Source organism: Oceanospirillum sediminis, assembly GCF_014164585.1.
Taxonomy (GTDB): domain Bacteria; phylum Pseudomonadota; class Gammaproteobacteria; order Pseudomonadales; family Halomonadaceae; genus Oceanospirillum; species Oceanospirillum sediminis.
The window spans coordinates 1-115,343 of the sequence record NZ_JACJFM010000001.1 but is presented as its reverse complement, the minus strand read 5'-3'; the positions used below and the strand labels follow the sequence as shown (position 1 = coordinate 115,343).

Here is a 115,343-nt window from a genome sequence, read left to right as displayed (position 1 = left end):
TGCATCCGGCCTGTTCACCCTGAAGGGCGGTTTCCAGTACCTGGCCCGGTGTCATATAACCGGCTTCCGGTGAGTCAGGGGCTTTGACAAAGGTGCAGTAACCGCACTGGTCACGGCACATGTTGGTCAGTGGAATAAAGACTTTTCTGGAATAGGTCAGGGTGTGTCCCCAATGGTCATCGCGTACGGCAGATGCCTGTTCACAAAGGGCAAATAAATCAGGCCCGGTAGCCCGACCATAACTTTCTGCTTCCCGAATATTCAGCATTGTTTTACCCCCTGAACCGGTGTCTGAGAAAAAGTTTTACCAAATGGTATAAAAACAAATATCAGAAAATTTCTGGAGGGTAAACTGGTTTTTTTTAGTGCGTGAGATGCGCCATTCTGGTGAGGTGTCGGGTTTTTGAAGGCCAGAGCAGTTGGAAATCATCCGGCAACGAAGCCGGTTTTTTACTGGGCCGGGACAGGAATTTTGTGGCTGAAAATCAGGGCAAAAAAACGGCGTTTCTGCAGAGAAAATCCCTGCAGAAAACAGGGGAGAATTTTTTTAATCGGCACCAATAGCGCGCATCACCATCTGGGTGATGGCTGCTTCGGCCTCATCAAAATCGTCATCGTCCAGTTGAGGTTTATCGAGCAGGATCTCCATTTGCACCGAAAAATCGGCATAGGTCTGGGTGGCAGCCCAGATGGTGAAGAACAGGTGACGAGGATCGACGGGTTTGATCAGACCTCGCTCAACCCATTGATTTACAACAGCAACATCCCGTTCGAACTGAGGCTTCAGCTGGCTGATCAGATGCGCTTTCAGTACCGGTGCACCGCTGATTACTTCGTGAGCAAACACTTTGGAACTATTGGGATATTCCCGGGATAAGCGTAGCTTTTCGTGCACATACCGTCGGATAACTTCTTCAGGGTTCTGCGTGGGTGACTCCAGCATGGATAATTTTTCCATCCAGATATCCAGAATTTCCTGCAGTACTCTTTTGTAGAGTAAGTCCTTGTTTGGAAAGTAATAAATAAGATTTTGTTTGGATATTTTTGCTGTTTCAGCAATCCGATCCATAGTGGAGCCACTGAAGCCTTTAGTCGCAAATACGATCTCAGCAGCTCGGATAATTCTGGCTTCCAACAGTTCCCTGTTAGCCGATTTTTTACGCGTTTTCCGTTTAGTTTCAGACACAGTCAGACCACTAAAAATTCTATACTTTTTAAGACGCTATAACGATAAACCTAACAGGCAAAACAGGGAAGTCCCGGATAATCTAATATACACTTTCCAGGAGCTGGCCTGCTAATTGCTTCCCATTTTTTCATCGCATTGTGACGCTCATGTGAACCTGTGACTGTCTTTGAAATTGCATCAGAAATAGTCGCAGGTTTTTCTTTGAGTATTTTCTTACCATATGGTAAAAGTTTTAGTCCTGTGGAGGTCTGAAACGCCGGTAATCCACGAAATCCGGGGCTTCCAGAGGTTCTCAGGAAGTGCCGAATCGTGATAGCAGGGCCGCTAACGCCTTGTTATCAGAAAGGAAAATCGGAGCAGGCTGCACTAAACCAGAAGGAGATAGTGATGACTGATTTACGTATCAACCAGCAACGGCTCTGGGACACTCTGATGGAGATGGGCCAGATTGGTGGCACGGAAAAAGGCGGTTGTAATCGCCTGGCCGGAACCGATCTGGATAAGCAGGCGCGAGATCTGTTTGTCTCCTGGTGTGAGGCAGCGGGATGTGACATTACCGTTGACCGGATTGGAAATATTTTTGCCCGTCGTCCGGGTCTGAATAACGATCTGCCCTCCGTTGCCACAGGCAGCCACCTGGACACCCAGCCTACAGGAGGAAAATTTGATGGTGTGTTTGGTGTGCTGGCCGGTGTGGAGGTGCTCCGGACTCTGCATGAAAACAATATTCAGACGCCGACTCCGATGGAGTTTACGGTCTGGACTAACGAAGAAGGTTCCCGTTTCCAGCCTGCGATGCAGGGTTCCGGTGTCTATGTCGGGCGTTTTGATCTGGAAGAGGAGCTGAATAAAACCGATGTCGATGGTATCCGTCTGGGTGATGAACTGGAGCGCATTGGCTATCTGGGTGATGCCGAACCGCGTAGTCGTAATTTTGGTGCTTTTTTCGAAACCCACATCGAACAGGGCCCGATTCTGGAAGATGCTGAAAAGAGTATTGGGGTCGTCCGCTTAGGCCAGGGCATTCGCTGGTACAACATCGACATTCAGGGGCGGGAATCTCACTCTGGTACTACACCGATGTATCTGAGAAAAGATGCTATGGTGGCTGCCTCTCTGGTGATCGCTGAACTGGAAAAGATGGCGCATCGCCATGAGAACGGTCTGGCAACCACAGGCTTTATGCAGGTCTACCCGAACTCCCGCAATACCATTCCAGGACATATCCGTTTCAGTGCGGATCTGCGTAACCCCAACCCGGATGTGCTGACCCGGATGCATGAAGAGCTACTGGCATTCTGTAAGCAACTGTCGGTGGACCGGGGACTGGAAATCAAAGTAGATCCATTCTGGTACTTCGCACCGGTTGAGTTCAATGCGTCTGATGACGTTAAAGCCGCGACCGAAAAACTGGGCTACAGCCATATGGATATCTATGCCGGAGCCGGACATGACGCCTGCTATATGGCAGACCTTGTGCCTTCAGGCATGATCTTCACTCCCTGCAAAGATGGTATCAGTCACAACGAAGTGGAATACAGCACCCCGGAGCAATGCGCCGCGGGAGCCAATGTTTTACTGCACACCATGCTGGAAGCCAGCGAGCGTATCGCCGGACAGACTTCCTGAACAATAACAACATGAGCGAACAATGCACGATTGAGTTGAGATAACCCTTCCCATAAATAAGGAGTCAATTATGACCAGTAAAGCAATAAAAAAGGGAGACTTTTACGAGCTTGAGGTAAAAGAGGATCTTAAAAACAGTTCGGCATATAACGATGATCTGGCACCCACCCGTGTTGAAGAACGCACCTGGAGCACAATGAATATTGCGGCACTCTGGGTTGGCATGGCGGTTTGTGTGCCTACTTATACTCTGGGCGGTGTATTAACCGCTTACTTCGGCCTTTCGGTGACAGAAGCACTGGTAACCATTCTACTGGCCAATGTCATTATTCTTATCCCTCTGATTCTTAACGCTTTTCCCGGTACCCGTTTCGGTGTGCCCTTCCCGGTAGTACTGCGCTCTTCTTTCGGCATTACCGGATCTAACATCCCTTGCCTGATCCGTGGTCTGGTCGCCTGTGGCTGGTTTGGTATTCAGACCATGTTTGGCGGTCTGGCGGTGCATCTGCTGTTCTCTGCTTTTTCAGATAGCTGGGCCTCTCTGGGCGGCACTGGAGAAGTGATCGGTTTCTTTATCTTCTGGGCTATGCAGATGTATGTGGTGATTCGGGGTTCTGAATCAATTCGCTGGCTGGAAACTCTGTCTGCGCCTTTACTGCTGTTAGTCGGATTCGGCCTGATGTTCTGGGCCAGTGGTAAAGTGTCTTTCACCGAAGTACTGGCAACACCGGCTACCCGGCCTGAAGGTGCCAGCTTCTGGGGATACTTTTTCAGTGGTCTGACCGCGATGGTCGGTTTCTGGGCAACGCTGTCGCTGAATATTCCGGACTTCAGCCGTTATGCCCGTTCGCAGAAAGATCAGATTAAAGGTCAGATTCTGGGCCTGCCACTGACGATGTTCTTCTTTGCGGCACTGGGTGTGGTTCTGACTGCGGCATCGACGACTCTGGTGGGTGAAACCATCTCTGACCCTATCTCCCTGATTGGTAAAATCGACAGTCCTTTCTGGGTCGCCATTGCGATGGTGCTGATTATTATCGCCACTATCTCGACCAATACTGCGGCTAATATTGTGTCACCAACTAACGACTTCCAGAACATCGCACCGAAATACATTAACCACACCCGTGGCGTACTGCTGACTGGTCTGGTGGGGATTCTGCTGATGAGCTGGGAACTACTGAAAAAACTGGGCTGGATCGTATCGGATGTCAGTGTTGAAAGTATGTATACCGGATGGCTGCTGGGTTATTCCAGTCTGTTAGGCCCGATCGCAGGGATTATGATTGTTGATTACTTCCTGGTGAAACGTCAGCAACTGGATCTGGTGGCACTGTATCAGAAAAACAGCACCTACCCTGAGTTTAATAAAGCCGGACTGATCGCTTTCGCCATTCCTGTCGCTATCACTGTGCTGTCGTTCAGCATTGATGCTCTGAGCTGGTTCTACAGCTACGGCTGGTTTACTGGTGCTTTCTCCGGTGCTGCGATCTATTACCTGGTGTCTGCGACTCAGTCCAGCCCTGTTTCGCACACCGCATTACAAGCTGAATAACAACAATAAGGACATAGGCTATGAACGTTTTATTAAAGGGCGGCACCGTGGTCACCCATGAAGAAACTTATGTTGCCGACATTTTATGTACTGATGGCGTGATTGCTGAAATTGGCGATAACCTGTCAGCAGCCGATGCCGAAGTGATTGATGCCACAGGCAAGATGATTATGCCAGGTGGTATTGACCCTCATACCCATATGCAACTGCCATTTATGGGCACGGTCGCGAAGGATGATTTCGCAACCGGTACTGCTGCAGCACTGGCCGGTGGCACCACGACAATTATTGATTTTGTGATTCCCAGCCCGCAGCAATCCCTGTTGGAAGCTTACCAGCAGTGGCGTGACTGGGCGGAAAAAGCACACTCCAATTACACTTTCCATGTGGCGATTACCTGGTGGGATGACTCCGTCGCCAGTGAGATGGAAACCCTGGTTGAAAAACACGGTGTAAACAGCTTTAAACATTTTATGGCCTATAAAAATGCCATTATGGCCACCGACGATATTCTGGTCGCCAGCTTTACTAAATGTCTGGAACTGGGTGCTATCCCGACAGTACACGCTGAGAACGGCGAGCTGGTTTACCATCTGCAGAATAAGCTGTTAGAACAAGGGGTTACAGGTCCAGAAGCACACCCGCTATCTCGTCCTTCCTCGGTAGAAGGTGAAGCGGCTAACCGGGCGATCTCCATTGCTAAAACCCTGGGTGCTCCGATTTATCTGGTGCATGTTTCCACAGAAGAAGCTACAGATGCTATTCGTTACGCCAAAGATCATGGCCATACGGTGTTTGGTGAAGTACTGGCCGGACATCTGGTGGTTGATGACAGTGTGTATCAGGATACTGATTGGGGCAAAGCCGCAGCGCACGTGATGAGCCCTCCATTCCGTCCGAAACATCACCAGGATGCGTTATGGAAAGGGGTTCAGGGTGGAGCACTACAGACCACGGCGACCGACCATTGCGCATTCTGTGCAGCACAAAAAGCGATGGGACAGGATGACTTTACCAAAATCCCGAATGGCACTGCCGGTGTTGAAGAACGCATGATGGTACTGTGGGAAAAAGGTGTGAATGACGGCAAGATTACCCCGAATGAGTTTGTGGCACTGACCTCAACCAACACGGCGAAAATCTTCAATATGTATCCGCAGAAAGGTTGTATCCGTGTAGGAGCCGATGCGGACCTGGTGGTATGGGATCCGAATCAGAGCCGTACATTATCGGCTGCCACGCATAAATCAGCCATTGAACACAGTATTTTTGAAGGTATGGAAGTACAAGGCGTACCTGAAACCACACTGTGTAACGGTAAAGTGGCTTACCACAAAGGTGAGATCAGAAGTCAGTCTGGTGATGGCCGATATATTGACCGTCCGACTTATGCGCCTTTTTATGAATCACTGCGTAAACGCAAGGAGCTGAATCAGCCCAGGGCCGTCATCCGTTAACCGGGTATCGATCAGGACTGACTCGCTGATAATGGGGAGGACTGAACATTGGTTTTCTCCTCCCTGCTATCTTAATGGCCTGATGCCTTTTACTTTATCTCAGACAGCAGTTCCGGCACTGTCGGGTATCCCCGTCGCCTGATCATCGTTAACAACGACATGAACCTGCGCCTCAACCCTGAGCTGAGGGTTGTTAATGACATTCTGATTCAGGCAGGAATCCAGAGCTGGCCCAGGCTTAACCTGTGCACTGGAATGTAGTTAAATTAATCATATAAAGCCTGTCTATTAATTATGCCTTGTCAATCCGTTGAAGCGTTCATGTTCGAAATATACCTGCTGGAACATACACGTTTGTACTGGCAGTCTGAAATGGAGGCGTAAAAAGGCGAATAGAAACTCTGACAGGCATACTTTTAATAGGCTGATGCATAGTGTAAGCCTGTCGATATGTCTCTGTGGTTTGCTCCTGGCTGGTGCGGTTTTTTTGTTTTATGCACTATCTTAGGACTAAGGTCTTAGATGAGATGCACCCTAATAAGGCCTGAATATTCTGATACAAAACTTAACATTCTGATTTTTATCATAAAATATCAAATTTGATGCCCTATCAGGTATGCGCTGACCTGGTACATATTCTGCTAAATCAGCAGTCCATGAAATGTTTGCTCACTGCATGAGTAAATGGAAATTTTATATAAGCTAGTACGACAGCCCTTAAAAAGACTGCGAATAACAGAGATAACAACCGCAGCGGAACTTTAAGTGCTTATGTACAGGAATGTACCTATGCCACAATATTCAGCACAAACAAATAGCAAAAAAGGAATCTCCTTCCGTTTACATCTGCTCCTGGGGCTATCTGTTCCCCTGGTTGCTTTGCTTTTCCTTGGTATGCTCAGCCTGTGGGGAATGAAAGAGATTTCCAAAGATGTTGAGACCATTTATGCCGATCGTGTTATTCCCTTAACAAAGTTGAAAACGATCGCAGATGATTACGCTGTACTTATCATAGATGCCGTCAATAAAGCCGATGCGGGCTTATCCACTGCATCAAAAGCCCGACAGGATATTGCGACCGCACAAAGCCGGATCGACAAACTGTGGAAGGCCTACCTGGCAATGCCATTAACCGCTGAAGAAAAAGCACTGGTTGAAGACGCTAATATTTTATTTGCTGCGGCTAATAGAGATATTGCACAGGCGCAAATTCTGTTGTCTCAGGTGCCTGAGCAGGCCAGGGGGCTGCTGGATCAGATTAATGGCCCTCTGTACAAAACCATCGACCCTATCAGTGAAAAAATAACTGAACTGGTTCAGCTGCAACTGGATATTGCCAGGCAGGAGTATGCCAATGCCCAGACCCATTATAACTGGATTCTGAACGCTATGATGGGGCTGCTGGTATTCACATTAACGGGCAGTGTGGTGTCCGGGTTCTATATTGTCATGCGGGTATCCCGGCAGGTCGGCGGAGAGCCTGAACAGGTACGTTATACAACAGAAAAAGTTGCAGAAGGTGATTTAACTGTCCGTATTCCTGAGCGGACGCACAGTGCGAGTATTCTGAAAGCGGTAGGTAGTATGACAGCTGCATTGGGTTCCGTTGTACATAATGTTAAAGATGCCAGTCAGGATGTTTCCGTGCTGGCTGAGCAGCTGCATCAAAGAACAGATTCGACCCGTGGTCTGCTGCATACTCAACAAAGTGAGATTGCACAAATTGTATCGGCGATGTCTGAGATGAATAGCACAGTGCAGAATGTTGCCCGGAACAGCGCACAAACCGTGCGTATTAATAAAGATGTACGTACAGAAATGACTCAGGGCAGGGAGATTGTGGATAAAAGTATTCAAAGTATCCACCAGCTGGCCCATGATATTAACCTGTCTGTGAAGGTGATTACCCGCTTAGCCAAAGATAGTGAAGAGGTAGGTACTATTCTGGCGGTGATTGGTGAAATTGCTGAACAAACCAACCTGCTGGCATTGAATGCTGCTATTGAAGCCGCCAGAGCCGGTGAGCAGGGACGCGGCTTTGCGGTTGTTGCCGATGAAGTGCGTACTCTGGCCAGCCGGACTCATGACTCGACGCATCAGATACAGGGCATGATTCAGAAAATTCAGGCCAGTGTTTCTGAGTCCGTGTCTGCAATGAAAAGTAACGAGTCAGAAGCCAGACAAGCCGTTAGCCTGGCAGAACAAACTCAGCAAAGTCTGAAAGAGATTGATAATGCCGTTTCTCTGGTCGATGAGATGAGTACCCAAATTGCCAGTGCAGCAGAACAGCAAAGTGCGGTAGCAGATGAGATTCAGCATAATCTGACCGTGATCAGCGATATTACCCAAAGTACCAACGATGCTTTCGAAGAGGTCTGGCAGGCTGCCAATAATCTGGAAGGTGTTTCGAAGCAGTTGGGGCAGCAGGTTAACTACTTTCGAATCTGAAGTGTAGCACCGGGCACCCGGAGAAAAAGCAATAGTTAAACTTTGTAACAGGAATATCTCTTTTATGGCGTGCAGATAACGGCTCCAGACTAACTATCACTTTGGCTGTTTCATGTTTTTACACAAATTACAATATTGCATCGCAATATAAGAATTTGTTGGTTGATGCAGATCAAATAAGTCTATTAAATGGCCCCTCTTTAATATCTGGCCTATGCCAGAAGACTATTTCTGATCCCGCAACAACAAAAATACATCAGGGATTTAAACGTGATGCAATAATGATGAGGGGTTATGCAGATATTTTTTCGTCAGTTCAGAATCCGGCACCGGATCAGCTTTATTCTTTTAACGTTTTTTTCTTGCATGGCATTGCTGATTTTTCTGATTCTGCGTCAGGAGAAAGCAAACCTTGAGCAGCAAAAAGTATCCGAACTGAAACATCTTGCACAGTCGGTGGCATCTTTACTGGACAGTTATCAGCAACAGGTGCAGGCCGGTGAGCTGAGTTCATCAGAGGCCTATCGTCAGGCAAGAGAGAAGGTTTCCCGGCTGCGTTTTGGTGATAATGACTATTTCTGGCTGATGGATCTTCAGGGTAATTATCTGATGCACCCTTTTAACCAGGAGCTTCTGGGTCAGAATGCGGTGGCAACCCGTGATATCAAAGGCAATGCTTTTCTGACTACGATGAGTCGTGATCTGCAGCAATCTGGTGAAAGCTATACCCGATATTACTGGACTCGTCCGGGGCAGAGTGGGCATGTGCCTAAAATGGCTTACATTCTGGCTTATGAACCCTGGGGCTGGTCAATTGCAACCGGTGTTTATATTGATGATCTGGATGAGATTTTCTGGCATCAGGCCTACTCCATAATACTGACCAGTACTGGACTGATGCTGGTACTTATTCTGATGGTCTGGGCACTGGGACGCAGCATCACATCGCCGCTGAATGCCACACTTCAGGCGATGAAAGCGATCAGTCAGGGAGACGGTGATCTGACTTCCCGACTGGATGTTAAGGGGCAGGATGAGATCAGCGAGCTGACCGATGCGTTCAATGTCTTTGTGAATCGGATTCATCAGGTCATTATTAAAGCAGGGCAAGCATCGGAAGCGGTTTCTGCCGCAGCAGAGGAGTTGTCTTCCATTACGAAAGAAAGCAGCCGGACGATTGAACATCAGGCCAGAGAAACCGATCAGGTAGCCAGTGCGATTCATCAGATGTCCGCTACCGTACATCAGGTCGCACAAAGCGCTGGTGAAGCGGCTCAGGCTGCAAATCGGGCCGATCAGCAGGCAATTGAGGGCAAAAATCAGGCGCAGACAGCGATTGGTGCGATCCACAGTCTGACAGGACATATCCGCAATTCATCTGATGTCATTCAACAACTGCGTAATGACAGTGAAAATATTGGCTCCGTACTGGATGTCATTCGAAGTGTTGCAGAACAGACCAATCTGCTGGCACTGAATGCAGCGATTGAAGCAGCCCGTGCCGGGGAACATGGCCGGGGCTTTGCGGTTGTCGCCGATGAGGTACGCAGTCTGGCCCAGAGAACTCAGGAAAGCACCGATGAGATTCAGTCCATGGTGGAAACTTTGCAGGAAGCGGCTCAGCAAGTGGTTGTCGTGATGAGTACCAGCCTGACCTTTACCGAAGAAACGGAACAGAAAGCCCAGGCGGCAGGCTGTGCAATGGAACGCATTATGGAAGCGGTAGAGGCCATTCGCGATATGAATGATATGATTGCCAGTGCCGCTGAACAGCAGTCCATCGTGGCAGAAGAGATTAATCGAAGTGTCGTCAGTATTGTTGATATTTCTAATGGTTCCGCCACGGCAACCGAGCAGGTTAATCAGGCCAGCCAGGAGCTGGCGGTACAGTCTGATTCTCTGCATGGGCTGGTGTGTCAGTTCAGAGTATAAGCCTCTGGCCCTTTGTTTGGTTAATTCGTAGCATAATGCTTAATTTAATAACATTTATGCACTGTCTGCCAGCCGGAAGGCTGGCTACAATAGCCGCCTTAATCAAAGTAACAGGATGAAAGGTGGCAATTTGATCAGCCGATGGATGATCCTGACAGGTATCGTATTGTTAAGCGGTTGTGTACAGCAGGCACGATACCATCAGGAGACACTGAGCGAAATTAAACAGGTCCGCCAGGATCTCAGCAACTGGTATCAGCAGCAGAGTGTGGCCGGTCAACAGCAACAGGCCGATATTCAGCAGCTGACGACCCGACTGGACAAGCTGGAGCACCAGCTGTCAACGATCAGGACCACTAATCAGGACACTGCCAGATCTCTGTCAGCATTGCAGACGATGGTTGCATCGCGGCAGGAACCGGCCTCGAAGCGCCCGACCGAGATTGAACAGAACGGCCTCTCCCGGAACTATGATCGCCTGATTCTGGGCAGCCGTGAGTGGGTCTGGATTGACAGTATTGCCCAGCACCTTAAAGCCCGTGTTGATTCCGGGGCGACAACCTCATCTCTGAGTGCCTTTAATCAGGTATTGTTCGAACGCAATGGTAAAAAATGGGTTCGTTTTAAGCTGGAAGAAGGTGGTGACGCCTTATCTGTTGAAGCACCTTTACTTCGCTGGGCATACGTACAGCAGGCGTCATCCGACAAGCCTGACAAAAGGGCTGTGGTTGAGCTATGGATTCAGGTCGGAGGCGTACGAGAAAAAGCAGAATTTACCCTGTCTGATCGTCGAAAAATGACCTACCCTGTGCTGCTAGGGCGGGAGTTTTTTAAAGATATCGCGCTAATTGATGTCGGTAAGTCCTATATCCAGGGCAAGCAACGTCCCATGACTGAGACAGACGCCAGCGATAGCTCTGACACACACATATCCCCCTCTGATCCAGCGGCAAGTGAAGCTCCTGAAGATACAAAGGACCGTAAATCATGAGCCGCAGAGTTCCCTTTTATCTATTAACCCTGATACTGCTGGCAGCAGGTATTGCGCTTAGCATTTACCGGCATGATGTGTACAGCGTGCCCTGGACGCCGGGTGAAACCCGTGAACAATGGGTGGTTGAGGCCAGAATTAAGTTTATTGCAAAAGGTGATCCGGTCAGTGTTGTTATGCAGGCACCGGATACTCAGCCTGGTTTTACACTGATTGATGAGTCGGCGGCTTCTCAGGGCTATGGTTTCACACGAATAGAACAGCAGGGGCAGCGTCTGGCTCAATGGAGCGTGCGAGAGGCGCAAGACCATCAGCTGATTTATTACAAAGCCCGCTTTCTGGTTGACCCTGGTGCTCAGGTGCCGGTGACACCGCCTTTGCAGGCCGTGACGCCCCATATCTTTGAACATCAGAGACAGACAGCTGCTGTGGCCCTGTTGGAAGAAGCCAGTCGACGTTCTGCAGATACTGTGACGCTGGTCAGAGCGCTGGTGACTCAGTTCAATGACGAAGGTAATCAGAATGCAGCTTTGCTGCTAAACAGCCTGAACCGGGAAGATGCACTGGTTAGCCTGTTATCAATGAAAGGCATTGCAGCGCGTGTTGTCCCCGCTCTTAAATTAAAAGATGGACGCCGCAGGCAACCAGTATTGCCGATGGTCGAAATCTGGCAAGAACAGGAGCGCCAGTGGCTGCTGTTTGATCCGGTATCAGGTCGTGCCGGGCCTGACGAGCGCTTGCTGATCTGGGGGCAGAGCTATCAGTCCCTGCTGGATGTGGTTGGCGGCCGTGATTCTGATATCAGCTTTTCAATGCTGGCACAGGATATCCCTGCCCGACAGGCAACCTGGGAGAAAGTACAAGCTGAAGATCTGCTGAACTTTTCTATCCACAGCCTGCCGGTTGAAGAGCAGGCGATGTTTAAGACCATTATGCTGATTCCTGTAGGCGCGTTGATTGTGGTCTTTCTGCGGATTCTGGTGGGGATTAAAACATCAGGCACTTTTATGCCTGTGCTGATAGCCGTTGCGTTTGTGCAGACTCAGCTGGTTACAGGTATTGTCGGGTTTATTCTGATCGTCAGTACCGGACTGCTGATTCGCAGCTATCTGTCTCATCTGAACCTGTTACTGGTTGCCAGAATTTCTGCTGTGATTATTACCGTCATTCTGATGATTTCGGTCATGGCGGTTATCGCATTCCGTGTCGGGTTAGTTGAAGGACTGAGCATCACGTTTTTCCCGATGATTATTCTGTCCTGGACGATTGAGCGTATGTCTGTGTTATGGGAAGAGGATGGTGCTAAAGAGGTTCTGGTTCAGGGAGGCGGGTCCCTGGTCACCGCAGTGCTGGTGTATGGCGCAATGACAGACGAGCTGGTGCGCCATCTGACCTTCAATTTTGTTGGATTACAGTTGGTTATTCTGGCGCTGATTCTGTTGCTGGGTAACTATACCGGCTATCGCCTGACAGAGTTGCGCCGCTTCAGACCCTTAACGGAGTCAGACTGATGGGGATTCTCGACTGGTTGAAAATCCCGCAGCGTCTGCGCTCTCAGGGGGTGATGGGCATGAACCAGCGTAATCACAGTTATATTGGTCGCTACAATGACCGCAGGCGCTATCCTCTGGTGGATGACAAGCTGAAAACCAAGTTACTGGCGCAACAGGCTGGTGCCAGTGTACCAGGTCTGATTGGTGTGATTCGTCATCAGGGGCAGGTACGTCAGCTCAGCAAGATGATCAGTGCGCTGTCAGGCTTTGTTATCAAACCGGCGCAAGGGTCCGGCGGCAAAGGAATCCTGGTGATTACTCATCAGGAGCAGGGACGTTTCTTTAAACCCTCCGGGGCTGAGGTTTCGGCCTATGAGCTGGAGCGCCATGTCAGTAATATTCTGGCCGGGCTATTCTCTCTGGGAGGCAAGAATGATGTAGCCCTGATTGAGCATCTGATTGAGTTTGATGAACAGCTGGCTTGCTTCAGTTATGAAGGTGTGCCGGATATCCGGGTTGTGGTGTTTCAGGGTTTCCCGGTCATGGCGATGATGCGTTGTTCAACGGCCGCCTCAGATGGTAAAGCCAATTTACATCAGGGGGCCGTGGGTGTCGGGCTGGATATCGCTTCTGGACAGGCCGTTAATGCAGTACAGTTTGATCGACAAGTTTGTTATCACCCTGATACGCAGGCCGACCTGAAAACCTTGCAGGTTAGCGGTTGGGGAGCATTGCTGGAGTTGGCCGCCAGTGCCTGGGAAATGACAGAACTGGGCTATATTGGCACCGATATTGTTCTGGATAAACAGCATGGTCCTATGATTCTGGAGCTGAATGCCCGCCCCGGACTGGCGATACAGATTGCAAATGGTTGTGGACTGTTGCCGCGCCTGAAGCAGGTTGAGTCTCTGATCGACTCAGGACAGCATCAGGGCCTGACAGTTGCCGGGCGTGTCGCTTTCAGTCGGGAACACTTTGCGGTGTCTTCTATGCTGTAGAGCACGACCGTATTTTGAATACAGGCTTCAGGCAAGGACTAATCAGGCTTTAAGCCCGTGTTCCTGATAGCCTGTTTCCTCGTTTATGTGGAGAACTGGCTTTGCGAGGTGATGATGATGGGCAGATATATTTCAATACATTCACGCCGAACGTCGAGGAGCCTGAAGTTTTGTTTTGATTACTGAAGCATTCTGATCTCTGCTGCACTTTATGGATATACTCAATGTCCATGAGCAGGCCGAAGATTTATTTTTGAGAGAACGTTATGCTGGATCAAGTTGTCATTCGAAATTTAACCGTCTTTAAGCAGGCAGAGATCTCGTTTTCTCCGGGGCTTAATGTGATCGTCGGTGAAAATGGTAGCGGTAAATCTCATCTGTTAAAGGCAATTTATGCCCTGATTGCCACCAGTGCTCAGGAAGGATTAAAAGCTCAGGGAGACTTGCCCACTAAGGCTGTATTACAGAAAGCTTTTGCTGACAAGCTGATTGGAGTGTTACGTCCTGAGTCATTAGGCCGGATTGTACGTCGCAAACAGGGGCGTGATCGTTGCGAAGTTGAGCTGTGCTTCCAGGACTCATCTCTTAATACAAAAGTGAGCTGGGCCACTAACAGTAAATCAGATGTGCAGATTGAACAGTTGCCAGTCCAGTGGCAAGAGAAATCGCCGGTATTTTTACCCACCCGAGAAGTGCTCAGCCAGTATCACTGGTTACCCCAGTTATACCGAACGGCCCATGTGGATATTGAGGAAAATATTGTTGATCTCTGTGATTTACTGGGAGCATTAGCGCTTAAAGGCCCCAGGGAGAAAGGCATTGCACAATTGGTCGCTCCACTTGAGGCGGCGATGGGCGGAAAAGTCCTGTTGGATCAGAATGGTCGTTTTTACCTGAATATTCCGGGGTCTGGCAAAATGGAGATTTCTCTGGTGGCTGAAGGTTTGCGTAAACTGGCTATGGTGGCGCGCCTTATTAGTACAGGCTCTTTATTGGATAAAGGGTATCTGTTCTGGGATGAACCGGAAGCCAATCTGAATCCGAAGCTGATCAGGCTGGTTGCTACTCTTCTGATGGATTTAAGCCATCATGGCATTCAGGTCATTGTGGCCAGCCATAGCTTTTTCTTGCTGAAAGAGCTGGACCTTTTGAGCAGACAAAAAGATCAGGCGATTCACTACATCGGTTTATCTGAAGGCGAAGAGGGGGCTACTGTTCAGCAGGTCGGAACGTTAGCGGAACTGGATAACCTGATCAAAGTAGATGCAGATATCAAGTAGTAAGGCATCCTAGATGCTAGATTTATTGAAGTATATCTTGAAAACTACCGCAAGCTTATGTTTCCACTATCGAGAACTTCGCACTATCTAGTTATGGATAGGTCTCTCATATTCTGATATAAATGATGTGGGGCTGCCTTCTATATCTCTCAACTTTTGTACCAGTTGCAGCTTGTAAATGGTTTACAAGGGTTGTCAGTGACTAGCACTGTCGCAGAAATGCGGAGAATTCTGATATGAGACCGAAAGTGGTTAAAGTTAGAAAATATAGACGCTTTCGCCTAGGACGCTGGGAAGATGTTTGTCAACATCTTCGTTCGCTACCTAGACGATAGATGAATAAAGGCGGCTCCACTTTATTGTTTTACCTCTTCCTTTAAACCCATCATATTGTTGTAGTGACCTAAGAAACCTGTTTCTTGAAATATTTGTTTGAACTTTTCAATGTATTGGCTTGTGTTGATTGTATTTGTGTTTATTAAATTTATTGAATCTGAGTGGGATTCTCTGTTTATATATATAAATAATGGCTTAAATTCTGACTCTGAATCACCTAAATTATCTAATATGTTTCTTAGTTCTTCCTTTTTGTGAACAAAGTTAAAGTAGTGCTCTAATATGTTTCTCATTGCGTTAGGTAACATTTGAGAGTAAGACGAGTCGACGGAGCAATCTTTTATAATTTGCCAATACATTTGATAATCATTTTGCAACTCATTTCTTTCCATTGGGTTTATTTTACTAAAATCTGATTTTGATACTCTATATAGCTTATATCCTTTTGGACATTTGTTTGATGAATTCTTCAGCATTAATAATTCGTGGAAGAAGAATAAGTTATGAGTCAGAAGAAATACTTGTTTGAAATTTGAGTTGAACACGTTGTGGTGTATTATTGAAGCTATGTCGTATATATAATTATGTGATAGACTAGAGATTGGATCATCTATAACGATGATTCTATTTTCAATGATGGCAGGGTGTGTATCACTTTTCGATCCAGAAATATATTCGATAAAGTATAAGAAAGAAATTAAAGTCTTCTCACCTTCGCTAAGTGTTTTGTATATGTTTGTCTCGTTTTCATTGGTTCTTATTATTTTGTATCTTTGATTGTCGCTAGATGCCTTTTTAATTTGAAAGCTATTGATGCCCAAGCCTATTAGTCGTTGATTTATGTTGTTTATAGAATGTTCAATATTAGTTATTTTTTTTTGGTTTTCACTAATGATTCTTGACTGCTGATCTTTTTCTTCTTCTAATAAATATTTCTCTTTGGTAAGAGCATCTGACTCTTCTTTAAATTTCTTTATTTTCTGATCTGAATGATCCATTGATTCAGTATATTTGATATTTAATAGAATCCAAAAATCTGATTGTATTCTATTAAGGTGTTGGTCTGCGTTTTTGATTTTATTGTTGAATAAATCTATTTTATTGTTTGTCTTTGAAATAGCATTTTCTAAATCTGATAGTAAAGAGGTTGTATCTACTAGTTTTATAGGTATACTGGGGTTGATTAATTTGTTTTTTATTTTTTCAAGGTTTTTTGATAGTCCTCCAAGAAGCAAGTTAGCTTTATCTTGAAGATTATGTGTATCAATATTTTCTGGAATAGTCAGTGTTAAGTTTAATAACCTAGATTTCAGATTGTCTGTTTCTTTCTCATATTTGATTTTTAATGATTGTATTAGAGAGATTTTTTTTTCATATGTATCATCGAAAAGCTGTTTAACCGCATTATATATCGCTGTATCTATGGTTTGTTGACAAAATGGGCATGGATTATTTGGTGCCATATAAGCCATACCTGACTTTACCCAATCAGAGTTTCCTAAGTTTTTAATAAGATCTGATAAATAAGAGTCCTGTGATCCCAATATTATCTCAGATAGGATAGAGAAATCTTTATCTTCTCCCATATTGATATTTAATTGAGATATATTTTCTATAGTATTGTTGTTGCTGTTTAATAACTCTCTTGCTTCAGCTGTTAATGTCTCAAAGTTTTTTTTTGTAACCCCGGAGCTTGATTTAACTTTGTCAAGAAATTTTGATTTATTATTGCGATAGTTGTTTAAGCAGAAATCTAAATCTGTATTTTCATGAGTTGATTTTGCAGACCATACTATATCTTTTATATTTTTTTCTTCTGCTGATTTTTTATTGCTGATATCGTTGAGTTTGTTAATTGTTTGGTTTTTTTTATCATTGATTTCTATGATTTTTTCTTTTGCAGATTCAATGGCTTTTTCTGCTTCTTGATTTTCTTTGCTTAGAGTGAATATGCCATTTAAATGATCTGTTGTGTAAAAATTTTCTCTTATGAATTCTTGGTTGTATACAATGATTTCATCTTCATTTTGTATGTGCTCTATTTTGCATTTTTTATATTCAGGTAGACTAGGAGCTTGTAATAGTTTGCCTATGGTTGATTTTCCTGAACCATTTAGACCATAAAAGAGATTTATTTTATTGCCATCTATTTTAATTTTAGTAGGTTTTTCTGGTGAATAGCTAGTAACTTCTTGGAGTGTAATTGAATTTATCAAGTTCTTGTCCTGTATGGTTTTGATTATATTGTGTTTCTGTAAATTTAAATGTTGTAGAGTTTATTGTCTATAGCGACAATTGTTGTCTTGCGTTGGACTGCCCATAGCCTTATAAGCAATAAGATGGAGGGCTGCTATTATCGAAAATTACTGAATGTATCGATCTAATATGAGGTAGTGTTATATTTTAAATCAAGATGTTAAAGTTTTTATATGTGGTTTTTCGAATTAAATTTTTCCTGTGTATATTTCTCACTACACTTCTCCAGCGCCATATCCACAAAGTCCCGAATACCCTGTACATTACTGCGGGATCTCAGCCAGCAGATATGCTCGGTGGTTTCGTTCGGTTTTTCTTTAATTGGCACCTGTGCAAGACCTTCATCTTTGGGCACATCTTCTACAAAGGCAAAACCAATACCTAAGCCCAGGTGTACGGCATGACAGGTTTCAAAGCGGCCATCCAGACAGATATTCGGTTCCGGGAAGTGGCCTTTGCTGGCAAAAGCCTGGTCGACAAAATCCTGAGTGATCGCGCCTTTTGTGGTGAAGATCAACGGGTGTCTGATCAGTTCGTCTACGCTGACGGCATCCAGCTTCGCGATGGAGTGTTCAACAGGCACAATGGCGACTAGTTTATGGGTATGAAATGAGAGTTTAGACAGTTCCGGGTTGCCGTCTTCTACCGGGAACATACCAATATCGACTTCTCTGGCCAGTAGCATGGCTTTGCATTCTTCCGTTGTACCGTTGACGACTTTTACGTTCGCATCAGGGTACAGTTTTCGAAATTCTACCGTCAGGGGCAAAAACAGCAGAGGGGATGAAGTCGCTACCTGAATATCCCGATTGCGGGCGGTCAGGTCGTCGTTGGCCAGCTGGTGAATCAGGGTTTCCAGGTCCTGGTATTGCTGAGTGATTTTATACAGCCGTTTGCCGAGGTCCGTCAGTTTTATCCCGCCGTGGTTGCGTTCCATAATCTGAGTATCAAAACGACCTTCCAGCTTTTGCATTTGAGCGGTAATCGCAGGCTGACTGACGCCCAATGACTGAGCGGCACGACTGAAATTGCCCTGTTCAACGACGGCATTAAAGGCCCGGATCTCGGCCATTGTAATATCCACTGCTTTTTTCTCTCTCTGGTTTTTGAAGAAAAACCTCTGAAAACCGCATGTTACCAGGCTTTGGCGGCACGGGTTAAAGCGTGTCCTGTTTTTTCTTCAGGTTATAGGTATAACTTGTATTTATATTTTCAGACGAATGTTTAATTTTCATTTAAACATTATGTCATCTTTCTCACGGACACTAAGCGTCATCGAGTTACCGGTCAGGAGGGTTCATATGAACCTTCCGGATAACAATAAATTTTTCCGTGCTTTAACTTAATAACGCTAAGTGAGAGTGATGATGAGAGCGCCCCGCAAAACCCTTATGGCAACTCTGGTTGCTTCTGCTCTGCTGTCTGGTCAGGCGGCTTATGCTGCAAGTTGTGCGACAGTGGCTAATAGCCAGGGTCTGAAAACGGTATTTCCTCAGCAGCTGGAGCTGAGCAGTCTGGAAAAGCAGACTGGTTCTGAGCTGATGTTCAAAGAAAACCCGATGTTTGCCGCTGATGTTAAAGCGGGTAAGCTGCCTCCGGTTGATCAGCGTCTGCCAGAAGAGCCGCTGGTGATCCTGCCTTACGAAGAGTGTGGTCAGTACGGCGGCACGATTAAAGGTATGTCCATCGCTTATGAATCCGGTACGTCTGAAGTGCTGGCCTGGCGTCAGGTTCAGCTGGTGCGTATGTCAGATGATCTGCAGACCATCAAGCCGATGATTGCTAAGAGCTGGCAGTGGAACGAAGATTTCACCGAGATCACTTTCACTCTGCGTAAAGGTCTGAAATGGTCTGATGGCGATGATTTCACTGCAGAAGATGTCGCCTTCTGGATGAACGATATCGTTAATAACAAGCAGCTGCACAAGAATACACCCAACCCATGGAGCGTGGGGGTGGCTGCGACGGTCATTAACGACGAGAAAGTACGCTTCAATTTTGATAAGCCATATCCGGCAATGCTGACTTATCTGACCGGTTTTGGTTCTTACTATACGGCGTTTGCTCCGGCCCACTTCTTCAAGCCGATGCATCCGAAATACAACAAAAACGCTGATAAAGAGGCAAAAGCTGCCGGTTATGATAACTGGGTCGCTCGTTTTGATGCGTACTGGGATAAGTGGATGGACTCTCCGATGGCGTCGCCAATCGGTGTAGAGCTGCCAACTATGGAAGCGCATATTATGGATACGGCCCCGACAACTGAGCGCCGTACCTTCCGTGCTAACCCTTACTATTTTGCTGTCGATTCCAGCGGTCAGCAGCTGCCATATATTGATAAGGTGCTGGAGCGCTTTATTGATAAGAAGCTGTTCCCTCTGGAGATCATGAACGGCAACGTAGACCAGAAATCTCAGTCGATGGATCTGGCCGCTTACCCGACACTGAAAGAGAACGAGAAGAAGGGTAACTACGAAGTTCGCCTGCCACCGGGTGATTTTGGTCCGACTATCATCTTTAACCAGACCCACAAAGATCCGGTACTGCGCGAAATTTATTCTGATCTGCGCTTCCGCAAAGCCATGTCTCTGGCGATGGACCGTGACGAGATTAACGAGCTGCTGTACCTGGGCCTGGGTCAGCCATGGCAGGCCAGCCCTGTGGGTGTTGAGTGGCAGGAAGACTGGTACGACGAGTATTTCACTGATTTCGATACCGATCAGGCCAATGCCCTGCTGGACGAAATGGGTCTGAAGATGGGACCGGATGGTGTTCGTCTGCGTCCTGATGGTAAGCCGCTGCGCATTCTGTGGGAATACACTCTGCAGTACACCAAGAACGAGAAGTTCCCGGTGATGGTAGCGGATATGTGGAAAGCAGTGGGTGTTGACGTAATCCTGAAAGAGATTACGACTCAGCTGCTGCGTGAGAAGTCCACCGCCAATAATCTGGATATCAACATGGACTGGGCCGCCGGTGGTGAGGTGTTCCGTCCTTCTATCGCGTCTAATTTCTCTTACTGGATGCCTCCGTACTCTGATTTCTCTCCACAGACCGGTGTGCCATGGCGCGACTGGCTTGTAACGGAAGGGAAAGAAGGTTCTGAACCACCGGCCTGGGCAAAACGTCAGTGGGAAATTGGCCAGAAGATGCCAACTCTGATGCCGGGTTCTGATCAGTGGATCAATCTGGGTAAAGAGGGTACTGAGCTGTTAGTGAAGAACCTGGTGGTGATTGGCACTGTCGGTGGCGTACCTCTGCCAAATACTGTTCATAACCGCATGGGCAATGTGCCGAAGTGGAAAGTGAATACCTGGGCGTTTGGTTATTCACACCCAAGCCGTCCTGATCAGTGGTTTATCAAACAGTAATAAACCCTGAACACTAATCGGACATCACCCGTCAGTACTTTGTAACAGTGGCGGGCGGGTGATGAAAGATGTCGTCTGTAACGGCTCATACTGTCTTTTCTGTTGCCTGAATAAACCTTTTTTTATTGCAGGGTGCACTTTCGAACAGAAACGGCAGCCAGAGCCTTAGCCCGACTGGGCAAGCCAGCAGATCTGAGCCGGTCTGCTGGTGTTTTTATTTTATCTGACCGGGTGTTGCGTGATCGGCTTGTTAAGCCGTTTACATCAGTGAGCGAAGACTCACAGTCAGCCCCGAACCGTGATAAGAACCTGTGAGATATTCCTATGATTCAAATGATCATAAAGCGAATGGTATCGGCACTGGCGATGCTGACGGTGCTCTCTATGATCGCTTTTGTGCTGATTCAGCTGCCACCGGGTGACTACGCCGATGCTTATGCCGGTAAGAAAAGCCAGGGTGGTGCGGTAATGACCGCCGAGCAGATTGAAGAGATTCGCGATAAATTAGGTCTTAATGAACCCCTGTATATTCAGTACATCAACTGGGCCAGTGATTTTGTGCAGGGTGATTTTGGTTACTCCTGGGAGTATCACCGTCCTGTGATTGATGTGGTGGCCGAGCGCATGCCCGTCACACTGACGCTGGTCTTTATGACCCTGGTGTTTACTTACTTTATCGCAGTGCCTATGGGGATCTATTGCGCTCTGCGGCAGTATTCCATCGGTGATCATGCGATCTCACTGTTAGGTTATATCGGGCTGGCGATCCCGAATTTTATGTTCGCTCTGATTCTCTTATATCTCAGTTCTGTGTTCTGGGGAACGTCAGCCGGTGGTCTGTTCTCACCTGTGATGCAGGATGCGCCCTGGAGCTGGGAAAAATTCAAAGACATGATGGCTCATATCTGGGTGCCGGTGGTGGTGCTGGGAACGGCAGGCACTGCATTCCAGATTCGTACCATGCGTGCCACCCTGCTGGATGAGCTGAACAAGATGTATGTCACTGCTGCCAGAGCCACGGGTATGGATGAGCGCAAAGTGATTATGAAGTATCCGGTGCGTATGGCGCTCAATCCTGTGGTCTCCACACTGGGCTGGGAGCTGACCAATATTATCTCCGGTGCGCCCATTGTGGGTGTGGTGATGTCCCTGCCGGATATGGGGCCGCTGTTTCTGAACTCCCTGCTGAACCAGGATATGTATCTGGCTGGTGCGCTGGTGATGGTGTACTGCATTCTGGTGATTCTGGGCACTCTGATCTCTGACCTGCTGCTGATGCTGCTGGACCCGAGAATTCGTATGGGCGCAATGAAAGCCTGACCTGTTCGAGAAACCGATAAGCACAGTATTGATCCGTCAGGATTCAAGCAGAATCAGATAGTACCCGGAGAGCAGAACCATGAGTTCAACGCAGACACCTCAGACACACGTTATGACAACGGCAGACGCTTCTGCTGTTGCAGCACCGCCTGCGGCTGGCAGTGCCGACACAAGTGCCAATACAAGCAGCGCCTCAAATACAAACAGCATCTCAAATACAGGCGGTCTGTCGAATACAAGCAGACTGTCAAATCCAAACAACAGTGTAAAGCCAGAAGGCCAGGTACGTCGTTATGATCTGGCATCTCACTGGCAGCTGATGTGGTGGAAATTCCGCAAACATAAAATGGCCATGACCGGACTGATTATTCTGGCACTGATGCTGGTCAGTTCATTGTTGGCTGAATTCCTGTCGCCTTATGATCCGCTGAAGCGTAACAGCCGTTATGCGGAAGGTGCGCCGATGGGTATTCACTTTTTTGATGAAGCGGGTGATTTCCATCTGCGTCCCTTTGTTTATGCCCGCAGCCTGAAACGTGATCCGGTTACCCTGAAGCGTAGCGCTGTGGTGGATACCAGCAAACGCTGGCCGATTCACTTCTTTGTGAAGGGACAGAAGTACACCATGCTGGGGCTGATCGAGTCCGATATTCATCTGTTTGGTGTAGTGAATGAGAAGGGAAAAGCCAGCAAGAAAGCCTTTATTCACCTGTTAGGTACTGATGAGCTGGGCCGGGATATGTTCTCTCGTATTCTGCACTCTTCCCGTGTTTCATTGTCGGTGGGTTTTATCGGTGTGAGTGTCGCCTTTGTACTGGGCATGTTGCTGGGTGGTGCTGCCGGTTATCTGGGCGGCTGGGTGGATGAAGCCATTATGCGCATGGTGGAGTTTATCCGGGCGGTTCCAACCCTGCCGTTATGGCTGGCGCTGGCAGCCGCTCTGCCCCGTGAGTGGAGCGCATTGCAGGTTTATATTGCGATTACTTTCCTGCTGGCGATTATCGGCTGGACCCATCTGGCCCGTCGGGTCAGGGGGCGCTTACTGTCTCTGCGGGAAGAAGATTTTGTGATGGCGGCTCGTCTGGCCGGGTGTAGTCACAGCCGCATTATCGCCCGTCATATGCTGCCGTCATTTATGAGTTACCTGATTGTTGATCTGACGATCTCTTTCCCTTACATCATCATGGCGGAGACTTCGCTGAGCTTTCTGGGGCTGGGACTGCGGGAGCCGATTATCAGCTGGGGTGTACTGCTGAACTCGGCACAGAATATCCAGACGCTGGCACAGATGCCCTGGTTATTACTGCCAGGTGCCGTGGTAGTGATTGCGGTACTGGCGTTTAACTTTGTGGGTGACGGTCTGCGTGATGCCGCTGACCCTTATACCAGATAACCCGTAAGCCTGATGAGCGAATAGAGATCAAACATTATGAATCAGAATGAACTGTTACGGGTAGAAGAGCTGCATATCAGTTTGCAGATGGATAAGGGATCGCTACCTGTTGTAAATGGCATTAGTTTTGGACTGAAAAAAGGCCAGATTCTGGCCCTGGTGGGAGAATCCGGCTGTGGCAAAAGTGTGACCTCGCTGTCGCTGATGCGCCTGCTGGGTAAAGGTCTGGAGATCAGTGGCGGGCAGATTCTGTTCCGCCACCCCGAATCTGGTGATGTTACCGATATTGCCGCGCTGGGCTCTAATGATAAGGCGATGCGCAAGCTTCGTGGTGATCAGATCGCTATGATCTTCCAGGAGCCGATGAGTTCGTTTTCACCGCTGCATACTATTGGTGAGCAGATTATGGAAGTGGTGCGCCTGCACCGCAAAGTAAGCAAACTGGATGCTCGTAAACGGGCCATTGAACTGCTGGATAAGGTGGGTATTGCTGATCCTGCACAAGCGGTCGACCGTTATCCCCATGAGTTTTCCGGTGGTCAGCGCCAGCGCGCCATGATCGCTCGTGCTCTGGCCTGTGATCCTTCGGTACTGGTGGCCGATGAGCCGACCACGGCACTGGATGTAACCATTCAGGCGCAGATTCTGAAATTGCTGAAAGATCTGCAGCAAGAGATGGGTATGGCGATTATCTTTATTACCCACGATCTGGGCCTGGTGGCGCAGATGGCCGATGAAGTAGCCATTATGTATATGGGCAATGTGGTGGAGCATGGCGCGACACGGGCGATCTTTAAACAGCCCCAGCACCCTTACACTAAGCGTCTGCTGCAGGCGATTCCTCGCCTGGGCGTGATCCAGGACAAGCTGCAATCCATTGAAGGCAGTGTACCGAATCTGTTTGAGCGTCCTGTGGGTTGTGCCTTTAATACCCGTTGTACTGAACAGCAAAGGGATGCCTGCCAGCAGCGACTACCGGCTTTGCGTGCCATTGAGCCGCTTGGTTTAGTCGCACAGCAGGGGACTGCCGCAGTGGTTTCTAATGATGTAGGTGTGGTGAATAGTAGTGATGTGATTCACAGCGTAGCTTGTCATCTGATTCACACGGAGGCTGTGGCATGAGCAATCTAAATGCTTCGAGCACAATTAAGCAAAATAAGGCTTCTATTCAGTCTGAAGAGACAGGGCAGACTGAAGCACGGCTAAAACAGCAGCCGGAGAATGATCATCTGCTGGAGATCCGCAATCTGGAAGTGGCTTTCCCGTTGAGCAAAAAGGGCATGTTCAGGGATAACCGTCGCTGGTTACGGGCGGTGGATAATGTCAGCCTGAATATAAAACGGGGTGAAACTCTGGGCCTGGTCGGGGAGTCCGGTTCCGGTAAAACCACGCTGGGTCGTGCGGTGCTGCGTTTGGTGGAACCAACGGGCGGCGAAGTGATTTATCGCACGGGTAAGCCAAATCCATCAGCTAAGAATAGTAGTGGTATTGATGACACGAAAGAGATCGACCTAAGAACAGTTCCTATGCCAGAGATGCGCAATTTCTGGCGTCAGATGCAGATGATCTTTCAGGACCCTTATGCCTCGTTGAACCCACGTATGACGGTGCGGGATATTATCGCCGAACCTCTGATTGTAAACGGCCTGGCGAAAGGCAGTGACCTGAATGACAAGGTGATGGAGATTGCCAATATCTGTGGTCTGAATACCGCCTGGCTAAGTCGCTATCCCCATGCCTTTTCCGGTGGGCAGCGTCAGCGTATCGCCATTGCCCGTGCCCTGGTAATGCAGCCTGAGTTTATTGTTTGTGATGAGCCGATTTCGGCACTGGATGTGTCTATTCAGGCACAGATTCTTAATCTGCTAAAAGAGCTGCAGCAGAGTCTGAAGCTGACCTATCTGTTTATTGCTCACGATCTGGCTGCGGTGGCTTATGCTGCTGATCGTGTTGCGGTGATGTATGTCGGGCAGTTGATGGAAGTAGCTCCGACAGAGTCTCTGTACTATCAGCCACGTCATCCTTATACCGAAGCCCTGATGTCTGCGATTCCGAATCCTGACCCGGATTGTGAGATGGCTCCGGTTCTGCTGGAAGGTGAACGTCCAGATCCGGCCAGCCCTCCTCCGGGCTGTCGGTTCTCAACCCGTTGTCCTTATGCAGTGGACCGGTGCAAACAATCGGTGCCTGAACTGCAGCCGGTGGCACAGGATCACTATGTGGCTTGTCATCGGGTGAATGAGCTGACGCTGAAAGGGGCTCTGGAGCTGGCAGGCTGAGTACTAAACGCCGGTTGTCCCAAAGACACTGTCAGCACATTTAATAAAGACAATATATCCAATTTACTGTACCTCCTGTGGAACGCCGTTTCATGGGTTGGGCTGGCTTTGCCCGGATTCAGTGGTATCCGGGTGCCTGGAGACGAAAAAGAAGAACACTATGAATAACAAAGTTGTTTTTATCCTGATAGATGGTCTGAACTTCGAAGTGGCTGAAAAAGAGCTGGGTTATATGGAAAGCCTGACTCAGGCCGGGCTGGCTAAGCGCTGGAAAATGCAGTGCGAATTACCCAGCAACAGCCGTCCGTTGTATGAAACCGTGCATACCGGTCTGGCACCTTATGAGCACGGTATTCTGACCAACGATCATGTGTTTCTGAGTCGCTGCGAGAGTATTTTCTCTGTATGTCGTCAGCATCAGCGCACCACGGCAGCGGCAGCATATAGCTGGTTTTCTGAGATGTATAACAACCCGGTCTGGGACATTGTTGAGCACAGCGAGCAGAGCGATGAGAGTCAGCTGATTCAGTACGGTCGTTTTTATGAATTTGATGATTACCCGGATCAGCATCTGTTTGCTGATGCTGAGCGTCTGATCCGCCGCCATCAGCCGGATTATCTGCTGGTACATCCCATGGGGTGCGATTTTTTCGGCCACCTGTTTGGCGGTGATTCTGGCCAGTACGCCCGCAAAGCCAGTCGTATGGATCAGCTGTTAAGTCACTATGTGCCGGTATGGCGCGAGCTGGGCTATCAGGTAGTGGTGTCTGCTGATCATGGTATGGATGCTTATAAAAGTCATGGCGGCACCCGTCCTGAAGTTCAGGAGATCCCTTTTTATCTGCTAGTGGATGGTGTTGATGGGGGATATGCCGAAGAGATAGCTGACCAGAAAGCCGTGGCGCCCACACTGCTTAAATTACTGGAGCTGCCAGTACCTGAAGTAATGAAAACGGCGGCTTTGATCTGACCCTGTCAGACAGAAAGGATAAATAACCCGGCAGATAACCCAACAGCCTCCTGCAGAATAATAAAAACGGGCCGGTTTAATTGGGTTTGGTTTCGGATACGTAAGTGGAATAAAGCACGATGAACTTAGCAATCTTTGACCTGGACGATACCCTGATTAATGGTGACTGCGCCTCTCTGTGGTGCTGTTATCTGATGAAGCAGGGCATTCTGGATAAGACGTATCTGGAAAAAGAAGCTCATCTGATGACTCTGTATGCTCAGGGCTTACTGGATATGCAGGATTATATGCAGCTGTTTCTGGAGCCTTTGCGCAATAAAACCACTAAAGAAGTCTCTATGCTGACAGAGGATTTTATCCGACAGGATATTATGCACCGGGTGCGTCCAGAGGCGACAAAGTGTATTAATAAGCATCAGGCTGAAGGTAATGATGTGCTGGTGATTTCAGCCTCTGCTGATTTTCTGGTACGCCCAATAGCTGCTTTGATGGGGATTCATAATGTGATTGGTATTCAGTGCCATACCTATAAAGGGCGTTATTCTGGCCAGACTGAAGGTGTGCTGAGTTTCAGAGAAGGCAAAATCACCCGATTAATGCAGTGGCTAAGCGGCTTGAAACAGATGCCGGAGCGTTGTCTGTTTTATTCGGATTCTGCCAATGACCTGCCCTTGCTTGAGTGGGCTGACGAAGCCTTTGCCGTGTCCCCGGAAGCGCGGCTGGCTTCTATTGCCCAGGAGCGTCAGTGGCCGGTGCTGAGCTGGTGATGCATTCAAATACTGGCGCTTAATCCTGTAAGCGCTGGCTGAGTTTTGTCATACGCAGGCGGGCTTTGGTCTGGCGACAGGCCATATTGATTGCCCGTTTTTCGCCGATCAGAATAACGTGCTTTTTACCTCGGGTGACGGCGGTATACAGCAGGTTTCTTTCCAGCAGAGTAAAGTGCTGCATCGCCATAGGAATTACCACGCAGGGGTATTCTGATCCCTGGGATTTATGAATCGAAGTGGCATAGGCCAGACTGATTTCATCCAGTTCATCAAAGCTGTACAGAACTTCCTTGCCATCAAAGGTGGCGGTGAGTTCTGAATCTTCCGGATTGATGGTACTTATCTGACCAATATCGCCGTTAAACACTTCCTTATCGTAGTTGTTGACCATCTGAATGATTTTATCTCCTGGCGCCCAGCTCCAGCCGAATCGGGTCACCTGAGGATAGCTGTTACTGTTCAGCAGGGACTGAAGTTCAATGTTCAGGCTACGTACACCAAGACCACCCCGGTTTATCGGAGCCAGTACCTGAATATCGCGAATAGGATCATAGCCATATTTCTGGGGGAGACGCTGCGATACCACATTCAGCAGGATACTACGGGCCGTTTCAGCATCGTCTGTGGGAATATAAAAAAAATCCGTATCTGTGCCTTTCGGTGTTTTCTGTGGCGCTATCCCCCGGTTGATCTGATGAGCGGTTGTAATAATGGCAGAGGTGGCAGCCTGACGGAAAATCTCAGTCAGACGACCCGTTGGAATAACATCGGAGCGAATCATATCGGCCAGCACCGCGCCTGGCCCTACAGAGGGCAGCTGATCCACATCGCCGACCATAATCAGAGCGCCGGTCGGAGGAATCGCTTTTAACAACTGGTTCATCAGCACGATATCCACCATAGAGATCTCATCGATCACCAGTACATCCGTCTCTAACGGATTGTCCTGATTGCGTTTAAAGCCATACTCCACCGGGTCAAAATCCAGTAACCGATGGATAGTCTGAGCTTCATAACCGGTGGATTCAGACAGACGCTTTGCCGCCCGCCCGGTTGGTGCACACAACTGTACCCTGCATTTTTTCGCCAACAGCAGGCGTAACACACTGTTTACCGTGGTGGTTTTACCAACTCCGGGGCCTCCGGTGACAATGGACACTTTATTGGCCAGTACGATCTCTACGGCCTGTTTCTGAGAATCGGATAACCGGAAATCGGACTGATTTTCCAGCCACTCAAAAGCTTTATCGGTTCTGATCTGCCCCCAGGGTGGCTGGCCGTATTGCAGCTCCTGTAACAGGCGGGTGGTGCCGCATTCGGCATAATACAGAGGGGCCAGAAACACGACCGCCTGCTGTTCATCAGGGTGATCTGTCAGCGCGATCTGATCCGGAATCAGGTTTTTCTCTTCCACCTCGGCATCCAGCGCCTGCTGCAGAATATCCGGGCTGATCTCCAGCATCTTTTCCGCTTCACGGATTAAAATATCCACAGGTCGGGCGCAGTGCCCCTGGGAAGACAGTTCCTGCAAGACATGCCGGATACCGGCTTGTGCCCGAACCAGCGACTGTGCCGGTATCCCCAGATTCAGCGCGATCTGGTCGGCGGTTTTAAAGCCAATACCATGAATATCCAGTGCCAGCTGATAGGGATTCTGCTGTACTGTTTCAATGGCCGCTTCACCATAGGTTTTATAAATGCGTACTGCCCGTGCGGTGCCCACGCCGTGGGATTGCAGAAAGACCATAATCTCACGCACGATTTTCTGTTCTGCCCAGGCACTGGTAATAAGTTGCAGGCGTTTTTTACCGATCCCCTCCAGTTCCAGTAGTTTCTCCGGGGTTTGTTCGATCACTTCAAACACCTGATCACCAAAACATTGCACCAGTTTCTGTGCGAAGTGGGGACCTATGCCTTTCACCATACCGGAGCCCAGGTATTTTTCGATGCCTTCTAACGAGGTGGGCGTCACAGTGCGTATGCTATGGCATTTAAGCTGCAACCCGTGTCTGGGATCATTAATCCAGGTGCCATCGGCTTCAACGTATTCGCCCCCGGTAACCGAGGGTGTATTGCCGGTCAGTGTGATCAGATCCTGATATCCGGCGACTCTGACCCGAATCACAAAAAAGCCGGACTCTGGTGAATGAAAGGTCACACGCTCAACACTGCCTTCCAGATGAACCTGTGGCTGGTGATGATGAGCGGATAACGGATTAATCGGAGATTGGGCCATAATATAAACGTCGGTGATTTCTTCCTGTGTTCTGCCTGCGTATAATGGGCGTTTTTTTATTAATGGGCAAAGTGTTATGGCTCGCATCCTGTCTCTGGACACTTCAACAGAAGCCTGTTCTGTGGCTTTAAAACTGAATGATGAGGTGATTGAAGATTTTCGTCTGCTGCCTCGTAAACATACTCAACTGCTGCTGCCGATGGTGCAGGAGATACTGAGTAATGCCGGTATCACGCTGAAGGAACTGGATGCGATTGCTTTTGCCAATGGTCCGGGATCGTTTACTGGTCTGCGTATCGCCACAGGAGTGGTTCAGGGGCTGGCATTTGGTGCTGATCTGCCGGTTGTGCCAGTAACTACGCTGGAAACTATGGCGCTGACTCAGTACCGTGAACACTTCTCCCGTTACGTGCTTTCGGCCATTGATGCCCGCATGGGAGAGGTGTACTGGGCGGCGTATCACTGGAATGGTGACGGTTTTGATTGTCTGGCTGAGCCTGCGGTATGTGCGCCGGATCGGGTTGATCTGCAGTCTTTGTCTACTGAACAGCGTGATGCTGACTGGGTCGGTACTGGATCGGGCTGGCAGCTGTTTGATCAGTTCTCACCGGTAGTACAAAGCCAGCTACAGCAGACTTTCCCGGAAGTGCTGCCTCGTGCCGGAGATATTGCCCGTCTGGCTGAATTGTACTGGCAAAAAGGTGTGAGTGTGGCTGCTGAGGAGGCGATTCCTGTCTACCTGCGGGATAACGTTGCCTTCAAAAAAGGCGAAGGGCCGCATGCGAAATAGATTATCGGGCTATCGATCTGAATCGCCGGGCTAGTCATCAGGCTATCGTTATCGGGCTATCAATAAACAACTGGGCAGCCGGGCATAATTTCCACATTATCTTCACATGCCCCGTGATGGAATACGGCGTTTTTCTGCGACGATCATTTACCTTTTTCTCGACGATAACGCACAAGGGGCAGACATGGACTGGATTCAGGTCACAGTACTGGCACTTATTCAGGGGCTGACGGAGTTTCTACCGGTATCCAGCTCCGCTCATCTTATTCTTCCTTCTCTGGTTCTGGGCTGGGCTGATCAGGGGCTGGCGTTTGATGTCGCCGTCCATGTCGGCACTTTACTGGCAGTGATGCTGTATTTCTTCCGGGATATCCGGCAGATGCTGATCGCCTGGTTATGCAGTGTGTTCCGCAAACAGCATTGCCGGGACAGTTATATGGCCTGGGCGGTGATAATCGCTACGATTCCTGCCGGGTTGACCGGTCTGTTGCTTGGGGGCTTTATTGAGCTGCACCTCCGGTCCGCTCTGGTAATTGCCACCACGACGCTGGTGTTCGGCGCTTTACTCTGGTGGAGTGATACCCGTGGGCGACAGAACCGGAAAGAAGGTGATATGAACTTCCGGGATGCGGTCTGGATCGGTATGGCTCAGGCTCTGGCACTGATTCCCGGTACATCCCGTTCAGGGATTACGATTACCGCTGGGCTGATGCTGGGGCTGACACGACAAGCGGCAGCGCGTTTCAGCTTCCTGCTGTCTATCCCTCTGATTCTGACCGCTGGTGGCCTGAAAGGTGTCGAGCTGTATCAGACCGGCAGTGCGGCTCAGATCAGCCATACTCTGGTAGGTGGGGCTCTGGCATTTGTTTCAGCGCTGGCCTGTATTCACTACTTTCTGAAACTTCTTGACCGGATAGGCATGCTGCCTTTTGTCCTATATCGACTGGTACTGGGGCTGGCGCTGATTGTCTTTGTTGTGTGATGATCCGGTCCTCGCGTTAATGTTTTTCTCTGTTCTGAGTATTTCTTATGACTAGCAAGCTCTGGCTTTGGGCCGATCATCCTGATTATCAGTCTTTACAACAGTTCTGGTTTGAACAGCTACAGGGGCGTTTGCCAGAGCATCTGGACCTGCAGCTATGTGATGAATTACCCCGAACGACAGGTGATCTGGTGCTGATTGCCGGAGAGCAGGGGTTAAGCCTGGGAGAAACCGGTAAAAAAGCCCCTAAGCCAATTCAGGTCAATTTTGCCTCGGGTAAAGCCGCGCACCGTCGTCAGTATGGTGGTGGCAAAGGCCAGATGATTGCTAAAGCGGTCGGTTTGAAATCCGGTGTGATTCCTTCCGTGGTGGATGTCACGGCGGGTCTGGGCGGTGATGCGTTTGTGCTGGCCGGGTTAGGCTGCAATATGTTACTGCTGGAGCGCCACCCTGTCGTCGCGGCTTTACTGGAAGATGGCCTGGAACGTGCGGCTTGTGATCCTGAAGCAGCAGATGTGATCTGTCGTATGCAGCTTAAATCAGGTAACTCGATTGATACTCTGGCGCAGGCTGTAGCAGAAACCGGGTTTAATCCACAGGTGGTTTATGTCGATCCTATGTTTCCATCCCGTGATAAAAGCGCCGAAGTGAAAAAAGAGATGAAGCTGTTTCATCAGCTGGTGGGCATGGATACTGATGATGACCAGTTACTGGCCAAGGCTCTGGAAGTGGCTACTCATCGTGTCGTGGTGAAGCGCCCTCGTAAAGCCCCGGTGATTACTGGCCCTGAGCCCAGTTATGTACTGGAAGGCAAATCCAGTCGTTATGATATCTATGCAAAGAAAAAGCTGGAGAGTACAGACTGATCAAAAACAGATCGGATGATATGATCGTGGCGCTGGAGATATTGAATTTGTCTCAGCGTCCGTCCCGCTTTTCTACCTGTGTTATCTGCTTTCCTTTTACTATCTACGATTAAACCAGGGTTTTTACCAGGAAGGCTTAGGTATATTCTTCTGATATCCTCTGCTGAAACCAACAGTCAGGTATCAAATAGCTGCAGACCGTATATTTCCGATAGATTACTTGCTTTGTATAACGGATTATTCGCGGAAAACCTCTTACCTGACGCTTCATAATTTTCAGTAGACAGTTATGCTGTCTGTGCGGTCTTTAATTAAAGGAATAAACCGAGCTGCTATGACAAACCAGAATCCAGAACAAATTGCCCGAGACCGAATTGATGAAATGTTAAACCAGGCCGGTTGGGTCGTGCAGGATAAGAAGCGTATTGATTTTGACAAAGGCATTGGGCAAGCCGTTCGTGAATATCATACCGATGTCGGGCCAGCAGATTATGTGCTGTTTGTTAACAGAACACCCGTTGGTGTCATAGAGGCGAAACGTGAAGATACTGGCCATAAGATCACAGAAGTAGAAAATCAAACGGCAGGTTATGCAACAGCAAAACTCAAGTGGGTCAATAACAAGGCTCCCCTGCCCTTTCTGTATGAAAGTACAGGTATTATTACCCGTTTCACAGATAACCGTGATCCGGCACCCCGTTCAAGGGATGTATTCAACTTTCATCGGCCAGAAACCTTGTCTGAATGGTTGAAGCAGGAGCAATCACTTCGCTCTCGTTTAACCGCATTACCATCGCTAAACCCGGATGGTCTGCGTGAATGCCAGAAAACCGCCATCAGCAACCTGGAACAATCTTTTAAAGAAAATCGTCCCAGATCCTTAATTCAGATGGCAACAGGAGCGGGTAAAACCTTTACCGCAATCACGTCGATTTACCGGTTGTTGAAATCACCGGTTCAGGCAAAACGTATTCTGTTTCTGGTCGATACGAAAAACCTGGGAGAACAGGCTGAGCAGGAGATGCTGTCCTACACCCCGAATGACGATAATCGCAAATTTACTGAACTCTATGCGGTACAACGCCTGAAAAGTGCTGCAGTGCCCAAAGATGCTCAGGTTTGTATCAGTACCATTCAGCGTATGTACTCCTTGCTAAAAGGCGAAGCACTGGATGATGCCGCTGAAGAGATCAATCCGGGGGAACAACTCACCAAACCAAAAGATCCAGTGCCGGTGGATTATAACGAAAAAATCCCACCTGAGTTTTTTGACTTTATCATCATTGATGAATGTCACCGCTCTATCTACAACCTCTGGCAGCAAGTACTGGATTATTTTGATGCCTTCCTGATAGGTCTGACAGCAACCCCGGATAACCGCACTTACGGCTTTTTTAAACAGAATGTTGTCAGTGAATACACCCATGAAAAAGCGGTTGCCGATGGCGTTAACGTGGGCAATGAGATCTATCTGATTGATACTGAAATCAGCCAGCAGGGTTCCGAGCTGAAGGCAGAACAACAGGTCGAACGGCGTGAGAAGCTGACCCGTAAGCGCCGTTGGGAAGAACAGGATGAGGATGAAAGCTATAGCGCCAAAAAGCTGGATAAGGATGTCGTCAACCCAAGCCAGATTCGTACGATTATTAAAACCTTTAAAGAGAGCCTGCCAGATATTTTCCCCGGCCGGGATGAGATTCCAAAAACGCTGATTTTTGCCAAAACGGACAGTCATGCGGACGATATTATTCAGATTGTTCGGGAAGAGTTTGCTGAAGGTAACGCCTTTTGTAAAAAGGTAACTTACCGGGCTGCAAAAGACAGAACCGACGCCGATGGCAATGTGATTCAGGCCGGTGAAGATCCCAAGTCCGTTTTGTCCCAGTTCCGCAATGATTACAATCCACGAATAGCCGTCACCGTCGATATGATTGCGACAGGTACGGATGTCAAAGCGCTGGAATGTCTGCTGTTTATGCGGGATGTAAAAAGCAAAAACTACTTTGAACAGATGAAAGGCCGGGGCACTCGAACTTTAGACCACGATAACCTGAAAAAAGTAACTCCATCAGCCAGAAGTGCAAAAACGCACTATGTGATTGTAGATGCTATCGGAGTGACTAAATCTCTGAAAACGGCCAGCCAGCCCCTGATTACCAAACCGGCTGTACCTCTGAAAGACTTAGCCACAGGAGTCATGATGGGCGGTGTGCATGATACTGACACCATAAGCTCATTAGCCGGTCGTTTAGCCCGTCTTAATAAACAACTGGAGCCAGGGGAACGGGAACGCATCCGTGAAGCCGCGAAAGGTCAGCCTCTGGAGCGCATCATCAGTGATCTGTTTAATGCTATTGACGGCGATCGTATTGAAGAGCGCGCCTTAACACTGGCCCAGCAACCTGCAGGAACAGACCCTGGCGATCAGAAGCGAGAACAGGCACAGGCTGAACTGGTCCGGGAAGCCACGAGAGTTTTTAATGGTGAATTGATTGACCTGTTAGATAGCATCCGCCGGGAAAGAGAACAAAAGATTGATCACGATAATATGGATCAGGTTCTGCACAAAGGGTGGGCAAAAGACAGCGCTGAGCAAGCTGAAGAACTTCGCCAGAGCTTTGCTGAATATCTGAAGGACAATAAAGATCAGATTGATGCCCTGACTATCTTTTTTGATCAGCCCCACCGCCGCCGTGAAATCACCTATGATATGATTCGCATCCTGCTGGAAACCCTGAAAAATGACATGCCTAAACTGGCTCCATTAAACGTATGGCAGGCTTATACTCAGTTGGATAACTATCAGGGAAATCAGCCGGTTAACGAACTTACCGCATTAGTTGCTCTGGTGCGTCGAGTCTGTGGAATTGATAGCAGTCTGGCCAACTACGATGCAACTGTGCGCCAGAACTTTAAAGACTGGATTATGAAACGCCACGCCGGAGCAGGGCAGAAATTTAATGAAGCACAAATGCAGTGGCTACAGATGATCCGGGATCATATCAGCAGCTCTATTCACTTTGAGCAGGATGATCTGGATATGGCCCCATTTGATGCTCAGGGCGGCTTAGACAAGATGTATCAGCTCTTTGGTGCAGAAATGGCACCACTGATTGAAGAACTAAATGAGGTATTAGCAGCTTGATGTATAGCTCAAGGTTCGATTGCCCTGATGGTTGGGAAGCTATTGATTTCAGTGATGCTGTAACAGTAGTTTCTACCAACAAGAAAAAAATTAATCAGAAACAATATTTAGAAAACGGTTTATATCCCGTTATTGATCAGGGAAGTTCATTCATTGGAGGGTATAGTAATGACTCTGATAAAGTGATTAAGGGGAATTACCCTCTGATAATCTTTGGCGATCACACGCGTTGTGTAAAGCTTATCAAATCTGCTTTCATCGCTGGTGCTGACGGCGTTAAGGTTTTAGAACCGAAGGGATTTATAACACCAAAACTACTAGAGTATTTTTCCCATCATCTTGCCTCATGCATTAAAGATAAAGGGTACGCCCGTCATTATCAGTGGTTATCTAAGGAAACTATTGGTATTCCTCCTCTGAATGAACAACATCGTATCGTTGCCAAAATAGAAGAACTATTTTCTGAGCTGGATAAAGGTATTGAAAGCCTTACAACGGCTAAAGCTCAACTACAAGTTTACCGTCAATCCTTGCTTAAACATGCTTTTGAAGGCAAGTTAACTGAACAATGGCGTAAAGATCATCAGGATGAACTAGAAAGTTCTGATGAACTTCTGGCCTGTATTCAGGATGAGCGTGAGGCTAGCTATCAGCAGCAGGTTGCTGATTGGCAAGTAGCAGTCAAACTGTGGGAAGAGAATAGAAAAGAAGAGAATAAACCCTCTAAACCAAAGAAAGTGAAGCGTCCTAATTCCATTACTGAAGAACAACTAAGAAACCTCCCTCCATTGCCTAAAGGTTGGGTTTGGGTTACTCCTCAAGATATTTGTTCAGATGAACCTCATTCAATAGGGATTGGGCCATTTGGGAGTAATCTAAAGGTCAGTGATTATACAGAATCAGGCGTGCCTCTGGTTTTCGTTCGTAATATTACAAAAAATAATTTCACTGATAATCTGCACTATATTACGGCAGAGAAATACAAGGAGTTGGAAGCTCATTCAGTAAAACCTTTAGATATTTTAGTTACTAAAATGGGGGATCCTCCTGGTGATGCTGAAATTTACCCTGCAGGTAAAGAAAAGGCTATTTTGACTGCAGACTGTTTGAAGTTCCGGGTTTGGCCGAAGTTTTGCTCGAACCTGTTTTATAAACATTGCATAAACTCAGTCCTGATAAAAAAACAACTGGGTTTTATTACAAAAGGGGTCGCTCAGAAAAAAATTAGTGTAAGTCGTTTTAATACTGTTTTTTTTCCTATGCCCAGCAAAGAAGAGCAGCATGAAATAGCATCTTTAGTTGAGAGCAAACTAGAGGGTATAAACAGGTTTGAAGTAGAGCTCGAATATAATATTAAGAAATCAGAAGCCCTTCGCAAGTCAATCCTGAAAAAAGCGTTCTCCGGTCAGTTAGTGCCTCAAGACCCTGATGATGAGCCTGCCAGTGAGTTGTTAAAGCGTATTGCTGTGGAAAAGGCTGAATTGGAAGCTCAGGCTAAACAAGAGAAAGCAGCTAGCCGTAAGCCTCGTAAGAAAACAACAGCGGCCTGATTGGGGGCGTTATGAGCATTAATTCACTGCCAATCAATATTGATGATCTGCTTAGCCAGCGCTGGGTTGAGGGTGAGCGTATTGAGTATAAATCCGGTTGGAATCCTGAGTCGATTCTGCACAGCATTTGTGCTTTTGCGAATGACTTTCATAACCTGGGTGGTGGCTATCTGCTGATCGGTATTGAAGAGAGTGAAGGGCGTCCGGTATTACCGCCTGTGGGCTTGTTACCTGAGCAGATTGATCGTATTCAGAAAGAGTTATTAAATCTGGGGCATTCTGCTATCGCGCCTCAATATCATCCTCTGACGGCAGTTTATGAGATCGAAGGTAAACAGATTCTGGTGCTGTGGGCTCCTGGTGGTGAAACCCGGCCTTACAAAGCGAAGGTGAGTTTAAGCAGTAAAAAAACAGAGTGGGCTTATTATCTGCGTAAACACACCAGTACGGTTAAAGCCAGTGGTGACAGCGAGCGTGAGCTGATTTCACTGGCTGCATCTGTGCCCTTTGATGATCGTTATCGCCAAACGGCCAGGGTGCAGGATCTCTCCCCGCGTCTGATACGGGATTTTCTCTCTGATGTAGGCAGTGAATTAGAACAGGAAGCCGGGCAATTAAGTACCGAAGCGCTGGGACGGCGTATGAATATTATTGGCGGTCCGGTTGAGGCGGTATTTCCTAAAAATGTCGGTTTGCTGTTTTTTAATTCACAGCCTGAACAGTTTTTCCCCGCGACTCAGATTGATGTGGTGTTTTTCCCTGATGGTCCTGGAGGCGACCGCTTTGAAGAGAAGATATTCAACGGGCCTCTGGACCGGATTACCCGTGATGCGCTGGATTATATCAATCGGAACTATCTGAAACAGACCGTACTGAAACAGCCGGATCAGGCTGAAGCGGAACGTTTCTGGAACTTCCCATTAGCGGCCGTGGAAGAAGCTGTGGTCAATGCGATTTATCATCGCAGTTATGAGATCCGTGAACCCGTCGAAATCCGCATCACTGCCGATGAGTTTAAGGTGCTGAGTTTCCCAGGCCCGGATCGTTCCATTCGCTTAAATGATTTACAGATGGGACAGGCGGTAAGCCGTCGTTACCGTAACCGACGGATTGGTGAGTTTTTGAAAGAGCTACGTTTGACCGAGGGGCGTTCTACCGGAGTGCCTAAGATTCTTCGGTCGATGAAAGCCAATGGCTCACCGGTCCCCGTCTTTGATACTGATGATGAACGCTCTTATTTTCTGGTGAGTTTACCGGTACACCCACAGTCGCAATGGCTGGAAGTGGATACGGAATCTCCCACAGAAGAGAAAGCCCCGGAAGTCACCCCGGAAGTCACCCCGGAAGTCACCCCGGAAGTCACCCCGGAAGTGCGGCTGTGCCGGATTATTCAGGGGGAGATGAGCCGTGCTCAAATGCAACAGGCCCTGGCGTTGAAAGATACCGAAAACTTCCGCAAAACCTATTTATTACCGGCACTTAGTGCCGGTTATGTCGCTATGACCATCCCGGAAAAACCAACCAGTAGCAAACAACGCTACCGACTGACCGATGCAGGTTTAGCACTGCTACATAAGGAACAGAATTAATGAACGCAGAATCCATTGTCTCCCGCGTCTGGAGTTTTTGTACCACCCTACGAGATGATGGTGTGGGCTATGGCGATTATCTGGAACAGCTGACCTATCTGATTTTTCTGAAAATGGCTCATGAATACAGTCTGCCACCGCGCTCACGGGATGTCGGGATTCCTGAAAAATATAACTGGGACAGCCTGGATAAAAAGGGTGCCGATTTAGAGACGCATTATGTGGAGTTATTGCGTGAGCTAGGCAAGAAAAAAGGCATGTTGGGCCAGATTTTCACTAAAGCCCAGAATAAGATTCAGGACCCTGCCAAACTGTCCCGGTTAATTGCCATGGTCGGTGAAACCGACTGGGTGATTCTGGGTGCGGATACCAAAGGTGATATTTACGAAGGTCTGCTGGAGAAAAATGCCGAAGATACCAAATCTGGTGCAGGGCAGTACTTTACTCCCCGTTCGCTTATTCAGGCGATAGTGGATTGTATGCGCCCGGAACCGGGACAGACCATTGCTGATCCTGCTTGTGGCACGGGCGGTTTCTTTTTAACTGCTTATGATTTTCTGACCGATCCCAATCATTACACGCTGGACAAAGCCCAAAAGCGTTTTTTAAAACACGAGACCTTTTTTGGTAACGAGATTGTGGCCAGTACCCGTCGTCTCTGTCTGATGAATATGTTTTTGCATAACATCGGTGAAATAGATGATGAAGACACCGCCGTTAGCAGTAATGATGCACTGATCTCGCCACCATCCCGCATGGTCGATATGGTGCTGGCTAACCCGCCCTTTGGTAAAAAAAGCAGTATGACGTTTACCAATGAGGAAGGAGAGCAGGAAAAAGACGAACTGACTTACAATCGTCAGGATTTCTGGGCCTCAACATCAAACAAACAGGTGAACTTTGTTCAGCATATTCGCAGTATGCTGAAATCCACAGGCCGTGCGGCCGTGGTAGTGCCTGATAATGTACTGTTTGAAGGTGGGGCCGGTGAAACGGTGCGCCAGAAACTGCTGGAAACAACAGAACTACATACCATTCTGCGTTTACCCACCGGGATTTTTTATGCCAATGGAGTAAAGGCAAATGTACTCTTTTTCGATAATAAACCGGCGCAAAAAGATCCTTGCACTAAAGAGCTGTGGATCTATGATTACCGTACCAATGTCCACCATACCCTGAAGAAAAAGCCGATGCGTCGAGCAGATCTACAGGACTTTATTAATTGTTATAACCCAGAAAATCGCCACAAGCGCAGTGAAACCTGGCATTCGGAAAATAACCCGGATGGCCGCTGGCGCAAATACAGTTATGGAGAGGTGATCAGCCGGGATAAAACCAGTCTGGATATCTTCTGGTTAAAGGATCAGTCTCTGGCTGATCTGGATAATCTGCCTGAACCTGATGTATTAGCAGAAGAAATCATTGAAAATATTGAGGCTGGCTTAAACAGTTTCCGTGCTATTGCTCAAAGCCTGAATAATTGAAGCATTACCTGACAGGCCTGCCTGATAGATTAAATTGAGCCGGATGAATGCTATCCGGCACAGGCCTGATTACAGTCAGTTACCGGAATTGAGCTACAGTCAGATTCTGTTATCTGCTAAATAACAGACATAAAAAAGCCCCATCATGTAACGGGGCAAAAGGACCTGTAATCCGGGAACCCGTACCGAAGTACGGGACCTTGCTTACAGAGAGTGCTTGACACTCGTTGACGACTTCTGGAATCTTAATCCTGGTAGGCTTCGATGCCCGGGCAGGAACAGATGAAGTTACGATCACCGTAGACGTTGTCGACACGGTTAACCGTTGGCCAGTACTTGCTGGCACGGGTATGTGCTGTTGGGAATATTGCTTCCTCTTGTGAGTAAGGACGTTCCCATGCGCTGGTCAGGTCAACCATAGTATGCGGAGCATTGATCAGAGGGTTGTTGTCTGCTGGCCATTCACCGCTCTGAACTTTCTCAACTTCTGCACGGATCTTAACCATCGCTTCGATAAAGCGATCCAGCTCAGCCTTAGACTCAGACTCAGTTGGCTCGATCATCAGCGTACCCGCTACAGGGAAAGACATGGTCGGCGCGTGGAAACCGTAGTCCATCAGACGCTTAGCGATATCTTCTTCAGTTACACCAGACGCTTCTTTCAGCGGACGAATGTCAACGATACATTCGTGAGCCACTTTATCGTTACGGCCACGGTACAGCACCGGGTAGTGCTCAGCCAGCTGCTCTGTCAGATAGTTAGCGTTCAGAATCGCCACTTCTGTAGAGTGCTTCAGACCGTCTTTACCCAGCATACGGTTGTACATCCAGGTGATCGGCAGAATTGCAGCAGAACCGTAAGGCGCTGCGGATACTGCACCGTTCTCCGGGTTCAGGCCTTCAACCGGGCTAACCTTGTGGCTGGCCAGGAAAGGTGCCAGGTGTTTCTTAACACCGATAGGACCCATACCAGGGCCACCGCCACCGTGTGGAATAGCGAAGGTTTTGTGCAGGTTCAGGTGAGATACGTCAGAACCCATTTGACCCGGCTTAGAGATACCGACCTGTGCGTTCATGTTCGCACCGTCCATGTAAACCTGGCCACCAAACTTATGAATGGTCTGACAGATTTCAACGATATCTTCTTCGTAAACACCGTGAGTAGATGGGTAAGTCACCATCAGTGCAGACAGGTTATCCGCATGTTCCTGGGCTTTTTCTGCCAGATCAGCAACATCAACGTTACCGTTTTCATCACACTTGGTCACAACGATTTTCATGCCCATCATCGCTGCAGTTGCCGGGTTAGTACCGTGAGCAGACGATGGAATCAGACACACGTTACGGTGGCCTTCACCGATGGATTCCTGATACTTACGGATCGCCAGCAGACCGGCGTACTCACCGGATGCACCTGAGTTAGGCTGCAGAGACATTTCGTCGTAACCGGTGATCTCTACCAGTTGCTCTTCCAGCTGGCTCAGCATCTTGTGGTAACCCACAGTCTGCTCTTTTGGTGCAAACGGGTGGATGTTGGCAAACTCAGGCCAGGTCACAGGGATCATCTGTGCGGTAGCATTCAGTTTCATGGTGCAAGAACCTAGTGGGATCATGCCATGAACCAGAGAGTAATCTTTGTTTTCCAGCGACTTCATGTAACGCAGCATCTCAGTTTCTGAGTGGTGCGTGTTGAATACCGGGTGAGTCAGGATAGCATCTTCACGACGCATCGCTGCTTTAATACCGGTTTCTGCGCCAGCAGTGATGCTTGCATCAATTGCAGATACGTCCAGACCGTGGCCTTCGCCCAGAATGATGTCGAACAGTTGTGCAACGTCGGCTGCAGTCGTGGTTTCGTCCAGGCTTACACCCAGCTTGCCACCTTCGAGCTGACGGAAGTTACAACCGTTATCCAGTGCTTTCTGGTAAACCGCTTCATCAGCCGCAAAAGTCAGGGTATCGAAGTAAGTGTCGTTAGTGGCAACACCTTTCTCTTTCAGACCCAGCGCCAGAATAGCCGTCAGACGGTGAACACGCTCAGCGATACGCTTCAGGCCATCCGGACCGTGGTATACGGTGTAGAAGCTTGCCATGTTGGCCAGCAGTGCCTGTGCAGTACAGATGTTGGAGGTCGCTTTTTCACGGCGGATATGCTGCTCACGGGTCTGCATCGCCATACGCAGGGCCTGGTTACCGTTCACATCAACGGATACACCAATGATACGGCCTGGTACGGAACGCTTCAGTTTTTCACTCGCTGCGAAGAAAGCAGCGTGTGGACCACCAAAGCCCATAGGTACACCAAAGCGCTGAGAAGAACCCAGAACAATGTCGGCACCCAGCTCGCCAGGGGATTTCAGCAGCACCAGAGACATGATGTCAGCGGCTACAGCAACCATCGCTTTCTGTGATTTTGCCTGCTCGACTAAAGGTTTCAGATCAGTGATATCACCGAAAGTACCAGGGTATTGCAGCAGTACACCAAACGGGTCGTATTCACTCAGCTTGTCTGCAGAGTCTACAACCACTTCGTAACCGAAGTATTCTGCACGGGTTCTGATGACGTCCAGTGTCTGTGGGTGTACGTCGCTTGCCACGAAGAACTGATCGCTCTTCTTGCGGTTAGAACGCTTACACAGGGTCATCGCTTCTGCGGCTGCAGTCGCTTCGTCCAGCAGGGAGGCGTTCGCCAGATCCATGCCGGTCAGGTCCATCACCATCTGCTGGTAGTTCAGCAGGGCTTCCAGACGACCCTGAGAGATTTCAGGTTGATAAGGAGTATAGGCAGTGTACCAGCCAGGATTCTCCAGAACGTTACGTAGAATCACATTCGGTACGAAGGTGTTGTGATAACCCATACCGATATAGGATTTGTTAACTGTATTTTGGTCGGCCAGAGCTTTCAGCTCAGCCAGGGCTTCAACTTCAGTGATACCCAGGTCCATGTCCAGAGCGTCATCCAGACGGATAGAGTCCGGAACGGTCTGCTCAATCAGTTCCTGCAGAGAGCTGACTCCCAGTGATTCCAGCATCGCTTTTTGTTCTGCTGCATCCGGGCCCACGTGACGATGAGTGAATTCGTTATGTTGTTCCAGATCACTCAGTGCGCGCGTTTCAACTGCCATTTTTACCAACCTGTTTTTTTATCGGATCCTGATTCTCTAGCTGAATCTGGTCCTTGTTTATCTTATTCAGCTCTGCCAGAAGACAGAGCTGGTTTCAGATTTGAAAGAAGATGCGGGGTTATCTGCGTCGGGTGAACCCGAAACTGCACGTCTCTTTCAGTAATTACCGGTGGGATAATTACTCTTCTTCAGCCACTTTAGCTTCGTAGGCTTCTGCATCCAGCAGGTTTTCCAGTTCAGTGCTGTCAGCCAGTTTGATTTTCGCAATCCAGCCATCTGCAAAAGGATGCTCGTTAACCGTTTCAGGGGCATCTTCCAGGGCTTCGTTAACTTCTACGACTTCACCGGATACCGGAGAGTAGATGTCAGACGCCGCTTTTACAGACTCAACCAGAGAGAACTCTTCACCGGCTGCAACTTCGCGACCTACTTCCGGCAGCTCAACGAAGACTACATCACCCAGTTGCTCCTGAGCGTGGTCAGAAATACCGACAGTTACTGTGCCGTCACCATTGTCCAGAACCCATTCGTGAGAAGCTGCGAATTTCATATTAGCTGGTACATTGCTCATGTTTAAATCCTCGGTCTTATATCTTTTAAAGGTGTGAAAGCCGACTTTTTGCTTTAGCCCGCTTTCAGCCAGTGATTATCTTCAAAACTTAGCAGTACACAATTAAAGATGAACTTTTTTATGCTGCCAGTGCCAGTTTTTATAATGATCTGTCTTACTGAATCACTTAGCGATACAGTGGGAAGCGTGCGCACAGCGCTTTAACCTGCTCATGTACACGGGCTTCAGCTGCACTGTTGTCTTCAGGATTCGCCGCCAGACCATCCAGAACATCACCAATCAGGTTACCAATCAGGCGGAACTCTTCTTCGCCGAAGCCACGGCTGGTGCCTGCCGGAGTACCCAGGCGGATACCGGACGTTACCATTGGCTTCTCTGGATCAAATGGGATGCCATTTTTGTTACAGGTGATACCGGCGCGCTCCAGAGACTCTTCTGTGGCGTTACCTTTCAGACCTTTAGGACGCAGGTCAACCAGCATCAGGTGAGTGTCAGTACCACCGGTTACGATATCGCAACCACGCTCAACCAGCGTCTCAGCCAGTACGGCTGCGTTCTTAACAACCTGCTTTATGTAATCGGTGAATTCCGGCTGCAGTGCTTCGCCAAAAGCAACCGCTTTAGAGGCGATTACGTGCATCAGAGGGCCACCCTGCAGACCTGGAAATACCGCAGAATTAATTTTCTTACCCAGATCCAGATCGTTGGACAGGATCATACCACCACGAGGACCACGCAGTGTTTTGTGTGTTGTCGTTGTAACGATATGCGCATGTGGCAGCGGACTAGGGTGCTGACCAGTGGCAATCAGGCCTGCGATGTGGGCCATATCCACCATCAGGTATGCGCCCACTTTGTCAGCGATCTCACGGAAACGCGCAAAATCGATCTGACGGGGGATTGCAGAACCACCCGCGATGATCAGTTTTGGCTGGCACTCAATCGCTTGTGCTTCAACCGCAGCGTAGTCGATACGCTGAGTTTCGCGATCTACACCATATTGTTCAGCATTGAACCACTTACCGGACTGCGCAGGGCGGGCACCATGAGTCAGGTGACCACCGGCATCCAGGGACATACCCAGAATAGTGTCGCCAGGTTGCAGCAGTGCCATAAAGACTGCACCGTTTGCCTGAGCACCTGAGTGAGGCTGTACGTTGACATATTCGCAGTTGAACAGCTGCTTAGCACGCTCGATAGCCAGTGTTTCTACTTCATCAACGTACTCACAACCACCATAGTAACGGCGACCGGCATAACCTTCTGCGTATTTGTTAGTCAGCTCAGTGCCCTGAGCCTGCATGACCGCTTTGGATACAATGTTTTCAGAAGCAATCAGCTCAATACCGTCTTGCTGGCGGTGGAATTCACGCTCAATGGCCGCTTTGATTGCCACATCGCTATCCGCCAGATTACTGGTAAAGAACTTTTCGCTTACTGCGTCGTTTCTGTACAGTTCACTCATGCTCATGGTGTGTTTCTCATTTTTTATTTTGACATAACCTGCAGTGTCTGGAAGCAGACGGGCTGCAGCCTTCAATACGGTCAGAGTCCCTGCAGATTCAGACCATCGTCTGAATCAGCAAGCTACGACGTTAACCGCCAGACCGCCTGTTGAGGTTTCTTTGTACTTATCCTGCATATCAAGACCGGTTTGTCGCATGGTCTCGATCACGGAATCCAGAGGTACATGGTGCTGACCATCACCGCGCAGCGCCAGACGAGCCGCATTAATTGCTTTTACTGCGCCCATAGTATTACGTTCGATACAAGGCACCTGAACCAGACCGCCAATCGGGTCACAGGTCAGCCCCAGGTTGTGCTCCATGCCAATTTCTGCTGCATTTTCAACCTGTTCATTAGTGCCACCCAGCACGGCACACAGCGCACCGGCCGCCATAGAGCAGGCCACACCAATCTCTCCCTGACAGCCTACTTCGGCGGCAGAGATAGAGGCATTCTGCTTGTACAGCATGCCAATGGCGGCTGCCGTTGCCAGGAAGCGTACAATGCCGTCCTCATCGGAACCCGGAACAAAACGGTCATAATAAGCCAGCACCGCAGGAATCACCCCGGCTGCACCATTGGTGGGAGCCGTTACCACACGACCACCGGCAGCGTTTTCTTCATTGACTGCAATGGCGTACAGGTTGACCCAATCCATTACCGACAGCTGATCTTTCAGCGCTTTTTCTGGCTTTTCCGTCAATTCACGGTACAGCTCGTTGGCGCGACGTCTTATCTTTAAACCACCGGGTAAGATGCCGGTTTGCTGGTAGCCACGGCGAATACAGTTATCCATGACATGCCAGATGCCCAGTACGGATTCTTTGACTGCTTCGTCAGAACCCAGACGGGTTTTCTCATTGGCCAGTACAACATCGGCAATAGTCAGGTTAGCCTGCTGGCAAACTTCCAGCAGCTCTTTACCATTGTTAAACAGATAGGGGACATTCTGAGTGTCAGATCCATTATCCTGCTGATCGATTTCAGCATCGCTTAATACAAAACCTCCACCGATGGAATAGTAGATACTATCAATCGTTACCATACCTGCCGCGTCAAAGGCATAAAAGCGCATGCCATTCGGGTGCTTAGGCAGAGATTCGCCAAAGTTAAAAGGCAGATCTGTCTTACGGTCAAATGGAATCAGACGTTCACCGGCCAGATTCAGCTGTTTCTGCTCATCGATCTGACTGATGTATTCAGGCACCCGATCCGGATCAACCTGATCAGGACGCTCACCCAGCAGACCCAGCAGAGTGGCGATATCTGTCGCGTGTCCCTGACCTGTCATAGCCAGAGAACCATACAGGTCAACTTTGACACGGCTGACATTATCCAGCAGATTTTTTTCCCGTAATTCATCAAGAAAACGATTAGCCGCAACCATAGGGCCAACGGTATGAGAGCTGGATGGACCTATACCTGTTTTAAACAGATCTGAGATGCTGAGTGGCATCGTTAAAGCCTCCGACGACATTTATTGTTATTGGTGCTTGAGGAGACACATCCGTTTTCTCTTCCTGCAGAACGCACGGTCCGTTCTACTCACTCAATGTTTATAAGTTTCCGCATCAGCGAAAAGTTCATGCTATGTCTGTATTGCAGTGAGACTAGCAATAGATTTCATAATTCGCAACAAAAATTTCCTATTGGAAACTTATTTGTTTTTTTATCTATAGAAGAGCTAAGGTTTCCTTTAAAACCGCCCGGTGCTTGTGTAACATTTTTGGAAACAGCGGCCTGAGTGTGTTCGGGCGCAGAGAAATACAGGTAAACCCATGTCAGATGAACCATTTTTTTTAAAAGAAGATAAAGTACAGGTAACCCGTGCTGAAACCAGCACAGAAGCAGAAGTCGAGCCTTTGCAGCTTGGTAAACGGGTCAGAGAGATTCGTCTGAGTCAGAATCTGACTCTGGAAGAAGCCAGTAAATTAACCGGACTGGCCCGATCCACACTTTCTAAGATTGAAAACGAGCAGATTTCACCGACTTTTTCTGTGGTCAACAAGCTGGTCGCAGGCCTGGGTATTGATATCCCTCAGTTGTTCAGTCAGCCGAAAAAGAATCAGGGGGCAACCGGGCGTCGTGATATCACGCGTAAGGGTGAGGGGACACCACATCCGACGCCGACTTATGAGCATGAGTTACTGGCATCTCAGCTGACCAGCAAAAAAATGATTCCTTATCGTACTGTAGTGCGTGCCCGTTCTTTCGATGTTTATCCGGAATGGGTGCGTCATGATGGCGAGGAGTTCCTTTATATAGAAAGTGGTTCAGTACTCTTCTACACCGAGTTTTATGAGCCTATTGAGTTGTTTGAAGGTGACTCTGCCTACTATGACTGCGCAATGGGACATGCCCTGGTGTCCTCCAGTGAAGAGGATGCCGTAGTTATCTGGGTAACTGCCTGACTCCTGCTCTGACTTCGTGGCAGCTCAGGCTGCCCGGAGCATCAGTTTGGCGCGGGCTTTATCTTATTTTTCCTTTCAGTGTCTTTATCCTCTTCCCTTCCCTTTTAAGCTGTGATTTCTTTAACCCTATGGTTGTCAGGTTGTTGTCTGCTTTTCTGAGCATATTTCTGCTCGAAATAAGAAAAAAATCTTGCATCAGGTTTTCTATTGGTCTAACTTGTTTCCTATTGGAAACTTGTGGTCTGGATCAGTAAAAAGATCTCTGATAAGACGAACAGGTTGTAGATATAAAGTGTATAAGGTTTGTCTGGTACGCCGTTCTGAAGTGACTAATCCGTGATTTTAGTAGGGTTTTATCGCAGATGGGTATTGGCGGGCGGCTGCCAGACCAGACCTTTTCCTGACTAATAACAATTCAAGAGGTTCGATATGGCTGAAACGCAGGGTGCTCTGAAGAAAACTCCTCTGTTTGATCTGCATACAGAGCTGGGCGGGAAAATGGTTCCTTTCGCAGGTTATGAAATGCCGGTTCAGTATCCACTGGGCGTGAAAAAGGAACACCTGCACACCCGTGAAAAAGCGGGACTGTTTGATGTTTCCCATATGGGCCAGGTGAAACTGACCGGTGAAAATGCAGCGGCAGCGCTGGAAAAACTGGTTCCTGTAGACATTATTGATCTGCCTGCAGGTAAGCAGCGTTATGCGATGTTCACTAATGAAGACGGCGGCATCATGGATGATCTGATGGTGACCAATTATGGTGACTGGATCTATGTTGTCGTGAACGCAGCCTGTAAAGAGCAGGATGTGGCTCACATGCAGGCTAACCTGGATGAAGGTGTTGAACTAGAAGTTCTGGATGACCGCGCGCTGGTTGCGGTACAGGGTCCTGCAGCGGCAGCTGCAATTGCCCGTCTGGCACCTGAAGTCAGCGAAATGGTATTTATGGATTCTCGCCAGATGAAAATTGATGGCGTGGATTGTTTTGTATCCCGTTCCGGTTACACCGGTGAAGACGGTTTTGAGATCTCTATTCCTTCTGCAGATGCTGAACGTCTGTGTCGTCTGTTCCTTGATCAGCCTGAAATTGAAGCGATTGGTCTGGGTGCTCGTGACTCTCTGCGCCTGGAGTCGGGTCTGTGTCTGTATGGTCATGACATCGATACTACAACGACGCCTCTGGAAGGCAGCCTGATCTGGGCTATCTCTAAGAATCGTCGTGCAGACGGCGAACGTGCGGGTGGTTTCCCGGGTGAAGAGAAGATTCTGTCTCAGATTGCCAATAAAGACTGGGCACGTAAGCGTATTGGTCTGCTGGGTGAAGGTCGTGCGCCAGTACGTGAAGGTACTGAGCTGTTTGATGAAGCAGGCAACAAAATCGGTGTGGTAACCAGTGGTACTTACGGACCGACCGTTGAGAAACCAGTGGCTATGGGTTACGTAGAAACTGCTTTCAGTGCTCTGGAAACGGTTGTTTATGCCGAAGTACGTGGCAAGAAACTGCCAATGACCGTATCCCGCATGCCATTTATCGAGCAGCGCTACTACCGCGGCTGATAAATACGGGGTGAGTTATGTGGCTTAACTCACCCCGATATCAACGCTCAGTTATCTGAACGTCACAGAACGATACAAGGAAAGGGCGTTTCAGCCCTTTCTTCATAATAAGAATCCACTCTGAGGAGATGTTATGGAACTGATTCCCTTAACTGAGCTTAAAGGTGAGTCCAAGATGGCGCGTCTGCGTCACAAACCTGACCCAACCCGTAAACGTCTGCGCAAACCGGAGTGGATTCGGATTGATCCTCGCAGTAATGGCAACGTCAACGCGGTTAAAAAGCACCTGCGTGAGCAGAATCTGCACACTGTATGTGAAGAAGCGTCCTGCCCTAACCTGGCGGAATGCTTCAGTAAGCGCACGGCGACCTTTATGGTCATGGGGGCTATCTGTACCCGTCGTTGCCCTTTCTGTGATGTGGCCCATGGTCGTCCTATGGCACTGGATCCGCTTGAACCACGTCATGTGGCGGAGTCTATTCAGAAGATGAATCTGAAATATGCCGTGATTACCTCTGTGGATCGTGATGATCTCAGAGACGGTGGTGCAGAGCATTTTGCTGACGTGGTGCGTGAAGCCAGAGTTCTGAATCCTGAACTGACCGTCGAAATTCTGGTACCGGATTTCCGTGGCCGTATGGAGATCGCACTGGAAAAACTGTCAGAGCATGTACCTGATGTGCTGAATCATAATCTGGAAACCGTACCCTCTCTTTATAAGTCTGTACGTCCCGGGGCTGACTATCACTGGTCTCTTAACCTGCTGTATCAGTTCAAGCGCCTGAATCCTGAGGTCACCACGAAATCTGGTCTGATGGTCGGACTGGGTGAAACCAAAGATGAGATGATTCAGGTAATGAAGGATCTGCGGGCTAATGATGTGGATATGCTGACTATAGGGCAGTACCTGCAACCAACAAAATATCACCTGGCGGTTGAGCGTTACGTAACACCGGAAGAATTTAAAGAATATGAAACTATTGGCATGGAGCTGGGCTTCAGTAATGTTGCCAGCGGGCCTATGGTGCGTTCCTCCTATCATGCCGATATGCAGGCAATGGGCGAACAGGTCGGATAACAGTTGAGGGAATGAAGATGAAAACCGCTACCGAAACGGGCAGTAATCCACTGTTGCACCTGAATATTTCCGCTGAGCTGGATCAGAAGGGGAGCGTGAGTGATATTACGATGCGCCAGTGTTCCCTGGTCAGTGATCTGAATCTGGACATTGATCCGGATAACCTGTCTTTTCTGATTGCTGTCGGTGACGTCACCGGCGCCTCTCAGCCGTTGGCGGTCAGCCGTATCTCCTGTATTGGTCAGCTGGCTATTTTGTGGCTGGACCTGAATCACTGGTTGGTACTGCCACCGGTACAGAGCGGCCTGTCCGTTTCTCAGGCGCTGACCATGACTTTTGGCCAGGATATCAGTCTGAAAAGTGACGACAATGCACTGCGTGCTGATCTGACAGAAGCTGCTGTACGTTATCTGCTGGAAAGTGATAACACCGCTGAAATGCACTGTGAAGCGGATCAGCGCCTTAAAGACAGTATGCAGCGCCTGATTGCAGAGGGCGTCACCATTCAGTCTCTGTCGGAGCAGGCTGAGTACGACATTCTGCTGCGTCAGGCCTGTGTGGATCGTCTGAGCCAGTGGCTGACTCAGTCTCAGGATGCCGGTCAGGTCGTCAATGCCTGACTTCTCCCGGTTGATAGTGTAATAAAACAGGGTCGGATAATTTATCTGGCCTGCAGTGATAGTGAAAAGCGTTATGTCGATCTATACGGTTGTAGAACATTCAGAACTGAATGAATATCTGAAAGGATATGATATTGGCACTCTGACAGGCTTCAAAGGTATTGAAGCCGGAGTTGAAAACACCAATTACTTTGTTTCCACCACCGAAGGTGAATTTGTGCTGACGCTGGTGGAGTCGGTATCTGCCGCTGACCTGCCTTTTATTCTGGGCTTTGTAGCGCATTTGTCGGCGCGTGGTGTGGCTGTTGCTCAACCGATACGTAACCAGCAGGGTGAACTGTTTGGCGAGCTGAAACAGAAACCAGCGGTGTTTATGAAGCGTCTGGCCGGAGACCCGCTGGATAAACCGGATAATGTTCAATGCGAAGTGATCGGCCTGACACTGGCTCAGGCTCACCTGGTTGCGGTTGAGTTGCCAGCTGATGCTTATCAGAACATCTATCACTGGTGTCGAAATCTGAGTGAAAAAGTGCTGCCAGAGCTGGATGAAGAGCAGGCTGGTCAACTGGCTGCTGCGGTACAGGCTGCCGGTGATTTACCCTGGAGTGAATTACCATCAGGCCCGGTTCATGCTGACCTGTTCCCGGATAACGCCCTGTTTGATGGCCATAATCTGGCTGGACTGATCGACTTCTACCATGCCTGTTCAACCGCTTACCTTTATGATCTGGCTGTGACGCTGAATGCCTGGTGTTTCGATGAAGAAAAACAGTTCTACGATACAGATAAAGAACAGCTTCTGCTGGCAGGCTATGAGAGTGTGCGTCCGCTGTCTGGTCAGGAAAGACAGTGCCTGCCTGCGATGAAACGTGTCGCTGCACTGCGTTTCTGGTTATCCCGTTTGCGGGATACGTTATTCCCGAAAGAAGGTGAACTGATCACTGTGAAAGATCCTGAAGGTAAACGTCAGTTACTGACGTTTCTGGAAAATCAGGGCTGATGTTGCTCTTGGTCAGATATTATCTTTTGAAAAGAGCCGTTGTCAGATGCAACGGCTTTTTTGCTGGTTGAAATGCTGCTTAATTTCTCAGACAGTAAAACGCCCCATTTCCTGCTTCAGCATACCTGACAGTTCGAATAACTGATCGCTGGTGTGGCGGTTGGTATCTGCGGATTCCAGGTTGCTGCGCATTGCTTCCTGAGTGGCATACAGTTGCTGTTCTGCCTGATGCATCGTCGCAATCTGCTGTTGGCTTATGTCCACAATCGCCTGGTTCTGGGTGTTCAGTTCACTGATCCGATGCTCAATTGAGCTGAATAGTTCATCGATACGTTCATTGTGCCGCAGGCGTTCATTGGTGCTGGATTGAGTATTTCTGATCACCTGAGTTGCATGGCGTATTTTGTCCTGTAGCTGATCAATCTGCTGATAGATCTGCACAGCAGAATCCTGGGTTTTGAGTGACAGGTTGCGCACTTCATCGGCGACGACTGCAAAGCCGCGCCCTTGCTCTCCGGCTCTGGCTGCTTCAATAGCAGCATTCAGTGCCAGCAGGTTTGTCTGAGCTGCAATCTCGGCAATGCTTGCCATCACTTCACTGATTTTCTGGCTATCCGCTTCCAGTTGTTCAATTTCCTGAACTGCAGCTTCTACGTCAGTAATCAATTGCTTACTGGCTGTCTGGTTCTGCTGAGAGAGCTGAGCGATTTCATCCGACTGAGTGCTGATTACACGGGTCATATCACTGGCTGCTTCAACGCGGGACTCAACTTGCTGGGAGTAGCTGGTGGTGTTACTTAGTGCCTGGCTAAGCTCCTGTAACTGACTGTCCTGCTGGTGGCAGGTTTCCAGTGTGCTGTTTGCTGTGTTGTGCAGCTGATTTGCTCTGGATTCCAGGGTAGTAGCGGTTTCGGCGGCATGAGATACACTATTGCGGATTTTCTCGGTAAAGCGATTGAATGCTCGGGACAGTTCACCCAGTTCATCTGGGCTCTGACTGTTCAGGTGTACACTCAGGTTACCATCACCATCCGAAATCTCTTTCATATGACCGACCACCAGATTGATCCGGCTAACCACTCGCCAGGCCAGCCAGACGGTTGCCATGGTCAGTACAACGCACAGCAGCACTGTAAGTACCATAGCATTCAGGCGTTTGGATGAAATCAGGGATTCGATCTGGGTGCGGGTGTCATTATGCAAAGCATCCAGTTCCTGGATCAGCTGCTGGCTTCTGGCATTCAGTTCTCCCAGTGCGCCCTGGGATTCATCGAGGCCAACGCTGCGTGAAACCTGTACAAAGCGCTTAAAGGTTTGCTGGTATTGCTGCATTGGCTGGCGAATGCCATCTTTCTGTTGAGGGTTCAGTGCAGAAGCGTTGTCCAGTTGTTGCTCGAATATCTGAAAGCTGCTATCAAATTTTTGTACATACTTTATCTGATGGCGCAGCATAAAGTCTTTTTCATGTCGGCGTAGCATCAGCATGGCCGCTGTTAACTGGGTTTGCCCGGCATCTTTGATACGCTGTTCTGCCTGATGTACTGCCTTTCTTAGCTGACCATACATGCCTGTAACCGGTGTCAGTCCCAGATTCAGTTTCTGAGTTCTTAGTTGGCTGAATGCTTCGGTGTAACGGCTGGTACCCTGAATGACCCGGCTTAAGGGGGGGAGAGGAAGTTCCTGTTGCCTGAACTGCTCTTCCAGTAATTTGAGTGTTTGTTTCAGTTCGTCAGCCTGTTGCTGAAACTCCTGAGCAGATTCTTCCTGATTATTCAGGCTGAAATTCTGTGCCTTTCTGGCCATTAGTTGCAGCTGGATATGGCTGGATGAGAGTTTGTCTTCGGTCAGGTAGAGTTGTTCCAGTTGATTCAGGGTGTGATTCAGTAGTATCAGAATAGAAAAGAATCCGGCAATACTGCCTGCAATCAACAAAATAAACCGTTGGCGGATAGACATATGCTGGCGACTCCTTGCGACTCTGAAAATAAGCAAAACAGTTTATTCTGCCGGTAAATTAATTCCTCTGGGTTACAGAAAGGTTACAGAATAGATAAATAATTAAACATATGGCCGGGCGGTGGCATGAAAACGCTGAAGTCGGTGGGAAAGAAGATAAAGGGCGCAGAAGAAAAAGGGTACTCTTCTGCGCTTTGTACAAACAGAATCTGATTTAACGATTTTTAAATCAGTTGTTTGCGTGTAGGGCTTCGTTCAGCTCAATCGCAGTCTTGTTGGTCAGGCACTCAACTGCGCCGTTCTGAGAGTTACGACGGAACAACAGATCGTCTTTACCTGCCAGGTCGCGGGCGCGAGCCACTTCTACCAGTTCACGGTTGTCATCCAGAACATTTACTTTAGTGCCCGCTGTGATGTAAAGACCAGCTTCTACGATGCAGCGGTTACCCAGAGGGATGCCGATGCCCGCATTCGCGCCAATCAGACACTCGTCGCCCACAGAGATAATGATGTTACCACCACCGGACAGAGTACCCATAGTGGAACAACCGCCGCCCAGGTCACTGCCTTTACCGACATAAACGCCAGCAGAGATGCGGCCTTCGATCATGCCAGGACCTTCTGTACCTGCATTAAAGTTAACAAAGCCTTCATGCATAATTGTCGTGCCTTCGCCCAGGTAAGCGCCCAGACGGACACGGGAGGTATCAGCAACACGAGTACCGGCAGGTACAACGTAGTCGGTCATTTTCGGGAATTTATCGACGCAGTCTACCGACAGCGCTTCGTTGTTCAGACGAGCCTGAAGCTGACGCTGTGTCAGTTCGTCCAGGTCAATTGCACCCTGACTGGTCCATGCAACGTTAGGCAGTACGCCGAACATACCGTTCAGGTTAGTACCGTGTGGTTTAACCATGCGGTGAGACAGCAGGTGTAGTTTCAGATAAACCTCTGCCACTGCTTTCGGATCAGTGTCTTCTTCGATGAAAGTTGCCACCAGTGGGCGCTGGCTATCTGTAAACGTGGCAACCAGTTCTGCCTGAGCCGTTTCACCTGCACTGTTCAGGGCATCGGCCAGAGCGGCAGCCTTATCGGCACCAAATTCAACAACCTGGTTACCACCCTGGTAATCAATTGTCTGAGCTACGGCATCAACCAGTGCCACAGCCGGATTCAGTAACGGCTGAGGATAGAAGACTTCAAGCCATTCTCCTTTGCTGTTTTTTGTACCAACACCAAAACCAAAACTGAAAAATGGAGAAGCTGACATATTTACTCCTGCAAGAAATAAGCTGGCTGTTTTCTATTCAGCCAGAATGTACTAAAAATGATTCCGCCTGCCAGATGTTAACTGTGCTGAGTTATGCTTCAGGTTAACGGCTATGGCGGATAATTAAATATGGTTCAGAGATCAAAAAATGCAGCATATTCTGCATCTTTAAAGCCGTTGTGGTACTGGCCGTCATGATCTATAACCGGACGCCGTACCAGAGTGGGGGCTTCAACCATCAGGGCAATGGCTTTGGACTGGTTCAGATCACTTTTCTGATCGTCATCCAGTGCTCTCCAGCTGGTGCTGCGCTTATTCAGAACTTTTTCCCAGCCCAGAGCATCACACCACAGAGTCAGTTGTTGCTCTGTCAGGCCATCTTTTCGGAAATCGTGAAACTGAAACTCAATATTCTGTGCTTCCAGCCATTTACGGGCTTTTTTTACAGTATCGCAGTTGGGAATGCCATACAGAGTTACTGACATGGATCTGTTCTCTTCGGGTTGATTGATCAGGTTAACGATCCAGAGTCCCAGGGTTCACTCAGGAACCCCGATAAGCCTCTGCATCTGATAAAGGCTGGTATCAGATTACAGAGATTCAGTAAAGCGACGTATACGCTCTGCTGCCTCAATACATTCGTCCAGAGTTGCAACCAGGGCCATGCGTACCCGGTTTCTGCCTGGATTTTCTCCGTTGATCGTTCTGGACAGGTAGCTGCCAGGCAGTACGGTAACATTCTGCTCGGCAAACAGTTTCTGGGCAAAAACCTCTTCCTGTACCGGTGTTTCTGGCCACAAATAAAAGCTGGCTTCTGGCTGGCTGAAGTTCAGCACCGGAGACAGGATTTCGGTCACTCTGGCAAACTTCTCGGTATAAACTGCACGGTTAGCGATGGTGTGTTCTTCGTCATTCCAGGCTTCAATACTGGCCAGTTGGTGCTGAATCGGCATAGAGCAGCCGTGGTAAGTGCGGTACAGCAGAAACTTCTGCATCAGTTCTGCTTCACCAGCGATAAAGCCGGAACGCAGCCCTGGCAGGTTAGAGCGTTTGGACAGACTGTGAAAAACAACGCAGTTTTTATAATCGTCACGCCCTAACTCAGCACAGGCCTGCAATAAGCCCGCTGGTGGGTTCTGTTCATCAAAATAGATTTCGGAGTAGCATTCATCAGAAGCGATCACGAAGTCATACTGATCAGACAGTGCGATCAGTTTTTTCAGAATGTCAGATCCGATTACAGCGCCGGTCGGGTTGCCGGGGCTGCACAGGAATAGCAGCTGAGTGTTCTGCCACACTTCCTCCGGTACGGCATCAAAGTCGGGTATAAAGCCGTTTTCTGCCAGACATGGCATAAAATAAGGCTCTGCACCAGCAAGATAAGCGGCGCCTTCATAGATCTGATAAAAAGGATTCGGCGTTGCGATCAGAGCATCGGGTTTACGCTCAATTAACGCCTGAGTGAAGGCAAAAATCGCTTCACGGGTACCATTAACCGGCAGCACATGATCTTCGGCTGTCAGTGTACCTGTATTCAGTTTAAAGCGACGCTGACACCAGTTGGCAATGGCTTCCCGCAATTCAGGCATACCCTTAGTGGTGGGATAGTTACTGATACGGTTGATGTTAGATGTCAGGCAATCCAGTACAAACTGAGGTGCCGGATGGCGGGGTTCGCCAATAGACAGAGGGATATGAGTCAGGCCTTCGGGGGCTGACACCTGGGCCTTCAGAGCCGTCAGTTTTTCAAAAGGATAAGGTTGTAAACGGTTCAGATCTGGGTTCATTCCGGAGTCCAGCCAGTTAGCGGGCAGCTGTCTCAGTCTCTGATAACAGCAGCCTGATGCATATCATTATCTTACAGGGTTAGTCGGGCATTATAGAGAAGCCTGCATCCTGGAACAAATAACCCAGTGTAATTTTCATGATCAGATCGGCTGATAGCCCGGTATATGCTTCTTTTCTCTCCGGCCGGTGGCCGGAGAAAAACGGGTATAAATATCGAAAAATTTTGCGTGCCGTCTGGAATAAGGTGATTACTGGCTGTTGATGACCTGTTCGTCCAGCTCCCGGCAGATGCGTTGCCTGAGCTGAACGCACAGTTCCGGGTCACTGACTGGCTTCAGATCTCTGTCCGTGATCACAAAAGTATCTTCAACCCGCTCTCCCAGGGTGACGATGCGTGCATTCAGCAGGTTGATATCCATCTCGACAAAGATGCGCCCGATGCGGGCCAGCAGTCCGGGGCGATCCGGTGTGGTCACCTCAACCAGAGTGCGCTGAGTAAACGGATCATTACTGATCACGACCTGGGTGGGCATCGTAAAGTGCTTCAGCTGGCGCGGTGTACGTCGCTGTACAATATCGCAATAATCTGCCGGATCATCCAGCTCTTCGATCAGTACCTGTTTAATCTGATGGATTCTGTCCGGGTTTCGGATTGGTTCACCGTTGTGCTCCAGTACTATGTAGGTATCGAGACTATAGTCGGTGCTGGAGCTGCTGATGCGGGCATCATGGATGTTCAGGTTCAGCTGTTCCATCGCGGCTACGGTGGCGGCAAACAGATGGGGTTCTTCTTCGGTATAAATAAATACCTTGGTGCCGCCGACCTGTTCTACTTTATTCGGGTTGGTTACCAGTACCAGTGGGACGCCAGGTGCTTTATGTTGCAGGATCTGCTCCGTCTGGAAGGCAATTTCCCGAGCTGTATCCTGCAGGAAGTAATCTTCCCCCAGGGTGTTCCACAGCGGCCAGATCCGGGTTTCATCAACCCCCCATTTTCTCAGCAATGCCAGTGCGTCCTGCTGGGTTTCATGTACTGATTCCTCCCGGTCCATCGGGTTTTCCAGGCCGCGACGCAGTGCTCGCTTGGTTTCCACATACAGTTGCTGCAGTAAAGTGGCACGCCAGCTGTTCCACAGGCTGGGATTAGTCGCATTAATATCAGCAACCGTTAGTACATAAAGATAATTAAGACGAGCTTCGTCACGAACCTGCTGAGCAAACTCCTGAATGATTTCAGGATCAGAGATATCTTTTTTCTGGGCGGTCATCGACATCAGAAGATGTTGCTCCACCAGCCAGCTGACCAGCCGGGCGTCATGTTTGCTCAAGTGGTGGCGTTCACAGAAATGAAGGGCGTCTTTCGCTCCCAGTTCGGAATGATCACCGCCACGTCCTTTGCCGATATCATGATACAGACCGGCAATGATGGCCAGTTCAGGTTTGGGCAGACGATGGATAATCTGGGAGGCGAAAGGGAAGCTTTCTTTGGCTTCTTCTTTCTGGAATTTGTGCATGAATTTCAGCAGCAGCAGAGTATGAGCATCCACAGTATAGATATGGAACAGGTCATGCTGCATAAGGCCGATAGCATAGCCGAATTCCGGCAGGTATTTTCCCAGAATGCCATAGCGACTCATGCGTCGTAGCTGACGAGCAACATTACCGGGGCTTCTGAGCAACTCCATAAACAGTGAGGAGTGGCGAATATCCTGACGGAAGCTTTCGTCAATCAGATGACGGTTATCTCTCAGCAGGCGTATGGTTGAAGCTCTGACGCTTTCAATCTGAGGGTTCTGAGCCATCAGCAGGAAAATTTCCAGCAGGGCAAAAGGGGTCTGCTCAAATACTCTGCTGTGAGTGGCTTCAATTTTTCTATTAACAATCTGGAAGCGTTTATTCAGAGGTTCAATGCGAGCTTCGTGTCGTGATTGCAGGATAGCATCGTCAAAATGCTGCATCAGCACATCGTTCAGTTCCGTCAGGGACATAACAACACGGTAATATCGACGCATAAACTGTTCAACAGCCAGGCGTTCATCGTTATCTGCGTAGCCAAAAAGTTCTGCCAGGGTGCGTTGATGATCAAACAGCAGACGATCTTCAGGACGTTTCGCTGTCATATGCAGCGCATAACGAACCTGCCATAAAAAGGACTGGCCCTGCTCCATAATACGCACTTCAGATTCAGTCAGAAAACCTTCGCTCATCAGACCTTCCAGTGTATGAGTACCAAAGTGTCGTTTAGCGACCCAGCCGATCATCTGGATATCTCTCAGGCCGCCAGGTGAGCTTTTGATATTAGGCTCAAGATTGTATTCGTTGTTGTTGTACTTGTAGTGCCGGGTAATCTGTTCCTGCCATTTAGCTTCAAAGAACTCACTGCTGTTCCACATTTTATCTGTGTCCAGGCGGGTGATCATCTCTTCGCGCAGGCTGTCAGGGCCGGTAATGGTCCTGTTTTCCAGCAGGTTGGTCGCTACGGTAATATCGGCCTTCGCTTCCCGTTCACAGTCGCTTAATGAGCGTACGCTGTGTCCGATATCCAGGCTGATGTCCCATAAGAAGGTGACAAAACGTTCCAGATTGTCACGATAAGGCGTGTCGTCGTCATTCCGCAACAGGATCAGCAGGTCAATATCAGATTTCGGGTGGAGTTCTCCTCGCCCATACCCTCCAACGGCCAGCAGGCTGATATGGTTATCGGGCCAGTCGTACTCCTCCCAGGCAACGCTGAGTAACTGGTCGATAAACCAGGCTCGCCCATGGACCAGGTCCCTGATATCAGCCCCTTCCAGAAAGCGTTGATCCAGCTCGTTCTGGACAGTCTGAATAGTTTGCCTGAATAAGGTGATGCTGGAGCGTGCATCGGCAAGCTGTTGCCTGAACGTGTGTTTGTTAAACAGCGACGGATCAGCTTCAAACTCATAGGGTGTTAATGGCATGGGCGGTCAGATCCCTTTTTTACAGGTCAGTTTCTTCTTTGCGCTTGGTCAGAATCTCACAGCCATCTGCCGTTACCAGCAGAGTGTGTTCATACTGAGCCGACAGACTGCGATCTTTTGTGACCACAGTCCACTCATCTTTTAGTACCTTACAGTGACGTTTTCCGGCATTGATCATAGGTTCAATGGTAAAGGTCATGCCCTCTTTTAATGCAAGACCTGTACCGGGTTTGCCGTAGTGCACAATTTGAGGGTCCTCGTGGAAGCCCTTGCCAATACCGTGCCCGCAGTATTCACGGACAATGGAAAAACCAAATGATTCAGCATGTTTCTGGATGACTGCACCTATATCGCCCAGAGTCGTGCCAGGGCGCACAATTTCGATCGCTTTGTACAGGCATTCCTGTGTCACCTGACACAGACGTCTGGCCTGGATTTTGGGTTCGCCTACCAGGAACATCTTGCTGGTATCACCGTGATAGCCATCTTTAATAACGGTAATATCAACGTTGATGATGTCACCTGTTTTCAGAATTTTGCTTTCGCTTGGAATGCCGTGGCAGATGACCTGGTTAACTGATGTGCAGATGGATTTAGGGAAGCCGTGATAATTCAGCGGGGCTGGAATCGCATTCTGTTCGTTGACGATATAATCATGGCAGATACGATTCAGCTCTTCAGTGCTGACACCCGCCTTTACGTGTGGCTCAATCATTTCGAGGACTTCTGCCGCTAAACGGCCGGCTACACGCATTTTTTCTATTTCATCGGGTGTTTTAATAATTACTGTCATGTCTGAAGTGTCGTTACTGTCGTTTCGGGAATTTGCAGACTTCGGGTGTCCGGGTGAACGGGCCAGGGAATGAATCCGGCTGTTATCCCGAGTCAGGAAAATCTGTCAATTGCAATTCATTCTCTGTAAAGATGTTAACCTGTATTGCATTGCGGTGGGAGGGGCTGATCAGGATTAAATTGAAAAATAGAGCGTAATCGTTGGAATTTTTTTCATTTCTTTTGCTCATATCCTGCAAAATAGCCGCCTGATGAATCACTTTCTTTATATTATAGTGAATCTGTGGTATAAAGCCGCCCGCTTGTTCAGATTCGTGTCCGATTATCTGGTAACAGATCATAAATTGGTATTTCCGGTTTTATTTCTGTTTCAGGGGATGGCCGGGTCAGTTCGGGTATCAAACTATTCTTAAACGACACACACATACCGGCACGTAGTTCTGGGTGCCCGAAGAAAAAAAATCGACGGGTTGGGCTATGGGGTATGTGGAGGTTTAACCCTTTTAGGAGTCAAAATGTCTCAAGTTTCTATGCGTGATCTGCTGAAAGCAGGTGCTCACTTTGGTCACCAGACCCGTTACTGGAACCCAAAAATGTCCAAGTTCATTTTTGGTTCTCGCAACAAGATTCATATCATCAACCTGGAGCACACTGTTCCTGCGCTGAATGATGCTCTGAGCTTTGTTGAGAAGCTGTCCGCTGGTAAAAACAAAGTACTGTTTGTTGGTACTAAGCGTGCTGCAAGCAAGGTGATCAAAGAAGAAGCGACTCGCGCTGGCATGCCATACGTTAACCACCGCTGGTTAGGTGGTATGCTGACTAACTACAAGACTATCCGTCAGTCTATCCGTCGTTTCCGTGATCTGGAAGCTATGCAGAATGATGGTACGTTCGACAAGCTGACCAAGAAAGAGGTTCTGATGAACACTCGTGAAATGGCCAAGCTGGAACGTTCTATCGGTGGTATCAAAGATATGGGTGGTCTGCCTGACGCTCTGTTTGTTATCGATGTAGATCACGAGCGTATCGCGATCAATGAAGCAAACAAGCTGGGTATCCCTGTAATCGGTATCGTTGATACTAACAGCAACCCTGATGGCGTTGACTTCGTTGTTCCTGGTAACGACGATGCAATTCGCGCAATCCAGATTTACGCTCAGGGCGTTGCCGATGCTTGCCTGAAAGGTAAAGATGGCGCTGTAAGTGAAGACGAATTCGTAGAAGTTAGCGAAGAGTCTGCAGAGTAATCTCTGTTGTCATACTCTGCTGCTATTTTTAATAGCGGCGATAGTTAACTCTGCATAAGGGGGCATTAGCCCCCTTTTGCAAATCCGGTTTTTTTATATCTGATCAAGAGGTTAAAAATCATGGCTGCAATCAGCGCATCTATGGTAAAAGAACTGCGCGAGCGCACAGGTCTGGGCATGCTGGAGTGCAAAAGCGCTCTGAGAGAAACAGACGGTGATATCGAGCTGGCAATTGAAAACCTGCGTAAGTCCAGTGGCATGAAAGCGGCTAAGAAAGCAAGTCGTGTTGCAGCTGACGGCGCGGTAGCCACTAAAGTAGCTGAAGATGGCAGCTATGGCGTGGTTCTGGAAGTAAACTCCGAGACTGATTTTGTTGCTCGTGATGACAACTTCAAAGGTTTTGTTGAGTCTGTTGCTGCTAAAGTATTCGAGACTAAAGAAACTGATATCGCTAAGCTGATGGAAGGCGACCTGGAAGCAGCGCGTGAAGCTCTGGTTCAGAAAATTGGTGAAAACATCTCTGTACGTCGTGCAGCAGTTGTTGAAGCGCCTGAAGGTGGTCTGGTTGGTGCATACGTGCACGGTGGTCGTATCGGTGTACTGTCTGTTCTGACGGGCGGCAATGACGAAGTGGCTAAAGATGTTGCAATGCACACTGCAGCGGTTAATCCGCGTGTTGCTCGTCCTGAAGATATGCCTGAATCAGAGCTGCAGAAAGAGAAAGAGATCATCATGGCTCAGCCTGATATGGAAGGCAAGCCAGAAGAGATCAAAGAGAAAATGGCTGTGGGTCGTGTGAAGAAATTCCTGGCAGAAAACAGCCTGGTAGAGCAGGCTTTCGTTAAAGATCCTTCTCAGACTGTTGGTGCATACGTTAAAGCTAACGGTGGTGAAGTCATCTCTTTCACTCGCTTCGAAGTGGGTGAAGGTATCGAGAAAGTTGAAGAAGACTTCGCTGAGGAAGTACGTAAGCAGGCTGGTCTGGCTTAATACGTTCTTTCTGATGCATGACAATGGCGCGTATGGCTTTGCTGTACGCGCCATTGTTGCGATATGCCCCCTGCTTTTTTTGACCCCTGTATTTTTACTGACCGGAGAGTGCTGCGATGCCTGTAAATGATAAATCTTCACAATATAAACGTATTCTTCTGAAACTGAGCGGTGAAGCCCTGATGGGTGAGCAGAACTTCGGTATTGATCCGGCGGTTCTGAATCGTATGGCACTGGAAATTGGTCAGTTGGTCGGTATTGGTGTTCAGGTTGGTCTGGTGATCGGTGGTGGTAACCTGTTCCGTGGTGCTGCTCTGAGTCAGGCAGGGCTGGATCGTGTGACTGGTGATCACATGGGAATGCTGGCTACGGTAATGAATGGCCTGGCGATGCGTGATGCGCTGGAGCGTGCCAATATCCGCACCCGTGTGATGTCTGCTATTCCTATGAGCGGTGTGGTTGAACATTATGATCGTCGTACAGCAATTCGTTATCTGACATCCGGAGATGTGGTAATCTTTAGTGCCGGTACCGGTAATCCGTTCTTTACCACAGACTCTGCAGCCTGCCTGCGCGGTATTGAAGTAGACTGCGACGTAGTGATTAAAGCTACAAAGGTTGACGGGGTTTATGATAAAGATCCGGTTAAATATGCAGATGCAGTTAAGTATGATCAGCTGAGTTACGACAGTGCGCTGGAACAGAAGCTGGAAGTGATGGATCTGACGGCTATCTGTCTGGTGCGTGATCATGATATGCCGGTTCGTGTGTTTGATATGAATAAGCCTGGAGCACTGCTGAACCTGGTGGTTGGTGGTGACGAAGGTACGTTAATCGATAGAGGGTAATTCTGTGATCAATGAGATTCAAAGCGATGCAGATCAGCGAATGAAAAAGAGCGTGGATGCTCTGGGTAATCAGTTCGCTAAAATCCGTACAGGTCGTGCTCACCCAAGTATTCTGGAGAACGTTACTGTAGACTACTATGGCGCACCTACACCTCTGAGTCAGGTGGCTAATATCAATATTGAAGACGCCCGTACTCTGAGTATTCAGCCGTGGGAACAACAACTGGTTCCTGCAATTGAAAAAGCGATTATGAAATCTGACCTGGGGTTAAACCCTAACTCCGCAGGTGCGGTGATTCGTGTACCTATGCCGCCTCTGACAGAGGAGACCCGTAAAGGTTATATTCGTCAGGCGCGTCAGGAAGCCGAAAATGGTAAAGTGGCAATTCGTAATATTCGCCGTGATGCTAATGGCTCTGTTAAAGAATTGCTGAAAGAAAAAGAGATTACAGAAGATGAAGAGCGTCGCGCAGAGGATGCTATTCAGAAGCTGACAGATAAGTACGTTGCAGAAGTTGACGCTCTGCTGGCGGTTAAAGAAAAAGACCTGATGCAGGTCTGATGTCTCCGCGCCCATCCCTGGATGGGCGCCTTTGTGTTGCCGTTTCATGGATTATAAAAAAATAAAGAATGTGCCTCGGCATATTGCCATCATTATGGATGGTAATAATCGCTGGGCCAAAAAACGTTTCCTTCCGGGTATTGCCGGGCACAAAGCTGGGGCTGACGCTGTTCGTTCAGTGATTCGTGCCTGTATGCAGCAAAAGGTTGAAGTGCTGACACTTTTTGCTTTCAGCAGTGAAAACTGGCAGCGGCCACCTCAGGAAGTCAATGCATTGATGGAGTTGTTTCTACTCTCGCTCAGGCGAGAAGTTAAGCAGCTGCATAAGCACAACATACGATTGAACGTTATTGGTGAAAAGTCAGCCTTCAGTGACGAGATCCAGCTGGCTATTGCTGATGCTGAAGCACTGACCTCCGGAAATACAGCGCTTTGTCTGAATATTGCAGCGAACTACGGTGGTCGCTGGGATATTGTGCATGCGGCCCGCCTGCTGGCTCAGCAGGTTGCTGAAGGACACCTCACTCCGGACCAGATTACTGAAGACCTGTTTGATCAGTCTGTCTCACTGTGTGATTTGCCTGCACCTGATCTGTGTATACGCACGGCAGGTGAACAGCGCATCAGTAATTTCCTCCTCTGGCAATTTGCCTACACCGAATTCTATTACAGTCCGCTGCTCTGGCCCGATTTTCGTGAAGAAGCTCTGGTTGAAGCGATTGCTGACTATAGCGGTCGTCAACGGCGTTTTGGCAAAACAAGCGAACAGGTTGAAGGAAAAGTGGATGCTTAAACAGCGAGTGTTAACGGCTATGGTGCTGGCACCATTAGCCTTGTGGGGGTTGTTTGGTTTAGACGATAACCTGTTTATTCTGTTTATTTCAGCGATTGTGCTGGTGGGTTCCTGGGAGTGGGCCGAGCTATCCGGAGCCGGAGATAAAGGAAAGTGGTTATACCCTGCCGGAATGGCTGCTACCTTGTTATTGCTTAACAGTGTTCGCTCAGCAACACTGGATCTTTTTATTCTTGCGCTGGCTGCTATTGGCTGGGGCATCTTCCTCTTATTTGTTCTTCAGTACCCGGATAAATCCCGCTGGACCGGTATGCGCAGGCGTCTGTTGATGGGCTTCGGGGTACTGGTTCCCTGCTGGATTGCATTTATTGAGCTCAGAACCAGTGACTGGCTGGGTAAAGAGGCGTTGTTATATATCCTGTTATTGGTCTGGTGTGCAGATATCGGCGCCTATGCTTTCGGGAAAACCTTCGGGCGTAAGAAACTGGCCCCAAGAGTGAGCCCCGGAAAGTCCTGGGCTGGAGTTTATGGTGGCCTGTTTACCACCGGTGTGCTGGCGGTTTGCGCTGCAAGTTACTGGGAACTGGGTAAGCTTGAAATGGTTACTCTGGTCCTGATCACGCTACTGGTTACTGCTGTTTCTGTGCTGGGTGACTTACTGGAAAGTATGGTAAAGCGGCATCAGGGGCTGAAAGACAGCAGTAACCTTTTGCCAGGGCATGGTGGCATTATGGATCGGATCGATAGTCTGACAGCGGCTGCACCGGTATTTGTTCTGTGCATTAAGCTGACCGGACTGACATTATGATTTCGCGAAAGGTTAACTTTTTTTTCGGGTATGTAATATGGGGCCTGATATGACTGCTGCTAAACAGATCTGTCTGCTGGGAGGGACAGGGTCCATAGGTAGCAGCACGCTGGATATTATTGCACGGCATCCGGAGCATTATCGCTTATTTGCTGTCAGTGGTTTCAGCAGAGTGGCGGAACTGGCGACGATCTGTCGTCGGCATGAACCCGAGTATGCCGTGGTACCTGACGAATCGGCAGGTGTAATACTGCGTGAGGCGCTGCAGGGGCTGAATACCCGTGTGTTAACAGGTGACGATGCCTTGCAGCAAATTGCGTCTGCCAGTGAAGTGGATATTGTTGTTGCTGCGATCGTTGGCGCAGCAGGTTTACTTCCGGCTCTGGCGGCGGTGCGAGCTGGTAAGCGGATTCTGCTGGCCAATAAAGAAGCTCTGGTGATGTCCGGGCAATTATTTATGGATGAAGTCAGAGCAAATGGTGCTGAGCTTCTGCCGATTGATAGTGAGCATAATGCGATCTTTCAGTGTCTGCCTGAACTGGGAACCCGGTTTGATAGTGCATCATTACCTCAACACGGTGTGCAGCAGATCCTGTTAACGGCGTCCGGTGGACCTTTCAGAACCTTCAGTGCGCAGACGCTTGAAAAGGTTACTCCTGAACAGGCTGTGGCTCATCCTAACTGGTCAATGGGGCAGAAAATCTCCGTGGATTCTGCCACGCTGATGAACAAGGGTCTTGAACTGATTGAAGCTTGCTGGTTATTTGCGGTACAGCCTGATCAGATTCAGGTGGTGGTGCATCCTCAGAGTATTATTCATTCTATGGTCTCCTATCAGGATGGTTCTGTGATTGCCCAGATGGGTAACCCGGATATGCGTACTCCCATTGCCTATGGCCTGGCCTGGCCAGAGAGAATTGATGCTGGTGTGAAGCCTCTTGATTTGTTTGAAGTAGCTCGCCTGGATTTTGAGCCAGCGGATGAGCAGCGGTTTGCCTGTCTCAGGCTGGCTAAAGACGCTTTCTGTCGGGGTGGGACTGCTCCTGCAATTCTGAATGCTGCAAATGAGGTCGCTGTGCAAGCGTTTTTGCAGCGGCGTATTGGTTTTATGCAAATTCCTCAGTTATGTGAACAGGCACTGAATTCTCTGGAGATTCATTCTGCCGAAACACTGGAACATATTCTTCAGGATGATCAGGCTGCCAGAGTGTTTAGTGAACACTGGGTGGAACAATTCTCATCTGTGAGTATCAAAGCGCAGTAACTGAGAGAGAAAGGCGATAATTATGGGTGTTCTGCATACTGTTCTGGCATTGATTGTTACCCTTGGCATTCTGGTGACAGTACACGAATACGGACATTTCTGGGTAGCTCGGCGTTGCGGTGTAAAAGTACTTCGCTTCTCCGTGGGGTTTGGTAAGCCTCTGTTCCGCTGGCACGATAAACTGGGGACGGAATATGTCGTGGCGTGGATTCCCCTTGGTGGTTATGTCAGCATGCTGGATGAGAGGGAAGCGCCGGTAGACAGCCATGAGCAGGATCAGGCGTTCAACCGGAAGTCTGTCTGGCAACGTATTGCCATTGTTGCAGCCGGTCCTCTGGCTAATTTTATTCTGGCTATCGTTGCTTACTGGCTGTTATTTGTATCTGGCAGCAGTGTGCTTGCGCCGGTAACAGGAAATATTGCCCTGGAATCTGCAGCAGCCCGTGCCGGGTTGCAACCTCAGTATGAAATTACTGCCGTGGATGATAAACCGGTTAACAGCTGGCAGGATGTAGGGCTGGCTATGCTGAGCCGTGTGGGTGATACGGGAACACTCAGCCTGACCGTTCAGGAGTGGCAGGGGTATGATCAGACGACGCTGCGTATTCCGGTAAATCGCTGGCTGACCGATGTGCAGGAACCTGATCCTCTGTCAGACCTGGGGATTTCTCCTTATCGACCGGTTATACCGGCCATTATTGGGCGTGTACTGGATGGCGGTGCAGCCAGTGCGGCAGGCTTACAGGCCGGTGATCATATTTTATCGGTGGACGGTGAAGAGGTCAGTGACTGGCAGCACTGGGTTCAGTTGATTCAGGCTGCGCCAGAAAAGAGACTGACCATTGAGGTAGAGAGAGAAAACCGAATTGAGCAGCTTGCACTGACACCGGCACGTCGGATGGCATCTGATGGGCGCGAAACCGGTTATATCGGAGCGGCAGCTGAGCCTGGTCAATGGCCAGAGGGAATGGTGCGTCAGGTTAATTATGGTGTGGTGGAGTCTGTTGGTGAAGCCGTTGCAAAAACATCAGATATGATAGTGCTGACGCTGGACTCTATTCGAAAAATGGTTGTCGGATTGATTTCAGTTGATAATCTCAGTGGCCCTATTACGATAGCCAAGGTGGCCAGCGACTCCGCTAAAGGTGGTCTTGAAAGTTTCCTGGGGTTTCTGGCCTATATCAGTATCAGTCTGGGAGTGCTGAATCTGCTTCCGATACCTGTGCTGGATGGCGGGCACCTGTTATTTTACCTGGTTGAAGCAGTCACCGGACGATCTGTACCTGAGCGAGCGCAGCAGTTTGGCCTGAGGATAGGCATGGCTTTACTGGGTAGTCTGATGTTAATTGCTTTTTACAATGATTTGATGCGGCTGTAAGCACCGTACTATGGATAAAATTTCAATGATATTCCGGAAAAAACAGCTCCTTTCTGTAGGGTTTGCAGCCCTGTGTGCTTCTGCGTCAGTTCCGGCTCTGGCTGCGAACTACATTTTTGATGATTTGCGTGTAGAAGGATTGCAGCGGGTAACAGCAGCCCGTGTTTTCAGTGCATTCCCGGTGCAGTTACATCAGACGGTTTCTGATGAACAGCTGACAAGCGCCAGTAAAAAACTGTTTGCAACAGGCCTGTTTGATGATGTCAGGCTGGAACGTGATGGCAAACTGTTGCTGTTGGTGGTTAAGGAACGTCCTTCGATTGAAGAGATTAAGATTACCGGTAATGATCAGATTAAAGAAGAAGAGCTGGAAAAAGGTCTGGCACAGTCTGGCCTGAAGTCCGGGCAGATTTTTCAGCGGGTGGCACTGGAGCAGGTCACTCTGGAGCTGGAGCGCATGTATCACGCTCTGGGGCGTTATAGTGCAAAGATCAGTACGGAACTGGAAGAACTCCCGGATAATCGGGTTATCCTGAATGTTAAAATTAATGAAGGTGATGTGGCAACCATTCGTCATATCAATTTCACCGGTAATGACCGTTTCGATAATGAAACGCTGCAAAAACGTTTTGAGCTGGAACCAAGGCAGGCCTGGTCTCTGTTTTCATCTGCCAGTCAGTATTCAAGACCTAAGCTGCAAGGCGATCTGGAGCGTCTGAAGAACTGGTATCTGGATCGTGGTTATCTGAAATATTCGACAGACTCCACTCAGGTATCGGTCAGTCCGGATAAGCTGGACGTTTATATCACCGTGAATGTGACGGAAGGTGATGTTTACAATGTGCGCGAGATTAAGCTGGCTGGTGACCTGGTTGTACCTTCTGATGAAGTACTGGATCTGATTGAGCTGGACCCTGGTGAGCCTTTCTCCCGTACTAAACTGGAAAATACCCGAGAGGCTATCCGCAAGCGTCTGGGTAAGGAAGGCTTTACGTTTGCCAATGTCAGTGCCATTCCGGATCTGCATGATGATCGGACGGTAACACTGACATTTGCTGTATCGCCTGGTAAACGAGCATATGTACGTCGTATCAACTTTGCTGGCAATGTAACCACTAAAGATGAGGTCTTGCGTCGGGAAATCACCCAGATGGAAGCAGCATCGGCGTCAACGGATTCTATTAATAACTCAAAAGTACGTCTGGAGCGACTGGGTTATTTCAAAAATGTACAGGTTGAAACGCCACGTGTGCCTGGTACGGATGACCTGATTGATGTGAACTTTACGGTAGAAGAGCAGGCATCAGGTAGTCTGAGTGCATCTGTAGGTTACTCCCAGAGCAGTGGTATTATTTTTGGTGCCGGAGTTAAGCAGAATAACTTCCTGGGTACGGGCAATGATGTCTCTTTCTCTGTGAATAAGAGTGATACGGTTAAAAAACTGGATATCTCTGTCTGGGACCCTTACTACACTCTGGATGGTGTCGGTCGTGGTATCAGCGCTTTTTACCAGGAGAGTGACCTGGAAGAGTCTGATATTGATGGTTTCTCAACAGATTCCTTTGGTACTAAGATGAGTTTTGGTTACCCTGTCACTGAAACAACCCGTCTTAGTATGAGTCTGGGAGCTGACAGTACCCGGGTACGTACTGGTGATGACCCGGTAAAAGAAGTGCTGGAATTTATTCAGGAAGAGGGACGTTCACATGCGGCACTGAAACTGGGCTTTGCTGTGACAGATAACCGCCTGAATAAGGGGTTTCTGCCGACAGCAGGGACGTATAATAAGTTGTCTGCAGAAGTGTCTGTGCCCGGCAGCGATATGAATTTCTATAAACTGGGTTATCGTGGTCGTTTCCTGTTCCCAATTGGAAATGATTTTGCACTGAAGTTCCGATCTGATCTGGGCTACGCCGGAGGCTATGGCGACACTGATCAGGTACCTTTCTATGAGCATTATTTCTCAGGTGGTCTGGGTTCGATCCGTGGTTATAAAGGCAACTCCCTTGGCCCTAAAAGTACACCGGCGGACTCCAGTGATGAAGATCCGAGTGCCTTTGGTGGTAACGTACTGGTTGAGACTGGTGCCGAGTTTATTTTCCCGATGTGGTTTGTAGAAGATCAAAGCTCATTGCAGACTTCTGTTTTCCTGGATGCAGGTAATGTGTTCGCGACAGAATGTGCTTCTGTATCGGAAAACTGTACCGAGGGTGTCGAGTTCTCAGATCTTAGAATGTCGGTTGGTTTAGGTATGACCTGGCTGTCTCCTCTGGGGCTGCCTCTGGAGTTCAGTGTGGCAAAGGCTCTGAATAAGAAGTCAGGGGATGATACAGAGTTCTTCCAGTTCTCTGTTGGACAGACTTTCTGATAATAAAGGGGATTTCAGAATGCTGGTAAAACGTTTTTGTTCTGTTTTTTTATTGATGCTATTACCTGGCCTTGCTCTGGCCGAACAGAAGATTGCGGTGCTGGACTGGCGTGCTGCGCTTCTGGGAACGAATGAGGCGAAGGCGGAGTTTGAAAAAATCCGTCAGTCTTTAAGTGCCGATGAAAAGGAAGTGGTGCAACTGGCTGATCAGGCAAAAGAGCTTCAGGATAAGCTGAAAGCTGAAGCAAGCAAACTCAGTGATGATGAAAAACGTCAGTTGGGTAAAGCTTTGCAGGAGAAGGCAGAAGAGTATCAGTTTCTGGGGCAGCGCCTGAAAAAAGAGCAGCGTCAGCAGCAGGAAGCCTATGTCCGTGATGCCAGAGTTAAGCTGGATGAAGCTGTTCGTAATGTGATTGAGCAGATGGATATTGATATTCTGCTGGACCGCCAGGCCGTGACCTTTGTTAAAGCAGAATATGATCTGACAAAGGCAGTGATCGTTGAGCTGAATAAAATTCAGAAAAAAGGTAAGTAAGCTTGCAGAGTTTTACATTGCAGCAGCTGGCTGATCACCTGGGCTTGACCTTGTCTGCCGGTTCGGAGGCACCTGTTCAGCCAGAGCTGATGATCTCTGGACTGGGGACTCTGGAGTCTGCAGAATCCGGAGAAATCAGTTTTCTGGCAAACAGTAGCTATCAGAAATATCTGCCAGACACTAAAGCCAGCGCTGTATTGGTAAAGCCTGAACATGCCTGTCTTTCACCGGTTACCTGTCTGGTTACCGATAACCCTTATGTGGCTTTTGCCCGTCTGAGTCAGTTGTTTGACCCTGTCCGTATGGAAAGGGCTCAGATCCACCCAGCTGCCAGTATTCATCATGATGCGGTATTGGGGGAAGGCGTGACGGTAGGTGCAGGAGCCGTCATTGAAGCGGGTGTGATGATAGGCAAGGGTTCTGTTATCGAGGCCAATAGTGTTATTGGCAAAGATTCAGTATTAGGGCATGATTGCCACATTTTTCCTAACGTCACAATCTATCATGGCGTGAGTATCGGCAATTCAGTAAGAGTTCATAGCAATACTGTTATTGGTGCTGATGGTTTTGGCTTTGCGAATGAAAAAGGTAAATGGATCAGGATTGCTCAGCTGGGTAGTGTTATCATAGGCGACTTTGTCGAAATTGGTTCTAATACCAATATTGACCGTGGCGCTCTGGATGATACTGTCATTGGCAGTCAGGTCATTATTGACAGTCAGGTCCAGATTGCTCATAACGTGCGCATCGGAGATGGCTGTGCAATAGCTGGCTGTACTGGCATTGCCGGAAGCGCCAGAATTGGCAACTATTGTATGATTGCCGGGGCGGCTAATATTGCCGGGCATATCAGCCTGTGTGATGGCGTGACCATTACCATGTGTACGTCAGTCACAAAAGACATCACCGAACCGGGTATTTATTCATCAGGTACTTTGATGATGCCAAACAGACACTGGCGGAAAAACGTGATCCGTTTTTCACAGCTGGATCAGCTGGCAAAAAGAATACGGCAATTGGAAAAAGAAGCCGCTTCACATAAAACATCCAGGTAATATCTGTAACGATTTTTTTCAGCCCGGCACCCGTGAGGGGCCGGGCTTTTCTGAGGTTAAATTCGATGGTAATGGACATTAACGAAATTAAAGAGTATCTGCCGCATCGTTATCCGTTTTTGCTGGTAGACCGTGTAGTGGAAATGGAACTGGGACAGTCCGTTGTCGCTTACAAAAATGTGTCCGTTAATGAACCTTTTTTTAATGGCCATTTCCCTCATCACCCGGTTATGCCTGGTGTACTGATTATTGAGGCGATGGCACAGGCTGCTGGTATTCTGGGCTTTAAAACAATGGACAAAAAGCCAGCAGATGGGAGTATTTATTACTTTGTCGGAAGTGATAAGGTACGCTTTAAGCGACCGGTTATACCGGGAGATCAGCTAAAACTGGAAGCGTCTGTAATTGGTAAGCCTCGTCGTGGCATCTGGCGCTTTGAGTGTAAAGCGACGGTGGATGGAGAGCTGGCCTGTGAAGGTACTATTCTGTGTGCAGAGAGAGCGTTGTGAGTTTAATTCACCCTACTGCCATTATTGATTCGTCAGCGATTATCGCTGACGATGTTGAAATCGGGCCCTATTCTATTATCGGGCCCGATGTTGAAATCGGGGCTGGTAGCTGGATCGGCCCTCACGTTGTAATCAGTAAACTGACTACAATTGGAAAGAATAATAAGATCTATCAGTTTTCTTCTGTGGGGGAAGATTGTCAGGATAAAAAGTATGCTGGCGAACCCACTCGTCTGGTGATTGGTGACAATAACGTTATCAGAGAAGGCTGCTCTATACACCGTGGAACTGTTCAGGATCAGGGGGTCACGATTATCGGTAATGATAATCTGCTGATGACCTGTGTCCATATTGCCCATGATTGTATCATTGGCAACCATACCATTATTGCTTCTGACGCTGCTATCGCCGGTCATGTTCATATTGATGACTGGGCGATTGTTGGTGGCGCATCGGCTATTCATCAGTTCTGTCATATCGGCGCGCATGCTATGTGCGGTGGCAGCACTTATGTGTCTAAAGATATTCCGGCTTATCTTATGGTGACAGGTAATCCGGCAGAGAGTCATGGCATTAATGCTGAAGGATTAAAGCGGCGGGGGTTTTCTCCGGAAAGCATTGCGGAATTACGCCGGGCATATAAAGTTATTTTTCGCCGTGGCCTCCGGCTGGAAACGGCTCTGGCTGAGCTGGAAGCTGATACGGTATCCGATGAGCTGGCGGTGTTAATTAATTCTTTAAAAGCATCGACCCGTGGTATTGTACGCTGAATCTGACACCCATCTTTTTATTTTTGTACTCTACCCGGACAGACAGTAAATCGTTATGCAGGCATCCGTTCCATCGTCAGGTGATAAGCCACTTCATATTGTCTTTGTTGCAGGTGAAATGTCAGGAGATATTCTGGCATCCGGTTTAATACGTGCTTTAAAGCAGCGTTATCCTGACGCCCGGTTCTCAGGCATTGGTGGTCCCCGAATGCAGGCTGAGGGTTTTGATAGCCTCTGGTCTATGGACCGGTTATCGGTTATGGGACTGGTTGAAGTGCTTGGGCGTTTAAGAGAGCTATTAGGGATTCGTAAAGAAGTCCGGGATTATTGCCTGACAGAACAGCCCGATCTGTTTATTGGTGTCGATGCGCCGGATTTTAATCTGACGCTGGAAGGCTGGATTAAAGAGTCAGGTATTCCTGTTGTGCATTATGTGTCACCTTCGGTCTGGGCCTGGAAGCAGGGGCGTCTGAAAAAAATAGCTCGCAGCATTGATCATATGCTGACACTGTTACCGTTTGAGCCTGACTACTACCATCATTGGAATATTCCAGTCACCTTTGTTGGTCACCCCCTGGCTGATGAAATTCCTTTGTCTTCTGATTCGATGCAAGCCAGACAACAACTGGGGTTGCCTGCTGATTTGCCTGTTATGGCGCTGTTGCCGGGAAGCCGAAGCAGCGAAGTGAAGTATCTGGCAGAGCCTTTTCTGAAGACAGCCCTGTTATGTTGTCAGCAGATGGAAAATTTGCAGGTTGCCATTCCCTGTGCAAATGATAAACGACGTCAGCAGATTGAAAGTGAACTGAAAAAACTGCCCGATACTGTACAGCCCAGAATTCACCTGTTTGATGGCCAGTCCAGAGAAGTGATGTGTGCATCAGGTGGTGTGCTGTTAGCATCCGGTACGGCAGCATTAGAAGCCATGCTACTGAAAAAGCCGGTTGTTGTAGCTTATAAGATGGCGCCACTGAGTTATGCCATTATCAGTCGGATGGTGAAAACGGATTATGTTTCATTGCCCAACCTGATTGCCGGAGAAGCCTTAATTCCTGAACTGATACAGGATCAGGCCACTCCGGAAGCGATGAGTGAGCTGATGCTGGATCGTTTAACCCGACCAGAAAAATACCAGCCTCTGGTGGATCGTTTTTTCAGCATGCATCAGTCACTGCGGCGTGATGCCAGCGAGAAAGCTGCTATGGCCGTCGCATCCCTGCTGTACGAAAAAGGCCGGTTATCGGAACCTCCTCTGGCGCATACTGCAGAATAAAACTGCTATACTGCGCAGACGTTATTTTACGTCCGTAATATCTGTAATTACCCTTCGGAGATGATATTGCTGCAATCTTCTCCGGCAAGCTCACTACTGTTCAGGAACTCTCTTTATGGCTGGAAAAGATTTCCCTCCACTGGAAATACCGTATTCGGGCACTTTACTGGCTGGTGTTGATGAAGTTGGTCGTGGCCCTCTTGTCGGTTCTGTCGTTACAGCTGCTGTTATTCTGGACCCTGAACAGCTGATTGAAGGTCTGGCAGATTCTAAAAAACTGTCAGAAAAGCGCCGTGAAGTGCTATTCGATGAGATTCAGCACAAGGCACTGGCCTGGCATATTGCAGAAGCTACCGTGGAAGAAATTGATCGTATCAATATTCTGCATGCGACCATGCTGGCGATGCAACGCGCAGTCGAAGGTCTGCAGCCCGCTGCGGAATTTGTACTGGTGGATGGCAACCGCTGTCCTGATCTACCCTGTCCTTCTATGCCCGTGGTAAAAGGCGATGCCCGGCATCCGGCAATTAGTGCCGCATCGATTCTGGCGAAAGTATATCGTGACCGTCAGATGGCTGAACTGGAGAAAGAGTTTCCGGGTTATGGCTTTGCTCAGCATAAAGGCTATCCTACAAAACAGCATCTGGCTGCCTTACAGGAGCTGGGGCCAACGCTTCATCATCGTCGTTCATTTAAACCGGTGCAGATGCAGTTATCGCTGTAACATCTGATCCTGTAACCTCTTTCTTTCTGTCTATTACTGATCCTGAGAGCTGTGCTATGTCACCCTCCTTTATTCACCTGCGTGTACACACTGAGTTTTCACTGGTTGATGGTCTGGTTCGAATTAAAAAGCTGGCTGCCAGGCTGGAAGAACTGCAGATGCCTGGCGTTGCGATTACTGATGAATCCAATATGTTTGCTCTGGTTAAGTTTTATAAAACCATGCAGGGAGCGGGTATCAAGCCGATTTCCGGAGCGGATATCTGGGTGGAAAATCCGGAAGATCCGGTGCAGCCGTTTCGTATGACGCTACTGGCGATGAATGATCAGGGCTATCGTAATTTGACGGAACTGATCTCCCTGGGCTACCTGAAAGGTCAGCATCAGGGGCGAAACATTATGAAAATGGACTGGATTGAAGAGAAAGCTGAGGGTTTACTGGCACTGTCCGGTGCAAAAGAAGGTGAAGTAGGGCGTCTGTTGTTGGCAGATCATTTTGATCGGGCCAGAAGTGCGCTGGAAAAATGGATGGCGCTGTTTCCCGGACGATTTTATCTGGAGTTGCAACGTACTTTTCGCACCGGTGATGAGGAGTGTCTGCATGGCTCGGTGCAGCTGGCTGATCTGTGCCAGTGTCCGGTTGTGGCAACCAATGATGTGCGTTTTATCGAGAGAGACGATTTCTGGGCGCACGAAACACGAGTCAGTATCGGTGAAGGCCGGGTTCTGGATGATCCTCACCGCAATAAAAGTTATTCCGAAGAGCAGTATCTGAAGTCATCAGACGAGATGGCAGAGCTGTTTTCCGATATTCCTGAGGCGTTGCAGAATAGTGTTGAGATCGCCAAACGCTGTACGATCAATGTGCAGTTAGGCAAATATTTCCTGCCGGATTATCCGATTCCGGAAGGGATGACTATGGATGAGTTCTTCCGTAAGGTGTCTCACGATGGCCTGACGGATCGTCTGAAAACCCTGTTTGATGTCAACGCGCCGGACTTTCCCGAGAAAGAAAGACTCTACCGGGAGCGACTGGATTTTGAGCTGGAAACCATTTTGTCGATGGGGTTCCCTGGCTACTTCCTGATCGTAATGGACTTTATCCAGTGGGCGAAAAATAACGGTGTGCCGGTAGGCCCTGGCCGGGGGTCTGGTGCCGGTTCTCTGGTGGCCTACGCCCAGAAAATTACCGATCTTGATCCGCTGGAATATGACCTGCTGTTCGAACGTTTCCTTAATCCGGAACGTGTCTCCATGCCCGACTTCGATATCGACTTCTGTATGGATGGCCGGGATAGGGTGATTGACTATGTGGCAGACCACTATGGTCGTGATGCGGTCTCTCAGATTGCTACCTTCGGTACTATGGCCGCGAAAGCGGTAGTACGTGATGTGGCCCGTGCTCAGGGCAAACCTTATGGTCTGGCGGATAAGCTGTCGAAAATGATCCCATTTGAAGTGGGCATGACGCTATCCAAAGCCATTGAGCAGGAAGAGGTGCTGAAAGAGTTTATCGCCAATGATGAAGATGCCGCAGAAATCTGGGAGATGGCACTGCGTCTGGAAGGCACGGTGCGGGGAACCGGTAAACATGCCGGTGGTGTTGTAATTTCACCGACAACCCTGACTGACTTCTCGCCCGTCTTCTGTGAAGAAGGCGGTAGTGGTCTGGTCGCTCAGTTTGATAAGGATGATGTAGAGGCGGCCGGTCTGGTGAAGTTTGACTTCCTGGGTCTGCGAACTCTGACCATCATTGATTGGGCGGTTAAGATGATTCACCAGAAGGAGGGGAATACCGGGTTTAATATCGATTTTATTCCTCTGGATGATAAGCCTACCTTCAATCTGTTGCAGCGGGCAGAAACCACCGCAGTATTCCAGCTGGAATCCCGTGGTATGAAGGATCTGATTAAGCGTCTGCTGCCCAGCTGTTTTGAAGATATCATCGCTTTGGTGGCCTTGTTCCGTCCGGGGCCGCTGCAGTCGGGCATGGTGGATGACTTTATCGACCGTAAGCACGGCCGTGCCGAGCTGTCTTATCCACACCCGGACTATCAGTTGGCAAGCCTGGAGCCAGTACTGAAACCCACCTACGGTATTATTCTGTATCAGGAACAGGTGATGCAGATTGCTCAGGTAATGGGTGGCTACAGTCTGGGGGGGGCGGATTTGCTGCGCCGGGCTATGGGTAAGAAAAAGCCTGAAGAGATGGCGAAACAGCGCTCGGTGTTTTTAGAGGGTTGTGAAAAGGGCGGTATCGATCTTGATCTGGCAGGCAATATCTTTGACCTGGTAGAGAAATTTGCCGGTTACGGCTTTAACAAATCCCACTCGGCAGCTTATGCTCTGGTGTCTTATCAGACGGCTTATCTGAAACAGCATTATCCGGCGCCTTTTATGGCGGCGGTATTGTCTACAGAGATGCAGAACACTGACAAGGTGGTTACCCTGGTAGAAGAGTGCCGTAACATGGAGTTGCCGTTAACGCCTCCGGATGTGAATGCTGGCGACTTTAAATTCTCTGTTAATGATGACGGAGAAATTGTTTATGGCCTGGGGGCGATTAAAGGGGTTGGTGAAGGGCCTATTGAAGCCATTGTTGCAGCCCGTGAAGCCGGTGGAGCCTTCTCTGATCTGTTTGATTTCTGTGCCCGTACGGATTCTCGTAAGCTGAATAAGCGTACTATGGAAGCTCTGATTCGCAGTGGTGCTGTGGATAAGCTGGGGCCACCGGATGTTGAGTCCTGGGGCGCCCGACGGGCCATTATGCTGGCCAGCCTTGAAGATGCGTTTAAATCTGCAGAACAAAGCAGTCGTAATGCCGATATCGGCATGATGGATATGTTTGGTGAGCTGGAAGCCGAAACGGATAGTGATCCTTATGGGGAATACCGTAAGGTGCGAGAATGGACGGATAAAGAACGTCTGAAAGGTGAAAAAGACACTCTGGGTTTGTATCTGACTGGCCATCCGTTTGATGAATATGAACAGGAAGTCCGTCGCTTTGCTCGTAATAAACTGAGTGAGCTGCAGCCGGGGCGAGAGCCACAGAAACTGGCAGGCCTGATTATCGATATCCGTACGATGAAGAGTAAGAAAGGAGACACCATTGCTTTCGTGACTCTGGATGATCGATCCGGGCGTACTGAAGTGTCTGTATTTGGTGAACTTTATGAAGCCAATCGCGGTCAGTTACAAAAGGATCAGCTGGTGGTGATTGAAGGAGAGGTCAGCTTTGATGATTATTCTGGCAGCTTACGGGTAAGGGCAAAGCAGGTCACCGGATTACTGGAATCCCGTATTCGTTACAGCAAAGGCTTGCGTCTGCACTGGCAGTCAGATGCGCTGGGCAGTAAAAGTATTAATTTGCTGAAGACTAAGCTGAAGCCTTTCACGGTGCCAGCACCTGAGCAGGGCGTTCCTGTGATTATTGATTATCAGCGACCGGATGTCCGGGGATTGATGCGTCTGGGACCTGAGTGGTATGTGGTCCCCAGTGATGAGTTGATCTACAGTCTTTATGATGGTTTTGGGTTGAATAATGTCCACCTGAGCTATGATAACTGATCTGTCCCTTCTGCCTCAGAGGCAAACGCCCGTTTGAAGCAGACCAGAGCCGGTTTTAGCGGTTAACAAAGGTTTTTTTTAGTGAGCCTTTGCCGTAATATTACCGGCTCTGAAATGGCCTGAGGCCATCACAACGAATTTCTATCTGCTACTGAATCTGGTCCGTTACTGTGATTTATCCAGATCGGAAGTTCAGTCGCAGTCAACTTATATGGGCCTGCCATCTGTCATGTGCCAGGGGCCGGACAGGTCACAGAAACGTCAGGCCGGATACCAATTAGTGTGGACCTATGAACCCCAATTATCTGGACTTTGAACAGCCGATTGCCGAGCTGGAAGAAAAAATTAACGAACTGCGTCTGGTCGGCAATGATAATCAGCTGAACATCACCGAAGAAATCGCCCGTCTGCAGGACAAAAGTCTGAAGCTGATGGAAGAGATCTTTTCCAAACTGACTCCGGCTCAGGTTGTACAGCTATCCCGTCACCCTCAGCGTCCATATACCCTGGATTACATCGAGCATATGTTCACTGATTTTGATGAACTGCACGGTGATCGTAACTTCGCTGATGATGCAGCCATTGTTGGTGGTATTGCTCGTCTGGATGATAAACCTGTGATGGTGATTGGTCATCAGAAAGGTCGCGATGTTAAAGAGAAGGTGCGCCGTAACTTCGGCATGCCTCGTCCAGAAGGGTATCGCAAAGCCTGTCGTCTGATGGAAATGGCGGAGCGTTTTAACATGCCTGTCCTGACCTTTATCGATACACCAGGGGCCTATCCTGGTATTGATGCTGAAGAGCGTGGCCAGAGTGAAGCTATTGCTTATAATCTGGCGGTTATGTCGCGCCTGAAAACACCTGTGATCTCTACTGTTATTGGTGAAGGTGGCTCTGGTGGGGCGCTGGCAATTGGCGTCTGTGATGAACTCATCATGCTGGAAAACTCTATCTATTCGGTTATCTCCCCTGAAGGCTGTGCCTCTATTCTGTGGAAGAGTGCTGAGCGTGCAGCCGATGCTGCAGAAGCGATGGGCGTCACGGCAGGCCGACTGTATGAACTGGGCCTGGTGGATCGTTTGATTGATGAGCCTCTGGGTGGTGCACACCGTGATCCGGCTAAAGTCGCTGCAGATCTGAAACTGTCACTGCTGGAGACGCTGGATCGTCTGTCAGGTCTGAGTGGTGATGAGCTGATTGATCGCCGTTATGAGCGCCTGATGTCTTATTACGCTGGAAACGAAGAACTGGGTAAACGCTGATTTTAATCCGCTATCCGGTTATTGATTGTATAGCCCTGAGAGAGTGTTCTTTCAGGGCTATTTTTTTATGCGAACAGAATTAAGAGAAAGCAAAATGTCTGAAACTGCTGAGAATCTGCTACCTGCCTTATCGTTACCAGAGCACAACCAGCTCTGGTTGGCGTTGAGTGGTGGTCTGGATTCTGTGGTTTTGCTGGATCTTGCTGTTAACTGGTGCAGGGTCAATGATCAGGTGCTCAGGGTGATTCATATCCATCACGGTTTGAGTCCCAATGCAGATCAGTGGGCGCGGTTCTGCCAGGTATTGTGTCTGGACTACACCCGAAATAATGACGTCAGTGTGGAGTTTGAATGTCATCGAGTGACACTTGATCTGGCTGGAAATATTGAAGAGCAGGCCCGTAAGGCCCGCTATGCGGTTTTTGAGCAACAGCTGGGAAAAAATGACCTGTTACTGATGGCTCATCATAGTGATGATCAGGCTGAGACTTTTCTGCTGAGGCTGTTGAGAGGTTCTGGTAGTCAGGGGCTGCGTGGGATGCCAGTTCTCCGCTCTCTGGGGCAGGGTAAGCTTTTCCGGCCTTTACTGAGTGTTCAGAGAAAACAGCTTGAGCAGTGGGCTGAAAAGTACCGGCTTAACTGGGTTGACGATGAGTCAAATCAGAGTCTGGCATTTGATCGTAACTATCTGCGTCATAAAGTGATCCCGGCGATTCAGGCCCGCTGGCCAGAAAGCCATCAGCAGTTTATGAAAGCGACAGCTAATCTGGCCGATGAAGCCGGGCTGCTCAGAGATCTGGCGGAGCTGGATCTGCAATCTGTCAGGCAGTCCAGTGCCTGGAGTCGGGAGGTGTTGTGTTGTGATGCGCTGAGACGTTTGTCAGAGCAGCGTCGCATTAATGTGTTGCGTCACTGGCTTGCGGATCAGGGGATGTCTGCTCTGGAGAAAAAACAGTGGCAGATTGTACTTGATGAGATACTGGCAGCCCGTCAGGATGCTGAGCCTTGCTTTCGATGGCAGGGTAAGGCGCTGCGACGCTTCAGGAATCAGTTGTTCTGTATCAGTGAGGCTGATTCTGAATATGTTGTTACTGCTGAGAGTGAAAAGGATAGCCGGGTACATCTGGCGGTGTATTCTGAGAAGGGGGGGGCTGTTGAACTTAATCTTCCGGGGCTTTTATCAGTTACTCTGATGCCTGGCAGGGCCGATAATAGTGACGAATCTGTCATTGCGTTACCTGATACCGGGTATCTGGAAGTCAGGCCGCGTCAGGGTGGAGAGGTGATACGTCTTAAAGGTCGTGGTAAAAAGCAAGTGAAAAAACTGCTTCAGGAAAGTCAGATTCCTCCCTGGATTCGCCAGAAGCTGCCTATGCTCTGGTGGTGTTCTGCTGATGGTGAAGAGCAATTAATAGCGGTCGCAGATCGCTGGCTATCTGAATCCCATCTCGCTGCTCAATCTGGCAGGTGCTGGCAATTAACCGTTTCTTATTTAAGCGTATAAATAATTTATGTTATTTAAGAAATTTGTCATAATGTCCGATTGGGTATTTTTTATGAAAAAGCATCGGGGGTGAATTGTGGAGCTGACAGGCTTCTGGTATCCTGTAACCCCATCTGGTAATACCCTCCTTCTTTCTATTTACAGCATAACGTAACAGGTTCTCCATGACGCGATATATCTTCGTCACAGGCGGTGTTGTTTCTTCTTTAGGTAAAGGCATCGCCTCTGCATCTCTGGCCGCTATTCTTGAAGCTCGTGGCCTGAAGGTCACCATGCTGAAGCTGGATCCGTATATCAACGTTGATCCGGGCACTATGAGTCCATTCCAGCACGGTGAGGTATTTGTGACGGAAGATGGCGCTGAGACAGACCTGGATCTGGGTCACTATGAGCGTTTTATCCGTACCAAGATGACTCAGCGTAATAACTTCACCACAGGTCGTGTTTACGAGCACGTACTGCGCAAAGAGCGCCGCGGTGATTACCTGGGTGGTACCGTTCAGGTGATTCCTCATATCACCGATGAGATCAAAAACCGTGTAATTGCCGGTGCTGAAGGTTATGACGTTGCTCTGGTTGAAATTGGTGGAACTGTTGGTGATATCGAGTCCCAGCCATTCCTGGAGGCTGTCCGTCAGCTGAAAGTTGAAGTGGGTTCTGACCGGGCTATGTTTATGCACCTGACTCTGGTGCCTTACATTAAAACGGCTGGTGAGACTAAGACTAAGCCGACTCAGCACTCTGTTAAAGAGCTGCGTTCTATCGGTATTCAGCCCGATATTCTGGTGTGCCGTTCTGAAGTAACCATTGAATCGAATGAGCGCCGTAAGATTTCTCTGTTTACCAATGTAGACGAGAAAGCGGTTATCTCTCTGGAAGATGCGGACACGATTTACCGCATTCCCGGCATGCTGCACGAGCAAAATCTGGATGAGATTGTAGTGAAGCGTTTCGGTCTGGATTGCAAACCTGCCGATCTGTCTGAGTGGGTTGCTGTTGCCGATGCTAAGCTGAATCCTCTGAAGAGCATCAACATCGCCATGGTCGGTAAATACATGGAGCTGTTAGATGCCTATAAGTCTCTGATCGAAGCGATTGATCACGCCGGTATTCAAAACCGTACCAAGGTGAACATCGAATATATCGATTCTGAAGAGATCGAGCGTAATGGTACCGAGCGTCTGAAAGATAAGGACGCTATTCTGGTTCCCGGTGGCTTTGGTGAGCGTGGCGTAGAAGGTAAGATCGCAACCGCCCAGTTTGCCCGTGAAAACAATATTCCTTACCTGGGGATTTGTCTGGGTATGCAGGTTGCGGTTATTGAGTATGCCCGTAATGTAGCAGGTATGTCTGATGCGCACTCTACAGAGTTTACCCATGATACCACTCATCCGGTGATCGGTCTGATTACCGAATGGGTGAATGCTGAAGGCAAGATCGAGCTGCGTGATAAGAGCTCTGACCTGGGCGGCACCATGCGTTTGGGCGGTCAGGACTGTAAACTGAAGCGTGGCTCTAAAGCTCGTGAAGTATACGGTAAAGATGTGATTGTTGAGCGTCACCGTCACCGTTTTGAAGTGAATGATCAGTTTGTGAAAGATCTGGAGAAAGCCGGTCTTATCTTCTCTGGCCGTTCCGCTGATAACTCTCTGGTGGAAATGGTTGAGCTGAAAGATCACCCCTGGTTTATCGCTTGTCAGTTCCACCCGGAATTTACTTCGACCCCCCGTGATGGCCACCCGCTGTTCTCGGGTTTTGTTCAGGCTGGTCTGGCGCAAAAAGCCGCTAAGTCTGAAGCCTGATAGGCTCGAAGCGATATCAACAATGGCCCGGTTATCCGGGCCATTGTGTCTGTAGTCATAAATAGTGTCTCTGTTGTTATTAATAGAAGTGCTACTGTCATAATCTGTGGTCTTACCAACCCATAAGCGCTTTATGACAGCCATCATTGAATAGCCTGCCGATCAAAAAGCAGGCGTATGCAGGATAGTAAGAGTATGCAGGATAAAGTGATTGAGATTGCCGATCTTAAACTGGGCAACTCGCTGCCTTTCGTGTTGCTGGGTGGTATGAATGTACTGGAATCCCGTGATCTGGCGATGGCAATCGCTGAGCATTATGTGGAAGTGACCTCCCGCCTGAATATACCTTACATATTTAAAGCGTCTTTTGATAAAGCCAATCGCTCTTCGATTCACTCCTTCCGAGGTCCGGGCCTGGAAGAGGGCCTGAAGATTCTGGCGGAAGTGAAAGAGCAGTTTGATGTCCCTGTCATCACTGATTTGCATGAGCCTTACCAGGCGCAACCTGTTTCTGAAGTGGCTGATATTATTCAGCTACCCGCATTTCTGGCTCGTCAGACGGATCTGGTGCAGGCGATGGCACAGACCGGTGCGGTCGTTAATATCAAAAAACCTCAGTTCACCAGTCCGGCACAGATGGGTAATATGGTGGAGAAATTCGCTGAGTGTGGAAACGATCAGATCATGGTATGTGAGCGCGGTAGCTGCTTTGGTTATGACAATCTGGTCGTCGATATGCTGGGCTTTGATGTGATGAAAAAAGCCTGTAACGGTGCCCCGGTGATTTTTGATGTCACCCATGCGCTGCAATGCCGTGATCCTATGGGCGCAGCATCCGGCGGTCGCCGCGGTCAGGTGGCTCAACTGGGCCGTGCCGGTATGACTCAGCGTTTAGCGGGACTGTTCCTGGAAGCGCATCCAAACCCTGATCAAGCCAAGTGCGATGGCCCTTCTGCCCTGCCGCTGGCGATGCTGGAGCCTTTTCTGCAGCAGATGAAAGCTGTTGATGATCTGGTAAAAGGTTTTGAAGAGCTGGATATTCGCTGATTATCCTGATCACAGACGATTGGTGAGTCGGATATCTGTCAGATCTGATATCTGTTAGAATAGCGCCCGGCTCCCGAACCTGGCTCTGATGGTGAAAAGATTCAGGTTCCTGCCTGAGCGAAAGCTCAGAGATTTCACTGTAACGAAAGACGGCTGTTCACAGCCCAACCTTCTGGAGTAAAACCCTAATGACAGCTATTGTTGATATCAAGGCGCTTGAAGTACTTGATTCCCGTGGTAACCCGACTGTTCAGGCTGAAGTAATTCTTGAGTCCGGTGTTCGCGCCAGTGCCTGTGCTCCTTCTGGTGCATCTACAGGTTCCCGTGAAGCTCTGGAACTGCGTGACGGTGACAAAGGCCGTTACCTGGGTAAAGGTGTTCTGAAAGCGGTTGATGCGGTAAATACAACAATTCGTGCTGCTCTGGTGGGGATGGATGCAGCAGACCAGCGTGCTCTGGATAACAAGATGCTGGAGCTGGATGGTACAGAGAATAAAGCCACTCTGGGAGCTAATGCTATTCTGGCGGTATCTCTGGCAGCGGCGAAGGCAGCGGCGGCTGATAAAGGTCTGCCTCTGTACGCACACATCGCTGAAATCAACGGTACTGCGGGTCAGTTCTCCATGCCTGTACCTATGATGAACATCATCAACGGTGGTGAGCACGCGGATAACAACGTTGATATCCAGGAGTTTATGGTTCAGCCAGTAAACTTCACTTCTTTCGCTGAAGCGCTGCGCTGCGGTGCAGAGATCTTCCACGCACTGAAAGCGGTACTGAAGGGCAAAGGCCTGAACACAGCTGTGGGTGATGAAGGTGGTTTTGCACCTAACCTGGCGTCTAACGAAGAAGCGCTGGTTGTAATTAAAGAAGCAGTAGAAAAAGCAGGCTACGAGTTGGGTAAAGACGTGACTCTGGCGCTGGACTGCGCATCTTCCGAATTCTACAAAGATGGCAAATATGATTTGGCTGGCGAAGGTCAGGTATTTGATGCAGACGGTTTTGGTGATTACCTGGCTAAGCTGACTGAAACTTACCCTATCGTTTCTATCGAAGACGGTATGGATGAGTCTGATTGGGATGGTTGGGCGAGTCTGACGAAGAAGATCGGTGACAAGGTTCAGCTGGTTGGTGACGATCTGTTCGTAACTAACACTAAGATTCTTTCTCGTGGTATCGAAGAGAGCATCGGTAACTCTATCCTGATCAAGTTCAATCAGATCGGTTCTCTGTCCGAGACTCTGGATGCGATCCAGATGGCGAAAGACGCCGGTTTCACTGCTGTGATCTCTCACCGTTCCGGTGAAACTGAAGACACTACGATTGCTGATCTGGCAGTAGGTACTGCAGCGGGTCAGATCAAGACCGGTTCTCTGTGTCGTTCTGACCGTGTTGCTAAGTACAACCGTCTGCTGGAAATTGCGGCAGAACTGGGCGACAAAGCCGTATATAATGGTCTGAAAGAGATCAAAGGTCAGGCATAATCTGATCCTGGCATTCTGTTGCCGGAAAAAGGGGAACCCTTGGGTTCCCCTTTTTTGTCTGTTGATTCAGAAATCACAGATTTCTGTATACCCTGTCGGAATTAGCAGATAATAGCAGGCCCCAGCAGGATCATCTGCCTGAATGAAATGATTCGATAGTCACTGTTAGTCGTTGCAGATTACAGTAACGTTAACAGAGCTGTTTTTGTTCCGACACTTAGTCAGCAGACTTCATTGTCTGTTTTACTGAATAATTCAGGGTAAAAAATGTTTCGTTTTCTGAATCTCGTTCTGGCCTTTATCATCGTTCTGTTACAAATTCGTCTGTGGACGGGTGAAGGCAGTCTGCCCGAGAACTGGTTACTTGAGCGGCAGATTAAGGAACAGGCCGTTATTACTGAAAGGCTGGCGCAGCGTAATGCGCAACTGGCAGCAGAAGTAAGTGATCTGCGAAGTGGTCTGGATACTATTGAAGAACGGGCTCGTTATGAACTGGGCATGGTTCGTGAGAATGAAACCTTCTTTCTTCTGATTGATGAAACTGACAAACAACAGAATGATGAATAACAGAATCTGGTTTATTGTTCCGGCTGCAGGCACAGGTTCAAGGATGCAGGCTGACCGACCGAAACAATATCTGTCCCTGGCTGGTCGTCCCGTCATTGAACATACTTTACAACGTCTGACACAGGCACTACCGGATGCCGCTGTGGTGCTATGCCTTAACCCGGATGATCCCTGGTGGCCGGATATTTCAACACCTGATTGTGAGCTGCATCTGGCAGAAGGCGGTAAGGAGCGTTGTGATTCTGTACTGAATGGTTTGAATCTGCTCAGTGGAAAAGCGGCTGATAATGACTGGATTCTGGTACATGATGTTGCACGTCCTTGTGTCAGAACGGATGATATTCGTAATCTGGTATCATCGCTGCAGGATGATGAAACCGGGGGCATTCTGGCTCTGCCGGTAGCTGATACGATGAAGCGGGCTGCTGATCAGAACCCCTGTGTAAGTCGTATTGAAAAAACAGTTGACCGTAATCAGATGTGGCATGCTCTGACGCCTCAGATGTTTCGTTATGGTTTATTAAAATCCTGTCTGGAGCGGGCACTGGCTGAAGGCGTTCAGATCACCGATGAAGCCTCTGCCGTTGAATGGGGGGGGTATCAGCCTGCTCTGATTAAAGGGCAAAGGGATAATCTGAAGATTACTCATCCCGATGATTTATGGTTTGCTGAGTTATTTCTGAATGCTCAGCAGGCTGATTCAGAGTAACCGGTCGTCCGGGGGCATCTGTCAGGAGATACCCGGATAATGAAATAAAGGTAGCAAGATGCGTATTGGTCATGGTTTTGATGTGCATAAGTTTGGTCCGGGCGATCGGGTTATCATCGGTGGCGTGACTATCCCATATGAACAGGGGCTGGTAGCTCATTCTGATGGCGATGTTCTGATTCATGCCCTGTGCGATGCTTTGCTGGGTGCTGCTGGTCTGGGTGATATAGGTCGGCATTTCCCGGATACTGATGCGGCATATGCCGGAGCAGACAGTCGAGCATTATTACGTCATGTGGTGACTTTATTGCATGATAACGGCTGGCAGGTTGGTAATGTGGATAGCACAATTGTGGCTCAGGCACCCAAAATGGCACCTCATATTGAAAGTATGTGCTGCTGTCTGGCGGAAGATATGCAAATTGATATCTCCGCAGTCAATGTTAAAGCAACCACTACTGAAAAGCTGGGCTATACCGGAAGAAAAGAGGGGATCGCGGCTCATGCGGTTGCCCTGCTTCTGAAACGCAGCTGATTCTTTATACTGATAAGCACCTGAAAAAATATTTTCTGTTAAATCTGGTCGTATTCTCCGGCAAAGGCCAGAAAATGGGGTGTACCCGAATATTTTGATGCAGATTCAGCTTGCCTGACAGGCCTTTTCTCCATTTCTGGACTGCACTGTCCAATAATCTGACGGAATAACTGATGAGCCACACTGAAACAGAACAGAATTGCCCCTTACCCCTGGATTTTCCTTACGCCTGGGGAGGCCCATTGGGTGATGCTATTTTACGGGCTGAGCCTGAGGACTTCAGAGTTGAAGAAATCATGGGGTTTGATCCTGAGGGCGAGGGTGAACATCACTTTTTATGGATAAGAAAGAGGGGTAATAATACGGATTGGGTTGCCCGTCAGCTGGCGCGTTTTGCCAATGTCAGCTACTCCGCTGTCTCTTATTCCGGCCTTAAAGATCGTCATGCTGTTACTCAGCAGTGGTTTAGTGTTCACATTCCGGGACTTGATGCTCCTGACTGGTCTGAGCTCTGCGTTGAAGGTATTGAGATTCTGAAAGCTGTTCGGCACAGAAAAAAGCTGAAACGAGGTGTGCACAGAGCCAATAAATTTGCCATTCGCCTCAGAGATTTTACCGCTGACAGTGCTGCCGTTGAAGCCCGGCTGGACACGATAGCCGTTGAAGGTGTACCTAACTATTTTGGTGAGCAGCGTTTTGGTCGGGGGGGGAATAACCTGACTAAAGCCATGACACGGGTCCGGGCTGGTGAGAGCCTTAAGCTCAGTCGTAGAGATAAAGACAATAAAGCAATGCTGCTGTCATCATTACGAAGCTGGCTATTTAATCGTATTCTGTCTGAGAGGGTTCTGAGTGGGCAGTGGAATCAGTGGTTGTCCGGGGATATTGCCACTTTTTCCGGTAGTCGAAGCCAGTTTGCTGTTTCTGCTGGTGATGATGATGTTGTGCAGCGTTTAAAAGCAGGCACTATCCATCCTACAGGAGCAATGTGGGGCACTGGAGACTCAGGCGTAACGGAAGAGGCTGCTCTTCTGGAGCAGAAAGTGGCCGGCCTGTATTCTGATGTTGCCGAAGGTATTGAAGGTTCGGGGCTCAGAAAGGAGCGTCGGGCACTCAGGCTTATTCCGCAGAACCTGGACTGGCAATGGGAGGACAAAGATCTGGTCGTATCATTTGTATTGCCTACGGGCACCTTTGCAACTTCATTATTACGCGAACTGGCGAACTGGCATAATGATGCACCGATGGAAATGCCAGAGTAAGCGCATCTGTACTATATTCTGATAACTTACCGGAGGCGGAATGAAACTTCTGTTATCGAACGATGATGGTGTACGTGCCAGAGGTCTTCAGATACTGGCGACGCGTCTGGCAGCAGACGCTGAGCGTGTTACTGTCGTGGCCCCTGATCGTGATCGTAGTGGTGCCAGTAATTCTCTGACACTGAGTCGGCCGCTATGCCCTGAGCAGATAGAAAATGGTTTCTATAGCATCGATGGCACACCAACCGATTGTGTTTATATGGGACTTTCTTCACTGTTTTCTGCTGAAGCAGATCTGGTCATCGCAGGAATCAATCATGGAGCAAATCTCGGAGATGATGTGCTTTATTCCGGTACTGTGGCTGCAGCGACGGAGGGACGTTTCTTAGGGGTGCCGTCAATAGCTGTCTCTCTGGCAGGTAAAAAGCATTTTGAGTCCGCCGCTGAGTTTATAGCCCGCTTGCTAAAATTCTGCCCTGAACTGGATCTGCCGTCAGGCAGCATTCTGAACATTAATGTGCCAGACCTGCCTTACAACGAAATACGGGGGATCAGGCTGACACGTACAGGTCACCGGCATCAGGCAGGAGAACCTGTCAGAGTTCAGGACCCCAGGGGTAAGACGCGTTACTGGATTCCTGCTGCCGGCGCAGGACGGGATACTGGTTCAGGTACCGATTTTCATGCGGTGGCCGAAGGTTATATCAGTATAACTCCGTTACATGTTGATCTGACACAGCATCATACCTTCGACATTATGAATAATTGGCTGTCTGGTCTGGAAGGCATTCTGGACCAGAAACCTAGTTGATGCAGGATGGATCAGGGAGTCGTTATCGAAGTATGAGTGAACGCTGGAATCTGAATGGTATAGGTATGACCTCTCAGCGTACCAGAGACAGAATGGTTCAACGCCTGAGGGATCAAGGGATAAAAAACGAAGAATTGTTGACTGAATTAGCCTGCTTGCCTCGCCATATTTTTGTGGATGAAGCGTTATCACACCGGGCTTATGAAGATATCGCTCTTCCGATTGGTTACCAACAGACTTTGTCGCGTCCCTGGATTGTTGCCCGTATGACGGAGTGTTTGCTTGAATTGCCGCAACGGCCTGTAAGGGTGCTGGAAATTGGCACTGGTTCGGGATATCAGACTGCATTACTGGCTCGTTTATTTAATACTATTTTTACTGTAGAGCGTATCGCCTCTTTTCAGAACAAGACATCGTCCCGTTTCAGTGCACTGGGATTGAACAATATCAGAATGAAACATGGCGACGGCTTTGAGGGGTGGCCTGACGTGTCGCCTTTTGATGCTATTATTGTGACTGCTGCCCCCGAATTTATTCCTGAAGCCTTACTGACACAGCTTAAGCCTTCCGGATGTATGTTGCTACCTGTCGGGAACTGTAATCAGCAGGAACTAGTCAGAATTATCCGAACCTCTCACGGATACCAGAAAGAGAGTCTTGAAAGTGTCCGTTTTGTTCCTTTACTAGATGGAGTCGTGTGATTGTGAAGCAGCAGTATGCTGAAGTTTTTCTGAAAGGCATGGCGATGGGAGCAGCGGATGCTGTACCTGGCGTGTCAGGAGGAACCGTTGCCTTTATTACCGGTATCTATGAACGCCTGCTGACTGCCATCCGCAGCATTCATCCCGGAAAAATTAATGTCTGGAGACAGCAGGGTTTTCAGGCTTTCTGGAATAGTATTGATGGGTATTTTTTGCTAAGCCTGTTAGGAGGGATTCTCAGTAGTCTGTTATTACTGGCTCATCTGATTGGTTATCTTCTGAGTTATCATCCGTTGCTGCTATCGGGTTTTTTCTTTGGTCTTATCGCGGCGTCTGTTGTCGTTATCTATCGACAGATAAGCCGCCATTCAGTGTCGGTTACTCTTGGGTTGCTGGCAGGTATGATTATGATGACCCTGGTAAGTCAGCTTGTCCCGGACCTGAGTATCACAGACCCTTTTCAGGTTTTCATCGCAGGTAGTATTGCGATTTGTGCCATGATACTACCGGGTATTTCAGGCAGCTTCCTGTTGCTGGTTATGGGAATGTACAGTGGCATTATCGAAGCAGTCAGAACATTGGATTTTGTGACGCTGGTCTGGTTTGCCAGTGGCTGTGTTGTCGGGTTGTTGAGCTTCTCTCATTTTCTTGGCTGGCTGTTCCGGCGTTTCCGTAATATGACACTAGCTGTCCTGACTGGCGTTCTGATTGGTTCCTTGCAGCAAATCTGGCCGTGGAAGCAGATGATTTCCTATAAGCTGAACGCTCATGGTGAGGCTGTGCCTATTGTTCAGGAAAATCTTTTACCCGAAGGATTTGAACTGATTACCGGAGCGGATGCTCAGCTTGTCCCGGTGATCATTCTGATGATCGCCGGATTTATGCTGGTTATGGCTTTTGAGCTGAAATATAAAAAATAAATTAATCAAAAGATCGAATTCTGATTAATTACCTATCTCTATGATCTGTAAGGCTGTTTTTACAACCTGTAACAAACGGCCTCTTGCCCTGTATCCATATCATTGATGTCTTTTTAAGAAATATTTAAAAAAACAGTTGCATCCGGCGATACCAAAGTTGTACTTTGATAATACGTAAGGTGCTTCAGGAAACGACAAGTGGCTTATGTGTTGTGAAGTGTCTGTAAAAATCATCTGGTTAAAACATAATAAAAACAGTTGGTTATGATAGCTTCGCAAGAGACCTTAAATATATTTGTGTATGCGGAAATTATTCAGAATGATTCAGAAACAGAGTAAGGCCATCGAGTTGGTCGTTGTGATCTGAAGCAATACACTGGACGTAAGTGCTCACAACCACCCATTCATGGGCCTGTACTGATAAAAATAATCAGCCTGATATCGGATGATATCCGGCCAGGACCGTGGGAATTGTGTTATGACTACTTTACAACATGAGTTCACTACTGAATTTAATAATGACTTCGAAAACTCCGAAGTTGAAACCTCCTCTGATACGTCATCATCAGATGATGCGTTTGAAAAAGCATTAGCGCGTGAAGATAAGTCTGAGAAAAGTCTTGATGCTACTCAGCTCTATCTGAACGAAATTGGTTTTTCCCCCCTGTTAAGCCCTGAAGAGGAAGTTTATTACGGACGTCTGGCCCGCAAGGGTGATGAAGCTGGCCGTCGCAGAATGATCGAAAGTAATCTGCGCCTTGTGGTGAAGATTGCCCGTCGTTACCTGAACAGGGGGCTGACTCTGCTTGACCTGATTGAAGAAGGTAACCTGGGTTTGATTCGTGCGGTAGAAAAGTTTGATCCGGAAAGAGGTTTTCGGTTCTCTACTTATGCTACCTGGTGGATTCGTCAGACTATAGAGCGGGCTCTGATGAATCAGACGCGTACCATACGCTTACCAATCCATGTGGTCAAAGAGCTGAATGTCTATTTGCGAGCAGCCCGTGAGCTGACTCAGAAGCTGGATCATGAAGCTACACCGGAAGAGATTGCTGAAGCACTGGATCGTCCGGTTGAGACTGTGGAAAAAATGCTGGGACTGAATGAGCGTGTCACATCAATGGATTATCCTGTTGGTGGTGATATGGATAAGCCACTGATCGATACTATCGCTGATACTGATGATATGGATCCGGCGCAGACTCTGCAGAAAAATGATTTCAGTGAACATATTGATATGTGGCTGAATGAGTTGACAGATAAGCAGTCTGAGGTAGTCGTGCGTCGTTTTGGCTTGCACGGTTATGAACCATCAACTCTTGAGCAGGTAGGTGAGGAGATTGGTCTGACCCGCGAGCGGGTTCGTCAGATCCAGGTTGAGGCTCTGCGCCGCCTGCGTCGAATCATGGAGAAGCAAGGACTTTCAATGGAATCAGTATTTGATGACTGATATTCCGGGATAACATCTCCGATGCTGAAATAATAAAACCCTGATCATTTGATCAGGGTTTTTTTGCAGAGGGACTGAGTTGATAATAAAGAGCTGCCGAGTTTAATTCTCTGTTGTGTCAGCGCTCTTAGCTTTGAATTGGCCGTAAGTTTCACCCATACGTGTCGGGCGTCCTGGAGTCATCTCTGATAGGAACTCAGCCATATCAGGACCATACAACATGACAATAGTTGATCCCAGCTTAAAACGTCCCATTTCCTCTCCCTTTTGAAGAGTAATTGCCTGGGGTATATCCGGTGAGTAACGGATTGATGCCACGTCTCTGCTTAATGGTGTTACTTGTCCGGCCCAGGTCGTTTCAATACTGGCAACGATCATCGCACCAACCAGCACCATGGCCATAGGGCCATATTCCGTATCAAAAATTGCAACAACACGCTCATTGCGGGCAAACAGACCGGGAACGTTTTCAGTGGTTGCCGGGTTCACTGAGAATAAACGTCCAGGCACATGAATCATCTCTCTCAGTGTGCCAGTAACAGGCATATGAATACGATGATAGTCTTTTGGTGACAGGTAAATAGTAGAGAAGCTGCCGCCCATAAACGGGGCTGCCCGTTCAATATCACCACCTAGCAGTTCCTGTACCGAATAACTGTGGCCTTTTGCCTGGAATATGCGGCCGTAATCAATGGCTCCTGCCTGGCTGATGGTGCCATCTACCGGACAAACCATGCCCCGGCTGGTTTCTGCAATAGGCCGGACACCCTCTTTCAGCGGACGGGTAAAAAACTCGTTAAAGTTTTTATATTGGGTGTAATCTGGTTGCGCTGCTTCCGACATATTGACTTTAAATACCCTGATAAAATGTTTAATCAGAGTATTTTTCAGCCAGGGGGTCTGGCTCTGAGCGAGCAGACCCACAGTGCGGGAAATCAGGTGATGAGGTAATGGATACTGTATCCCGGCAAATAGTTTTTTTATACTCACTTAAAACCCTTAACTCTCAATCGGGGTATCCTGACGATTGCCCCACTCATTCCACGAGCCATCATAAGCCCGGACCTGTTTAAAGCCCAGAATTTTTCCTAATAACCAGGTAAAACCTGAACGATGGTGCGACTGACAATAGGTAGCAATTTCCTGATCAATTGTCAGGCCTGCTGTTTCCAGTTCAGAAATGACTTCTGCCATATCACGCAGGCGCAGATTATTCTCCTGGTCCATGGCTCGGGTCCATTCATAGTGAACCGCTGTAGGCACATGGCCACCACGGGCAGCTTTAACTGCACTGCCGTCATATTCGCCTGGTGAGCGTGCGTCCCATACCGCAAAGCCTGGTTGACCAAGCTTAGATTTCAGCTCATCAAGCTCTATGCGTTCTGCCGGGTTCAGAATGTCTGCTTCATACTGACAGCTGACGGGCTGATGGGGTTCCTGACTCTGATGTTTTCCTTCAGCGCGCCAGGATAATATGCCGCCATTCAGGTAGGAGTAACGGGTATGGCCGATCATATCCAGTGTCCATAATAAACGGCCAGCCCATCCACCACCCTCGTCATCGTATGCCACTACGTGGCTATCTCTGCTCATACCCAGCTCAGAAAACAGGGTACTCAACTGCTCAATTGATGGCAGCTTATTAGGGACGGGCTGTTCACCAATAAATAAACGCTTGAAGTCCAGGAAAACAGCACCGGGTACATGTCCCTGGTCATAATTTTCCCGGGTACAGGAGACATCAATAATCAGCACCTGAGGGTTATCCAGGTGATTTTCCAGCTGGTCACAATCAATCAGCAGGGGTAACAGATTTGCTTCAGAACTCATGATGATCGGATCCCATTTTGACTATCAGGTAATCTGTTCACGACGGAATATCAGCGATGGAACAGAGCGAACCGGCCAGGATTCAGCAAATGAAGTAAAGATAAGGCCGGATTACATAAAATAAAGATTTATAAAATATAAAGCTTTCTTGACTCACACTAATACTGAAATCTTTTTATGTGATACACATTAATACAATTAGAGACAAAACTCTCTAAAGAATGGAGTCGGCTTTCTGTAAACTCGAAGAGATTGTCTGGTTTTTATTTTAGCAAACTCCGGAATTCTGATGTTTGGCAGGGATATACTGAGGATAAAAAAATGCTTCTGATCGTGGGTGCTTTAATTGTTCTGGGTAGCGTGGGGGGAGGCTATGTTCTGTCCCATGGCTATCTGCCTATGCTCTGGCAGCCCTTTGAGATGATTATTATCTGTGGTGCAGCATTGGGCGGGTTTATTATTTCTAACAATACTCACACCCTGGTGCAGGTGATGAAGAGTATTCCCGGATTGCTCACGGGGTCTGGAATGAACAGGAGTTTTTATTTATCACTGCTGACGCTGCAATATGATCTGTTTACCAAGATCAGAAAAGAGGGCGTGATAGCGATTGAAGAAGATATTGAGGAACCCGATCAGAGTCCAATTTTTAATGCCTATCCGGATATTATGAAGCACACTACCCTGGTGGAATTCCTGTGTGACTATATGCGTCTGATCAGCTCAGGCAATATGCAGGCACATGAGCTTGAAAGCCTGATGGATGCTGAAATTGAAACGATTCAGCATGAACTGGAAGAGCCTTCTCATGCGGTTACCAGCGTTGCAGATGCGTTACCGGGCTTTGGTATTGTGGCAGCTGTACTGGGTATTACCATTACCATGCGTGATATTGCCGCACCACCAGAAGTACTGGGTCTGCATATTGCTGCCGCGCTGGTAGGTACTTTCCTGGGGATTCTGCTGTCTTATGGTTTTGTCGGGCCGATGGGAATTGCAATGAAAAATGAGGCCTATGAAAAGCTTAAAGCGTTTGAATGTATTAAAGCCAGCCTGATCGCCAATATGAATGGTCTGGCTCCTCAGATGTCTGTTGAATTTGGCCGAAAAATGCTGTTCAGCTCCGTCCGTCCAGGCTTTAACGAGCTGGAAGAATATATTCGCTCGCCCCGCTGAGGTGCTCTGCAATGGAAGAAAAAAACAGTATTGTTATCAAGCGGGTCAAAAAAGTGCAGGGTGGGCATCATGGCGGTTCCTGGAAAATCGCTATGGCTGATTTCGCCATTGCCATGATGGCGTTTTTCCTTTTGATGTGGTTACTGGCCAACACCACAGAGGCTCAGAAAATAGAACTGGAAAAGTTTTTTATTGATCCTGTAGGCTATATGGATAAAGTGGGTCGTCTGACAGCCATTGATCTGGGCGGGTCACCTGCCATCCTGAATAATTTTAATCCCAGTGCAGACAGTGATCAGATTGAAGCCTCCCAGATGCTGAATGTTGATGATCCGGAACAGCTGGCTGCGGGAACTATGAGTAATGCTGATGCTTTATCTACATTGCAAAGTACTCTGGTACAAACGGTACAACAAAGTGAAACACTGAAGCAATTTGAGGACCAGCTGGATATAGATGTGCGCCCGGATGGTTTGCATATTCAGATTGTTGATAACAAGCTGCGGCCTATGTTTGATGCCGGTGGCGATAAACTTAAACTCTACTTTGCCGAGATTCTGCTTCAGCTGGCACCGGTTATTGCTCAGGTGAATAACAAAATCAGTATCAATGGTCATACTGATGCTGCCGGATACAGTGATACTGACTATTTCAGTAACTGGGAGTTATCCACACAGAGGGCGAATGCCGCCAGACGTATGCTGGTCGAAGGAGGATTACCCGTTGAACAGGTTGCTCAGGTAACCGGTTTTGCCAGTTCTCAATTGTTTAAGCCTGATGAACCTGAAGCGCCAATTAACCGGCGTATTGAGATTGTGGTACTGAACCGCCCTGTTGTTGACGAGATGCTGGAAAATAGCCGGATGACGCCAGAGCAGGAGGCGCAAGTCAGGGAGAGTGAAATTCTTATTGAACAGAATGCTCTGCCTCAGAGTCAGCTATCGGCTGATGATGCTTATGATCCGGTTAAAGGGCCGCAGCAGAAAAAACGAGCTGAGAGTACATTTGGCGATACCGGGGAAGTGGTAGACCAGGGTGTCGGGCGTTCGGCTCCTTCGGGCAAACCAGAACAGGTGCTGAATTCACTGGATACTATTCTGTCTCAGCCTGAAAAACCTTATGAGCCACCGCCAGAAGTAGAGTAATTTTTACTGACTCCGACAAGCAAATAAAACAGTCCGACCCGAAGGGGGCGGACTGTTCGTTTCGGGCTGTGCTTTTATTCTCTGAACATACCCGAAGTTCTGTTTTACCGATCATAGCTCATTTAATGATTCGACAATTCTGTGGTAGCTTTCCATCCGTTCAGGGCTGATCTGGCCTTCTTCCAGAGCATCTCTGAGTGCGCATCCGGGTTCCTGACGATGCCGGCAGTCTCTGAACTTACAACCTCCCAGCAGGCCATCAAACTCACGGAATCCTTCCGCCACATCCCGCTCCTCCATATGCCATAAGCCAAACTCACGGATTCCGGGGGAGTCGATCAGGTCTCCGCCATCCGACAGGTGGAATAACATGGCTGTCGTGGTGGTATGCATGCCTTTTCTGGTTTGTTCAGACAGCTCACCTACCTTGATATTAATTCCGGGCATAAGAGCATTAACCAGTGATGATTTGCCTACCCCGGACTGGCCAACAAAAACGCTGACATTGTCATCAAGTAAAGACTTCAGCAGATCAAGGCCATCGTGATCCTTAGTTGATGCGGTCAGTACTTTGTAACCAATCTCCTGATAACGTTCTGCCATCTCTATAAGGCGGGGAGTATTGTCTTCGTTCAGCAGGTCCGTTTTATTCAGCAGTAATACAGGTTCTATGCCTGTATTTTCTGCCGCGACAATATAGCGATCAATCAGATTGGCATGAGCATATGGTTCGGGGGCGAAAACTATCACAATATAATCAATGTTAGCTGCGACAGGCTTCAGCTGTCCGCGGGTATCCGGGCGTACCAGATCATTGTTACGTTTCAGACGAGCTACAACTACGCCATCGTTATCTGGTCCGGGACGCCAGACCACTTTATCTCCGGTGACCAGAGTATCTATATTGGCTCGCATATAGCATCGGTGTATCTTACCGGCCTGTTCACCTGCCAGACTTTCAACATCTACCTGACGTCCGTAGTGAGCAATGATAAGACCTTCCTGTTCTGCTCCCAGATCTCCGGCATTCAGCTGCTGGTCAATCTCCTGATCTTTTTTACTGACTCGGGCAGCACGTTCTTGCTGGATTTTTTCAATACGCCATTTCTGGCGGCGGTTCAGTTTACGTTTGCTCATACTCTTGTGTAATCAGGCTCGTGAAGTTGCAGTGATTCTACCTGCTTTTTTCTTCTGATGTCTGTTTTATCCCATTTTGCATAAAGCGGGAGGGTTTGCATGCTTATCTGATGAGGACTCAGGCTATATCCCTCTGAAAAATGCCCTTATACTTACAGGTAAAATTCAGCTTGAGTGAAATGTTGATTCTGCTATACCTCTTTACGGTATAGAGAATACAATACTCGAAGATACGTATTTTCCCTTGTCCGGTGTCTGGCGGGCAAAAATCAAGGAGTTTAGTATGAGCAAAGCAGATAATATGGTCTGGATTGATCTGGAAATGACCGGATTAGATCCTGAACGGGACTGCATTATTGAGATTGCGACTGTTGTTACCGATCCTGAGCTGAATATCATTGCTGAAGGCCCGGTACTGGCGATAGCTAAACCCAAAGCGCTGATGGATGAGATGGGGGAGTGGTGCACTAAGCAGCATGGTTCATCTGGTCTGACGAAGCGAGTACTTGACAGCCGTGTGACGACCCGTGAAGCCGAGCGTCTGACGCTGGAGTTTCTGCAGCAACATGCCGTAGCGGGCAAGTCACCGATGTGTGGTAATAGTATTCATCAGGATCGCCGCTTTCTGTATAAAGAGATGCCTGAACTGGAGAAGTTTTTTCATTACCGCCATCTGGATGTCAGCTCCGTTAAAGAACTGGCTAAACGCTGGTATCCTGATGTGGCTAAAAGCATGAAAAAGAGCGGCTCTCATCTGGCGATGGATGATATCAAGGACTCAATTAATGAGATGCGTCACTATCGGGAGCATATGCTGAAATAGCGTCCGATATCTGATTTCGAGGGGGCTACGGGTGATCCCCCTTGATCGTCTGTATGCTATCACTTTGCCATTTTTATAAGATCAGCCAGACTGGTGTTGCTCCAGTGCCCAGTGAACATGCTCTTGCACCAGTACGGAGTCGTAGCCACTACGCTGTTTCAGTACCGAGACAATATCTGGTGTTGTGGGTGCATTACCCAGTGCGACAGCAATATTTCTTAACCAGCGTTCATAGCCTGCACGGCGAATCGGAGTCCCCTCTGTTTTCTGCAAAAACTCCTCTTCTTCCCATAAGAACAAAGTGCACAGATCGGCACTATCCAGATTATGCCTGGGAGTGAAATCTGTTTCACTGGTTGGCCGGGTAAAACGGTTCCAGGGACAAACCAGCTGGCAGTCATCACAACCAAAAATGCGATTCCCAATTCCCGGTCTGAGTTCGACGGGAATAGGGCCTTTTAACTCAATGGTCAGATAAGAGATACATCGTCGACCATCCAGAATTTTATCCCCCACAAAGGCATCTGTCGGGCATGTAACATGGCAGGCATTACAAGAACCGCAATGATCTTTAGGGTAGGCCTGATCTTCTGCCAGTGGGAGGTCTGTCATGATTTCCCCAAGGAAGAAGAAGGAACCGGCTTTCGGGTGAATCAGCATACTGTTTTTGCCTATCCATCCAAGTCCCGAGCGCGTGGCCAGTGCCCGCTCCAGCACCGGGGCGCTATCAACAAATGCTCTGTAACCGTAGGAACCGGTATGTTGTTCAATTTTCCGTGCCAGTTGAGTCAGACGTTTTCGAATCAGTTTGTGGTAGTCCCGGCCAAGAGCATAGCGGGAAATGTAGGCTTTACTCTTCTGACCAAGTAAACGGGTTGTTTCAACGTCGGCAGGTAGATAATCCATTCTGGCAGTAATGATGGTGCGAGTGCCTTCGACCAGTTCAGAAGGTCGGCTGCGTTTATGGCCGTGGCTGGCCATATATTCCATTTCACCGTGGTAGCCTTCTGCCAGCCATTGCTGCAGGTAGGTTTCATGTTCGGCCAGATCCGGATTGGCAAAACCGATCTGCTGGAAACCCAGTTCTCGTCCCCAGGTTCTGATATTTTCCTGAAGCAGGATCAGATCCTGATCCGATAAGTTGGTCAGAGTTTGGACTGGCATGCTGATATACTTGCAATATAAAGAAGTGAATAACGGACTGTCACAGACGAGTGCCTTTGTTTACAGGGCGAACGCTGGTGTGATTCGGATTGCTGAAGCTTAGCGGATTTTTATCTCTGAGCAAGCTTTTCACTGAAATGATCCTGAAGCATAAACCGGAAGAGACAGACTTAATGGGAGACTTCTGATGCAGAGCTGGCCACTTCATGAACAACTATATTCTGCAGATCAGGTACGCCAACTGGATGCTTTAACGATTCAGGCGGGTACGCCAGGTTTTGAACTGATGAAGCAAGCCGGACGTATGGCCTTCCGGCATTTATTGCGTCGCTGGCCGGATATCCGGTCAGTCAGTATTTTATGCGGTGGTGGTAATAATGGCGGTGATGGTTATGTGGTGGCAGGGCTGGCCAGCCGGAAAGGTATTCAGGTTCAGTTAATTAGTTTGTCTGACTCAGAAAAACTGACAGGAGAAGCCCGTGAGGCCTGGTTATGGGCTTGTGACAGAGGCTGTCAGGTGCAGCCCTGGCAGCAGAATATGAGACTGACAGGGGAGGTCATTGTTGACGCTATGCTGGGTACCGGGCTGACGGGAAATGTCAGAGGTCACTATCAGGAAGCGATCAATCAGGTGAACCAGTATAATTGTCCGGTGCTGGCTGTGGATATCCCTTCGGGTTTATGTGCCGATAAGGGCGTGGTTCTGGGGGATACCGTAAAAGCCAGTCTGACGGTCACCTTTATCGGTAAAAAAACAGGTCTGATGACAGGGCAGGGGCCAGAGTACAGCGGCGATTGCCGATTTGAGCCTCTGTGTGTACCTGATTCAGTTCGTCGTCAGATTCAGCCTGTGGCGCAGATGGTTAATGCTGATGCCATTGGTCGTTTGCTCAAACCCAGATCCAGAACTGCGCATAAGGGACATTGTGGCAAAGTGCTTCTGGTGGGAGGCGATCTGGGGTTTGCCGGAGCAATTATGCTGGCATCTCAGACGTGTGCCCGTTCTGGTGCCGGTCTGATTAAAGTGATGACACGACCGGAACATATCCCTGCTCTGATTGCTCGTCAGCCTGAACTGATGGCTCAGGGTATTGAATCTGTGCATCAGCTTGATCCGTGGCTTAAGTGGTGTGATGTCATTGTAATGGGACCTGGTCTTGGGCAGTCCGGCTGGGGGCAGCAGATCTGGCAGAAAGTTATCCACAGTGATAAACCCATGGTACTGGATGCTGATGCCCTGAATTTACTGGCCATTAATGTGGATAAAACCTTTATGCCAGATAAAGCTCAACGCAACTGGGTATTAACGCCTCACCCGGGAGAAGCGGCTCGTTTGTCAGGCATGAGTGTGCAGGAGGTCGAGAATAATCGTCTGGATACCGTAGTCAGGCTCAGTGAAAAGTATCAGGCTACTGTACTGCTAAAAGGGGCGGGAACCCTGATTGCTTCAGATGGTCTGTTATCCATCAATAATAGTGGCAACCCCGGTATGGCCAGTGGAGGAATGGGCGATGTATTGTCTGGTCTGATCGGGGCTTTGCTGGCACAGGGTTTATCAGGGTATGATGCCGTCTGTCTTGGTGCTCAGGTCCATGGGCTGGCAGCTGATCGTCTGGCTGCTCATTATGGTGAAAGAGGCTTACTGGCCTCAGATCTTATTGATGTAATACGTGTTTTACTGAATCCGGAGTGTGAACAGAATGCAGGATAATCAATTAACTCAGGTACTGGAAAATGAAGAGGCTCAGGTTCAGTTTGGCCGACTTCTGGGACAGGCCTGTGCCGGAGATGGGGTTATCTTCCTTCAGGGGACACTGGGAATGGGGAAGACTACGCTGACCCGTGGGATTCTACAGGCTTACGGGCATCAGGGAGCGGTAAAAAGCCCTACTTATACTCTGGTAGAGCCTTACCAGCAGGATGATGCGTTGATTTATCACTTCGATCTTTATCGTCTGGCGGATCCTGAAGAACTGGAATATATGGGGATTCGAGACTATTTCTCTGAACAGGCTCTGTGCGTCATTGAGTGGCCGGATAAAGGGCAGGGTGTTCTTCCGGTACCTGATATTGAATTGACGCTGGACAAAGAAGGTGAGGGTCGCCGGGCAACGCTTGTGTCTAAAAATGTAAAAGGGGCTGAAATTCTGGGCAGGCTACGTACAATGAGCTGATGCTTATCTGATCTTATTTCTGGTAACCCCGTGTTCTGGGTAAAACATATTATGCTGGTACAAAAAGCTTATAAAACAACTGGCTGTATGCGGGTTGTAATCCTGTTTCTGCTGTGTTCATTAATGAGTCTTCTGGCTTCAGATGTACATGCAGTAGATATTGAAAAGGTGCGTATCTGGCCTGCACCAGACCATACTCGTCTGGTTTTTGATCTGGATAAGCCTATCCGGCACAACATTTTTACCCTGGATAAGCCAGATCGTCTGGTGATTGATCTTGATAATGTGGTCGATAAGGCCAGTGTGCGTAAGTTGTCAGTTAAAGATACACCCATTCGACGTATCCGTACCGGAATCAAGAGAGGTTCCGATATGCGCATTGTGTTCGACCTGAATCATAAGGTTCAGCCCAGAAGTTTTTTGCTGAAACCTAATAAGCAATACGGCCATCGTCTGGTGGTCGATCTGATCTATAAAGATAAAAAAACTTCCGATAAATCATCAGCTCCTGCCACCCAGCCTGTCGAAACACCACCCGTAAGTGCCAGTAGTCGTAGCGAGCCATCAACTGCATCAGCCAGTAATCAGGATCAACGGCCAGGGGGGATTAAATCTAACCCGAAAGGAAAGCGGAGTATTATTATTGCCGTTGATGCGGGGCACGGTGGTGAAGATCCTGGTGCGATTGGCCCAGGTGGGGTCCGTGAGAAAACCGTGGTACTGGCTATCGCTAAAAAAATTCAGGCCTTGTTGAATAAAGAGCAAGGTTTTAAACCGGTCATGATCCGTACCGGAGATTATTATGTCGGGCTCAGGGCGCGTTCAGAGAGAGCGCGTAAATACCGGGCAGATCTTTTGATCTCAATACACGCAGATGCATTTAAGGATAGCCGCCCCAGAGGTTCTTCTGTGTTTGCACTGTCGCAAAGAGGGGCTACCAGTGAGACAGCCCGATGGCTGGCGAATTCTGAAAATAGTGCTGATCTGATTGGTGGTGTTAGCGGGGCGCTGACACTGGATGATAAAGATAAGGTGCTTGCCGGAGTGTTATTAGATCTGAGCATGCAGGCTACTTTGTCTGATAGTCTGAAGGTCGGGCAGAAAGTGCTGCGTGCTATGGGTAAGATTAATAAGCTGCACAAACGAGATGTGGAGCAGGCTGGCTTTATGGTGCTGAAGTCTCCGGATATTCCTTCTATTCTGATTGAGACTGGTTTTATCTCGAATCCGCGTGAGGCCAAAAATCTGCAAAGCCAGGCCTATCAGAGCAAAATGGCACGCCAGATTACTCAGGGTATAAAAGAGTATTTCCGTAATAATCCACCGGCGGGTACCCTGCTGGCCTGGGAAAAAGAACAGAACGGCCAGAAATCCTATGTGGTCGCCCGTGGAGATACTTTGTCCGAGATTGCCCAGCGAAACAAAATCAGTGTGAATAGCTTACGTAAGGCCAACAACTTACGTTCAGATAAAGTATTTGTCGGGCAACGCCTGCGTATTCCCCGTTCATAACCTGTCTTCTTTGGTATAAAAAGTTTATCCCTGATCCTCTATGAGCAGAATTCAGATTTTAAGCCCCCGGCTGGCGAACCAGATCGCCGCCGGGGAAGTTGTTGAGCGCCCCTCTTCTGTCATTAAAGAGTTGGTTGAAAATGCGATTGATGCTGGCTCGACCCGTATTGATATTGAGGTAGAAAAGGGCGGAACCAAACTGATTCGTATCCGTGATAATGGTTCGGGTATTGATAAAGATGATTTGCCTTTAGCGCTGAGCCGCCATGCGACCAGTAAAATTATTACTCTGGATGATCTGGAAGGTGTTGCCAGTCTGGGCTTTCGTGGAGAAGCACTGGCCAGTATCAGTTCTGTGGCCCGGTTAGACCTGGTATCCAGTACCGATGATTCCGGCGCGGGCTGGAGGGTCATTGCTGAAGGCCGGGATATGCTGACACAAGTAACGCCAGGGCCTCATCCGAGGGGGACTACGGTTCAGGTAAAAGATCTGTTTTTTAATACTCCGGCTCGCCGTAAATTTATGAGAACAGAAAAGACGGAATTTAATCATATTGATGAAACCTTCCGTCGTCTGGCTCTGAGTCGTTCCGATATTGCCCTGAGTCTGCGTCATAATCAGAAACCAGTTTATAATCTGCCTGCAGGTAATAGTCAGCTGGAGCAGGAAAAACGTCTGGCTTCCCTGTTAGGCAGAAAATTACTGGACCAGGCATTGTATATTGATGTAGAAGCAACCGGGTTGAGGCTCTGGGGTTGGGTTGGGTTACCAACGTATTCCAGAGGACAGGCCGATCAGCAATACTTTTTTGTTAATCAGCGTGTGGTCAAAGATAAACTGGTTGCGCATGCCATACGCCAGGCATACCGTGACGTTCTGTTTCATGGTCGCCATCCGGTATTTGTTCTGTATCTGGAACTGGACCCGTCAGTGGTGGATGTGAATGTCCATCCGACAAAACATGAAGTGCGTTTCCGGGATGGACGTCTGGTGCATGATTTTCTGTTCAGAACACTGCACCGGGCATTAGCAGAGGTTCGCCCTGATGCATCTGACGCAATTGCCCCGGCTACTATGGATACCGGAGTGGATGGTCCGGCTGATAACAGTCTGACAACGCAGAATCGAATCCCCTTTGAAAGCAATGAAAGTAGTCAGATCGCTGCCTTTTCCTCTGGTTTGCAGCAAAAATCAGATACTGGCTGGCAGTCTGCTCAGAGTCATGCTCAGGTGACATCGTCTGCCGCAGGGCATGAGGCCGCGAGAGAAGATGGGCCGCCATGGCAATCAACCGCTGTTAGCCGCCATCAGAATAATTCTGCTGGGGCCATCAGAGAAAACTATCAGACTAATACCGGGTCAGGGACACAGGTTCGGGATTATATGGCGGGTTATCAGCAATTAAACCAGCAGGCGAAGTCATTGTCAGAGCTGGCTGATGAACAAAAAGAGAAGGACATTCCTCCTTTGGGATTTGCCATCGCCCAGCTGCATGGTATCTATATTTTATCGGAAGCTCAGGATGGGCTGGTACTGGTTGATATGCATGCGGCACATGAACGTATTACGTATGAGCGTCTTAAACACTCTTTTCATGAACAGAATCTGAAAGCTCAGCCTATGCTGGTGCCATTGAGTCTGGCTGTCAGCCGGAAAGAGACGGATTGTGCTGAGGAACATCAGCAGGTGTTCAGCCAGTTAGGTATTGAACTGAATGTGATGGGGCCTGAAACTCTGGTCGTGCGACAACTGCCTGTATTGTTGATGGATTCGGATATCGAGCCTCTGATTCTGGATATGTTATCTGACCTGATGAAATACGGTTCCAGTGATCGTATTCAGGCTCATATCAATGAAATTCTGGCAACCATTGCCTGCCATGGTTCTGTCAGGGCAAATCGCAAGCTGACTATTCCTGAAATGAACGCTTTGCTCAGGGATATGGAACGTACAGAGCGTAGCGGGCAATGTAATCACGGCCGGCCGACCTGGACCCATCTGAGTATGAATGAACTGGATAAACTCTTTTTGAGAGGGCAGTAATGTTCTTTGAGTCTGAGCGGTTACTCTGAAAGGCCCTATGTATACTTGCCAACAGATTATCTGCCCGTTAAAGGGTTGCTGGTATAATGAATAGATGCTGCAACCTGCACTCTTGTCTATCATTCTTTGTAAAGTGAGACATCATGCTATCTTCCGAACACGGGGCGGATAATCGTCCCCTGGCTATTTTTCTGATGGGACCGACGGCTGCTGGAAAAACGGACCTGGCGGTACATCTGAGTGAACATGCTGATTGCGATATTATCAGTGTGGACTCGGCATTGATTTATAAGGGAATGGATATAGGATCGGCTAAACCGGATGCAGAAACTCTGGCCAGGGCTCCTCATCGGCTAATTGATATCTGTGACCCGGCTGAATCATACTCTGCTGCTCAGTTCAGAGATGATGCGCTGGCAGAGATGGATAAGATTATCCGGGCAGGAAAAACACCTCTGCTGACCGGCGGTACTATGATGTACTACAAGCGTTTGTATGATGGTGTAGCTGATCTGCCTTCTGCAGATACTGATGTTCGGGCCCGGTTAGATGACTGGGCAGAAAAAGAGGGACTTGAGGCATTGCATCGGCGTTTACAGGAAATTGACCCGGTTTCTGCTCTGCGTATTCATCAGAATGATCCCCAGAGACTGCAGCGTGCACTGGAAGTATATGAGATTACCGGTAAAAGTCTGACTGAGCACTGGCAGGCTCAACAACAGTGCCGGGAGAACTTTCCGTTCAGGGTGTTGTCTCTGGCTGTATGCCCGGAAGAACGAAAAGACCTTCATGCTCGTATTGCACTGCGATATGAACTAATGTTGAAGCAGGGTTTTATCTCTGAAGTTGAAAGTCTGAGGGCCAGGGGTGATCTGAATCTGAGTATGCCTTCAATGCGGTCTGTCGGTTACAGGCAAGTCTGGGAATATCTTGATGGTATATATGATTACGAGACAATGGTCCATAAAGGCATTGTAGCAACCCGTCAGCTGGCTAAGCGTCAGATTACCTGGCTGAGAAGCTGGCCTGACCTGCATTGGCTGAAAACAGAAGCAAAAGATTTACCCGGCCAGGTCTTGAAAAAAATAGAGTCAGCTCTTATTTAAACTGATATGATAAAAGCTGCCGCATAGTCAGATAGCGGTGATAGTTAAGTTTTATCACCATAAAAATTAAATCTAATAATCAAATAAAGAAAACAAGGGAGAGCGGTATGTCAAAAGGGCAATCATTACAAGACCCTTATCTGAATATCCTTCGAAAAGAGCGTGTGCCAGTATCCATTTTTCTGGTTAATGGTATTAAGCTGCAAGGCCAGATTGAGTCTTTTGACCAGTTTGTAATTCTGTTACGTAATACTGTAAGTCAGATGGTATATAAACATGCCATCTCAACTGTTGTACCTTCTCGCAGTGTTCGCCTGCCTGCTCAGGAAAAAGCGCCTGGCGAAGGTGCGGGAACTGAATAATCCCGGAGTAATACTTGTTTTTTGAACGTCCTGATTCTGGTGAAATAGCGGTTCTTGTCCATATTCATTTTCCGGATGAGAAAGACCGGGAAGACCCCGGTGAGTTTCTGGAGCTGGTGCGTTCAGCAGGTGCTGACCCGGTTGTCCTGATAGAGGGCAGCCGGTCGCATCCCAGCCCTAAATACTTCGTTGGTGACGGTAAACTGGAAGAAATCCGCCAGGCTGTTGCTGAACATGAAGCCGAAGTGGTGCTGTTTAATCACGCACTATCCCCCTCCCAGGAACGAAATGTTGAACAGGCACTGAAGTGTCGTGTGCTTGATCGTACTGGTCTTATCCTTGATATTTTTGCTCAGCGGGCGCGTACCCATGAAGGTAAACTTCAGGTCGAACTGGCTCAGCTTGAATACATGACAACCCGACTGGTACGCGGCTGGACACACCTTGAGCGTCAGAAAGGGGGGATTGGTCTGCGTGGACCTGGTGAAACACAGCTGGAAACAGACCGGCGTCTGTTGAGAGAACGTATCCGGACGATTCATAAGCGTCTGGAAAAGGTGCGCAAGCAGCGGGATCAGAATCGACGCTCCCGGCGCAGAGCTGAAATTCCATCGGTATCCCTGGTGGGATATACCAATGCGGGTAAGTCAACGTTATTTAATGTGCTGACGGATGCCGAAGTCTATGCTGCTGATCAGTTGTTCGCAACGCTTGATCCGACTTTGCGGCGTATTGTAATGCCGGATGCGGGCCCTGTTGTACTGGCTGATACCGTAGGCTTTATCCGCCACTTGCCCCATAAACTGGTGGAGGCTTTTCGGGCGACATTACAAGAGGCCAGTGAAGCTACTTTGCTGGTGCATGTGATTGATGCAGCCGATGAAGCCAGAGATGAAAATGTTGAGCAGGTGGATCTGGTACTGGAAGAAATTGGTGCCGATAAGATCCCCAGATTGCTGGTATATAATAAAATTGACTGCTTGCCGGGCTATGAACCCAGAATTGAACGTGATGATCAGGGTGTTCCGGAACGTGTCTGGGTTTCTGCTGTCAATGGTCTGGGACTAGATCTGTTACAGCAGGCAATAGGGGAAAGACTCAGTGATGATCTGTTTAAAGACCAGCTGATACTTGAACCGGCAGAAGGACGTTTAAGAGCAGCATTATATCAGCACAATGCTATATTGAATGAATCAGTGAATGAATCCGGCCAGTTTGTACTGGATGTGCGTATTCCTGAATCCGACTTTATTCAGATATTGTGCCGGTCAGGTATTAAACCTGAACGTTACTTCCCTAATTATGGCATTGAGGATTTTATGCTTGATTCAGATCTGGAAGTTTCCTAAGACTATTAATATGCCATTAGAAAAAACGTCAGAACCTCTGACGTTTTTTTAACGTATTACGTTGAAAGATTCATAACTTTAACGGAAGCTGAGTTTCAGTTTTTCTCGGAAAGTGGAGATAGGTATGGCTTGGAATGAGCCGGGTGGCAATAAAGATAATAACCGGGACCCGTGGGGCAGCGGTAATAATGGTGGTCGGGGTGATCAGGGACCACCTGATCTGGATGAAGCCCTGAAAAAGTTTAATGATCGTCTCAGTGGTATTCTGGGCGGTAAAAAAGGCGGCACCGGTGGCGGTGGCGGTGGCGGTGGTAACAACGGATCAGGTGCAGCCAGTTTTGGTTTGCTGGGTGTTATTCTGGTTATTGCTGCTTCGGTCTGGGCTGTTTCAGGTTTTTACCGTGTTGATCAGGCTGAGCGTGCCGTGGTACTGCGTTTTGGTGAGTATTATGAAACGGTGGGAGCGGGTCTTAATTGGAATCCGTCAATGATCGATACCGTCAGCACGGTTAATGTGGCTAAGGTTCGTTCAATGAGTCGTCGGGCTCTGATGCTGACAGAAGATGAAAATATTGTTCAGGTTAACCTGTCTGTTCAGTACCGGGTCAGTAACCCGAGAGATTTTCTGCTGAATGTTCGCAGTCCTGAGCAGAGTCTGGAAAATGCCACAGAATCTGCTTTGCGTCATGAAGTCGGTTCATCTGAGATGACGGATATTCTGACTGAAGGTCGTGAAGCCCTGGCGCAGCGTGTTCGTGCCCGTCTGCAACAGTACCTGGACCGTTATGGTGTAGGTCTGGAAGTGCGTTCTGTCAACGTTGAGAGTACTTCTGCACCGGATGAAGTTCAGGCTGCATTTGATGACGTGATTAAAGCACGTGAGGATGAGCAGCGGGTTAAAAACCAGGCTGAAGCTTATTCCAATGGTGTGATTCCTGAAGCGCGTGGTAAGGCTCAGCGTATCATTGAAGAGGCCAATGGTTATAAAGAGGAAGTGGTTGCCAGAGCGGAAGGTGAGGCTGATCGTTTCCTGAAACTGTTAGCTGAATATGACAAAGCACCGGAAGTGACCCGTGAGCGTCTGTATCTGCAGACCATGGAAGAGGTTATGGCAAAATCCAGTAAAGTGCTGGTGGATGTTGACGGTGGTAATAACATGATGTATTTGCCGCTGGATCGTCTGGGGCAGAATTCTGCTCGTAGCTTCAGTGCTCCTGCAAACAGTGGCAGTAGTGGCAACCGTTATGGCGCTAACGTTACAACAGATACTGAAGTGGATGATCTGGCTGATCGTGTCCTGGAGCGTCTGCGTGAACGTCAGCAACAGCAGCAGAACGCTAACACCACTCGTAGGGAGGGTCGATAATGCAAGGTAAATCATTTCCTGCGCTGGTTCTGATTGCGATTCTGGCGCTGGTAGTTAGTAATAGTCTGTATATTGTTGATGAGACAGAGCGTGCGATTAAACTGAGGTTTGGTCAGATTGTTGAGTCTGATATTCAGCCAGGTTTGCACTTTAAAATTCCGGTGCTGAACACAATTCGTAAATTCGATGCCCGTGTGCTGACGATGGATGCTCGTCCTCAGCGTTACCTGACGCTGGAGAAAAAAGCAGTTATTGTAGACTCTTTTATCAAGTGGCGTATTGCTAGCGTACAGGCATACTACGAAGCGACTTCCGGAGATGAGCTGGTTGCAGCTCGTCTGCTGGCACCGCGTGTGGATGAAGGCCTGCGTAACCAGTTTGGTGAGCGTACTATGTACGAGGTGGTGTCTGGTGAACGTGATGAGATCATGAACGAGCTGACCTCAAAGCTGAATGAGATCACTAAAGCTGAACTGGGTATTGAGATTCGCGATATTCGTGTGAAGCGTATCGATCTGCCACCTGAAGTAAGTCATGCGGTATATGAGCGTATGAATACGGAACGTCAGCGTGAGGCCCGTGAGCATCGCTCCCAGGGTAAAGAGCTTGCTGAAGGTATCCGGGCAGATGCTGATCGTCAGAAGCAGATTATTCTGGCAGAAGCTTTCCGGGAGTCTGAACGTATTCGCGGTGAAGGTGATGCAATTGCCGCATCGACTTATGCTAAGGCCTATCAGCAGGATCCGGAATTCTATTCCTTCGTCCGCAGCCTTGAAGCCTACCGAAATACCTTTAATAGCAAGGACGATATTATGGTACTTGAGCCAGACAGCGACTTTTTCAACTATATGAAACAGTATGACAGAACTCAGTAATTCTGTCTGATACTGTAAGGCTGATGAACTCTGGTTAATCATCTGAACCCCATAAAAGAACTTCTTTTATGGGGTTTTCTTTATATGGCGCAGATAATATCGTATAGGAACAGAAGGTATGGGGTTTTGCCTTTTCTGAAAATTAACGATTAAAAAAAGAGTGAAAGCGTGGTTCATTGTGTGAATCGTGTTAGAATTACTCAAACCGGGCTCGCCCCGGTTTTTTTATGTGTGGTGATTCAGTAAAGCATATGGCAGGTGATCATGAATCTGGACTGGCAGAGTTTGTTAACCGCTTTGTGTCTGGTTCTGGTGATTGAAGGTGCGATTCCATTTGCCAACCCAGGACGCTGGCGAAAGCTGGTTATGATGATGGCTCAGGTATCTGATCAGCAGTTGCGTATGATGGGACTGATTAGTATGGCTATCGGCCTTGTGCTGCTGTATGCCATTTGACAGGCCAGAGTATCTCTCCTGTGAGGCTGAGTAACCTCAGGTGTGTCTTGATGAAACGTCATGATTGTTGACCAGAATAATATCCGGTCTCAGATATCAGACTACCAGGGCTCAGGGTTCTGAGCCAGATTATGGATTGTGACAGTAAGTTAAGCGGGTTTTATTATGACCATTGCAGATCGTTGGTTATTACCGGATGGTATGGAAGAGGTTTTGCCGCCTCAGGCGAGACAGATAGAAGTGCTTCGTCGAGAGTTACTGGACCTGTTTCATACATGGGGCTATGACCTGGTGTTTCCACCTCCGGCAGAGTATCTGGAATCTCTGTTAACCGGTAGTGGAAATGATCTGGATTTGCAGACGTTTAAAATTACCGATCAGCTGACTGGCCGTCTGATGGGTATTGCCGCTGATATTACCCCTCAGGTGGCACGTATGGATGCTCACTCCATGCAGCGTCAGGGGGCTGCTCGCTTCTGTTACTGTGCTAATGTACTCAGAACCAAATCCGGTAATATGCTGGGCTCAAGAAGTCCTATGCAGGTAGGCGCTGAGCTGTTCGGACACGATGGCGTTGAAAGTGATAGCGAAATTCTTGGGTTAATGTTGTCTGCTCTGGGGACGGCTGGAGCTGAAAAAGTCTATCTGGATATCGGACATGTTGGTATTTATCGGGCTCTGATCAGTGAAGCAGGGCTGACGGATGATCAGGAGAAACAATTGTTTGATGCTATTCTGCATAAGGCATATGCGGAAATTGATCAAATAGTTGTAAGAGATATTGCTAATGAGTCTCTGCAAGGTATGATTTCACGACTGTCCCGCCTTAATGGTGACGCCAGTGTGCTGGTTCGGGCGCGAGCTGAACTGGCTGATGCTCCGGCTTCTGTGTTGACTGCTCTGGATAATATTGAGCAGACCGTACGTATTATTCAGGAGCAGTATCACAACGTTGAGATCAACTTTGATCTGGCGGAGTTGCGTGGTTTTAACTACCACACCGGAATGGTATTTGCCGCCTATATTCCGGGATATGGTCACCCTGTTGCCCAGGGTGGTCGTTATGACGAAACCGGTAAGGTGTTTGGCCGGGCCAGACCGGCAACCGGTTTCAGTGCGGATCTGAAAATTCTGTCCAGGTTACTTCAGGACAATGACCCTGTCAGTGGTGTACTGGCCCCGGCGGGTTTCAGTGATGATGAGGAGCTGCTGTGCACTGTTCGTGCCCTACGCAGTGAAGGTACTCGTGTGGTTTATGCGATGCCGGGACAGGATATCAGTGCCTCAGAAATGGGGTGTGACAGCGAGCTGGTCAGAAAAGACGACGGCCAGTGGGTTGTTGAACCAATTAACCGGATCTTTTAAATCCGTCTTTATGGGCACGGCTGTCTGACAGCCAGAGTTCTACTGAATGAGAAAGAGTAATGGGTAAAAACGTCGTAGTACTGGGCACCCAGTGGGGTGATGAAGGTAAAGGTAAGGTAGTTGATCTGTTGACAGAGTCAGCTGCTGCGGTTGTACGTTTTCAGGGCGGCCATAATGCGGGCCACACTCTGGTTGTAAATGGCGAGAAAACGGCACTGCACCTGATTCCATCAGGTATCCTGCGTGAAAACGTTACCTGTATTATTGGTAACGGTGTGGTTCTGGCACCGGATGCTCTGTTAAAAGAGATTCGTATGCTGGAAGACCGTCATGTGCCAGTACGCGATCGTTTGCGTCTGAGCTCTGCCTGTCCTCTGATTCTGTCGTACCATGTACGTCTGGATCAGGCTCGAGAAGCGGCACGTGGTGTCAATAAGATTGGTACCACAGGTCGTGGTATTGGTCCGGCATACGAAGATAAAGTTGCACGTCGTGGTTTGCGTCTGGGCGATATGATGAACCCTGAGGTCTTCGAACCTAAGCTGCGTGAAGTGATCGCTTATCACAACTTTATGCTGGAGAACTACTATAAGGAAGAGCCGGTTAATGCCGATGAAGTGCTGAAAGAAGCACTGGAAATGGCTGAAGAACTGCGCCCTATGGTGTGTGATGCGACCAGCCTGCTGCATGAGTACCGTAAGAACGGTGATCACATTATGTTTGAAGGTGCTCAGGGCTCGCTGCTGGATATCGACCACGGTACCTATCCTTTTGTGACCAGTTCAAATACTACTGCAGGTGGTACGGCAACAGGTTCAGGTTTTGGTCCTCTGTATCTGGATTATATTCTGGGTATTACTAAAGCATATACCACTCGTGTAGGCTCGGGTCCTTTCCCTACAGAACTGTTTGATGACTGTGGTAGCCATCTGGCAGAGAAAGGCCATGAGTTCGGTACGACAACTGGTCGTGCCCGCCGCTGTGGCTGGTTTGATGCTGTAGCACTGCGTTATTCCGTTCAGGTGAACTCTATCTCAGGTATCTGTCTGACTAAGCTGGATGTCCTGGATGGTCTGGAAACCATCAAAGTTTGTACGCATTACAAACTGGAAGATGGTACTCAGGTTGAGTTGCCGGTTGATGCATCTGCATTTGGTGACGTTGAACCGGTTTATGTTGAGCTGCCAGGCTGGTCTGAGTCGACAGTAGGTGCTAAAACACTGGAAGAGCTGCCTCAGGCAGCCCGTGACTACATTACCTTCCTGGAGAAACAGGTTGGTGCTCCGATTGATATCGTATCAACCGGCCCTGATCGCGAAGAGACAATTGTTTTACGTGATCCCTACAAAGCCTGATTTATCCAGTGTAACTGAATAAACCGGTCATAAGAAAAGCAGCTTTCAGGCTGCTTTTCTTTTTTCTGGTAGTTGGCTAATTCTGTTTGTTGCCAGTATTTATTTCTCTGCGAAACTGGTATCGGCTGTGCTGGACCTTTACTGATCCGAAAGCCGCTTCCGGCAGTGTCGCAGGTTAAAGATAACTGCTTTTCCTGGACTAATTGCTCAATTTCTTGTTGTTGTAGCAATTCTGTCATTTATCCCTGGTGTAATAGGCCGTAATACGTGTGTATATACATACGAGGTCGTCAGGGGTTACAAGTCTATGGGTCAGTCCATTGATCTTTTTCAGATCATTGAAGATCAGAAGATTAATACATTTTTTCAGCCTATCATCGGGGCCAGAGGTCAGTCTATTTTTGCTTATGAAGCACTGAGCCGGGGACCTGCAGA

The 115,343-nt window shown here is 48.5% G+C and carries 91 protein-coding genes and 1 pseudogene (1 of these 92 running past the window's edge); 72 read left to right on the top strand and 20 right to left on the bottom strand.

The features are described from left to right. Positions 1-268, bottom strand: partial view of a 7,8-didemethyl-8-hydroxy-5-deazariboflavin synthase CofG gene (gene cofG / locus H4O21_RS00460; protein WP_182806847.1) — the 5' portion only. Its footprint begins 878 nt before the window's first position; the window shows 268 of its 1,146 coding nt (coding positions 1-268); the start codon lies at positions 266-268; its stop codon lies beyond the left edge, outside the window. A 279-nt stretch (positions 269-547) separates the two neighbouring features. Next, on the bottom strand, positions 548-1,186 hold the full coding sequence (locus H4O21_RS00455) for a TetR/AcrR family transcriptional regulator (protein ID WP_182806846.1): 639 nt from the start codon (positions 1,184-1,186) through the stop codon (positions 548-550). 390 nt (positions 1,187-1,576) lie between these two features. Between H4O21_RS00455 and H4O21_RS00450 the strand changes: the two genes are divergently transcribed. The 3 genes from H4O21_RS00450 (at position 1,577) to hydA (ending at position 5,830) form a co-directional block, all read left to right on the top strand. After that, positions 1,577-2,818, top strand: a complete 1,242-nt coding sequence (locus tag H4O21_RS00450; RefSeq protein WP_182806845.1) for a Zn-dependent hydrolase — start codon at positions 1,577-1,579, stop codon at positions 2,816-2,818. 70 nt (positions 2,819-2,888) lie between these two features. Continuing rightward, positions 2,889-4,373: an NCS1 family nucleobase:cation symporter-1 gene (locus H4O21_RS00445; protein ID WP_182806844.1), complete on the top strand. Its 1,485-nt coding sequence runs from the start codon at positions 2,889-2,891 to the stop codon at positions 4,371-4,373. Positions 4,374-4,393: 20 nt separating this feature from the next. Then, a complete protein-coding gene (hydA, locus tag H4O21_RS00440) occupies positions 4,394-5,830 on the top strand; it encodes a dihydropyrimidinase (RefSeq protein ID WP_182806843.1) in 1,437 nt (478 codons plus the stop codon). A 99-nt stretch (positions 5,831-5,929) separates the two neighbouring features. Here the strand turns inward: hydA and H4O21_RS00435 are convergent. Next, positions 5,930-6,076 (bottom strand): annotated as a pseudogene (locus tag H4O21_RS00435) (delta-class carbonic anhydrase); the annotation flags it as partial. A 543-nt stretch (positions 6,077-6,619) separates the two neighbouring features. On the opposite strand from H4O21_RS00435, the gene H4O21_RS00430 reads away from it, so the two are divergent. The 6 genes from H4O21_RS00430 (at position 6,620) to H4O21_RS00405 (ending at position 14,972) form a co-directional block, all read left to right on the top strand. Further along, positions 6,620-8,278 carry a methyl-accepting chemotaxis protein gene (locus tag H4O21_RS00430; RefSeq protein ID WP_182806842.1) on the top strand — a complete coding sequence of 553 codons (1,659 nt, stop codon included), beginning with the start codon at positions 6,620-6,622 and terminating at the stop codon, positions 8,276-8,278. A 294-nt stretch (positions 8,279-8,572) separates the two neighbouring features. Beyond that, positions 8,573-10,210, top strand: a complete 1,638-nt coding sequence (locus H4O21_RS00425) for a methyl-accepting chemotaxis protein (RefSeq protein ID WP_182806841.1) — start codon at positions 8,573-8,575, stop codon at positions 10,208-10,210. Positions 10,211-10,340: 130 nt separating this feature from the next. After that, positions 10,341-11,201 (top strand): ATP-dependent zinc protease family protein, encoded by an 861-nt coding sequence (locus H4O21_RS00420; protein ID WP_220495449.1) that lies wholly within the window; start codon positions 10,341-10,343, stop codon positions 11,199-11,201. Beyond that, positions 11,198-12,712: an inactive transglutaminase family protein gene (locus tag H4O21_RS00415; protein WP_182806840.1), complete on the top strand. Its 1,515-nt coding sequence runs from the start codon at positions 11,198-11,200 to the stop codon at positions 12,710-12,712. Before H4O21_RS00420 ends, H4O21_RS00415 begins: the two co-directional genes overlap by 4 nt. Beyond that, on the top strand, positions 12,712-13,692 hold the full coding sequence (locus H4O21_RS00410) for an alpha-L-glutamate ligase-like protein (RefSeq protein WP_182806839.1): 981 nt from the start codon (positions 12,712-12,714) through the stop codon (positions 13,690-13,692). Before H4O21_RS00415 ends, H4O21_RS00410 begins: the two co-directional genes overlap by 1 nt. A 266-nt stretch (positions 13,693-13,958) precedes the next feature. Next, positions 13,959-14,972, top strand: coding sequence for an AAA family ATPase (locus H4O21_RS00405; RefSeq protein WP_182806838.1), 1,014 nt, complete (start codon positions 13,959-13,961; stop codon positions 14,970-14,972). A gap of 356 nt (positions 14,973-15,328) precedes the next feature. Here the strand turns inward: H4O21_RS00405 and H4O21_RS00400 are convergent, their stop codons facing one another. Then, complete coding sequence (locus tag H4O21_RS00400; protein WP_182806837.1) at positions 15,329-17,524, bottom strand: AAA family ATPase; 2,196 nt, start codon at positions 17,522-17,524, stop codon at positions 15,329-15,331. A gap of 209 nt (positions 17,525-17,733) precedes the next feature. Then, entirely contained in the window at positions 17,734-18,648 is a 915-nt protein-coding gene (locus tag H4O21_RS00395; protein WP_182806836.1) for a LysR family transcriptional regulator, read from the bottom strand. Positions 18,649-18,955: 307 nt separating this feature from the next. Here H4O21_RS00395 and H4O21_RS00390 point away from each other — a divergent pair, with 307 nt between their 5' ends. The 7 genes from H4O21_RS00390 (at position 18,956) to H4O21_RS00360 (ending at position 27,664) form a co-directional block, all read left to right on the top strand. Continuing rightward, a complete protein-coding gene (locus H4O21_RS00390) occupies positions 18,956-20,935 on the top strand; it encodes an ABC transporter substrate-binding protein (RefSeq protein ID WP_182806835.1) in 1,980 nt (659 codons plus the stop codon). A gap of 324 nt (positions 20,936-21,259) precedes the next feature. Beyond that, positions 21,260-22,255, top strand: coding sequence for an ABC transporter permease (locus H4O21_RS00385; RefSeq protein WP_182806834.1), 996 nt, complete (start codon positions 21,260-21,262; stop codon positions 22,253-22,255). A gap of 79 nt (positions 22,256-22,334) precedes the next feature. Then, positions 22,335-23,648: an ABC transporter permease gene (locus H4O21_RS00380; RefSeq protein ID WP_220495448.1), complete on the top strand. Its 1,314-nt coding sequence runs from the start codon at positions 22,335-22,337 to the stop codon at positions 23,646-23,648. A 36-nt stretch (positions 23,649-23,684) separates the two neighbouring features. Beyond that, complete coding sequence (locus tag H4O21_RS00375; RefSeq protein ID WP_182806833.1) at positions 23,685-24,770, top strand: ABC transporter ATP-binding protein; 1,086 nt, start codon at positions 23,685-23,687, stop codon at positions 24,768-24,770. After that, positions 24,767-25,927 (top strand): ABC transporter ATP-binding protein, encoded by a 1,161-nt coding sequence (locus tag H4O21_RS00370; protein WP_305082216.1) that lies wholly within the window; start codon positions 24,767-24,769, stop codon positions 25,925-25,927. The genes H4O21_RS00375 and H4O21_RS00370 overlap by 4 nt, the downstream gene beginning before the upstream one ends. 160 nt (positions 25,928-26,087) lie before the next feature. After that, positions 26,088-26,897 carry an alkaline phosphatase family protein gene (locus H4O21_RS00365; protein WP_182806832.1) on the top strand — a complete coding sequence of 270 codons (810 nt, stop codon included), beginning with the start codon at positions 26,088-26,090 and terminating at the stop codon, positions 26,895-26,897. A 119-nt stretch (positions 26,898-27,016) separates the two neighbouring features. Next, complete coding sequence (locus H4O21_RS00360; RefSeq protein ID WP_182806831.1) at positions 27,017-27,664, top strand: HAD family hydrolase; 648 nt, start codon at positions 27,017-27,019, stop codon at positions 27,662-27,664. A 19-nt stretch (positions 27,665-27,683) separates the two neighbouring features. Here the strand turns inward: H4O21_RS00360 and recD2 are convergent, their stop codons facing one another. Then, entirely contained in the window at positions 27,684-29,903 is a 2,220-nt protein-coding gene (gene recD2 / locus H4O21_RS00355; RefSeq protein ID WP_182806830.1) for an SF1B family DNA helicase RecD2, read from the bottom strand. A 76-nt stretch (positions 29,904-29,979) separates the two neighbouring features. Between recD2 and tsaB the strand changes: the two genes are divergently transcribed. The 7 genes from tsaB (at position 29,980) to H4O21_RS00320 (ending at position 40,309) form a co-directional block, all read left to right on the top strand. Next, complete coding sequence (gene tsaB / locus H4O21_RS00350; RefSeq protein ID WP_182806829.1) at positions 29,980-30,693, top strand: tRNA (adenosine(37)-N6)-threonylcarbamoyltransferase complex dimerization subunit type 1 TsaB; 714 nt, start codon at positions 29,980-29,982, stop codon at positions 30,691-30,693. Positions 30,694-30,877: 184 nt separating this feature from the next. Next, entirely contained in the window at positions 30,878-31,675 is a 798-nt protein-coding gene (locus tag H4O21_RS00345) for an undecaprenyl-diphosphate phosphatase (protein WP_182806828.1), read from the top strand. A gap of 47 nt (positions 31,676-31,722) precedes the next feature. Further along, positions 31,723-32,541, top strand: a complete 819-nt coding sequence (locus H4O21_RS00340) for a class I SAM-dependent methyltransferase (RefSeq protein WP_182806827.1) — start codon at positions 31,723-31,725, stop codon at positions 32,539-32,541. A 334-nt stretch (positions 32,542-32,875) separates the two neighbouring features. Further along, positions 32,876-35,686 carry a type I restriction endonuclease subunit R gene (locus H4O21_RS00335; protein WP_182806826.1) on the top strand — a complete coding sequence of 937 codons (2,811 nt, stop codon included), beginning with the start codon at positions 32,876-32,878 and terminating at the stop codon, positions 35,684-35,686. Continuing rightward, on the top strand, positions 35,686-37,236 hold the full coding sequence (locus H4O21_RS00330) for a restriction endonuclease subunit S (protein WP_255487077.1): 1,551 nt from the start codon (positions 35,686-35,688) through the stop codon (positions 37,234-37,236). The genes H4O21_RS00335 and H4O21_RS00330 overlap by 1 nt, the downstream gene beginning before the upstream one ends. Before the next feature lie 11 nt (positions 37,237-37,247). Further along, positions 37,248-38,825 carry an RNA/DNA-binding domain-containing protein gene (locus H4O21_RS00325; RefSeq protein WP_182806824.1) on the top strand — a complete coding sequence of 526 codons (1,578 nt, stop codon included), beginning with the start codon at positions 37,248-37,250 and terminating at the stop codon, positions 38,823-38,825. Continuing rightward, positions 38,825-40,309: a class I SAM-dependent DNA methyltransferase gene (locus H4O21_RS00320; RefSeq protein WP_182806823.1), complete on the top strand. Its 1,485-nt coding sequence runs from the start codon at positions 38,825-38,827 to the stop codon at positions 40,307-40,309. The genes H4O21_RS00325 and H4O21_RS00320 overlap by 1 nt, the downstream gene beginning before the upstream one ends. A gap of 245 nt (positions 40,310-40,554) precedes the next feature. On the opposite strand, the gene gcvP is transcribed toward H4O21_RS00320, so the two are convergent. From gcvP to H4O21_RS00300, 4 genes are all read right to left on the bottom strand, one after another. Next, entirely contained in the window at positions 40,555-43,434 is a 2,880-nt protein-coding gene (gcvP, locus tag H4O21_RS00315) for an aminomethyl-transferring glycine dehydrogenase (RefSeq protein WP_182806822.1), read from the bottom strand. Between the two features lie 178 nt (positions 43,435-43,612). After that, on the bottom strand, positions 43,613-44,005 hold the full coding sequence (gene gcvH / locus H4O21_RS00310) for a glycine cleavage system protein GcvH (protein WP_182806821.1): 393 nt from the start codon (positions 44,003-44,005) through the stop codon (positions 43,613-43,615). Between the two features lie 166 nt (positions 44,006-44,171). Further along, positions 44,172-45,476 (bottom strand): serine hydroxymethyltransferase, encoded by a 1,305-nt coding sequence (gene glyA, locus H4O21_RS00305; RefSeq protein WP_182806820.1) that lies wholly within the window; start codon positions 45,474-45,476, stop codon positions 44,172-44,174. 108 nt (positions 45,477-45,584) lie between these two features. Further along, the gene (locus tag H4O21_RS00300; protein ID WP_182806819.1) at positions 45,585-46,967 is read right to left on the bottom strand and encodes an L-serine ammonia-lyase; all 1,383 of its coding nucleotides are present in this window, start codon (positions 46,965-46,967) and stop codon (positions 45,585-45,587) included. A gap of 322 nt (positions 46,968-47,289) precedes the next feature. On the opposite strand from H4O21_RS00300, the gene H4O21_RS00295 reads away from it, so the two are divergent. The 5 genes from H4O21_RS00295 to H4O21_RS00275 all read left to right on the top strand — a co-directional run bounded on the left by H4O21_RS00295 (position 47,290) and on the right by H4O21_RS00275 (position 52,177). Then, a complete protein-coding gene (locus H4O21_RS00295; protein ID WP_182806818.1) occupies positions 47,290-47,922 on the top strand; it encodes a helix-turn-helix domain-containing protein in 633 nt (210 codons plus the stop codon). 429 nt (positions 47,923-48,351) lie between these two features. Further along, the gene (gcvT, locus tag H4O21_RS00290; protein WP_182806817.1) at positions 48,352-49,479 is read left to right on the top strand and encodes a glycine cleavage system aminomethyltransferase GcvT; all 1,128 of its coding nucleotides are present in this window, start codon (positions 48,352-48,354) and stop codon (positions 49,477-49,479) included. A 133-nt stretch (positions 49,480-49,612) separates the two neighbouring features. Beyond that, positions 49,613-50,557 (top strand): lipoyl synthase, encoded by a 945-nt coding sequence (lipA, locus tag H4O21_RS00285; RefSeq protein WP_182806816.1) that lies wholly within the window; start codon positions 49,613-49,615, stop codon positions 50,555-50,557. Between the two features lie 17 nt (positions 50,558-50,574). Continuing rightward, positions 50,575-51,177 carry a hypothetical protein gene (locus tag H4O21_RS00280; protein ID WP_182806815.1) on the top strand — a complete coding sequence of 201 codons (603 nt, stop codon included), beginning with the start codon at positions 50,575-50,577 and terminating at the stop codon, positions 51,175-51,177. Between the two features lie 73 nt (positions 51,178-51,250). After that, complete coding sequence (locus tag H4O21_RS00275) at positions 51,251-52,177, top strand: homoserine kinase (RefSeq protein ID WP_182806814.1); 927 nt, start codon at positions 51,251-51,253, stop codon at positions 52,175-52,177. A gap of 87 nt (positions 52,178-52,264) precedes the next feature. Here the strand turns inward: H4O21_RS00275 and H4O21_RS00270 are convergent, their stop codons facing one another. The 6 genes from H4O21_RS00270 to map form a co-directional block, all read right to left on the bottom strand. Further along, positions 52,265-54,133, bottom strand: a complete 1,869-nt coding sequence (locus H4O21_RS00270) for a methyl-accepting chemotaxis protein (protein WP_182806813.1) — start codon at positions 54,131-54,133, stop codon at positions 52,265-52,267. 229 nt (positions 54,134-54,362) lie between these two features. Further along, positions 54,363-55,403, bottom strand: coding sequence for a 2,3,4,5-tetrahydropyridine-2,6-dicarboxylate N-succinyltransferase (dapD, locus tag H4O21_RS00265; protein ID WP_182806812.1), 1,041 nt, complete (start codon positions 55,401-55,403; stop codon positions 54,363-54,365). Between the two features lie 134 nt (positions 55,404-55,537). Continuing rightward, positions 55,538-55,888, bottom strand: a complete 351-nt coding sequence (locus H4O21_RS00260) for an ArsC family reductase (RefSeq protein ID WP_182806811.1) — start codon at positions 55,886-55,888, stop codon at positions 55,538-55,540. 105 nt (positions 55,889-55,993) lie between these two features. Continuing rightward, entirely contained in the window at positions 55,994-57,190 is a 1,197-nt protein-coding gene (gene dapC, locus H4O21_RS00255; RefSeq protein WP_182806810.1) for a succinyldiaminopimelate transaminase, read from the bottom strand. Positions 57,191-57,439: 249 nt separating this feature from the next. Then, a complete protein-coding gene (locus tag H4O21_RS00250) occupies positions 57,440-60,133 on the bottom strand; it encodes a [protein-PII] uridylyltransferase (protein WP_182806809.1) in 2,694 nt (897 codons plus the stop codon). 19 nt (positions 60,134-60,152) lie between these two features. Beyond that, complete coding sequence (map, locus tag H4O21_RS00245) at positions 60,153-61,028, bottom strand: type I methionyl aminopeptidase (protein ID WP_370463906.1); 876 nt, start codon at positions 61,026-61,028, stop codon at positions 60,153-60,155. 412 nt (positions 61,029-61,440) lie between these two features. Here map and rpsB point away from each other — a divergent pair, with 412 nt between their 5' ends. From rpsB to rpoS, 29 genes are all read left to right on the top strand, one after another. Next, positions 61,441-62,172 (top strand): 30S ribosomal protein S2, encoded by a 732-nt coding sequence (gene rpsB / locus H4O21_RS00240; protein ID WP_182806808.1) that lies wholly within the window; start codon positions 61,441-61,443, stop codon positions 62,170-62,172. A gap of 120 nt (positions 62,173-62,292) precedes the next feature. Beyond that, complete coding sequence (tsf, locus tag H4O21_RS00235) at positions 62,293-63,162, top strand: translation elongation factor Ts (RefSeq protein WP_182806807.1); 870 nt, start codon at positions 62,293-62,295, stop codon at positions 63,160-63,162. A gap of 116 nt (positions 63,163-63,278) precedes the next feature. Beyond that, entirely contained in the window at positions 63,279-64,010 is a 732-nt protein-coding gene (pyrH, locus tag H4O21_RS00230) for a UMP kinase (RefSeq protein ID WP_182806806.1), read from the top strand. A 4-nt stretch (positions 64,011-64,014) separates the two neighbouring features. Continuing rightward, positions 64,015-64,572, top strand: a complete 558-nt coding sequence (gene frr / locus H4O21_RS00225) for a ribosome recycling factor (RefSeq protein WP_182806805.1) — start codon at positions 64,015-64,017, stop codon at positions 64,570-64,572. Positions 64,573-64,618: 46 nt separating this feature from the next. Beyond that, positions 64,619-65,365, top strand: coding sequence for an undecaprenyl pyrophosphate synthase (uppS, locus tag H4O21_RS00220; RefSeq protein WP_182806804.1), 747 nt, complete (start codon positions 64,619-64,621; stop codon positions 65,363-65,365). Next, positions 65,358-66,173 carry a phosphatidate cytidylyltransferase gene (locus H4O21_RS00215; RefSeq protein ID WP_182806803.1) on the top strand — a complete coding sequence of 272 codons (816 nt, stop codon included), beginning with the start codon at positions 65,358-65,360 and terminating at the stop codon, positions 66,171-66,173. The genes uppS and H4O21_RS00215 overlap by 8 nt, the downstream gene beginning before the upstream one ends. A gap of 49 nt (positions 66,174-66,222) precedes the next feature. Then, complete coding sequence (gene ispC / locus H4O21_RS00210) at positions 66,223-67,437, top strand: 1-deoxy-D-xylulose-5-phosphate reductoisomerase (protein WP_182806802.1); 1,215 nt, start codon at positions 66,223-66,225, stop codon at positions 67,435-67,437. A 22-nt stretch (positions 67,438-67,459) separates the two neighbouring features. Beyond that, positions 67,460-68,815 carry an RIP metalloprotease RseP gene (gene rseP / locus H4O21_RS00205; RefSeq protein WP_182806801.1) on the top strand — a complete coding sequence of 452 codons (1,356 nt, stop codon included), beginning with the start codon at positions 67,460-67,462 and terminating at the stop codon, positions 68,813-68,815. A gap of 10 nt (positions 68,816-68,825) precedes the next feature. Then, positions 68,826-71,183: an outer membrane protein assembly factor BamA gene (bamA, locus tag H4O21_RS00200; protein WP_255487068.1), complete on the top strand. Its 2,358-nt coding sequence runs from the start codon at positions 68,826-68,828 to the stop codon at positions 71,181-71,183. Positions 71,184-71,202: 19 nt separating this feature from the next. After that, positions 71,203-71,718, top strand: coding sequence for an OmpH/Skp family outer membrane protein (locus H4O21_RS00195; protein WP_182806800.1), 516 nt, complete (start codon positions 71,203-71,205; stop codon positions 71,716-71,718). A gap of 2 nt (positions 71,719-71,720) precedes the next feature. Next, positions 71,721-72,773 (top strand): UDP-3-O-(3-hydroxymyristoyl)glucosamine N-acyltransferase, encoded by a 1,053-nt coding sequence (gene lpxD, locus H4O21_RS00190; RefSeq protein ID WP_182806799.1) that lies wholly within the window; start codon positions 71,721-71,723, stop codon positions 72,771-72,773. Between the two features lie 65 nt (positions 72,774-72,838). After that, positions 72,839-73,282, top strand: coding sequence for a 3-hydroxyacyl-ACP dehydratase FabZ (gene fabZ / locus H4O21_RS00185; RefSeq protein ID WP_182806798.1), 444 nt, complete (start codon positions 72,839-72,841; stop codon positions 73,280-73,282). After that, positions 73,279-74,052 (top strand): acyl-ACP--UDP-N-acetylglucosamine O-acyltransferase, encoded by a 774-nt coding sequence (gene lpxA, locus H4O21_RS00180; protein WP_182806797.1) that lies wholly within the window; start codon positions 73,279-73,281, stop codon positions 74,050-74,052. The genes fabZ and lpxA overlap by 4 nt, the downstream gene beginning before the upstream one ends. A 55-nt stretch (positions 74,053-74,107) precedes the next feature. Then, entirely contained in the window at positions 74,108-75,325 is a 1,218-nt protein-coding gene (gene lpxB / locus H4O21_RS00175) for a lipid-A-disaccharide synthase (protein ID WP_182806796.1), read from the top strand. Between the two features lie 115 nt (positions 75,326-75,440). After that, positions 75,441-76,049 (top strand): ribonuclease HII, encoded by a 609-nt coding sequence (gene rnhB, locus H4O21_RS00170; protein WP_182806795.1) that lies wholly within the window; start codon positions 75,441-75,443, stop codon positions 76,047-76,049. A 56-nt stretch (positions 76,050-76,105) separates the two neighbouring features. Further along, positions 76,106-79,615: a DNA polymerase III subunit alpha gene (gene dnaE / locus H4O21_RS00165; RefSeq protein ID WP_182806794.1), complete on the top strand. Its 3,510-nt coding sequence runs from the start codon at positions 76,106-76,108 to the stop codon at positions 79,613-79,615. Positions 79,616-79,905: 290 nt separating this feature from the next. After that, positions 79,906-80,877 carry an acetyl-CoA carboxylase carboxyltransferase subunit alpha gene (locus H4O21_RS00160; protein ID WP_182806793.1) on the top strand — a complete coding sequence of 324 codons (972 nt, stop codon included), beginning with the start codon at positions 79,906-79,908 and terminating at the stop codon, positions 80,875-80,877. 94 nt (positions 80,878-80,971) lie between these two features. Continuing rightward, the gene (tilS, locus tag H4O21_RS00155) at positions 80,972-82,381 is read left to right on the top strand and encodes a tRNA lysidine(34) synthetase TilS (RefSeq protein ID WP_182806792.1); all 1,410 of its coding nucleotides are present in this window, start codon (positions 80,972-80,974) and stop codon (positions 82,379-82,381) included. Positions 82,382-82,545: 164 nt separating this feature from the next. Beyond that, a complete protein-coding gene (gene pyrG / locus H4O21_RS00150) occupies positions 82,546-84,183 on the top strand; it encodes a CTP synthase (RefSeq protein ID WP_182806791.1) in 1,638 nt (545 codons plus the stop codon). A 195-nt stretch (positions 84,184-84,378) separates the two neighbouring features. Beyond that, positions 84,379-85,230: a 3-deoxy-8-phosphooctulonate synthase gene (kdsA, locus tag H4O21_RS00145; protein ID WP_182806790.1), complete on the top strand. Its 852-nt coding sequence runs from the start codon at positions 84,379-84,381 to the stop codon at positions 85,228-85,230. Between the two features lie 188 nt (positions 85,231-85,418). Next, positions 85,419-86,714 (top strand): phosphopyruvate hydratase, encoded by a 1,296-nt coding sequence (gene eno, locus H4O21_RS00140; RefSeq protein ID WP_182806789.1) that lies wholly within the window; start codon positions 85,419-85,421, stop codon positions 86,712-86,714. Positions 86,715-86,981: 267 nt separating this feature from the next. Beyond that, positions 86,982-87,281 (top strand): cell division protein FtsB, encoded by a 300-nt coding sequence (ftsB, locus tag H4O21_RS00135; protein WP_182806788.1) that lies wholly within the window; start codon positions 86,982-86,984, stop codon positions 87,279-87,281. Continuing rightward, on the top strand, positions 87,250-87,990 hold the full coding sequence (ispD, locus tag H4O21_RS00130; protein WP_306667860.1) for a 2-C-methyl-D-erythritol 4-phosphate cytidylyltransferase: 741 nt from the start codon (positions 87,250-87,252) through the stop codon (positions 87,988-87,990). Before ftsB ends, ispD begins: the two co-directional genes overlap by 32 nt. Before the next feature lie 58 nt (positions 87,991-88,048). Then, positions 88,049-88,525, top strand: a complete 477-nt coding sequence (ispF, locus tag H4O21_RS00125; protein WP_182806787.1) for a 2-C-methyl-D-erythritol 2,4-cyclodiphosphate synthase — start codon at positions 88,049-88,051, stop codon at positions 88,523-88,525. Positions 88,526-88,698: 173 nt separating this feature from the next. Further along, positions 88,699-89,787 carry a tRNA pseudouridine(13) synthase TruD gene (gene truD / locus H4O21_RS00120; RefSeq protein ID WP_182806786.1) on the top strand — a complete coding sequence of 363 codons (1,089 nt, stop codon included), beginning with the start codon at positions 88,699-88,701 and terminating at the stop codon, positions 89,785-89,787. 40 nt (positions 89,788-89,827) lie between these two features. Continuing rightward, on the top strand, positions 89,828-90,598 hold the full coding sequence (gene surE / locus H4O21_RS00115) for a 5'/3'-nucleotidase SurE (protein WP_182806785.1): 771 nt from the start codon (positions 89,828-89,830) through the stop codon (positions 90,596-90,598). Beyond that, positions 90,598-91,299 carry a protein-L-isoaspartate(D-aspartate) O-methyltransferase gene (locus H4O21_RS00110; RefSeq protein WP_440590215.1) on the top strand — a complete coding sequence of 234 codons (702 nt, stop codon included), beginning with the start codon at positions 90,598-90,600 and terminating at the stop codon, positions 91,297-91,299. Before surE ends, H4O21_RS00110 begins: the two co-directional genes overlap by 1 nt. Before the next feature lie 2 nt (positions 91,300-91,301). Beyond that, complete coding sequence (locus H4O21_RS00105; RefSeq protein ID WP_368737503.1) at positions 91,302-92,219, top strand: DUF368 domain-containing protein; 918 nt, start codon at positions 91,302-91,304, stop codon at positions 92,217-92,219. A gap of 478 nt (positions 92,220-92,697) precedes the next feature. Then, a complete protein-coding gene (gene rpoS / locus H4O21_RS00100) occupies positions 92,698-93,669 on the top strand; it encodes an RNA polymerase sigma factor RpoS (protein WP_182806784.1) in 972 nt (323 codons plus the stop codon). A 102-nt stretch (positions 93,670-93,771) separates the two neighbouring features. Here rpoS and asd read toward each other — a convergent pair whose 3' ends face one another. After that, on the bottom strand, positions 93,772-94,659 hold the full coding sequence (gene asd, locus H4O21_RS00095; protein ID WP_182806783.1) for an archaetidylserine decarboxylase: 888 nt from the start codon (positions 94,657-94,659) through the stop codon (positions 93,772-93,774). Between the two features lie 9 nt (positions 94,660-94,668). Beyond that, positions 94,669-95,499, bottom strand: coding sequence for a sulfurtransferase (locus H4O21_RS00090; RefSeq protein ID WP_182806782.1), 831 nt, complete (start codon positions 95,497-95,499; stop codon positions 94,669-94,671). Positions 95,500-95,820: 321 nt separating this feature from the next. Between H4O21_RS00090 and motA the strand changes: the two genes are divergently transcribed. After that, entirely contained in the window at positions 95,821-96,675 is an 855-nt protein-coding gene (gene motA / locus H4O21_RS00085) for a flagellar motor stator protein MotA (protein ID WP_182806781.1), read from the top strand. A gap of 11 nt (positions 96,676-96,686) precedes the next feature. Beyond that, positions 96,687-97,820: a flagellar motor protein MotB gene (motB, locus tag H4O21_RS00080; protein ID WP_182806780.1), complete on the top strand. Its 1,134-nt coding sequence runs from the start codon at positions 96,687-96,689 to the stop codon at positions 97,818-97,820. 111 nt (positions 97,821-97,931) lie between these two features. Here the strand turns inward: motB and rsgA are convergent, their stop codons facing one another. Next, the gene (gene rsgA, locus H4O21_RS00075) at positions 97,932-98,957 is read right to left on the bottom strand and encodes a small ribosomal subunit biogenesis GTPase RsgA (RefSeq protein ID WP_182806779.1); all 1,026 of its coding nucleotides are present in this window, start codon (positions 98,955-98,957) and stop codon (positions 97,932-97,934) included. Between the two features lie 283 nt (positions 98,958-99,240). Here rsgA and orn point away from each other — a divergent pair, with 283 nt between their 5' ends. Next, entirely contained in the window at positions 99,241-99,780 is a 540-nt protein-coding gene (gene orn, locus H4O21_RS00070) for an oligoribonuclease (protein ID WP_182806778.1), read from the top strand. Positions 99,781-99,861: 81 nt separating this feature from the next. On the opposite strand, the gene queG is transcribed toward orn, so the two are convergent. Next, entirely contained in the window at positions 99,862-100,944 is a 1,083-nt protein-coding gene (gene queG / locus H4O21_RS00065; protein WP_182806777.1) for a tRNA epoxyqueuosine(34) reductase QueG, read from the bottom strand. A gap of 187 nt (positions 100,945-101,131) precedes the next feature. On the opposite strand from queG, the gene H4O21_RS00060 reads away from it, so the two are divergent. From H4O21_RS00060 to H4O21_RS00005, 12 genes are all read left to right on the top strand, one after another. Beyond that, positions 101,132-102,655, top strand: coding sequence for an NAD(P)H-hydrate dehydratase (locus H4O21_RS00060; protein WP_182806776.1), 1,524 nt, complete (start codon positions 101,132-101,134; stop codon positions 102,653-102,655). Continuing rightward, the gene (tsaE, locus tag H4O21_RS00055; RefSeq protein WP_182806775.1) at positions 102,645-103,118 is read left to right on the top strand and encodes a tRNA (adenosine(37)-N6)-threonylcarbamoyltransferase complex ATPase subunit type 1 TsaE; all 474 of its coding nucleotides are present in this window, start codon (positions 102,645-102,647) and stop codon (positions 103,116-103,118) included. The genes H4O21_RS00060 and tsaE overlap by 11 nt, the downstream gene beginning before the upstream one ends. Before the next feature lie 51 nt (positions 103,119-103,169). Further along, entirely contained in the window at positions 103,170-104,630 is a 1,461-nt protein-coding gene (locus H4O21_RS00050; RefSeq protein ID WP_220495447.1) for an N-acetylmuramoyl-L-alanine amidase, read from the top strand. A gap of 40 nt (positions 104,631-104,670) precedes the next feature. Continuing rightward, a complete protein-coding gene (gene mutL / locus H4O21_RS00045; RefSeq protein ID WP_182806774.1) occupies positions 104,671-106,674 on the top strand; it encodes a DNA mismatch repair endonuclease MutL in 2,004 nt (667 codons plus the stop codon). Between the two features lie 143 nt (positions 106,675-106,817). Then, the gene (gene miaA / locus H4O21_RS00040) at positions 106,818-107,780 is read left to right on the top strand and encodes a tRNA (adenosine(37)-N6)-dimethylallyltransferase MiaA (protein WP_182806773.1); all 963 of its coding nucleotides are present in this window, start codon (positions 106,818-106,820) and stop codon (positions 107,778-107,780) included. Positions 107,781-107,887: 107 nt separating this feature from the next. Beyond that, positions 107,888-108,142 (top strand): RNA chaperone Hfq, encoded by a 255-nt coding sequence (gene hfq / locus H4O21_RS00035; protein ID WP_182806772.1) that lies wholly within the window; start codon positions 107,888-107,890, stop codon positions 108,140-108,142. Between the two features lie 14 nt (positions 108,143-108,156). Continuing rightward, positions 108,157-109,491, top strand: a complete 1,335-nt coding sequence (gene hflX / locus H4O21_RS00030; protein WP_182806771.1) for a ribosome rescue GTPase HflX — start codon at positions 108,157-108,159, stop codon at positions 109,489-109,491. 124 nt (positions 109,492-109,615) lie between these two features. Further along, on the top strand, positions 109,616-110,857 hold the full coding sequence (gene hflK, locus H4O21_RS00025) for an FtsH protease activity modulator HflK (RefSeq protein ID WP_182806770.1): 1,242 nt from the start codon (positions 109,616-109,618) through the stop codon (positions 110,855-110,857). Continuing rightward, entirely contained in the window at positions 110,857-111,732 is an 876-nt protein-coding gene (hflC, locus tag H4O21_RS00020) for a protease modulator HflC (protein WP_182806769.1), read from the top strand. The genes hflK and hflC overlap by 1 nt, the downstream gene beginning before the upstream one ends. Positions 111,733-111,996: 264 nt before the next feature. Then, the gene (locus H4O21_RS00015; RefSeq protein WP_182806768.1) at positions 111,997-112,188 is read left to right on the top strand and encodes a DUF2065 domain-containing protein; all 192 of its coding nucleotides are present in this window, start codon (positions 111,997-111,999) and stop codon (positions 112,186-112,188) included. A 165-nt stretch (positions 112,189-112,353) separates the two neighbouring features. Further along, positions 112,354-113,553, top strand: coding sequence for an ATP phosphoribosyltransferase regulatory subunit (locus tag H4O21_RS00010; protein ID WP_182806767.1), 1,200 nt, complete (start codon positions 112,354-112,356; stop codon positions 113,551-113,553). Positions 113,554-113,612: 59 nt separating this feature from the next. After that, a complete protein-coding gene (locus H4O21_RS00005; protein WP_182806766.1) occupies positions 113,613-114,908 on the top strand; it encodes an adenylosuccinate synthase in 1,296 nt (431 codons plus the stop codon). Positions 114,909-115,343 lie beyond the last annotated feature (435 nt).

Coding starts and splice junctions, on each gene's coding strand:
- H4O21_RS00325 (WP_182806824.1), top strand. CDS start 37,248: ATGAGCATTAATTCACTGCCAATCAATATTGATGATCTGCTTAGCCAG.
- H4O21_RS00380 (WP_220495448.1), top strand. CDS start 22,335: ATGAGTTCAACGCAGACACCTCAGACACACGTTATGACAACGGCAGAC.
- tsaE (WP_182806775.1), top strand. CDS start 102,645: ATGCAGGATAATCAATTAACTCAGGTACTGGAAAATGAAGAGGCTCAG.
- glyA (WP_182806820.1), bottom strand. CDS start 45,476: ATGAGCATGAGTGAACTGTACAGAAACGACGCAGTAAGCGAAAAGTTC.
- H4O21_RS00015 (WP_182806768.1), top strand. CDS start 111,997: ATGAATCTGGACTGGCAGAGTTTGTTAACCGCTTTGTGTCTGGTTCTG.
- H4O21_RS00090 (WP_182806782.1), bottom strand. CDS start 95,499: ATGAGTTCTGAAGCAAATCTGTTACCCCTGCTGATTGATTGTGACCAG.
- orn (WP_182806778.1), top strand. CDS start 99,241: ATGAGCAAAGCAGATAATATGGTCTGGATTGATCTGGAAATGACCGGA.
- tilS (WP_182806792.1), top strand. CDS start 80,972: ATGTCTGAAACTGCTGAGAATCTGCTACCTGCCTTATCGTTACCAGAG.
- ispD (WP_306667860.1), top strand. CDS start 87,250: ATGAAACTGACAAACAACAGAATGATGAATAACAGAATCTGGTTTATT.
- mutL (WP_182806774.1), top strand. CDS start 104,671: ATGAGCAGAATTCAGATTTTAAGCCCCCGGCTGGCGAACCAGATCGCC.
- H4O21_RS00010 (WP_182806767.1), top strand. CDS start 112,354: ATGACCATTGCAGATCGTTGGTTATTACCGGATGGTATGGAAGAGGTT.
- miaA (WP_182806773.1), top strand. CDS start 106,818: ATGCTATCTTCCGAACACGGGGCGGATAATCGTCCCCTGGCTATTTTT.
- ispC (WP_182806802.1), top strand. CDS start 66,223: ATGACTGCTGCTAAACAGATCTGTCTGCTGGGAGGGACAGGGTCCATA.
- H4O21_RS00280 (WP_182806815.1), top strand. CDS start 50,575: ATGAAAACCGCTACCGAAACGGGCAGTAATCCACTGTTGCACCTGAAT.
- H4O21_RS00370 (WP_305082216.1), top strand. CDS start 24,767: ATGAGCAATCTAAATGCTTCGAGCACAATTAAGCAAAATAAGGCTTCT.
- bamA (WP_255487068.1), top strand. CDS start 68,826: ATGGATAAAATTTCAATGATATTCCGGAAAAAACAGCTCCTTTCTGTA.
- H4O21_RS00445 (WP_182806844.1), top strand. CDS start 2,889: ATGACCAGTAAAGCAATAAAAAAGGGAGACTTTTACGAGCTTGAGGTA.
- dapD (WP_182806812.1), bottom strand. CDS start 55,403: ATGTCAGCTTCTCCATTTTTCAGTTTTGGTTTTGGTGTTGGTACAAAA.
- H4O21_RS00330 (WP_255487077.1), top strand. CDS start 35,686: ATGTATAGCTCAAGGTTCGATTGCCCTGATGGTTGGGAAGCTATTGAT.
- H4O21_RS00425 (WP_182806841.1), top strand. CDS start 8,573: ATGCAGATATTTTTTCGTCAGTTCAGAATCCGGCACCGGATCAGCTTT.
- H4O21_RS00360 (WP_182806831.1), top strand. CDS start 27,017: ATGAACTTAGCAATCTTTGACCTGGACGATACCCTGATTAATGGTGAC.
- H4O21_RS00450 (WP_182806845.1), top strand. CDS start 1,577: ATGACTGATTTACGTATCAACCAGCAACGGCTCTGGGACACTCTGATG.
- H4O21_RS00410 (WP_182806839.1), top strand. CDS start 12,712: ATGGGGATTCTCGACTGGTTGAAAATCCCGCAGCGTCTGCGCTCTCAG.
- rseP (WP_182806801.1), top strand. CDS start 67,460: ATGGGTGTTCTGCATACTGTTCTGGCATTGATTGTTACCCTTGGCATT.
- lpxB (WP_182806796.1), top strand. CDS start 74,108: ATGCAGGCATCCGTTCCATCGTCAGGTGATAAGCCACTTCATATTGTC.
- H4O21_RS00415 (WP_182806840.1), top strand. CDS start 11,198: ATGAGCCGCAGAGTTCCCTTTTATCTATTAACCCTGATACTGCTGGCA.
- uppS (WP_182806804.1), top strand. CDS start 64,619: ATGGATTATAAAAAAATAAAGAATGTGCCTCGGCATATTGCCATCATT.
- rnhB (WP_182806795.1), top strand. CDS start 75,441: ATGGCTGGAAAAGATTTCCCTCCACTGGAAATACCGTATTCGGGCACT.
- H4O21_RS00385 (WP_182806834.1), top strand. CDS start 21,260: ATGATTCAAATGATCATAAAGCGAATGGTATCGGCACTGGCGATGCTG.
- H4O21_RS00050 (WP_220495447.1), top strand. CDS start 103,170: ATGCTGGTACAAAAAGCTTATAAAACAACTGGCTGTATGCGGGTTGTA.
- truD (WP_182806786.1), top strand. CDS start 88,699: ATGAGCCACACTGAAACAGAACAGAATTGCCCCTTACCCCTGGATTTT.
- kdsA (WP_182806790.1), top strand. CDS start 84,379: ATGCAGGATAAAGTGATTGAGATTGCCGATCTTAAACTGGGCAACTCG.
- H4O21_RS00110 (WP_440590215.1), top strand. CDS start 90,598: ATGCAGGATGGATCAGGGAGTCGTTATCGAAGTATGAGTGAACGCTGG.
- rpoS (WP_182806784.1), top strand. CDS start 92,698: ATGACTACTTTACAACATGAGTTCACTACTGAATTTAATAATGACTTC.
- H4O21_RS00275 (WP_182806814.1), top strand. CDS start 51,251: ATGTCGATCTATACGGTTGTAGAACATTCAGAACTGAATGAATATCTG.
- pyrH (WP_182806806.1), top strand. CDS start 63,279: ATGCCTGTAAATGATAAATCTTCACAATATAAACGTATTCTTCTGAAA.
- H4O21_RS00390 (WP_182806835.1), top strand. CDS start 18,956: ATGGCAACTCTGGTTGCTTCTGCTCTGCTGTCTGGTCAGGCGGCTTAT.
- tsaB (WP_182806829.1), top strand. CDS start 29,980: ATGGCTCGCATCCTGTCTCTGGACACTTCAACAGAAGCCTGTTCTGTG.
- dnaE (WP_182806794.1), top strand. CDS start 76,106: ATGTCACCCTCCTTTATTCACCTGCGTGTACACACTGAGTTTTCACTG.
- rpsB (WP_182806808.1), top strand. CDS start 61,441: ATGTCTCAAGTTTCTATGCGTGATCTGCTGAAAGCAGGTGCTCACTTT.
- gcvT (WP_182806817.1), top strand. CDS start 48,352: ATGGCTGAAACGCAGGGTGCTCTGAAGAAAACTCCTCTGTTTGATCTG.
- lipA (WP_182806816.1), top strand. CDS start 49,613: ATGGAACTGATTCCCTTAACTGAGCTTAAAGGTGAGTCCAAGATGGCG.
- H4O21_RS00005 (WP_182806766.1), top strand. CDS start 113,613: ATGGGTAAAAACGTCGTAGTACTGGGCACCCAGTGGGGTGATGAAGGT.
- queG (WP_182806777.1), bottom strand. CDS start 100,944: ATGCCAGTCCAAACTCTGACCAACTTATCGGATCAGGATCTGATCCTG.
- hflK (WP_182806770.1), top strand. CDS start 109,616: ATGGCTTGGAATGAGCCGGGTGGCAATAAAGATAATAACCGGGACCCG.
- hfq (WP_182806772.1), top strand. CDS start 107,888: ATGTCAAAAGGGCAATCATTACAAGACCCTTATCTGAATATCCTTCGA.
- H4O21_RS00375 (WP_182806833.1), top strand. CDS start 23,685: ATGAATCAGAATGAACTGTTACGGGTAGAAGAGCTGCATATCAGTTTG.
- recD2 (WP_182806830.1), bottom strand. CDS start 29,903: ATGGCCCAATCTCCGATTAATCCGTTATCCGCTCATCATCACCAGCCA.
- H4O21_RS00335 (WP_182806826.1), top strand. CDS start 32,876: ATGACAAACCAGAATCCAGAACAAATTGCCCGAGACCGAATTGATGAA.
- H4O21_RS00260 (WP_182806811.1), bottom strand. CDS start 55,888: ATGTCAGTAACTCTGTATGGCATTCCCAACTGCGATACTGTAAAAAAA.
- ftsB (WP_182806788.1), top strand. CDS start 86,982: ATGTTTCGTTTTCTGAATCTCGTTCTGGCCTTTATCATCGTTCTGTTA.
- H4O21_RS00340 (WP_182806827.1), top strand. CDS start 31,723: ATGACTAGCAAGCTCTGGCTTTGGGCCGATCATCCTGATTATCAGTCT.
- H4O21_RS00270 (WP_182806813.1), bottom strand. CDS start 54,133: ATGTCTATCCGCCAACGGTTTATTTTGTTGATTGCAGGCAGTATTGCC.
- eno (WP_182806789.1), top strand. CDS start 85,419: ATGACAGCTATTGTTGATATCAAGGCGCTTGAAGTACTTGATTCCCGT.
- hflC (WP_182806769.1), top strand. CDS start 110,857: ATGCAAGGTAAATCATTTCCTGCGCTGGTTCTGATTGCGATTCTGGCG.
- H4O21_RS00300 (WP_182806819.1), bottom strand. CDS start 46,967: ATGCCACTCAGCATCTCAGATCTGTTTAAAACAGGTATAGGTCCATCC.
- H4O21_RS00060 (WP_182806776.1), top strand. CDS start 101,132: ATGCAGAGCTGGCCACTTCATGAACAACTATATTCTGCAGATCAGGTA.
- H4O21_RS00405 (WP_182806838.1), top strand. CDS start 13,959: ATGCTGGATCAAGTTGTCATTCGAAATTTAACCGTCTTTAAGCAGGCA.
- H4O21_RS00215 (WP_182806803.1), top strand. CDS start 65,358: ATGCTTAAACAGCGAGTGTTAACGGCTATGGTGCTGGCACCATTAGCC.
- fabZ (WP_182806798.1), top strand. CDS start 72,839: ATGGTAATGGACATTAACGAAATTAAAGAGTATCTGCCGCATCGTTAT.
- H4O21_RS00295 (WP_182806818.1), top strand. CDS start 47,290: ATGTCAGATGAACCATTTTTTTTAAAAGAAGATAAAGTACAGGTAACC.
- tsf (WP_182806807.1), top strand. CDS start 62,293: ATGGCTGCAATCAGCGCATCTATGGTAAAAGAACTGCGCGAGCGCACA.
- H4O21_RS00195 (WP_182806800.1), top strand. CDS start 71,203: ATGCTGGTAAAACGTTTTTGTTCTGTTTTTTTATTGATGCTATTACCT.
- H4O21_RS00320 (WP_182806823.1), top strand. CDS start 38,825: ATGAACGCAGAATCCATTGTCTCCCGCGTCTGGAGTTTTTGTACCACC.
- hydA (WP_182806843.1), top strand. CDS start 4,394: ATGAACGTTTTATTAAAGGGCGGCACCGTGGTCACCCATGAAGAAACT.
- H4O21_RS00160 (WP_182806793.1), top strand. CDS start 79,906: ATGAACCCCAATTATCTGGACTTTGAACAGCCGATTGCCGAGCTGGAA.
- rsgA (WP_182806779.1), bottom strand. CDS start 98,957: ATGAGCAAACGTAAACTGAACCGCCGCCAGAAATGGCGTATTGAAAAA.
- motB (WP_182806780.1), top strand. CDS start 96,687: ATGGAAGAAAAAAACAGTATTGTTATCAAGCGGGTCAAAAAAGTGCAG.
- H4O21_RS00430 (WP_182806842.1), top strand. CDS start 6,620: ATGCCACAATATTCAGCACAAACAAATAGCAAAAAAGGAATCTCCTTC.
- dapC (WP_182806810.1), bottom strand. CDS start 57,190: ATGAACCCAGATCTGAACCGTTTACAACCTTATCCTTTTGAAAAACTG.
- gcvP (WP_182806822.1), bottom strand. CDS start 43,434: ATGGCAGTTGAAACGCGCGCACTGAGTGATCTGGAACAACATAACGAA.
- surE (WP_182806785.1), top strand. CDS start 89,828: ATGAAACTTCTGTTATCGAACGATGATGGTGTACGTGCCAGAGGTCTT.
- gcvH (WP_182806821.1), bottom strand. CDS start 44,005: ATGAGCAATGTACCAGCTAATATGAAATTCGCAGCTTCTCACGAATGG.
- pyrG (WP_182806791.1), top strand. CDS start 82,546: ATGACGCGATATATCTTCGTCACAGGCGGTGTTGTTTCTTCTTTAGGT.
- ispF (WP_182806787.1), top strand. CDS start 88,049: ATGCGTATTGGTCATGGTTTTGATGTGCATAAGTTTGGTCCGGGCGAT.
- H4O21_RS00250 (WP_182806809.1), bottom strand. CDS start 60,133: ATGCCATTAACACCCTATGAGTTTGAAGCTGATCCGTCGCTGTTTAAC.
- H4O21_RS00345 (WP_182806828.1), top strand. CDS start 30,878: ATGGACTGGATTCAGGTCACAGTACTGGCACTTATTCAGGGGCTGACG.
- H4O21_RS00365 (WP_182806832.1), top strand. CDS start 26,088: ATGAATAACAAAGTTGTTTTTATCCTGATAGATGGTCTGAACTTCGAA.
- motA (WP_182806781.1), top strand. CDS start 95,821: ATGCTTCTGATCGTGGGTGCTTTAATTGTTCTGGGTAGCGTGGGGGGA.